The organism is Sphingobium sp. FW306-1B-F04DB (assembly GCF_058781925.1).
Genome location: NZ_JBYSXE010000005.1, coordinates 1 through 109,603, shown reverse-complemented (window position 1 = coordinate 109,603; position 109,603 = coordinate 1). Strand labels below are relative to the sequence as shown.

General features: G+C 65.9%; 116 protein-coding genes, 1 tRNA gene and 1 pseudogene (1 of these 118 cut by a window edge). 54 read left to right on the top strand and 64 right to left on the bottom strand.

The features are described from left to right. A protein-coding gene (locus tag AC3WJD_RS04885) for an NAD+ synthase (RefSeq protein ID WP_492745050.1) crosses the window boundary here: on the bottom strand, window positions 1–1,039 show its 5' portion. The gene continues 614 nt to the left of window position 1, outside the view; only the first 1,039 of its 1,653 coding nucleotides appear in the window; it begins with the start codon at window positions 1,037–1,039; the stop codon falls past the left edge of the window. A 108-nt stretch (window positions 1,040–1,147) separates the two neighbouring features. On the opposite strand from AC3WJD_RS04885, the gene AC3WJD_RS04880 reads away from it, so the two are divergent. Continuing rightward, window positions 1,148–2,083, top strand: coding sequence for a ribose-phosphate pyrophosphokinase (locus tag AC3WJD_RS04880; RefSeq protein ID WP_492745049.1), 936 nt, complete (start codon window positions 1,148–1,150; stop codon window positions 2,081–2,083). 13 nt (window positions 2,084–2,096) lie between these two features. On the opposite strand, the gene AC3WJD_RS04875 is transcribed toward AC3WJD_RS04880, so the two are convergent. Continuing rightward, a complete protein-coding gene (locus tag AC3WJD_RS04875) occupies window positions 2,097–2,522 on the bottom strand; it encodes a VOC family protein (RefSeq protein ID WP_492745047.1) in 426 nt (141 codons plus the stop codon). A gap of 78 nt (window positions 2,523–2,600) precedes the next feature. Continuing rightward, entirely contained in the window at window positions 2,601–3,467 is an 867-nt protein-coding gene (locus AC3WJD_RS04870) for an AraC family transcriptional regulator (RefSeq protein WP_492745045.1), read from the bottom strand. 170 nt (window positions 3,468–3,637) lie between these two features. Between AC3WJD_RS04870 and hisN the strand changes: the two genes are divergently transcribed. Beyond that, window positions 3,638–4,426 carry a histidinol-phosphatase gene (gene hisN, locus AC3WJD_RS04865; RefSeq protein WP_492745043.1) on the top strand — a complete coding sequence of 263 codons (789 nt, stop codon included), beginning with the start codon at window positions 3,638–3,640 and terminating at the stop codon, window positions 4,424–4,426. Here the strand turns inward: hisN and AC3WJD_RS04860 are convergent. Continuing rightward, the gene (locus tag AC3WJD_RS04860) at window positions 4,389–4,832 is read right to left on the bottom strand and encodes a VOC family protein (RefSeq protein WP_492745041.1); all 444 of its coding nucleotides are present in this window, start codon (window positions 4,830–4,832) and stop codon (window positions 4,389–4,391) included. The genes hisN and AC3WJD_RS04860 overlap by 38 nt on opposite strands. Before the next feature lie 39 nt (window positions 4,833–4,871). Then, entirely contained in the window at window positions 4,872–6,992 is a 2,121-nt protein-coding gene (locus tag AC3WJD_RS04855) for an AsmA family protein (RefSeq protein WP_492745039.1), read from the bottom strand. A gap of 188 nt (window positions 6,993–7,180) precedes the next feature. Here AC3WJD_RS04855 and rpmI point away from each other — a divergent pair, with 188 nt between their 5' ends. The 6 genes from rpmI to AC3WJD_RS04825 all read left to right on the top strand — a co-directional run bounded on the left by rpmI (window position 7,181) and on the right by AC3WJD_RS04825 (window position 13,845). Beyond that, the gene (rpmI, locus tag AC3WJD_RS04850; RefSeq protein WP_492745037.1) at window positions 7,181–7,384 is read left to right on the top strand and encodes a 50S ribosomal protein L35; all 204 of its coding nucleotides are present in this window, start codon (window positions 7,181–7,183) and stop codon (window positions 7,382–7,384) included. 13 nt (window positions 7,385–7,397) lie between these two features. Further along, window positions 7,398–7,763 (top strand): 50S ribosomal protein L20, encoded by a 366-nt coding sequence (rplT, locus tag AC3WJD_RS04845; protein ID WP_241633379.1) that lies wholly within the window; start codon window positions 7,398–7,400, stop codon window positions 7,761–7,763. A gap of 114 nt (window positions 7,764–7,877) precedes the next feature. Then, entirely contained in the window at window positions 7,878–8,954 is a 1,077-nt protein-coding gene (gene pheS / locus AC3WJD_RS04840) for a phenylalanine--tRNA ligase subunit alpha (RefSeq protein ID WP_492745032.1), read from the top strand. Next, window positions 8,951–11,341, top strand: coding sequence for a phenylalanine--tRNA ligase subunit beta (gene pheT / locus AC3WJD_RS04835; RefSeq protein WP_492745030.1), 2,391 nt, complete (start codon window positions 8,951–8,953; stop codon window positions 11,339–11,341). Before pheS ends, pheT begins: the two co-directional genes overlap by 4 nt. After that, complete coding sequence (locus tag AC3WJD_RS04830) at window positions 11,334–12,218, top strand: aldose 1-epimerase family protein (RefSeq protein WP_492745028.1); 885 nt, start codon at window positions 11,334–11,336, stop codon at window positions 12,216–12,218. The genes pheT and AC3WJD_RS04830 overlap by 8 nt, the downstream gene beginning before the upstream one ends. Window positions 12,219–12,276: 58 nt before the next feature. Next, a complete protein-coding gene (locus tag AC3WJD_RS04825) occupies window positions 12,277–13,845 on the top strand; it encodes a peptide chain release factor 3 (RefSeq protein ID WP_492745026.1) in 1,569 nt (522 codons plus the stop codon). 6 nt (window positions 13,846–13,851) lie between these two features. Here the strand turns inward: AC3WJD_RS04825 and AC3WJD_RS04820 are convergent, their stop codons facing one another. The 3 genes from AC3WJD_RS04820 to AC3WJD_RS04810 form a co-directional block, all read right to left on the bottom strand. Then, the gene (locus AC3WJD_RS04820; protein ID WP_492745024.1) at window positions 13,852–14,439 is read right to left on the bottom strand and encodes a hypothetical protein; all 588 of its coding nucleotides are present in this window, start codon (window positions 14,437–14,439) and stop codon (window positions 13,852–13,854) included. Between the two features lie 166 nt (window positions 14,440–14,605). Then, on the bottom strand, window positions 14,606–15,862 hold the full coding sequence (locus AC3WJD_RS04815) for a spinster family MFS transporter (RefSeq protein ID WP_492745022.1): 1,257 nt from the start codon (window positions 15,860–15,862) through the stop codon (window positions 14,606–14,608). Window positions 15,863–15,879: 17 nt separating this feature from the next. After that, window positions 15,880–18,108 (bottom strand): TonB-dependent receptor, encoded by a 2,229-nt coding sequence (locus AC3WJD_RS04810; RefSeq protein ID WP_492745020.1) that lies wholly within the window; start codon window positions 18,106–18,108, stop codon window positions 15,880–15,882. A gap of 117 nt (window positions 18,109–18,225) precedes the next feature. On the opposite strand from AC3WJD_RS04810, the gene AC3WJD_RS04805 reads away from it, so the two are divergent. Then, window positions 18,226–18,867 (top strand): TetR/AcrR family transcriptional regulator, encoded by a 642-nt coding sequence (locus tag AC3WJD_RS04805; protein ID WP_492745018.1) that lies wholly within the window; start codon window positions 18,226–18,228, stop codon window positions 18,865–18,867. 14 nt (window positions 18,868–18,881) lie between these two features. Here the strand turns inward: AC3WJD_RS04805 and metW are convergent, their stop codons facing one another. Genes metW through metX form a run of 3 tightly spaced genes read right to left on the bottom strand, consistent with a single transcriptional unit; the run spans window position 18,882 to window position 21,030 of the window. Beyond that, a complete protein-coding gene (gene metW, locus AC3WJD_RS04800) occupies window positions 18,882–19,472 on the bottom strand; it encodes a methionine biosynthesis protein MetW (protein ID WP_492745017.1) in 591 nt (196 codons plus the stop codon). Continuing rightward, window positions 19,469–19,906: a GNAT family N-acetyltransferase gene (locus AC3WJD_RS04795; protein ID WP_492745088.1), complete on the bottom strand. Its 438-nt coding sequence runs from the start codon at window positions 19,904–19,906 to the stop codon at window positions 19,469–19,471. The genes metW and AC3WJD_RS04795 overlap by 4 nt, the downstream gene beginning before the upstream one ends. Next, the gene (metX, locus tag AC3WJD_RS04790) at window positions 19,906–21,030 is read right to left on the bottom strand and encodes a homoserine O-acetyltransferase MetX (RefSeq protein WP_492745016.1); all 1,125 of its coding nucleotides are present in this window, start codon (window positions 21,028–21,030) and stop codon (window positions 19,906–19,908) included. Before metX ends, AC3WJD_RS04795 begins: the two co-directional genes overlap by 1 nt. A 161-nt stretch (window positions 21,031–21,191) precedes the next feature. On the opposite strand from metX, the gene hisC reads away from it, so the two are divergent. Both hisC and AC3WJD_RS04780 read left to right on the top strand, forming a co-directional pair. Then, on the top strand, window positions 21,192–22,292 hold the full coding sequence (gene hisC / locus AC3WJD_RS04785) for a histidinol-phosphate transaminase (RefSeq protein WP_492745014.1): 1,101 nt from the start codon (window positions 21,192–21,194) through the stop codon (window positions 22,290–22,292). Further along, entirely contained in the window at window positions 22,292–23,200 is a 909-nt protein-coding gene (locus AC3WJD_RS04780; protein WP_492745012.1) for a prephenate/arogenate dehydrogenase family protein, read from the top strand. Before hisC ends, AC3WJD_RS04780 begins: the two co-directional genes overlap by 1 nt. A gap of 2 nt (window positions 23,201–23,202) precedes the next feature. On the opposite strand, the gene AC3WJD_RS04775 is transcribed toward AC3WJD_RS04780, so the two are convergent. From AC3WJD_RS04775 to ftsE, 4 genes are read right to left on the bottom strand one after another with little or no spacing between them, the layout of a single operon-like run. Continuing rightward, window positions 23,203–23,892, bottom strand: a complete 690-nt coding sequence (locus tag AC3WJD_RS04775) for a lysophospholipid acyltransferase family protein (RefSeq protein ID WP_492745010.1) — start codon at window positions 23,890–23,892, stop codon at window positions 23,203–23,205. Further along, on the bottom strand, window positions 23,886–24,419 hold the full coding sequence (locus AC3WJD_RS04770) for a YdcF family protein (protein ID WP_492745009.1): 534 nt from the start codon (window positions 24,417–24,419) through the stop codon (window positions 23,886–23,888). The genes AC3WJD_RS04775 and AC3WJD_RS04770 overlap by 7 nt, the downstream gene beginning before the upstream one ends. Continuing rightward, window positions 24,416–25,312, bottom strand: a complete 897-nt coding sequence (locus tag AC3WJD_RS04765) for a cell division protein FtsX (RefSeq protein ID WP_492745007.1) — start codon at window positions 25,310–25,312, stop codon at window positions 24,416–24,418. The genes AC3WJD_RS04770 and AC3WJD_RS04765 overlap by 4 nt, the downstream gene beginning before the upstream one ends. Continuing rightward, a complete protein-coding gene (ftsE, locus tag AC3WJD_RS04760) occupies window positions 25,309–26,022 on the bottom strand; it encodes a cell division ATP-binding protein FtsE (RefSeq protein WP_492745005.1) in 714 nt (237 codons plus the stop codon). Before ftsE ends, AC3WJD_RS04765 begins: the two co-directional genes overlap by 4 nt. A gap of 180 nt (window positions 26,023–26,202) precedes the next feature. Between ftsE and AC3WJD_RS04755 the strand changes: the two genes are divergently transcribed. Then, window positions 26,203–26,949, top strand: a complete 747-nt coding sequence (locus AC3WJD_RS04755) for an MJ0042-type zinc finger domain-containing protein (RefSeq protein WP_492745003.1) — start codon at window positions 26,203–26,205, stop codon at window positions 26,947–26,949. Window positions 26,950–26,952: 3 nt separating this feature from the next. On the opposite strand, the gene AC3WJD_RS04750 is transcribed toward AC3WJD_RS04755, so the two are convergent. Beyond that, window positions 26,953–27,153, bottom strand: a complete 201-nt coding sequence (locus tag AC3WJD_RS04750) for a hypothetical protein (RefSeq protein WP_492745002.1) — start codon at window positions 27,151–27,153, stop codon at window positions 26,953–26,955. Window positions 27,154–27,327: 174 nt separating this feature from the next. Here AC3WJD_RS04750 and AC3WJD_RS04745 point away from each other — a divergent pair. Beyond that, a tRNA-Leu gene (locus AC3WJD_RS04745) sits at window positions 27,328–27,414 on the top strand. Between the two features lie 45 nt (window positions 27,415–27,459). On the opposite strand, the gene AC3WJD_RS04740 is transcribed toward AC3WJD_RS04745, so the two are convergent. From AC3WJD_RS04740 to AC3WJD_RS04725, 4 genes are all read right to left on the bottom strand, one after another. After that, window positions 27,460–30,117 carry an MSCRAMM family protein gene (locus tag AC3WJD_RS04740; protein WP_492745000.1) on the bottom strand — a complete coding sequence of 886 codons (2,658 nt, stop codon included), beginning with the start codon at window positions 30,115–30,117 and terminating at the stop codon, window positions 27,460–27,462. Window positions 30,118–30,171: 54 nt separating this feature from the next. Next, window positions 30,172–31,002 (bottom strand): fimbrial biogenesis chaperone, encoded by an 831-nt coding sequence (locus AC3WJD_RS04735; RefSeq protein ID WP_492744999.1) that lies wholly within the window; start codon window positions 31,000–31,002, stop codon window positions 30,172–30,174. Between the two features lie 201 nt (window positions 31,003–31,203). After that, on the bottom strand, window positions 31,204–31,701 hold the full coding sequence (locus AC3WJD_RS04730) for a DUF4402 domain-containing protein (RefSeq protein ID WP_492744998.1): 498 nt from the start codon (window positions 31,699–31,701) through the stop codon (window positions 31,204–31,206). A gap of 117 nt (window positions 31,702–31,818) precedes the next feature. Further along, window positions 31,819–32,340 (bottom strand): DUF4402 domain-containing protein, encoded by a 522-nt coding sequence (locus AC3WJD_RS04725; protein WP_492744997.1) that lies wholly within the window; start codon window positions 32,338–32,340, stop codon window positions 31,819–31,821. Window positions 32,341–32,441: 101 nt separating this feature from the next. Between AC3WJD_RS04725 and AC3WJD_RS04720 the strand changes: the two genes are divergently transcribed. The 5 genes from AC3WJD_RS04720 to AC3WJD_RS04700 are packed head-to-tail and all read left to right on the top strand — an operon-like array spanning window position 32,442 to window position 37,911. Continuing rightward, window positions 32,442–33,506, top strand: a complete 1,065-nt coding sequence (locus AC3WJD_RS04720; RefSeq protein ID WP_492744995.1) for a type III polyketide synthase — start codon at window positions 32,442–32,444, stop codon at window positions 33,504–33,506. Beyond that, window positions 33,503–34,201 carry a methyltransferase domain-containing protein gene (locus AC3WJD_RS04715; RefSeq protein WP_492744993.1) on the top strand — a complete coding sequence of 233 codons (699 nt, stop codon included), beginning with the start codon at window positions 33,503–33,505 and terminating at the stop codon, window positions 34,199–34,201. The genes AC3WJD_RS04720 and AC3WJD_RS04715 overlap by 4 nt, the downstream gene beginning before the upstream one ends. After that, complete coding sequence (locus AC3WJD_RS04710; RefSeq protein ID WP_492744991.1) at window positions 34,180–35,271, top strand: NAD(P)/FAD-dependent oxidoreductase; 1,092 nt, start codon at window positions 34,180–34,182, stop codon at window positions 35,269–35,271. The genes AC3WJD_RS04715 and AC3WJD_RS04710 overlap by 22 nt, the downstream gene beginning before the upstream one ends. A 39-nt stretch (window positions 35,272–35,310) precedes the next feature. Next, window positions 35,311–35,715 carry a peptide-methionine (R)-S-oxide reductase MsrB gene (gene msrB / locus AC3WJD_RS04705; protein ID WP_492744989.1) on the top strand — a complete coding sequence of 135 codons (405 nt, stop codon included), beginning with the start codon at window positions 35,311–35,313 and terminating at the stop codon, window positions 35,713–35,715. Window positions 35,716–35,772: 57 nt separating this feature from the next. Beyond that, the gene (locus AC3WJD_RS04700) at window positions 35,773–37,911 is read left to right on the top strand and encodes a transglycosylase domain-containing protein (protein ID WP_492744987.1); all 2,139 of its coding nucleotides are present in this window, start codon (window positions 35,773–35,775) and stop codon (window positions 37,909–37,911) included. Here AC3WJD_RS04700 and AC3WJD_RS04695 read toward each other — a convergent pair. From AC3WJD_RS04695 to AC3WJD_RS04685, 3 genes are read right to left on the bottom strand one after another with little or no spacing between them, the layout of a single operon-like run. Then, entirely contained in the window at window positions 37,884–38,603 is a 720-nt protein-coding gene (locus AC3WJD_RS04695; RefSeq protein ID WP_492744985.1) for a M48 family metallopeptidase, read from the bottom strand. The two genes, AC3WJD_RS04700 and AC3WJD_RS04695, sit on opposite strands and share 28 nt — an antisense overlap. Further along, complete coding sequence (locus AC3WJD_RS04690) at window positions 38,584–39,027, bottom strand: YcgN family cysteine cluster protein (protein ID WP_492744983.1); 444 nt, start codon at window positions 39,025–39,027, stop codon at window positions 38,584–38,586. The genes AC3WJD_RS04695 and AC3WJD_RS04690 overlap by 20 nt, the downstream gene beginning before the upstream one ends. Beyond that, a complete protein-coding gene (locus AC3WJD_RS04685; RefSeq protein ID WP_492744981.1) occupies window positions 39,015–39,635 on the bottom strand; it encodes an SCO family protein in 621 nt (206 codons plus the stop codon). The genes AC3WJD_RS04690 and AC3WJD_RS04685 overlap by 13 nt, the downstream gene beginning before the upstream one ends. A 45-nt stretch (window positions 39,636–39,680) precedes the next feature. On the opposite strand from AC3WJD_RS04685, the gene AC3WJD_RS04680 reads away from it, so the two are divergent. Beyond that, window positions 39,681–40,292 (top strand): ankyrin repeat domain-containing protein, encoded by a 612-nt coding sequence (locus tag AC3WJD_RS04680; protein ID WP_492744980.1) that lies wholly within the window; start codon window positions 39,681–39,683, stop codon window positions 40,290–40,292. Between the two features lie 14 nt (window positions 40,293–40,306). Here AC3WJD_RS04680 and AC3WJD_RS04675 read toward each other — a convergent pair whose 3' ends face one another. The 11 genes from AC3WJD_RS04675 to AC3WJD_RS04625 all read right to left on the bottom strand — a co-directional run bounded on the left by AC3WJD_RS04675 (window position 40,307) and on the right by AC3WJD_RS04625 (window position 47,222). Continuing rightward, window positions 40,307–40,786: an MmcB family DNA repair protein gene (locus AC3WJD_RS04675; protein WP_492744978.1), complete on the bottom strand. Its 480-nt coding sequence runs from the start codon at window positions 40,784–40,786 to the stop codon at window positions 40,307–40,309. An 84-nt stretch (window positions 40,787–40,870) separates the two neighbouring features. Beyond that, window positions 40,871–41,509, bottom strand: a complete 639-nt coding sequence (locus AC3WJD_RS04670; protein WP_492744977.1) for a cell wall hydrolase — start codon at window positions 41,507–41,509, stop codon at window positions 40,871–40,873. A gap of 171 nt (window positions 41,510–41,680) precedes the next feature. Next, window positions 41,681–42,013: a DUF1491 family protein gene (locus tag AC3WJD_RS04665; protein WP_492744975.1), complete on the bottom strand. Its 333-nt coding sequence runs from the start codon at window positions 42,011–42,013 to the stop codon at window positions 41,681–41,683. Then, window positions 42,010–42,495 (bottom strand): PaaI family thioesterase, encoded by a 486-nt coding sequence (locus AC3WJD_RS04660; protein ID WP_492745086.1) that lies wholly within the window; start codon window positions 42,493–42,495, stop codon window positions 42,010–42,012. The genes AC3WJD_RS04665 and AC3WJD_RS04660 overlap by 4 nt, the downstream gene beginning before the upstream one ends. Further along, a complete protein-coding gene (ptsN, locus tag AC3WJD_RS04655) occupies window positions 42,485–42,952 on the bottom strand; it encodes a PTS IIA-like nitrogen regulatory protein PtsN (RefSeq protein WP_492744973.1) in 468 nt (155 codons plus the stop codon). Before ptsN ends, AC3WJD_RS04660 begins: the two co-directional genes overlap by 11 nt. Before the next feature lie 79 nt (window positions 42,953–43,031). Next, on the bottom strand, window positions 43,032–43,625 hold the full coding sequence (gene hpf, locus AC3WJD_RS04650; protein ID WP_492744972.1) for a ribosome hibernation-promoting factor, HPF/YfiA family: 594 nt from the start codon (window positions 43,623–43,625) through the stop codon (window positions 43,032–43,034). 53 nt (window positions 43,626–43,678) lie between these two features. Further along, window positions 43,679–44,380, bottom strand: coding sequence for a DNA polymerase III subunit epsilon (gene dnaQ, locus AC3WJD_RS04645; protein ID WP_492744970.1), 702 nt, complete (start codon window positions 44,378–44,380; stop codon window positions 43,679–43,681). 11 nt (window positions 44,381–44,391) lie between these two features. After that, entirely contained in the window at window positions 44,392–44,985 is a 594-nt protein-coding gene (gene coaE / locus AC3WJD_RS04640; RefSeq protein WP_492744968.1) for a dephospho-CoA kinase, read from the bottom strand. Further along, window positions 44,982–45,794, bottom strand: a complete 813-nt coding sequence (locus AC3WJD_RS04635; RefSeq protein WP_492744966.1) for a shikimate dehydrogenase family protein — start codon at window positions 45,792–45,794, stop codon at window positions 44,982–44,984. The genes coaE and AC3WJD_RS04635 overlap by 4 nt, the downstream gene beginning before the upstream one ends. Next, complete coding sequence (locus AC3WJD_RS04630; protein WP_492744964.1) at window positions 45,791–46,387, bottom strand: Maf family protein; 597 nt, start codon at window positions 46,385–46,387, stop codon at window positions 45,791–45,793. Before AC3WJD_RS04630 ends, AC3WJD_RS04635 begins: the two co-directional genes overlap by 4 nt. A gap of 10 nt (window positions 46,388–46,397) precedes the next feature. Next, window positions 46,398–47,222, bottom strand: coding sequence for a pyruvate, water dikinase regulatory protein (locus tag AC3WJD_RS04625; protein WP_492744962.1), 825 nt, complete (start codon window positions 47,220–47,222; stop codon window positions 46,398–46,400). Window positions 47,223–47,521: 299 nt separating this feature from the next. Between AC3WJD_RS04625 and hemE the strand changes: the two genes are divergently transcribed. The 4 genes from hemE to AC3WJD_RS04605 all read left to right on the top strand — a co-directional run bounded on the left by hemE (window position 47,522) and on the right by AC3WJD_RS04605 (window position 51,180). Beyond that, window positions 47,522–48,562 carry a uroporphyrinogen decarboxylase gene (gene hemE, locus AC3WJD_RS04620; RefSeq protein WP_492745084.1) on the top strand — a complete coding sequence of 347 codons (1,041 nt, stop codon included), beginning with the start codon at window positions 47,522–47,524 and terminating at the stop codon, window positions 48,560–48,562. Continuing rightward, entirely contained in the window at window positions 48,562–49,005 is a 444-nt protein-coding gene (locus tag AC3WJD_RS04615; RefSeq protein ID WP_492744960.1) for a CopD family protein, read from the top strand. The genes hemE and AC3WJD_RS04615 overlap by 1 nt, the downstream gene beginning before the upstream one ends. A 171-nt stretch (window positions 49,006–49,176) precedes the next feature. Beyond that, window positions 49,177–50,433: a transcription termination factor Rho gene (gene rho, locus AC3WJD_RS04610; RefSeq protein ID WP_492744959.1), complete on the top strand. Its 1,257-nt coding sequence runs from the start codon at window positions 49,177–49,179 to the stop codon at window positions 50,431–50,433. Window positions 50,434–50,457: 24 nt separating this feature from the next. Further along, window positions 50,458–51,180: a TerC family protein gene (locus AC3WJD_RS04605; protein ID WP_492744957.1), complete on the top strand. Its 723-nt coding sequence runs from the start codon at window positions 50,458–50,460 to the stop codon at window positions 51,178–51,180. Between the two features lie 66 nt (window positions 51,181–51,246). Here AC3WJD_RS04605 and AC3WJD_RS04600 read toward each other — a convergent pair whose 3' ends face one another. From AC3WJD_RS04600 to AC3WJD_RS04590, 3 genes are read right to left on the bottom strand one after another with little or no spacing between them, the layout of a single operon-like run. Next, window positions 51,247–52,230, bottom strand: coding sequence for a quinone oxidoreductase family protein (locus tag AC3WJD_RS04600; RefSeq protein WP_492744956.1), 984 nt, complete (start codon window positions 52,228–52,230; stop codon window positions 51,247–51,249). Beyond that, window positions 52,227–52,925, bottom strand: coding sequence for a dienelactone hydrolase family protein (locus tag AC3WJD_RS04595; protein ID WP_492744954.1), 699 nt, complete (start codon window positions 52,923–52,925; stop codon window positions 52,227–52,229). Before AC3WJD_RS04595 ends, AC3WJD_RS04600 begins: the two co-directional genes overlap by 4 nt. Beyond that, window positions 52,913–53,410 (bottom strand): methylated-DNA--[protein]-cysteine S-methyltransferase, encoded by a 498-nt coding sequence (locus AC3WJD_RS04590; RefSeq protein ID WP_492744953.1) that lies wholly within the window; start codon window positions 53,408–53,410, stop codon window positions 52,913–52,915. Before AC3WJD_RS04590 ends, AC3WJD_RS04595 begins: the two co-directional genes overlap by 13 nt. Before the next feature lie 47 nt (window positions 53,411–53,457). Here AC3WJD_RS04590 and AC3WJD_RS04585 point away from each other — a divergent pair, with 47 nt between their 5' ends. The 6 genes from AC3WJD_RS04585 to AC3WJD_RS04560 all read left to right on the top strand — a co-directional run bounded on the left by AC3WJD_RS04585 (window position 53,458) and on the right by AC3WJD_RS04560 (window position 59,228). Further along, a complete protein-coding gene (locus AC3WJD_RS04585) occupies window positions 53,458–53,691 on the top strand; it encodes a DUF6489 family protein (protein ID WP_492744951.1) in 234 nt (77 codons plus the stop codon). Window positions 53,692–53,702: 11 nt separating this feature from the next. Continuing rightward, a complete protein-coding gene (gene mnmE / locus AC3WJD_RS04580; RefSeq protein ID WP_492744950.1) occupies window positions 53,703–54,989 on the top strand; it encodes a tRNA uridine-5-carboxymethylaminomethyl(34) synthesis GTPase MnmE in 1,287 nt (428 codons plus the stop codon). Window positions 54,990–55,052: 63 nt separating this feature from the next. Continuing rightward, on the top strand, window positions 55,053–56,909 hold the full coding sequence (gene mnmG / locus AC3WJD_RS04575; protein WP_492744948.1) for a tRNA uridine-5-carboxymethylaminomethyl(34) synthesis enzyme MnmG: 1,857 nt from the start codon (window positions 55,053–55,055) through the stop codon (window positions 56,907–56,909). Beyond that, on the top strand, window positions 56,906–57,538 hold the full coding sequence (gene rsmG, locus AC3WJD_RS04570; RefSeq protein ID WP_492744946.1) for a 16S rRNA (guanine(527)-N(7))-methyltransferase RsmG: 633 nt from the start codon (window positions 56,906–56,908) through the stop codon (window positions 57,536–57,538). Before mnmG ends, rsmG begins: the two co-directional genes overlap by 4 nt. Beyond that, a complete protein-coding gene (locus tag AC3WJD_RS04565; protein WP_492744945.1) occupies window positions 57,535–58,320 on the top strand; it encodes a ParA family protein in 786 nt (261 codons plus the stop codon). The genes rsmG and AC3WJD_RS04565 overlap by 4 nt, the downstream gene beginning before the upstream one ends. Continuing rightward, the gene (locus AC3WJD_RS04560) at window positions 58,317–59,228 is read left to right on the top strand and encodes a ParB/RepB/Spo0J family partition protein (RefSeq protein ID WP_492744943.1); all 912 of its coding nucleotides are present in this window, start codon (window positions 58,317–58,319) and stop codon (window positions 59,226–59,228) included. The genes AC3WJD_RS04565 and AC3WJD_RS04560 overlap by 4 nt, the downstream gene beginning before the upstream one ends. A 193-nt stretch (window positions 59,229–59,421) precedes the next feature. Here AC3WJD_RS04560 and AC3WJD_RS04555 read toward each other — a convergent pair whose 3' ends face one another. Genes AC3WJD_RS04555 through AC3WJD_RS04535 form a run of 5 tightly spaced genes read right to left on the bottom strand, consistent with a single transcriptional unit; the run spans window position 59,422 to window position 64,694 of the window. Next, on the bottom strand, window positions 59,422–60,120 hold the full coding sequence (locus AC3WJD_RS04555) for a phytanoyl-CoA dioxygenase family protein (RefSeq protein ID WP_492744941.1): 699 nt from the start codon (window positions 60,118–60,120) through the stop codon (window positions 59,422–59,424). A 13-nt stretch (window positions 60,121–60,133) separates the two neighbouring features. Continuing rightward, window positions 60,134–61,168 (bottom strand): DNA polymerase III subunit delta, encoded by a 1,035-nt coding sequence (holA, locus tag AC3WJD_RS04550; RefSeq protein ID WP_492744939.1) that lies wholly within the window; start codon window positions 61,166–61,168, stop codon window positions 60,134–60,136. Window positions 61,169–61,180: 12 nt separating this feature from the next. Next, window positions 61,181–61,699 carry an LPS assembly lipoprotein LptE gene (gene lptE, locus AC3WJD_RS04545; protein ID WP_492744937.1) on the bottom strand — a complete coding sequence of 173 codons (519 nt, stop codon included), beginning with the start codon at window positions 61,697–61,699 and terminating at the stop codon, window positions 61,181–61,183. Continuing rightward, window positions 61,696–64,203, bottom strand: a complete 2,508-nt coding sequence (gene leuS / locus AC3WJD_RS04540; protein ID WP_492744935.1) for a leucine--tRNA ligase — start codon at window positions 64,201–64,203, stop codon at window positions 61,696–61,698. Before leuS ends, lptE begins: the two co-directional genes overlap by 4 nt. A 14-nt stretch (window positions 64,204–64,217) precedes the next feature. Next, window positions 64,218–64,694: a DUF3576 domain-containing protein gene (locus AC3WJD_RS04535; RefSeq protein ID WP_492744933.1), complete on the bottom strand. Its 477-nt coding sequence runs from the start codon at window positions 64,692–64,694 to the stop codon at window positions 64,218–64,220. A 221-nt stretch (window positions 64,695–64,915) separates the two neighbouring features. Between AC3WJD_RS04535 and AC3WJD_RS04530 the strand changes: the two genes are divergently transcribed. After that, window positions 64,916–65,623 carry a porin gene (locus tag AC3WJD_RS04530; protein ID WP_492744931.1) on the top strand — a complete coding sequence of 236 codons (708 nt, stop codon included), beginning with the start codon at window positions 64,916–64,918 and terminating at the stop codon, window positions 65,621–65,623. Here AC3WJD_RS04530 and AC3WJD_RS04525 read toward each other — a convergent pair. Further along, window positions 65,613–66,170: a thiamine phosphate synthase gene (locus AC3WJD_RS04525; RefSeq protein ID WP_492744930.1), complete on the bottom strand. Its 558-nt coding sequence runs from the start codon at window positions 66,168–66,170 to the stop codon at window positions 65,613–65,615. The two genes, AC3WJD_RS04530 and AC3WJD_RS04525, sit on opposite strands and share 11 nt — an antisense overlap. Window positions 66,171–66,192: 22 nt before the next feature. Between AC3WJD_RS04525 and AC3WJD_RS04520 the strand changes: the two genes are divergently transcribed. Then, window positions 66,193–66,870, top strand: coding sequence for a YggS family pyridoxal phosphate-dependent enzyme (locus AC3WJD_RS04520; protein WP_492744928.1), 678 nt, complete (start codon window positions 66,193–66,195; stop codon window positions 66,868–66,870). A gap of 9 nt (window positions 66,871–66,879) precedes the next feature. Further along, entirely contained in the window at window positions 66,880–67,536 is a 657-nt protein-coding gene (locus AC3WJD_RS04515) for an HAD family hydrolase (protein WP_492744926.1), read from the top strand. Window positions 67,537–67,722: 186 nt separating this feature from the next. On the opposite strand, the gene ribA is transcribed toward AC3WJD_RS04515, so the two are convergent. The 6 genes from ribA to AC3WJD_RS04485 all read right to left on the bottom strand — a co-directional run bounded on the left by ribA (window position 67,723) and on the right by AC3WJD_RS04485 (window position 73,600). Beyond that, on the bottom strand, window positions 67,723–68,784 hold the full coding sequence (gene ribA / locus AC3WJD_RS04510) for a GTP cyclohydrolase II (protein ID WP_492744924.1): 1,062 nt from the start codon (window positions 68,782–68,784) through the stop codon (window positions 67,723–67,725). Beyond that, on the bottom strand, window positions 68,781–69,575 hold the full coding sequence (locus tag AC3WJD_RS04505) for an exodeoxyribonuclease III (RefSeq protein WP_492744922.1): 795 nt from the start codon (window positions 69,573–69,575) through the stop codon (window positions 68,781–68,783). The genes ribA and AC3WJD_RS04505 overlap by 4 nt, the downstream gene beginning before the upstream one ends. A 224-nt stretch (window positions 69,576–69,799) precedes the next feature. Continuing rightward, entirely contained in the window at window positions 69,800–70,423 is a 624-nt protein-coding gene (locus tag AC3WJD_RS04500) for a LolA family protein (RefSeq protein ID WP_492744920.1), read from the bottom strand. 88 nt (window positions 70,424–70,511) lie between these two features. Next, complete coding sequence (locus AC3WJD_RS04495; protein ID WP_492744918.1) at window positions 70,512–70,847, bottom strand: aspartyl protease family protein; 336 nt, start codon at window positions 70,845–70,847, stop codon at window positions 70,512–70,514. A 70-nt stretch (window positions 70,848–70,917) separates the two neighbouring features. Further along, window positions 70,918–71,169: a hypothetical protein gene (locus AC3WJD_RS04490; RefSeq protein WP_492744916.1), complete on the bottom strand. Its 252-nt coding sequence runs from the start codon at window positions 71,167–71,169 to the stop codon at window positions 70,918–70,920. A gap of 103 nt (window positions 71,170–71,272) precedes the next feature. After that, a complete protein-coding gene (locus tag AC3WJD_RS04485) occupies window positions 71,273–73,600 on the bottom strand; it encodes an FtsK/SpoIIIE family DNA translocase (RefSeq protein WP_492744914.1) in 2,328 nt (775 codons plus the stop codon). A 154-nt stretch (window positions 73,601–73,754) separates the two neighbouring features. On the opposite strand from AC3WJD_RS04485, the gene AC3WJD_RS04480 reads away from it, so the two are divergent. The 8 genes from AC3WJD_RS04480 (at window position 73,755) to AC3WJD_RS04445 (ending at window position 80,104) form a co-directional block, all read left to right on the top strand. Further along, window positions 73,755–74,978 (top strand): UbiH/UbiF/VisC/COQ6 family ubiquinone biosynthesis hydroxylase, encoded by a 1,224-nt coding sequence (locus AC3WJD_RS04480; RefSeq protein WP_492744912.1) that lies wholly within the window; start codon window positions 73,755–73,757, stop codon window positions 74,976–74,978. A gap of 219 nt (window positions 74,979–75,197) precedes the next feature. After that, a complete protein-coding gene (locus AC3WJD_RS04475; protein WP_492744910.1) occupies window positions 75,198–76,067 on the top strand; it encodes a 3-hydroxyacyl-CoA dehydrogenase NAD-binding domain-containing protein in 870 nt (289 codons plus the stop codon). A 278-nt stretch (window positions 76,068–76,345) separates the two neighbouring features. Then, the gene (locus AC3WJD_RS04470) at window positions 76,346–76,984 is read left to right on the top strand and encodes a queuosine precursor transporter (RefSeq protein WP_492744908.1); all 639 of its coding nucleotides are present in this window, start codon (window positions 76,346–76,348) and stop codon (window positions 76,982–76,984) included. Window positions 76,985–76,987: 3 nt separating this feature from the next. Continuing rightward, complete coding sequence (gene argB / locus AC3WJD_RS04465; RefSeq protein WP_492744907.1) at window positions 76,988–77,884, top strand: acetylglutamate kinase; 897 nt, start codon at window positions 76,988–76,990, stop codon at window positions 77,882–77,884. Window positions 77,885–77,949: 65 nt separating this feature from the next. Continuing rightward, complete coding sequence (locus AC3WJD_RS04460; protein ID WP_492744904.1) at window positions 77,950–78,240, top strand: YggT family protein; 291 nt, start codon at window positions 77,950–77,952, stop codon at window positions 78,238–78,240. Next, entirely contained in the window at window positions 78,241–78,543 is a 303-nt protein-coding gene (locus AC3WJD_RS04455; RefSeq protein WP_492744902.1) for a DUF167 domain-containing protein, read from the top strand. It abuts the gene before it with no gap. Then, a complete protein-coding gene (gene folD, locus AC3WJD_RS04450) occupies window positions 78,540–79,430 on the top strand; it encodes a bifunctional methylenetetrahydrofolate dehydrogenase/methenyltetrahydrofolate cyclohydrolase FolD (protein WP_492744900.1) in 891 nt (296 codons plus the stop codon). The genes AC3WJD_RS04455 and folD overlap by 4 nt, the downstream gene beginning before the upstream one ends. 53 nt (window positions 79,431–79,483) lie before the next feature. Continuing rightward, window positions 79,484–80,104 (top strand): MarC family protein, encoded by a 621-nt coding sequence (locus AC3WJD_RS04445; RefSeq protein WP_492744898.1) that lies wholly within the window; start codon window positions 79,484–79,486, stop codon window positions 80,102–80,104. Window positions 80,105–80,119: 15 nt separating this feature from the next. Here the strand turns inward: AC3WJD_RS04445 and AC3WJD_RS04440 are convergent, their stop codons facing one another. Next, the gene (locus AC3WJD_RS04440; RefSeq protein WP_492744896.1) at window positions 80,120–81,892 is read right to left on the bottom strand and encodes an AcrB/AcrD/AcrF family protein; all 1,773 of its coding nucleotides are present in this window, start codon (window positions 81,890–81,892) and stop codon (window positions 80,120–80,122) included. Between the two features lie 67 nt (window positions 81,893–81,959). Between AC3WJD_RS04440 and AC3WJD_RS04435 the strand changes: the two genes are divergently transcribed. Further along, window positions 81,960–82,385 (top strand): GtrA family protein, encoded by a 426-nt coding sequence (locus AC3WJD_RS04435; RefSeq protein WP_492744894.1) that lies wholly within the window; start codon window positions 81,960–81,962, stop codon window positions 82,383–82,385. Then, window positions 82,385–83,110 (top strand): class I SAM-dependent methyltransferase, encoded by a 726-nt coding sequence (locus tag AC3WJD_RS04430; protein ID WP_492744892.1) that lies wholly within the window; start codon window positions 82,385–82,387, stop codon window positions 83,108–83,110. Before AC3WJD_RS04435 ends, AC3WJD_RS04430 begins: the two co-directional genes overlap by 1 nt. On the opposite strand, the gene AC3WJD_RS04425 is transcribed toward AC3WJD_RS04430, so the two are convergent. Genes AC3WJD_RS04425 through AC3WJD_RS04415 form a run of 3 tightly spaced genes read right to left on the bottom strand, consistent with a single transcriptional unit; the run spans window position 83,047 to window position 86,866 of the window. Continuing rightward, on the bottom strand, window positions 83,047–84,078 hold the full coding sequence (locus AC3WJD_RS04425; RefSeq protein WP_492744890.1) for a glycosyltransferase family 2 protein: 1,032 nt from the start codon (window positions 84,076–84,078) through the stop codon (window positions 83,047–83,049). The genes AC3WJD_RS04430 and AC3WJD_RS04425 overlap by 64 nt on opposite strands. Further along, a complete protein-coding gene (locus tag AC3WJD_RS04420; RefSeq protein WP_492744888.1) occupies window positions 84,075–85,634 on the bottom strand; it encodes a hypothetical protein in 1,560 nt (519 codons plus the stop codon). Before AC3WJD_RS04420 ends, AC3WJD_RS04425 begins: the two co-directional genes overlap by 4 nt. After that, window positions 85,634–86,866, bottom strand: coding sequence for an argininosuccinate synthase (locus tag AC3WJD_RS04415; RefSeq protein ID WP_492744886.1), 1,233 nt, complete (start codon window positions 86,864–86,866; stop codon window positions 85,634–85,636). Before AC3WJD_RS04415 ends, AC3WJD_RS04420 begins: the two co-directional genes overlap by 1 nt. 108 nt (window positions 86,867–86,974) lie before the next feature. On the opposite strand from AC3WJD_RS04415, the gene AC3WJD_RS04410 reads away from it, so the two are divergent. Together AC3WJD_RS04410 and AC3WJD_RS04405 are read left to right on the top strand one after the other, a co-directional pair. Next, window positions 86,975–87,391: a DUF1801 domain-containing protein gene (locus AC3WJD_RS04410; RefSeq protein ID WP_492744884.1), complete on the top strand. Its 417-nt coding sequence runs from the start codon at window positions 86,975–86,977 to the stop codon at window positions 87,389–87,391. Window positions 87,392–87,497: 106 nt separating this feature from the next. Next, complete coding sequence (locus tag AC3WJD_RS04405) at window positions 87,498–87,866, top strand: EF-hand domain-containing protein (RefSeq protein ID WP_492744882.1); 369 nt, start codon at window positions 87,498–87,500, stop codon at window positions 87,864–87,866. 28 nt (window positions 87,867–87,894) lie between these two features. Here AC3WJD_RS04405 and AC3WJD_RS04400 read toward each other — a convergent pair whose 3' ends face one another. Next, window positions 87,895–88,494, bottom strand: a complete 600-nt coding sequence (locus AC3WJD_RS04400; protein WP_492744880.1) for a TetR/AcrR family transcriptional regulator — start codon at window positions 88,492–88,494, stop codon at window positions 87,895–87,897. A gap of 73 nt (window positions 88,495–88,567) precedes the next feature. Here AC3WJD_RS04400 and bdcA point away from each other — a divergent pair, with 73 nt between their 5' ends. Beyond that, window positions 88,568–89,281: an SDR family oxidoreductase gene (bdcA, locus tag AC3WJD_RS04395; RefSeq protein WP_492744879.1), complete on the top strand. Its 714-nt coding sequence runs from the start codon at window positions 88,568–88,570 to the stop codon at window positions 89,279–89,281. A gap of 6 nt (window positions 89,282–89,287) precedes the next feature. Here the strand turns inward: bdcA and AC3WJD_RS04390 are convergent, their stop codons facing one another. The 7 genes from AC3WJD_RS04390 to AC3WJD_RS04360 all read right to left on the bottom strand — a co-directional run bounded on the left by AC3WJD_RS04390 (window position 89,288) and on the right by AC3WJD_RS04360 (window position 95,367). Beyond that, the gene (locus tag AC3WJD_RS04390; RefSeq protein WP_492744877.1) at window positions 89,288–90,520 is read right to left on the bottom strand and encodes a class I SAM-dependent methyltransferase; all 1,233 of its coding nucleotides are present in this window, start codon (window positions 90,518–90,520) and stop codon (window positions 89,288–89,290) included. A gap of 72 nt (window positions 90,521–90,592) precedes the next feature. Then, a complete protein-coding gene (locus tag AC3WJD_RS04385; protein ID WP_492744876.1) occupies window positions 90,593–91,357 on the bottom strand; it encodes a molybdopterin-dependent oxidoreductase in 765 nt (254 codons plus the stop codon). Continuing rightward, window positions 91,354–92,169 (bottom strand): cytochrome b/b6 domain-containing protein, encoded by an 816-nt coding sequence (locus tag AC3WJD_RS04380; RefSeq protein WP_492744874.1) that lies wholly within the window; start codon window positions 92,167–92,169, stop codon window positions 91,354–91,356. Before AC3WJD_RS04380 ends, AC3WJD_RS04385 begins: the two co-directional genes overlap by 4 nt. 72 nt (window positions 92,170–92,241) lie before the next feature. Next, entirely contained in the window at window positions 92,242–93,009 is a 768-nt protein-coding gene (locus AC3WJD_RS04375) for a sulfite exporter TauE/SafE family protein (protein ID WP_492744873.1), read from the bottom strand. Further along, the gene (gene rlmN / locus AC3WJD_RS04370) at window positions 93,002–94,210 is read right to left on the bottom strand and encodes a dual-specificity RNA methyltransferase RlmN (RefSeq protein WP_492744872.1); all 1,209 of its coding nucleotides are present in this window, start codon (window positions 94,208–94,210) and stop codon (window positions 93,002–93,004) included. Before rlmN ends, AC3WJD_RS04375 begins: the two co-directional genes overlap by 8 nt. Before the next feature lie 33 nt (window positions 94,211–94,243). After that, window positions 94,244–94,735 (bottom strand): hypothetical protein, encoded by a 492-nt coding sequence (locus AC3WJD_RS04365; protein WP_492744870.1) that lies wholly within the window; start codon window positions 94,733–94,735, stop codon window positions 94,244–94,246. Next, window positions 94,732–95,367 (bottom strand): histidine phosphatase family protein, encoded by a 636-nt coding sequence (locus tag AC3WJD_RS04360; protein WP_492744869.1) that lies wholly within the window; start codon window positions 95,365–95,367, stop codon window positions 94,732–94,734. The genes AC3WJD_RS04365 and AC3WJD_RS04360 overlap by 4 nt, the downstream gene beginning before the upstream one ends. A gap of 138 nt (window positions 95,368–95,505) precedes the next feature. On the opposite strand from AC3WJD_RS04360, the gene AC3WJD_RS04355 reads away from it, so the two are divergent. After that, the gene (locus AC3WJD_RS04355; protein ID WP_492744867.1) at window positions 95,506–96,078 is read left to right on the top strand and encodes an outer membrane protein; all 573 of its coding nucleotides are present in this window, start codon (window positions 95,506–95,508) and stop codon (window positions 96,076–96,078) included. Window positions 96,079–96,322: 244 nt separating this feature from the next. Next, a complete protein-coding gene (dnaN, locus tag AC3WJD_RS04350; RefSeq protein ID WP_492744865.1) occupies window positions 96,323–97,435 on the top strand; it encodes a DNA polymerase III subunit beta in 1,113 nt (370 codons plus the stop codon). A gap of 1 nt (window position 97,436) precedes the next feature. Here the strand turns inward: dnaN and AC3WJD_RS04345 are convergent, their stop codons facing one another. After that, on the bottom strand, window positions 97,437–97,826 hold the full coding sequence (locus AC3WJD_RS04345) for a hypothetical protein (protein WP_492744863.1): 390 nt from the start codon (window positions 97,824–97,826) through the stop codon (window positions 97,437–97,439). Window positions 97,827–98,069: 243 nt separating this feature from the next. On the opposite strand from AC3WJD_RS04345, the gene recF reads away from it, so the two are divergent. From recF to AC3WJD_RS04325, 4 genes are all read left to right on the top strand, one after another. Further along, window positions 98,070–99,137 carry a DNA replication/repair protein RecF gene (recF, locus tag AC3WJD_RS04340; protein ID WP_492744862.1) on the top strand — a complete coding sequence of 356 codons (1,068 nt, stop codon included), beginning with the start codon at window positions 98,070–98,072 and terminating at the stop codon, window positions 99,135–99,137. A gap of 70 nt (window positions 99,138–99,207) precedes the next feature. Next, complete coding sequence (gene gyrB, locus AC3WJD_RS04335; protein ID WP_492744861.1) at window positions 99,208–101,709, top strand: DNA topoisomerase (ATP-hydrolyzing) subunit B; 2,502 nt, start codon at window positions 99,208–99,210, stop codon at window positions 101,707–101,709. A gap of 423 nt (window positions 101,710–102,132) precedes the next feature. Continuing rightward, window positions 102,133–103,026, top strand: a complete 894-nt coding sequence (locus tag AC3WJD_RS04330; RefSeq protein ID WP_492744859.1) for a LysR family transcriptional regulator — start codon at window positions 102,133–102,135, stop codon at window positions 103,024–103,026. Window positions 103,027–103,129: 103 nt separating this feature from the next. After that, complete coding sequence (locus AC3WJD_RS04325) at window positions 103,130–104,200, top strand: cyclase family protein (protein ID WP_492744858.1); 1,071 nt, start codon at window positions 103,130–103,132, stop codon at window positions 104,198–104,200. 358 nt (window positions 104,201–104,558) lie between these two features. Here AC3WJD_RS04325 and pdxR read toward each other — a convergent pair whose 3' ends face one another. Continuing rightward, window positions 104,559–105,971 (bottom strand): MocR-like pyridoxine biosynthesis transcription factor PdxR, encoded by a 1,413-nt coding sequence (gene pdxR / locus AC3WJD_RS04320; protein WP_492744856.1) that lies wholly within the window; start codon window positions 105,969–105,971, stop codon window positions 104,559–104,561. Window positions 105,972–106,060: 89 nt separating this feature from the next. Here pdxR and AC3WJD_RS04315 point away from each other — a divergent pair, with 89 nt between their 5' ends. From AC3WJD_RS04315 to AC3WJD_RS04305, 3 genes are read left to right on the top strand one after another with little or no spacing between them, the layout of a single operon-like run. Then, window positions 106,061–106,492 carry a cupin domain-containing protein gene (locus tag AC3WJD_RS04315; protein WP_492744854.1) on the top strand — a complete coding sequence of 144 codons (432 nt, stop codon included), beginning with the start codon at window positions 106,061–106,063 and terminating at the stop codon, window positions 106,490–106,492. A 19-nt stretch (window positions 106,493–106,511) separates the two neighbouring features. After that, window positions 106,512–106,967, top strand: coding sequence for a carboxymuconolactone decarboxylase family protein (locus tag AC3WJD_RS04310; RefSeq protein ID WP_492744852.1), 456 nt, complete (start codon window positions 106,512–106,514; stop codon window positions 106,965–106,967). 49 nt (window positions 106,968–107,016) lie between these two features. Beyond that, window positions 107,017–107,973 carry an NAD-dependent epimerase/dehydratase family protein gene (locus AC3WJD_RS04305; protein ID WP_492744850.1) on the top strand — a complete coding sequence of 319 codons (957 nt, stop codon included), beginning with the start codon at window positions 107,017–107,019 and terminating at the stop codon, window positions 107,971–107,973. A gap of 736 nt (window positions 107,974–108,709) precedes the next feature. Here the strand turns inward: AC3WJD_RS04305 and AC3WJD_RS04300 are convergent. Then, window positions 108,710–109,032: pseudogene (locus AC3WJD_RS04300) on the bottom strand (transposase); the annotation flags it as partial. Window positions 109,033–109,603: the final 571 nt, after the last annotated feature.

The following is a 109,603-nucleotide window of genomic DNA, read 5'->3' as shown; positions in this document are numbered from 1 at the left end:
CGATCGGGATGGTGTCGAGCCGGCAACCTATCATCGCCGCGCACTGGACCGCGTCGTCGAGGCTTTCCTGGCTGGTGAAGCGGCTGGGCAGCATCACGCACCAGACGCGCTCGGGCCCCAGCGCATCGGCGGCGATGGCGGCGCAGATCGCCGAATCGATCCCGCCCGACAGGCCGAGCACGACGCCCGGAAAGCGGTTGGCGTTCACATAGTCGCGCAGGCCAACGACCATCGCGTGATAGACATCGGCGGGATGCGGATCGAGCGCATGAAGCTCGCCGGGCGCGCAGCGCCAGCCGCTTTCGCCGCGCTCCCACACGGTCTCGACCAGCGTCTCCTCCCAGTCGGGGAGCTGGTGCGCGAGTTCGCCGTCGGCATTGAGCACGAACGAGGCGCCGTCGAAGACGATCTCGTCCTGCCCGCCGACACGATTGAGGAAGACGAGGGGCAGGCCCGTCTCTTGCACGCGCGCGGCGGCGATGCCGTTCGCGCGCAGATCGTCCTTGTCGATCTCATAGGGGCTGCCATGCGGCGCGATCAGAAGCTCGGCACCCTTCTGCACAAGGTTGGCGCAGACGGTGGGAAACCAGATGTCCTCGCAGATCGGCAGGCCCAGCGTCACGCCGCGAAAGACGATCGGATCGGGGAGGGGGCCGGGCTCGAACAGCCGCTTTTCATCGAAGGTGCCGTAATTGGGCAGTTCGCGCTTGCGCGTGATCGCGACGATCCCGCCGCCGTCGAGCAGCGCGAGCGCGTTATGGAGCTTGCCCGCTTCGAGCAGCACGGTGCCGACGAGCATCGCGGGGCCGCCGTCCGCGGTGGCTTTTGCAAGGCGCGCCAGCTCGACGCGCGCGCGCTCGATCACCGCGGGCTTGAGCACCAGATCCTCGGGCGGATAGCCGATGAGCTGGAGCTCGGGATAGACGATCAGGTCGGCGCGCGTCGCCTTGCGCCATTCGAGCATGGCATCGGCATTGCCCGTGATGTCGCCGACGCGCTGCGAAAGCTGCGCCAGCGCTATGGTGAGCCGGTCGGTCATGGCATGTGCATTAGGGAGCGCCGGGCCGAGCGGCAATGCCCCCTTTCACGATTGCACTTCGATGACTAAAGGGGCGGGCAATCGGGAAACGGCGCGGGACCACCAAACATGAAACTTCTCACCGGCAATTCGAACCTGCCGCTCGCCAAGGCGATCGCCGCATATCTGGAGATCCCCCTCACCGACGCGAGCGTCCGCCGCTTTGCCGATGAGGAAGTTTTCGTGGAAATTCATGAAAATGTCCGCGGCGAGGATGTGTTCGTGCTCCAATCGACCGCCTATCCCGCCAACGACAACCTGATGGAGCTGCTGATCTGCATCGATGCGCTCAAGCGCGCATCGGCCAAGCGGATCACTGCGGTGCTCCCCTATTTCGGCTATGCCCGCCAGGACCGCAAACCCGGTCCGCGCACGCCGATCTCGGCCAAGCTCGTCGCCAACCTGATCACGACCGCAGGCGCCAACCGCGTTCTCTCGGTCGATCTGCATGCCGGCCAGATCCAGGGCTTTTTCGACATCCCGACCGACAATCTCTACGCCGCGCCCGTGATGTCGGCGGACATCCAGGCGCGCTTCGGCGGCAAGAACATCATGGTCGTCTCGCCCGACGTGGGCGGCGTGGTGCGCGCGCGCGCGCTCGCCAAGCGACTCGACAACGCCCCGCTCGCGATCGTCGACAAGCGCCGCGAGCGCGCGGGCGAATCGGAAGTGATGAACATCATCGGCGACGTCGAGGGCCGTTTCTGCATCCTGATCGACGACATCGTCGATTCCGCGGGCACGCTGTGCAACGCCGCGGCCGCGCTCAAGGCCGCAGGCGCCGAGGACGTCGTCGCCTATTGCACCCACGGCGTGCTTTCGGGCGGCGCAGTCGCGCGCGTCGAAGGTTCCGAGCTCGCCGAGCTCGTCATCTCCGACTCGATCGGCAGCCATGAGATCATCAAGGACGCGAAGAAGATCCGCCACCTGACGATCGCGCCGCTGCTCGCCGAGGCGATCCGCCGCATCGCCGACGAAAGCTCGGTCTCGAGCCTGTTCGACTAAGCCGCGGCGGGATTCAGCCCGCCCACGGGTCGTAGCTGCCGAAGCTCCACGGATAGCCTTCGGGGTCGAGCGCCGAATAGCTGCGGCCGCCATAGTCCTGGTCGGTGGGCTCGAGGATGATCCTTGCCCCGGCCGCACGCGCCTGTACCGCATGGCCGTCGACATCGTCGAGCACGACATAGATCGACTGGGTGTTGCCGCCCGCGTCCTGCGGGTGGAGGATATTGGCCTTCTTCATATAGTCGCTGTCGCGCGCGAAGCTGCTCAGCATCACCATCTGCCCGTCGCGCATGAGCTGGGCATGATGGATGAAGTCCGGGTCCTTGTCGTCGGCATAGACCGCGTGGCGGGTGAAGCCGAAGGCGTCGCAGAGAAAGGAAATGGCGGCGGGCGCATCCTTGTAGGACAGGCAGGGGATGATAGCGGATCGGACGGGCATGGTCGGTCTCCTGTTGCTGACATCGCGAAGCTAACCGTATGCCGCCGACCGATCTTGCACGATTGTAACCTCAGGCATTCAGTCGTCGCGGACGCCGCCCTGACCGGGGATCAGGCGCGCGCGCAGCTCGCCTGGCGTCATGTCGCTGAAGGCGCGGACATCGCGCGCCATGTGCGGCTGGTCGTGATAGCCCGCCTCGACCGCGAGCCCGGCAAGGCTGTCGTCGGGCCGCGCCTGAAGCGCGTTCCAGAAACGCTCGAAGCGCGCGAGCCGGCGATAGGTGTCGGGGCTGATCCCCGTTTCGGCCTTGAAGCGATGCGCCAGATGCTTGCGGCTCCACCCGATCTCGTCCGCCACCGCCGCGACGCCGCACGCCTCGTCACGCGCGAGCCGCTTGCGCGCCCAGAGCACCGCATGGTCGAGCGGGCGCGCTTCGTAGAGCCGGCGCATCAGGAAATCGTCGAGAATGGCGAAACGCGCCTCGTGCGAGGGCGTGTCGCCCAGCCGGCCGCCGACCTCCCTTGCGGCGGTTCCGATCAGATCGTCGAGCCGCGCTACGCAATTCGCGATCTCGGCGGCGGGTGCGCCGGTCACCGCGGCGAGACTTTCGAGCGGCAGGAAGATATGGACACCCGCCTGCGAACCGCAGGCGCGCGAGATCGAGGTCGCATCGGCAATGCCGCCGGCAAAGCCCTCGCCAGCGCGCAGCATTATGGCGCGCCCATCGGCGCCGACGATCTCGAGCGGATCGCCGAGGTTGAAGATGAGCACGCCTTCGGTGGCGGCAAGCTCGCGCCGCGCGGTGAAGGAGGTCGTCCGCTCGAAATAGCTCGCATAGCCGGCAACCGCGCCCGCCAGCCTCGCTTGGGGCGGCGCTTCGACCATTTCCCACATGTCGACGCCGTCGTCATGGCGGCGCACCGTGCCGGGTCGGCGATTTTCCATGCGCATTGTCTAGAGCCTGATCGTTTGAGGGGGAAGCGCTTCGCGCTTCCGCCGAAAGCGTGAATCAGGCTCTATTCAAACAGTTGAGACCTTGATTCACGTTCAGGCTGATTCGGCCTGAAACGATCAAGGTCTAGTCGCTTGTCCGCGCATGCGCTACCGCACGCGCCATGAACCGTCCCGACACCGATATCGCGTTTATAAGCCGGCTGGCCGACATCGCCGGCGAGGCGATCCGCCCCTTTTTCCGCGCGCGCTACGAGATCGAGACCAAGAGCGACGCCTCGCCCGTGACGCAGGCCGATCGCGCCGCCGAGGCCGCGATTCGCGCGATCCTCGACGGGGAACTGCCCGCCGACGGCATCATCGGCGAGGAATATGGCGAGAAGTCGGGGACGAGCGGGCGGACCTGGGTGATCGACCCGATCGACGGCACGCGCGCCTTCATCGCGGGGCGCCCGATCTTCGGCACGCTGATCGCGCTGCTGCAGGACGGTTGGCCGGTGATGGGGCTGATCGACCAGCCGATCGCACGCGAGCGCTGGATCGGCTATGTCGGCCGCCCGACAACCTTCAACGGCGCTGTGGTCGCGACGCGCAACTGCCCCACGCTCGACAAGGCGATTCTCGCGACCACGGGGCCGCAGTTTTTCCCGGGCTGCTCGGGCGAGCATTTCTCATGGCTGGCGCGCCAGTGCGGCGATACGATCTTCGGCGGCGACTGCTATAACTATGGCGGGGTTGCCTCCGGGCATATCGACATCGTGGTCGAGGCGGGGCTGAAGCTGCACGACTTCGCGGCGCTGATCCCGGTGGTCGAGGGCGCGGGCGGTCGCATGTGCGACTGGTCAGGCGATCCGCTCGACGCCGACAGCAAGGGTGACGTCATCGCGGCAGGCGACCCCGCGCGTATCGACGACATCATCGAGGCGCTCGCCGCAGGCGACCATCATCACTGATCCTTGAGCGGACCGCCGATCGACCAGACATGCCCGAACGGATCGGTGACCTGCCCGTATCGCTGTCCCCAGAACTGGTTGTCGAGGGGAAGCGCACCGAGGCGCCGGCGCCGAGCGCGCGTTCCCAAGCCCTGTCGGCATTGGGAACCTCGAGATGCAGCCCCACGCCCGCCGGCGGCGGTGACGCCTCGTCGCCCATCATCTCGGGAAAATCGTCATTGAGCATCAACGGGCCGCCATTGATCTCCAGATGCGCGTGCATCAGGCGCTTGCCGTCCTCCGCCGGATGGCGGCGCCGTTCGACCGCACCAAAGGCGCGCGTGTAGAAATCGATCGCTTCGCTGGCACGATTGTCCCGGATCGTCAGATGCGGAACGACGCCCGTCATGGCACAGACTTCGGTCATGGAACTCTCCCTGACTGTCAGGCAACGGCTTATAGCCGATCAGAAGATTCCGAGGAACTTCTTGCGCTGCTTCTTCTCGGTCGTTTTCGTCAGCTTTCCGCTTTCTTCCTTGCTCGTCGTGCCGCGCCCGACATCGTCGCGCGGCTGACCGCCGCGCGTGCGCTGCGACATCGCGCGTGCGCCCGCGAGCACCGGACCACAATCGGCCGCCTTGGCGTCACCGACATCGACAAAGGCGATGACCGCGGCAAGCGGGCTGACCAGCACGCCGAGGCCGAGGCCGGCCCCTGCGCGGCTGACCAGTTGAGGACTGATCACGTCGAGCTTGGGCTCCGCGAAATAGCCGCCGATACCGACCGGTGACTGGCCCGAGAACAGGCTGAACTTCTTGCCGTCAGCACGCACCGCGAGGTCGAGCGATTCATTGCGGAAACTGAACCCGCCGCGCCCGAGGATGACGTTCTTGCGCGTGTCGATCAGGATCGGATCGGCCGCGCCGACGCCGTTGCGCACCGTGAAGCCGATCAGCCCGCAATTGATCTGCACGGGCTCCTTGAGCTTCTTCTCGAACATCTTGGTGACGAAGGTGCCGAGATCGAGTTCCGAAAGCTGGACGTTGCGCGTCCACAGCGTGCCCCGGGGCATGATGATCGCGATGCGCCCATCGGAGGTGGCGAGCGACTTGTGGATCGTATCGCCCTCACCCGTCATCGCGACGCGCGCCTTGAGCATGCCGGTCGTGCCCGACTGCTCGACCCCGAAGCGCGCGAGCAGCTGGCCCATCGGCGTGGGTGCGAGGCGGATGTCGTAACGCGTGCGCACGGGCGTGCCGCGCGCGTTGATCGCGATGTCCGAATCGAGATGGCCGCCAGCGATGTCGAAGCTGAAGGGCGACAGCGTCATCAGGCTGCGGTCGAGATTGAGTGTGAGCGCGATGTTGGAAACGGGGAAGCTCTTCGCACGCACGCGGCGCACGCTCCATTTGACGTCGGCGTCGAACCGGCTGATCGCCTCGATCCTGAGCGGCGCGTCAGGGAGCACGCGCGGCCGCCCCGCCACCGTCTTCACCGCACCCGCATTGCCGCGCGCCTCGAGCCGGTCGGGATCATAGCCGATGAACGGCCCGGCATCGACGATGTCGAGCGTGCGCGTCTGCAGATCGGCATCGATCTTCAGACGCTGCTCGGGCCGCGAGATCGTCATGAGCCCCGCGATGTCGCTTTCGCCGAATACGCCCTTCAAGCGCGTGAAGCGCCAGGACTCGTCCTTCTTGGTCAGGTTGGAGGTGATGCGATAGGCACGGGTGTCGGGTACCGCGACGCCGAGAAAGTCGAACAACAGGCTGATATTGGGGCCGCGCACGCCCATCTTCAGATCGGCGCCCTCGATCTCGGTCGCGCCGGGCAGCGTGCCCGAGACGGTCATCGACGTCGGTCCCGATCGGGCCGCGAGACGGAGCTGGTTGCGCCCGCCCTCGATCGTCTCGTTGGGCGACATCAGGTTGCCCGACAAGGTGAAGGGGCGATTGCGCATCGAACCGCCGCCGCTGAAGCGGATATCGTTCTGGAATCGCGTATCGGCGGCACGCACCGTTTCGATCCGGATATCCGCGCTGAGCCGCATCGGCGGGTCGCGATAGTGGATTTCGGTGCCGCGCACGACTGCCTGGCGGATGATCGGAATCTCGAGCGGCTCAGCGGGCTTGTCGGGATCGCCGAAGGTCCAGCTGTTGCGCTTGCCCGCCTTGTCCCATTCCAGATTGACGTCACCCGCGACAAGCGCGAGCCAGTTGATCCGGTCCTTGCCGAACAGCAGCGTCCAGGTCGCGATGTTGGTATCGATCACGCGCGATTCGAAGAAATTGCGGCTGCTCGCCCATTCCGGGTTGGATACGGTCAGCCCTTCGGCATAGAATTTGACGTTGAAGGGATTGAAATAGAGCTGAAAATCGCCCTCCACATCGACCTTGCGCTCGATCTGGGCGCCGACGATCCGTTCGAACGGCGCTTTGAGAAAGCGGCCCTTGGTGATGTAGAGAATCAGCCACGCAAGCACGATCGCCGCGATGATGCCGCCGATCGTGTAAAGCACGACTCGCACAGGATCGATCCTGCGCCGGCTTGGAAGGGGCGTCGCCGTCGAGAACCGTCCGTGGTTCATATAGGCAGCCATGAAGTTCAAACTCTTGGCAAAACGCGCTGTTCCAATTCTGCGCCGGGCGGTTGCATTGCCGGGCCTTGTCGGGTAAAGGCCCCGCTTTCCGCGATTCATCCCGAGTATCGGGGGGACTGCCCGGCCGTCAGGCATGCCGAGGCCGTCCGCAATCGTCGAGTTACAAGGAGACGAAAATGCCCAAACTGAAGACCAAGAGCGGGGTCAAGAAGCGTTTCAAGATCACCGCCAATGGCAAGGTGAAGCACGGCGTTGCCGGCAAGCGTCACCGGCTTTCGAGCCATAATGCCAAGTACATCCGCTCCAACCGCGGCACCGACGTGCTTTCCGAGTCCGATTGGGGACACGTGAAGCTCTGGGCGCCCTACGGTCTCAAGTAAGGAGTACTGACAGATGGCACGCGTCAAACGTGGTACGACCACGAAAGCCAAGCACAAGAGGATTCTGGATCAGGCGAAGGGCTTTTACGGCCGTCGCAAGAACACGATCCGCATCGCGCGTCAGGCGGTCGAAAAGGCCGGCCAGTACGCCTATCGCGACCGCAAGGTCAAAAAGCGGACCTTCCGTGGTCTGTGGATCCAGCGCATCAACGCGGGCGTCCGCGCCGAGGGCCTGACCTATTCGCAGTTCATGCACGGGCTGAAGCTCGCGGGCATCGAGCTCGACCGCAAGGTCCTCGCCGACATCGCGATGCACGAGGGTGAAGCGTTTAGCGCCATCGTCGCTCAGGCGAAGGCGGCTCTGCCCCAGGCCGCCTGAAACGGCCTGTAGCGAAAAGCGACACAGGGGCGCGGGTGGCACATGCCATCCGCGCCCTTTGCTTTTGGGGCGCTTCTTTCTATGGCCCCACCGACATTCTCGAAGCGGACATCCATGACTGACCTGACCACACTCGAAGCCGAGCTGATGACGGCGATCGCCGGGGCGGATACACCACAAGCGATCGAGGACGTGCGCGTGAAGGCGCTGGGCAAGCAGGGCGCGATCACCGCGCTGTTGAAGTCGCTGGGCGGCATGAGCGCCGATCAACGCCAGAGCGAAGGGCCGAAGATCCACGCGCTGCGCGAGGCGGTCACCGACGCCATCGCCGAACGCAAGGCAGCGCTGGAGCGTGCCGCGCTCGATGCGAAGCTCTCTGCGGAAACGCTCGACATGACGCTGCCGCCGTCCTCCGCGCCGCAGGGCAGCGTACATCCGGTCAGCCAGGTGATGGACGAACTCGCCGAGATCTTCGCCGATATGGGCTTCTCGGTCGCCACCGGCCCCGAGATCGAGGACGACTGGCACAATTTCACGGCGCTCAACATTCCCGAGACGCATCCCGCACGCGCGATGCACGACACCTTCTATTTCCCGGACAAGCGGCATGGACACGACATGCTGCTGCGCACGCACACCTCGCCCGTGCAGATCCGCACCATGACGCAGGAAAAGCCGCCGATCCGCATCATCGCGCCGGGCCGCGTCTATCGTTCGGATTCGGACGCGACGCACACCCCGATGTTCCACCAGATCGAGGGTCTGGTGATCGACAAGGGCATCCATCTCGGCCACCTCAAATGGACGCTCGAGACCTTTTTGAAGGCGTTCTTCGAGCGCGACGACATCGTGCTGCGGCTGCGTCCGAGCTATTTCCCCTTCACCGAGCCTTCGGTCGAGGTCGATGTCGGCTATTCGATCGAAAAGGGCCGCCGCGTGCTCGGCGGGCGGGAAGGCTGGATGGAGCTGCTCGGCTCCGGCATGGTCAACGCGCGCGTGCTCGAAGCGTGCAATCTCGATCCCCAAGAATGGCAGGGTTTCGCCTTCGGCGTCGGCGTCGACCGGCTCGCAATGCTCAAATATGGCATGGATGATCTGCGCGCCTTTTTCGACGGCGACCTGCGTTGGCTCAGGCACTATGGCTTCTCGGCACTCGATGTGCCCACGCTTTCGGGAGGAGTGGGCGCATGAAGTTCACACTGTCCTGGCTCAAGGAGCATCTCGATACCGCGGCAACGCTCGACCAGGTGCTCGATACGCTAAATGCCATCGGCCTCGAGGTCGAAGGCGTCGAGAATGCCGCCGAGAAACTCGCGCCCTTCACCATCGCGAAAGTGCTGACCGCCGAGCGCCACCCGCAGGCCGACAAGCTGCAGGTGCTGTCGGTCGATGCGGGCAACGGGCCGCTGCAGGTCGTCTGCGGCGCGCCCAATGCACGTGCGGGACTGGTCGGCGTTTTCGGCTCGCCCGGCGCGTATGTTCCCGGGCTCGACCTCACGCTCAAGGTCGCGGCGATCCGCGGGGTCGAATCGAACGGCATGATGTGCTCGTTCCGCGAGCTCGAGCTGGGCGAGGATCATGAGGGCATCATCGAGCTGCCAGAGGACGCGCCCGTGGGTGCGAGCTATGCCGCATGGGCGGGTCTCGACGATCCCGTGATCGACGTTTCGATCACCCCCAACCGGCAGGACTGCATGGGCGTGCGCGGCATCGCGCGCGACCTCGCCGCGGCGGGGCTGGGGACGCTCAGGCCGCTCGCCGAGGTCTATCGCATGGCGACGCTCGAGCCGGTGGCGGGAAGCGATCCTGCGCCCGCGGTTGCCACCCTCGATCCCGAGGGCTGCCCGGCCTTCTTCGCGCAGGCCGTGTCGGGCGTCACTAACGGCACGTCCCCGGCATGGATGAGCGACAAGCTCAAGGCGATCGGCCAGAAGCCCATTTCGATGCTGGTCGACGTCACCAATTTCGTGTCGACCGATCTGGGACGACCGCTCCACGTCTATGACCGTGCGACGCTCTCGGGGCCGCTCGTCGCGCGCCGCGCAAAGGATGGCGAGCAAGTGCTGGCGCTCAACGGCAAGACCTACACGCTCGATGACAGCATGACCGTGATCGCCGACGACGCGGCCGTACACGACATCGGCGGCATCATGGGCGGAGAGCATTCGGGTGTGTCCGAAAGCACCACCGATGTGCTGATCGAATGCGCCTATTTCGATCCCGCCCACATAGCACGGACCGGGCAGAAACTCGGTCTCACGAGCGACGCACGCCAGCGCTTCGAGCGTGGTGTCGATCCGGCCTTTCTCGACGACGGCCTCGCGATCGCGACGCGCCTCGTGCTGGATCATTGTGGCGGCACGCCAAGCGCCATCACGCGCGCGGGCACGCCGCCCGTGCAGATGGCCACGCATCGCTATGACCCGGCACTGACCGAAACGCTCGCGGGCGTTGCGGTCGATGCGGACCGGCAGAAGACGATCCTGGAGAGTCTGGGTTTCGCGGTGGCGGGCAGCAATGAATGGCAGGTGACCCCGCCGACATGGCGGCGCGACGTCATCGGCAGCGCCGATCTGGTCGAGGAAGTCGTCCGCATCGTCGGGCTCGATCATGTCCCCTCGACCCCGCTGCCACGCGCTCCCGGGGTTGCGAAGCCGACCGCGACGCCCGAGCAGCTGATGGAGCGCCGCGTGCGCCGCACCGCGGCCGAGCGCGGGCTCAACGAAGCGGTGACATGGAGCTTCCTCTCCGAGAAGGAGGCGGCAGCTTTTGGTGGCGGCGACTGGACGCTCGCCAACCCGATCTCCGAGGACATGAAGGTCATGCGCCCCTCGCTGCTGCCGGGGCTGCTCGGCGCGGCAGCGCGCAACCAGGCGCGCGGCGCGGAGACGATCCGTCTGTTCGAGCTGGGCCGGCGTTACTTCAGCGATAATGAGCGGCTGACGCTGGGCTTCGTGCTCGCGGGCGACAAGGCGCCGCGCAACTGGCAGACGGGCAAGGCGCAGGGCTTCGACGCGTTCGATGGCAAGGCGGAAGTGCTGGCACTCCTCGCCGCGGCGGGTGCGCCCGTCGAGAATCTGCAGGTCTTCGGTGAGGCGGGCGAGCATTTCCATCCCGGCCAGTCGGCGACGCTGCGACTCGGGCCCAAGACCGTGCTCGCCGCCTTCGGCACGCTCCATCCGCTGACCGCCAAGGCCTTCGACCTCGACGGCACCGTGATTGCGGCCGAGCTCTATCTCGACGCGATTCCGGGCAGGCGCGCCGCGGGGCGGATGCGGACCGCCTATGCGCCGCCCGCGCTGCAGGCGGTGACGCGCGATTTCGCCTTCCTCGTGCCCGCCGATACCCCCGCGGACAGCCTTGTCCGCGCAGTGAAGGGCGCCGACAAGCAGGCGATCGTGACGGCAAGACTGTTTGACGTCTTTGTCGGCCAGGGTGTTGAGCAAGGCCATAAATCGGTCGCGGTGGAAGTGATCCTGCAACCGCAGGACAAGAGCTTCACCGACGAGGACCTGACCGCGATCTCGGACAAGGTCGTCAAGGCGGCCGAAAAGATCGGCGCGAGGCTGCGTGGCTGAAAAGGGCGCGGTCTCGATCAGCTCGGGCGACCTGACGGCGCGGATCGCGCCGTTGGGCGCGGAGCTGGTGAGTCTGACCGACGCGCAGGGCCGCGAGCTGATGAGCGACGGCGATCCCGCTTTCTGGGCAGGACACGCACCGATCCTGTTCCCGATCGTCGGACGATTGAACGGCGATCGCTATCGGCTGGGCGAGAAGAGCTACGAGCTGCCGCAGCACGGTTTCGCACGGCGGCGCGATTTCACCATCGTGGCACAGGATCCCGATGCGGTACGCTTCCGGCTCGTCGACAGCCCCGAGACGCAGGCGGTCTATCCCTTTGCGTTTGTGCTCGACATGGCCTTCCACCTGTCGGGCACGACGCTGACGGTGATCGCGACAATCGGCAATCCGGGGACCGAGCCGTTGCCCGCGAGCTTCGGCTTCCACCCCGCCTTTGCGTGGCCGCTGCCCTATGGTGGCGCGCGCGAGAACCATCGCATCGTCTTCGAGAAGGACGAGCCCGCGGATACCCGGCGCATCGTCCCCGGCGGACTGATCGGTCAGCCCACGGTTTCGAGCCCGGTCAACGGGCGCGAACTGGTGCTGAAGGACGAGCTCTTCGCGCACGACGCGCTGATCTGGGACCGCCTCGAAAGCCGTGCGCTGCGTTATGGCGGGGCCAACGGCCCGCAACTCGACATCGCCTTTCCCGATACCGAATGGCTCGGCATCTGGACCAAGCCGGGTGCGCGCTTCGTCTGCATCGAGCCCTGGGCAGGCATGGCCGATCCCGAAGGCTTTGAAGGTGATTTCAACGAGAAGCCGGGCGTCTTCCTGATCGGGCCCGGCGCCAGCCGGTCCTTCACCATGCATGTGACGCTTGCCGAGAACTGACGACGTATCGCCATCCTTTCTCAGCAACGCCCCCATTTACAGACGAACTGGCACAGAAATGACCAACCGACCCGACCGCCGCACCTTCGCGATCATCTCGCATCCTGACGCGGGCAAGACCACGCTCACCGAAAAGCTGCTGCTGTTCGGCGGCGCGATCCACCTTGCGGGCGAGGTCAAGGCACGTGGGCAAAACCGGCGCGCGCGATCGGACTGGATGAAGATCGAGCAACAGCGCGGCATCTCGGTGACGTCGTCGGTGATGACCTTCGAGCGTGACGGCATCACCTTCAACCTGCTAGATACGCCGGGCCACGAGGACTTTTCCGAGGATACCTATCGCACACTGACCGCGGTCGATTCGGCGGTGATGGTGATCGACGCCGCCAAGGGAATCGAGCCGCAGACGCGCAAGCTCTTCGAGGTCTGTCGGCTGCGCTCGGTGCCGATCATCACCTTCGTCAACAAGGTCGATCGCGAGGGCCGTGAATGCTTCGCGCTGCTCGACGAGATCGCCGACATGCTCGCATTGGACGTCAGCCCGATGAGCTGGCCCGTCGGCATGGGCGGGCAGTTCGAGGGGGTCTATGACCTTCACGCCAATGTGCTCCGCCAGCCCACGGGCGACAGCCGCATGTTCGACGGCAAGACCTCTCAGTTCACGGGGCTCGACGACCCCAGGCTCGCCGAAACGGTGTCGGCCGAAGGGCTCGCGAGACTGCACGAGGAGGCCGAACTCGCGCTCCACGGCTATGCGCCTTTTGATGTCGAGGCCTATCGCCATGGCGACCTGACCCCGGTGTTCTTCGGCTCCGCGCTCAAGGAGTTCGGCGTCGCCGAGCTGATCACGGCCTTGGGCGATCATGCCCCGCCGCCGCGGCCGCAACCCGCGGAGCCCGCGCCGATCTCGCCCGATCACGACAATGTCACGGGCTTCATCTTCAAGGTGCAGGCCAATATGGACCCGCAGCACCGCGACCGCATCGCCTTCATGCGGCTGTGCTCGGGCAAGTTCCGCCGCGGCATGAAGCTGACGCCCACGGGGCATGGCAAGCCGATTGCGGTGCATTCGCCGATCCTGTTCTTCGCGCAGGACCGCGAGCTCGCCGAGGAAGCCTGGCCGGGTGATATCATCGGCATTCCCAACCACGGCACACTCCGGGTGGGGGATACGCTGACCGAAGGGGAGAGCATCCGTTTCACCGGCCTGCCCAATTTCGCGCCCGAAATCCTGCGCCGCGTGGTGCTCGTTGATCCGACCAAGACCAAGCAGCTGCGCAAGGCGCTGGACGACATGGCCGAGGAGGGCGTCACGCAGGTCTTCTATCCCGAGATCGGCAGCAACTGGATCATCGGCGTGGTCGGGCAGCTCCAGCTGGACGTGCTGCTGAGCCGGCTCGATGCCGAGTACAAGGTCGCGGCCAAGCTCGAGCCGAGCCCGTGGGATACCGCGCGCTGGATTTCGGGCGACGAGGCCGCGCTCAAGGCCTTTGCCAATATCAACCCGTCAGCGCTTGCCAAGGACCGCGATGGCAACCTCGTCTTCATGGCGAAGAGCGCGTGGGAAGTCGGCTATGTCCAGGACCGCAACCCGGACATCAAATTCAGCGCCACGCGCGAAAGATAAGGCGCTTTACTGGGCCGGCACCTTGTAGGGCTGGCCGAGCGCCACAAAGGCATCGACAAAGCCGTCGACCGCGGTCTGCGCCTCGTCGCGCTTGCCCGTGGGAAATTCGACGCGGCCGCGCAGGTCCCAATAGCCGCGGTCGAACGTCCAGAGCCCGACGCCGACGCGACGATCGCCGTTGCGTGCGCTGTAGATGCCCCGATAGCCGTCGGCGCCCTTGCCCGGGCGCTGATAGACGCCCTCGGACAATGTGGTGACATCGGTGAGCCCGTCGAGCGCGATCGGCTTGGCGATAATGAAATGTTCCTTCGCGCTGGTCCCCTCGACATGGACGACCGCGATCCTGAGCGTGACGGGTTCGCCATCGGCAAGGGCATGGCTGTAGGCGACCCCGACATAGTCGCCGCCGGGATCGAGCGCGGCTTCGCCCGTCCGCTCGAACCCCGCGAGAGTCTGTGGAAACTGCGTGCCGCTGGCGGCGTGGACCAGCGTCTTGCCGTCCTTGGCTGTCGTGAAGGCGGGCTCTGCGAGGAGCGGCGAGGGGATGGCGCAGACGAGCAACAGCGCGGCCAGACCGAGCGACGGCTTGCGCATCTTGAGTTCTCCGACGGCTGATGAAGGGGCTGGCAGCAAGCGAGGCATAAGAATCTCCCGATCCTTCCGCGGCGGCCGAACGGGCATCCCACGGACATGCTTCCCCAACCCGGATCCGGTTTATCAGATGAAAGTCACAAGACAAACAAGGACGTATACTCGGTGACTATTCGACCCAGTCCTGCCGCAGTGGCCTGGAGGCAAGCCACATCAGCGCGGCTGCGAGCAGGTAGAAGCCCAGCGAGAGCAGCATCGCGTAGCGCAGCGCCTCGTCGCCATAACTCTGCGTCAGCGCGTCGGAGAGCGCGCCGAGGAAGAAGGTCCCGCCGCCGATGCCGATCAGGTTGTTGATCAGCAGGAAGCTCGCCGATGCGGTCGCGCGCATATGCGCGGGCACGAGATGCTGGACCGCGGAGATGACGGGTCCGAGCCAGATATAGGCGAGCGCCTGCGGCACGAGGAAGAGCAGGAAGGCGGCGGTCGCCGAGCCCGACATGACGCCCGCGGCGAAGAGCGGGACCGCGAGCACGAAGGCGATCGCGGGCAGGCGCGCATAGGCGGCCTTGTCGCGCCGGCCGAGGCGATCGCCGAGAAAGCCGCCCGCAAGCACGCCGACGACCCCGCCCATGAGCAGGATCGCCCCGTAGAGTTGCGAGGTCTGGACGAGGTCGAGCCCGAAGCTGCGGCGCATCAGCGAGGGCAGCCAGAAGGCGAGGCCATAGCCGAGCATCGAGCTCGACGAGGCGCCGAAGGCGAGCAGCCAGAAGCTTTTCTTTGCGGCGAGGATGGAAAAGACGCGCGCGACAGGAGTCGTCTCGGACGACTTGGGCACTGCAGGTCGTTCGGGTTCGCGAACGACCAGGCGGAAGAGCGGGGCGACGAGAATGCCCGCGAACCCGACCGCGATGAAGGCCGTACGCCAGTCGATGCTCGCTGCGATATAGCCGCCGAAGAGCACCCCCGCGGCAGAACCCAATGGTATGCCGAGCGAATAGATCGAGAGCGCGCGGGCGCGTTCCGTGCTCGGAAAATAGTCGGCGATGACCGCGTAGGAGGGCGCGACGCCGCCCGCTTCGCCGACGCCGACGCCCAATCGGGCGAGGAAAAGCTGCCAGAAGCTGGTGGCGAAACCGCATAGCGCGGTGAATCCGCTCCAGACGGCGAGCGACACGGTGATGACCCAGGTCCGGCTCGTCCGGTCCGCCAGCCAGGCGAGCGGGACGGCAAGCGTCGAATAGAGCAGCGCGAAGGCGATGCCGCCAAGCAGTCCCAGTTGCTTGTCGGACAGGTCGAGGTCGTCCTTGATCGCGACCGCAAGGATGCCGAGGATCTGCCGGTCGACGAAATTGAAGGTATAGACGAGGAGCAGCATGCCGAGCACGACCGCGCGATAGCCGCGGCCGGCGCTGATCGTGCCCGGCATAACCGCCCCCTCAGCCGTCAGAAGCGGTATTCGGCGGTGAAGGTTGCGGTGCGCGGCGGGCCGAAATAGCCGATGATCGAATTGCCGAAGAGCGCACCGGGGAAGTTGTAGCCGCCAACCTTGTAACGCACATCGAACAGGTTGCGCAGGTGAACGCCAAGCTTGAAGCGCTCGTCCGGCGCGGTCCAGCTCGCCGATGCATCGACCAGCGCATAGCCGTCCTGATCGAGGATCGGGTTGGGGATCTCGAACATGTGGTAGTCGCTGCGCATCGAGATTGCGGGAGTCAGCTCGACGCGGCCCCCGGCAAGCTCGTCGGACCAGGTTGCGGAAAGGCTGGCATTCCACTTGGGCGTGTTCTGGAAGACGCGCTGGTCCGCGACGTCGACGGGCGTCGTGCCGCCAAGGATGAAGGTCAGGAACTCCTTGTAGTCGGCATGCGTGTAGCCGAGCGAGGCGTTGACCGAGAGATTGGCGGTGGGCACGATCCGCGCTTCGAGTTCGAGCCCGTAGATCTCGGCTTTGCCCGCATTGTCGACGAAGCTTGCGATGCCGCCCGCGAGGTTGGGCACCTGGATCGTGACCTGCTGGTCCTTATAGTCCGAATAATAGCCGGCGATGTTGAGGAACAGCGTACGATCGAGGAACGCGCCCTTCATGCCCACTTCATAGGCATCGACCGTCTCGGGTGCATAGCCATCGACGGTGGTCGGCGTGAAGATCGCGTCGCCGCGCATGTCGAAGCCGCCCGACTTGAAGCCCTTGCCGTAGGAGGCATAGAGATTGAGGTCTTCGGTCGGCTCGTAGCTGAGGCTGATCCGCGGCGTGAATTCGTCGAAACTGCGGCTGTTGGTGTAGTCGGTGCGGATGAGCCCCGGGATCGCCGCCGCGTTGCCGAATTCGGGGCTGCGGATACCCGTGAAGTTGCGGCGGAAGACGGTGCCGGTCTTGTCGTCCTTGGTATAGCGCAGGCCCGCCGAGATCTTGAACTGCTCGGTGACGTCGAAATTGAAATCGGCGAACGCGGCATAGCTCTTGGTCTTGACGGTTCCCGAGGTGAGCGTCGTGGTATTGAGCGCGCCGAGCACGGTGTCGAACGCGCCGCTGGCGCGCGCATCGAGATAATAGAGGCCGAACACGCCCTGGATCCGATCGCCTTCATAGAGCAGTTGCAGCTCCTGGGTGAACTGGCGGTCGTCATAACGCGCGGGAATGTCGAGCACGGGCCCGGCGGTGTTGTCGAAATCGATCAGCGTCTCGGTATGGCCGTCGCGATAGGCCGAGATCGTCTTGAAGGTGAGCGCGTCGTTGAGCGCGATCGAGCCCGTGAGCGATACGCCCTGCGTCTCCACCTTGTTGTCGTCGCCGATGCCGGCGCGCGTGTCGTAGACGCTGTCGGTCGGCGCGAAGGCGGGCAGGCCGGCATTGCCGACGAGGCGCGTGCCGTGGCGCGGGTTGGACTTGTCGACGGTCTTGTCTGCGGCGAGGCGGAAGAAGATGTCCTCGGAAGGCGCGAACTCGGCCGAGATGCGGCCCGCGATGACGTCCTTGTCATACTGGTCGACGCCCGTCGTGAGGTTCTTGCCATAGCCGTCGCGCCAGTAGCGCGCGATCGCGCCGCCGATCGAGAAATTGTCGCCCAGCGGCACCGTGACCTGACCGATCAGGTCGATCTGGTCGTAGGATCCATAGGCCGCACGCACCTTGCCCTCGAACTCGTTGCCGAGGCGCTTGGTGACGTACTTGATCGCGCCGCCGATCGTGTTGCGGCCATAGAGCGTGCCCTGCGGCCCGCGCAGGATCTCGACGCGCTCGACGTCGAAGATATCGAGGACCGCGCCCTGCGGACGCGCCACATAGACGTCGTCGACATAAAGCCCGACGCCGGGCTCGAAGCCCCAGAGCGGATCCTGCTGGCCGACGCCGCGGATGAACGCGATCAGCGTCGAGTTGGAGCCGCGCGCGATCTGGAGCGTAAGGTTGGGGGTCTTGTCCTGCAGCGAGGTGATGTCGATCGCGCCCTGGTTCTCCAGCGCTTCGCCCGACAGCGCCGAGACCGAAATGGGCACATCGATCAGGCTTTCCTCGCGGCGGCGCGCGGTGACCACGATCTCGTCATTGGCCGCGGTGTCCTCGACGGCCGGTGCCGTCTCTGCGTCCTGCGCATAGACGGGCGGAGCGAGCAGCGCACCGGCGGCGACGCCGAGGCTTAGTAAGACGCGCGCGGACAAAGTCTTGCAGGACATGATAGCATTCCTCCCCGATCAGACGGGCATCAACCTCTGACGGGTTGTGCCGGTTCGTCCCAAGCGTATAATGAAACCTGAACCGACTTTCAACTTCGGTCGTGCAGGGGAGGAAAAATGGCGGGCAAGCGTGACCAGGACGCAACAGCGCCGCTCGGCAACGCGACCAGTGAAGCCAAGACTCCGCGCACCGAGCGCGGGCGCAGGACGCTGCGCGCGATTCTCGATGCGGCGGCGGCAGAGTTCGGCGAAAAGGGTTTTCACGAGGGCTCAATCAGCCACATCACGCAGCGCGCGGGCGTCGCGCTCGGCAGTTTCTACACATATTTCGATTCGAAGGAGGAGGTGTTCCGCGCGCTCGTCCGCGATATGTCGGCGCAGGTGCGCGACCATGTCGCACCGCATGTGCAGGCCGCCCCGGACGGGATCGCCGCCGAGAAGGCGGGTCTCGAAAGCTTTCTGGAGTTCGTGCGCGCGCACAAGGAGATCTACCGGATCATCGACGAATCCGAATTCGTCGATCAGGACAGTTACCGCGCGCACTACGCGAACTCTGTCGAACGCATCCGCGCGCGGCTCGAGGCGGGCGCGGCGCGCGGCGAGGTACGCGCCGATGTCGGCGAGATCCACGCCTGGGCGGTGATGGGGATGAATGTGTTCCTCGGGCTGCGCTACGGTGTGTGGGGCGAGGATGTCGCTCCCGCAGACGTCGCGAAGGTCGCGAACGATCTGCTGCGCAAGGGACTCGCGCCCGACTGATCAGCGCGCCAAGCCTACCGGTTGAGCAGGAACACCGCGTGCTCGGCGCGGAAATTGGCGGCTGCGGCGGTTGTCAGCCTGTCGCCGTTGAGGAACCATGTGCCTTCGACCGTGATGCCGCGGTCTTTCACCAGCGCGCGGAAATCGTCGATCGTGACGTGGTGGATATTGGGGGTTTCATACCACGCCACCGGCAGCAGCCGCGTCACGGGCATGCGTCCGCCCCAGAGCAGCGACAGCCTGACCCGCCAATGCGCGAAATTGGGGAAGGAGACGAAGGCGCGCGTGCCGATCCGCAGCAGCTGTTCGAGTACCTTGTCGGGCCTGTGCGTGGTCTGGAGCGTCTGGCTCAAAATCGCATAGTCGAAGCTGCGATCAGGATAGTCGGCCAGGTCGGCGTCGGCATCGCCCTGGATCACCGACAGCCCCCGCGCGACCGCGGCCGACACGTTCCCGGGATCGATCTCGAGCCCGCGCGCATCGACGTCGCGATGATCGCGCAGCTCGGCCATCAGCGCGCCGTCGCCACAGCCGACATCGAGCACGCGGCTGCCCGGTGCAACATTGCGCGCGATGATCTGGAGGTCGGGGCGCAGGCCGTTCATGCGACACCGTCCGAATAGACATCGGGGAAATGCCGCATCATCAGCTTCGACGGATCAGCGACGTCCTCCCAGCCCAGCGAAGCGTAAAGTCCGTGCGCGTCGCGCGTGGCGAGCATCCAGCGGCGCAGCCCCTGGAGCTCGGGATGGTCATGGAGATGCGTGACCATAGCGTGCGCGAGGCCGCGCCCGCGATCGGCTTCGAGCACATAGACATCGGCGAGATAGGCGAAGGTCGCGCGATCGGTGACGACGCGCGCGAAGCCCACCTGCGCGCCGTCGCGAAAAACGCCGACGCACAGCGAGTTGGCGATCGCGCGTGCGACGACCGCGCGCGGGATGTCCGGCGACCAATAGCTGCGCGCGAGGAATTCGTGGATGGCATCGACCTGCATCGCCGCGCCGTCGTCGGAAAGCGAATAGCCCTGAGCCAGCATCACCGCACCTCCCCCGCGCGCAGGAATCCGTCGATTATCCGGTTCATTTCAGGCGCTTCGAGCAGGAAGGCGTCATGACCGAAAGGGCTCTTCAGCTCGACGAAGCTGACCGGCGCGCCCGCGGCGTTGAGCGCATGGACGATATTGCGCGATTCGGCGGTGGGATAGAGCCAGTCGGTGTCGAAGCTCAACAGGCAGAAGCGCGCGCGCGTTGCCTTGAAGGCATTGGCGAGCGTGCCGCCATGCTCCTCGGCGAGGTCGAAATAATCCATCGCGCGCGTGATATAGAGATAGGAGTTGGCGTCGAACCGATCGGTGAAGCTCAGCCCCTGATGACGCAGATAGCTCTCGATCTGGAAGTCCGCATCAAAGCCGAAGCTCTTGGCGTCCCGCGCCTGTAGCCGGCGGCCGAACTTCTCGGTCAGCCCCGCTTCGGAGAGATAGGTTATGTGCGCGGCCATGCGGGCGACCGCGAGCCCCGCGGCGGGCGCGTCACCATCGGCATAATAGTCGCCGCCGCGCCATTTGGGGTCGGCCATGATCGCCTGCCGACCGACCTCGTGAAAGGCGATGTTCTGCGCCGAATGGCGCGCGGTGGAGGCGATGACGAGCACCGCCTTGACGCGATCGGGGAAGGTGGCGGGCCAGCTCAGCGCCTGCATGCCGCCCATCGAGCCACCAACCACCGCGAACAACTGCTCGATACCGAGATGGTCGAGCAGCAACGCCTGCGCACGCACCATGTCGCGGATCGTGATGACCGGGAAACGCATCGCATAAGGGCTGCTCGTCGCCGGGTCGATCGCTCCGGGCCCCGACGAGCCCATGCAGCTGCCGAGGACATTGGCGCAGATGATGAAATGGCGTGCGGGATCGACCGGAAGACCGGTTCCCACCAGCCGGGTCCACCAGCCGGGTTTGCCCGTGATCGGGTGCGTCGAGGCGACATGCTGGTCACCCGTGAGCGCGTGGCAGATCAGGATCGCGTTGGAGCGATCGGCATTCATTGTGCCATAGGTTTCATAGGCGATCTCGACGGGCGCAAGCGCGCCGCCGCCATCGAGCGTCAACGGCCCGGGCAGGATGACATGGCGCGCAAGGCCGAAACGCTGATCGTCGTTCATCTGTGCGGGGGCTAGGGCGGCGCGGCGCGCCTTGTCAACCGAGCGCGTTGACGGCCGGAGCGCTTCCGCTGGCGCGGAATCGTCCGATTTGCTTGTTTGCCGTGATTTCCGAGCCGCCGGGTGTTGCCACCCCGCTCGAAATCACTCTAAGGCCCACCACCATGAACGCACCGCGCCCCAAGGACTGGATCATGGGCATCGCGCCCTATGTTCCCGGCCGCTCGACCACCGATGACGGCCGCAAGGTCGTCAAGCTCTCGTCCAACGAGAATCCGCTCGGCACGAGTCCCCAAGCCGAGGCGGCATTCGGGGCGGGGCGCGGCAGTCTGGCGCGCTATCCCGACGCCAATGCGTCCGCGTTGCGCGAGGCGATCGCCGCGAAGCACGGGCTGGATCCCGCGCGCGTCATCTACGGCACCGGGTCCGACGAGATCCTGCACCTTGCCGCGGGCGCTTATGCCGGTGTGGGCGACGAAGTGCTGTTCGTTCGCTATGGCTTTGCCGTTTACGAGATCGCGGCGCGGCGCGTGGGCGCGAAGCCGGTGGTCGCGCCCGACAGGGACTATGCGACCGATGTCGATGCGCTTCTCGCCGCGGTGACGCCGAACACGCGCGTCGTCTTCGTCGCCAATCCCAACAATCCGACGGGCACCTATGCGCCCGCTGCCGAGATCGCGCGGCTGCACGCGGCGCTCCCCACCGATGCGCTGCTGGTGCTCGATCAGGCCTATGCCGAATATCTTGAGCCAGACGAGGACGATGGCGGGCTGGCGCTGGCGTCGAGTGCATCCAATGTGCTCGTCACGCGGACCTTCTCCAAGATCTACGGGCTGGCCGCCGAGCGGATCGGCTGGGGTTATGGCGCCGCCGCGGTGATCGAAGCGCTGCACCGCATCCGTGCGCCCTTCAACGTCACCAGCGCTGGCCAGCTCGCGGCGATCGCAGCGCTCGGCGATGAGGATTTCGTCGCGCGCAGCCGCGCGCACAATGCCGAATGGCGCAGCTGGTTCGCCCGTGAGATCGAGGCACTGGGCAATAACGGGCTGCGCGTCATCCCCTCCAGGGCGAATTTCGTGCTCGTGACCTTTGCGGGCAAGCTGACCGCCGAGATGGCCTATGAGGGGCTGATGGCGCGCAGCTTCATCACGCGCTGGCTGCCCGGCCAAGGGCTTGGCCAGGGGCTGCGCATCACGATCGGCACGGAGGAAGAGACGCGCGGCGTCGCCGGGGCGCTGCGTGACCTCGTAGAGGCGGCGGGCTGATGCTGCCCTTTGCGCGCGTCTCGATCATCGGGCTGGGGCTGATCGGTTCCTCGATCGCGCGGGCGGTGCGCCAGCACATGCCGACGGTCAGGCTGACGGGGCATGACGGCGACGCCGAGGTACGCGAGCGCGCGCGGGCGCTCGACCTGTGCGACGACATCACCGACACCGCCGGCGCGGCTGTGACCGATGCCGAACTCGTGATCCTGTGCGTCCCCGTCGGCGCCATGGGCGATGTGGCGGGGGAAATCGCCGACGACCTCCCCCGAGGGGCAATCGTGAGCGATGTCGGGTCGTGCAAGGCGAGCGTCGCGTCGGCGCTGGCCGCGGCGCTGCCGGAGGCGATCGTGATTCCCGCGCACCCGGTGGCAGGCACCGAGCGCAGTGGCCCCGAGGCGGGCTTCGCCACGCTGTTCCACAAGCGCTGGTGCATCGTCACCCCGCCGCAGAACGCCGATGAAACTTCTGTCGTGCGGCTCGAGGAATTCTGGCGGGCGCTGGGCGCGCATGTCGAGCGGATGGATGCCGAGCATCACGACCTCGTACTCGCAGTGACGAGCCATCTGCCGCACCTGATCGCCTATACCATTGTCGGCACCGCCTCCGATCTCGAGCAGGTCACCCAGTCCGAAGTGATCAAATATTCGGCGGGCGGCTTTCGCGACTTCACGCGCATCGCCGCGTCGGACCCCACGATGTGGCGCGACGTGTTCCTGTCCAACAAGGATGCGGTGCTCGAGATGCTCCAGCGCTTCTCCGAGGATCTGACCGCGCTCCAGCGCGCGATCCGCTGGGGCGACGGCGATGCGCTGTTCGACCTGTTCGCGCGCACGCGCACGATTCGCCGCAGCATCATCGAACAGGGGCAGGACGACGCGAGCCCCGATTTCGGGCGCACGCACGAATAGGCTCAGTCGTTGAGCCGGTTGATCTCCGCATGCACCAGCGCCTCGACCGCGTTGCGATCGAGACCGGGCTGAATGACGTCGCCGAAGCGATAGGTGACGATGCCCGGACGCTTGAGGAAGCTGCCGCGCGGCGAGACCCGGCCCGTGTCGAGCGCGACGGGGACGACGGGCAGGCCGATCTGGCGATAGAGCCCCGCAAAGCCCGCGCGCAACGGCGGGCGTTCGCCGTGCGGCACCCGCGTGCCTTCGGGAAAGATGACGAGCGAGCGCCCCTCATCGGCCGCGGCACGCGCGGCGCGGACGAGCTTGCGCAACGCGCTGGCACCGCCCTCGCGGTCGATCGGGATCGAGCCGTGGAGCAGCGCAACCTTGCCCCAGAGCGGGATGTCGGCGAGCTCCTTCTTCACCAGCACCGCGGGATCACGGAAGAGCACGAGCGTTTCGATCGTCTCGTACATCGATTCATGCTTGATCGCGAAGAGCACGGGATAGTCGGGAATCGCGCCCTCGATGCGGTTGCGGATGCCGAGGATATGGACGCAGCACCAGCGGTGGAAGACCGCCCATTGGCGTGAGAAGAAGCGCAGCGGTCTGGGGCCGACCAGCGAACTGATAAGCGCCGCGAGCACATAGAGCAGGCTGCCCGGATAGAAGACGATCGCGAACATCAGCGAGCGCACCAGGGTCACCATAGCCTGAGCAGCCCTCCGAAGCGGCTGAGCAGATATTTGTGGTATTCCTTGAACAGCATCGCGAACCCCGGATCGCTTTTCACCGCGTCGGCAACGATCCGGACATCATCGCCGACCGCACGCTCCAGCTCGCTGCGCGCGCGCCGCATGTGCCAGTCGGTGGTCACCAGCCGAACGCTGCGATAATCGTGCCTTGCGATCCAGTTGGCGGTTTCCTGAGCATTTTCGCGCGTATCATTGGCTTCGCGACCAAGGTCAATGCAGCAGTCGAACAGCGCGATCGGGGCGTGTTGCGCAAGCGCAAGCTCATGCGGTTTCACGTCGCGATAGACACCGGAGACGAACATCCGCTTCGCCCTCTTCTCCTCGAGCACCTTGAGACCGCGCTCGATTCGGCCCGGTGCACCGGTCAGGACGACGATCGCGTCGGTGGTCTCGCCGTCGACGGGGCGCGGCAGCCAGATCACGAAGGCCGCAAAACCGAGCGCCCAGAACAGCGGAATGAGCGACAGGATACGCTTGATCACAGCATCTTCCGCAAGGTCTTGAGCACCGTAATCCGTGCGGCAAGCGTGGCCAGAAGCGCGCCCGCGAACGGCAGCGACACTATAGTCGCCCAGTCGCGCCAGGAAAGCCCGACTGATCCGAGCAGTTCCGAGCCGATCGCGGCGATCCGCGATCCGAGCAGCAACAGCACCGCGATCGCGAAGAGCAGGCCGACCACACCGCCGAACAGCGCGTCGAGCGCGATGCGGCGCTGAAAGAGCCGGGCGATCTGGACATCGGTCGCGCCCATCAGGTGAAGCACGTCGATCGTCGCGCGATGCGTGTTGAGCGCGGCACGTGCGGCGAGCACGACCGCACAGGCGGTCGCCACGGCGGTGAGGATGACGAGCGCGGCGGCCAGCCATTGGAGCGAGGCGAGCAGCCCGGCGAGCGGCGCGAGCCAGCGCGCATGGCGGTCGATCCGCGCCGCGGGAGCGACCGCCCGCACCGCCTGTTCGACCGCGTGAATCCGCGCGACCGAACCATCGACGAGGCTGACGTCGATCAATGCGGGGATCGGCAGATCCTGCCCCGACAGGTCCTCGCCGCCGAGCCAGGGTTCGAGCAGCCCCGCAATCTCGCGATCATTGAAGCGCTTGACCGCCGTCACGCCCGGGGCATGCGCAAGCGCACGCTCGACCGCGTCGGCGCGCGCACCGCGCGTATCGGGATTGGCATCGACGATCTGGATCGTCAGCCGGCCCGCCAGATCGTCGCCCAACCCGCGTGCCGCCGCGCCAAGACCAAGCCCCGCCGCCGCCGCGAGCGCGGTCAGGAACATCATGATCGCGATCACCCATGGCATGGGGCCCGCAAAGCGCCCCTCGGGCAGCAGTCGGCGGTCGGCGATCGAGGGTGCCCAGCCGAAGCTCATCCCCGCCCGCCTTCGCCGATGGGCGGGTAGCGCAGCGCACCCGTGGGATCGGACAGCCGTCCGCGATCGAGCCGCATCATGTTGGCGTTGGGAATGCGGCTGAGCAGGTGGATGTCGTGCGTCGCGACGACGATCGTCGTGCCGAGCTTGTTGAGCCCCTCGAACAGCAGCAGCAGCCTTTCCGCCATGTCGGGATCGACGTTTCCGGTAGGCTCATCGGCGACGAGGACGTCGGGGCGGCCGATCACCGCGCGCGCGATCGCGACGCGCTGCTGCTCGCCGCCCGAAAGCGTCGCGGGGCGCGCGCTGGCACGGTCGGACAGTCCGACCCAGGCGAGCATTTCGCTGACCGGCGCCTCGATGTCGCGCTCCGCATGCCCCATCACGCGCAACGGCAGCGCAACATTGTCATGGGCCGAGAGGTGCGGAACCAGACGGAAATCCTGGAAGACGACGCCGATCCGGCGGCGCAGCATGGGCAGCCGATCACGCGGCAGCGTTACGACGTCATCGCCGAACAGTCGAATGAGCCCGCGGCTCGGCCGTTGCGCGAGATAGAGCAGTTTGAGCAGCGATGTCTTGCCCGCGCCCGAGGGGCCGGTGAGGAAGTAGAAGGCACCGCGCGCGAGCGTGAAGCTGACGTCAGACAGCGTCTCCGCGCCCGTCCCGTAGCGCAGCCCGACATTCTCGAACTGGACGATGCTGCTCATCGCGGCCCGCTGCTGTGCTCCCTTGCCCAACCTCGCCATCGCACAGAGCCGCGCGCCACGTAAAGCGCGTTATTTGCGTTAAAACGCGGGACACGCGCCAACATGCTTGCAAGTTGATTCGCCAGCGTGTTTACACTGGACCAGCAGAAACAGCGCATATTACGGACTTCTCGAGACCAGATGATCCTGACTTGCCCCGAATGCCGGACGCGTTACCTGGTCCCCGACACGGCGATCGGTGCTGCGGGACGCACGGTGCGCTGCGCGTCATGCAAGCACAGCTGGTTCGAGGCCGCGCCGATGCTCGAGCTCCAGGCAACCGGTCCGGCACCCGCGGCGCAAGCGCCTGTGATCGCCCCGCCACCGCCGCCTCCGGCCCCGCCCGAACCCGTGCCGATGGCGGCGCCCGTCGCGCCCGTTGAGGAAACGCCCGCGGTAGACGCATCCGATCCGGGCTATGATCCCTATGCGCACGCGCCCCCCTTCCGCCCGCGCCGCAATCCCGCGCGACGGTGGACGATCGCGGCTGCCGGCGCTGCACTGGTGATGGTCGCGGCACTGGGCGCGATCCAGTATTTCGGTACCCCCGGGCTCGCGGCATGGCTCGGGCTCAACGCGGCGCAGGTCGATGTGCCGCTCAAGATCGACATCGCGCGCAAGCCCGAGCGCTATACCCAGCCGAGCGGCAACGAGCTGTTCACGGTCTCGGGCAAGATCATCAATCCTACCGACGAGACCCAGCAGGTGCCCGACATCCTCGCCGAGCTGCGCGATTCGTCGGGGCGCGTCGTCTATGGCTGGCGGATCATCCCGCCCGTGCGCAAGCTGCCGCCGCAGGGAGCCGCCGAGTTCGACAGCGCCGAGATGGATGTGCCCAAGAGCGCCAAGGAGCTCAATCTGAGCTTTTCGGGCGCGGGGCTGAACTGAGCCTCATTCGAATTCGATCAGGTGGCGCGCGGGCGCCGGAGGCCCGCCGCGCGGCCGCCGCCTGGGCCGCGCGTCGCGCCAATCGACCCTTGCCGCCTCAAGGATTCGCGCCTCGACGCGTGCGGTCGCGCGCGCCGGAGCGCGCATCGCGGGCGGCGGCGCATGCGCGGCGGCCGCGAGCAGGGGCAGCAGCGGCAGGATCATTGCCCCTGATTAGACGCGCCGGACCATCGTCGAAACCCGCGAAAAACCCCCAATCGGACCTGAATCGGGACGGCTTTTCCACTTTCGGGCGCTTGGGGCTTCCCAAGCCCGTCCGGCTTTGCTAGAGGCACGCGCCTTACCAGCCGCCGGTCTCTCCGGCGGACAAGATTCAGTGCGGTCGTGGCGGAACTGGTAGACGCGCAACGTTGAGGTCGTTGTGGGCGAAAGCCCGTGGAAGTTCGAGTCTTCTCGACCGCACCATCTTCGTGAAGAACCGAGAAAACGAAGTCGTCCCAGACGACTTCGCTATCGCATCACCGCAATCCGCTGCGTCGCCGATTCGATCGCGATCGTACCCAGCGTCACGCTCGGTCGCGCCTCACCCACCACGACGTTGAGCCCCAGCGCCGCGCGCAACCGCGCCGCGTCGGCCGATACCTGTGCGATGCGGATGGCATATCGGCCATAGGGCACGCCTTCGAACAGGAAATAACCGTCAAATTCGCTGCGCGTGACACGCAGCACGCGTCCCCCGGCGTCAACCAGCTCGAGGTCGATACCTTCGAGCGCGCCACCGCCGGCGCGGACCAGCGTGCCCTGCACCTCGCCCGCGCTGGCGAGCGGCAGCTCGACGCTGATCGCGATTCCCGGGCGCGGGGTGACCACGACGCCGGGCGTCGCGGGCTGGACGAGCGGATCGGCGAGCGAGCCGGCATCGACACCGATCAGGACGGGGCGAAAGGGGGTTAACCCGTCGATCACGGTGCGGCCCTGCGAATCGCTGAGCGATTCGACCGCGATCTGGCCTGCGGCAAGCTGAACGTCGCGTTCGAAGCGTTCGCCGGGCTGGCGCACGCCGTCATTGTTGGCGTCGCGCCAGACGCGCGCGACCACCTGCCCCTGGCTCGCGAGCTTGGTCGCGCTGATCCGCACGCCACGGCCGCGCGGATCGGGGCCGAAGGCAAAGGCGAGGTTGAGCCCGGCGGCGACCGAGCCGTCGCTCGCGACCTCGACCGAGGCGGTCAGCGCAAAGCGATCGAAGCGGCGGCTGTAGCCGAAGCCCAGCCGCGCACGATCATAACCACGGTCATAGCCGAGCTCCGCGCGCCAGTCTGCGCGCTCCCCCGCCGCCCATTCGGACACCAGCGTCGCGCTTTCGAGACCGGATCCCGCGGACAGCCGAAAGCGCGTCTCGCCGCGAAGACGGGCGCGCCCGAGCCGCGCATTGGCGAGCAGCGATGCCTGGATCCGGTCGGGTGGATCGGGGCCGATCGACGCCTTGTCAGCCCGATAATCGAGCTGGCCGGTGAGTACGACACCCTCCGCATTGGCCGACACACGCGCCGCCATTTCGAGCGAGTCCGCGCCACGCTGCCGTGCCAGGTAGCGCGCCTCGACATGCACCGGAAGAATTGTGCCGCCGACAGCGAAACTGTGATCGAGCGCGATCCGGTGATCACCGGTGACCCCGGGGTCGATCCGGTCTGAGACGAAATCGCGCGCGAAGATCGATTCGGCGGTGATATAGGTCTTGCCCAGCTGACCGAGCATCTGCGCGCGCAGTGCGTAGCCGCCCGCGCTTTCATAGGCGCCCGAAAGCTCAACCAGAGCTGGGCCGATCGCGCGGCGCAGAAAGCCCTCGACATAGTCGCGGCGCGTGTCGTCGCGCACCAGACTGTGGACTTGCGCCGACACAGAGGTGAGCGCGTCGATTCCGCGTTCGATACCGAAACTGCCGCGCCAGCCGCGATTGCGCGGGTCGCGATAGTCGGTGAGGCGGATCAGGTCGGTATTGGCCTGGTTAATTCCCGCCCAGTACCAGGTCTGGCGCGGCGGGATGCTGTCCACCCCGACCGCGACCAGCCTTTCCTCGCGCCGGACCTGACCCTGGGGCCCATAAAGCACGATCTCGAAGCGGTTCTGGCCGTAGAGCAGCGGCACGTCGAGAAAGGCATAGCGGCCATCCGCGCGATCATTGGCGAAGGCGAGGAGCTGGCCGTTGCGATAGAGTTCGGCGTCCCAGCCCTGGGGCAGCTCGCCGTGGAAGTCGGTACTGTCGAAGGCGTCGGGCCGGTCGATCGGGCGATTGGTGACGATCGCGCCCCGCCCCGCAACGCTTTGCGCAACCAGCGCGGTCGACAGCCCCGCGACGTCACCCAGCGCGGCGTGCGTTGCATGAAGCGGACCGAGCAGCCCGGCATCGGGATCGGTGCGATAAGCCCTCAGCCTGAGGCTTTCGGGCACCGCGTCGCGGTCCGTGGCGAGGCGCGCGTCGAACGAGGCCCGGCCGATCTCGCCCGCGGCATAGATCTCGTAGCTCGCATCGACACGGCTGCCCGTGCGCTTGTCATCGACCGCGGCGATGGTCGCGACGACATCGACCGACGGCGTCCGCCAGATCCGGAATGGAGCATCGGCGCGCGGCAGCGTCTTGAGATCGAAGCCCCGGCGTGGAGGGATCGCGGCGGCGCGCGCACGACGCTCGGCGGCGAGTTCGACGGGGAGTCTGGCATTGGACTTCACGAGCAACAGCGCATTGGCCAGATCGGGCTTGAGCTCGACGCCGAGCCAACGCGACAGCGATGCCGCCTCGACGCACCAGCCCTGGGGTACGTCGCGAATCTCGGTATGGCCGAGTTTCGCGCTGACCGTGCCGACCTGCACGGCATGGCGCGCGCGATCGATCAGGATCTGGCGGCGTTCGTCAAAGGCCCAGCCCTCGGCGCGTGCCATGCGCTTGTCGACACGGATCGGCAGATCGAGCGCGAGGATGACGTCGGCCATGTCGACGCACACGCCATCGGGGGTCTGATAGCCGCGGATCCCGTCGCCAAGGCTCAGCCGGCCGAGACGAAGGTCGAGCAGCAGCGCATCGTCGTCATTGGGCATCCAGGCGGCTTGCGCGTGGAGCATCGGGGCCGGCAGCGCGACCAGCGCAGCGGCGCACCAGGCAGCCCATCGCATGACCTGTCGGAATGGATGCGAACGCATCACGACGCAACGCGCGCTCGATGACCGCTATCGCAGCTCCACCTTCGCCTCGGCGATCATCCGCCCGCCCGCCTCGGCGTTTTCAAGATACTGGATTGTCGCGGGCCCGCGCAGATCGGCGCCCTCGGGCACGGGCAGCGTGACGGTACGTGTCGTGATTTCGGGATAGACCGCAACACCGCGCGCCACGATCACGGGCTTGTCGACGCCCGGCTTGAGCACGCGGATCTCGCCATAGACCGAGCGGCTGCCCATACGCGTCAGCGTGAACGCCAGCGAGGGGCGGCCCCCGACAATGGCGAGCCGCGCGTCGGACAGCGCCGCGGTCGCGCTCAGTGCGCCGCGCCTTACGATGATAGGAATGGTGACGCCGTAGATCGGCGTGATCGCGATCGCGAGCCCGCTATCGGCCCTCGCGGCTTCGGTGGCGGGCACGGCATCGGGCACCGCGCGGAACAGCATGTGCGCGCGATACTCGCCATCGGGGAGCCCCTCTGGCGCGCGGACGCCGATGCGGATCGCCTGGGGCTGGTTGGGCGGCAGCGTGATGCGCCGCGGCGCATAGGAGATCATCGCAAGCGCCGCAGATTCGGCGGCATTGGCGCCCTCGGGTGCGACGTCCTCGAGCGAGCCGTCGGCCTTCATCCGGCGGAGCTCGAGCGAGATGCGATAGGTCGCTGGCTCTGCGCCGATATTGTTGAGGATCACCTCGGTCCCGCGTGGTCCATCGAGGACGACCCGCGTCGGCGCAACAAGAAGGTCACCCGCGGCGTGGAGCGCGGGCGCCTGCCCAAACAACAGGCCAAGGGCAAGCAGCGTCGCGACAGGGCGCGGCGGGCGGCGTGAAGCCGTGAACATGTCTGGTCTCCGGTCGTGTCACCGGCGCTCCCCAGCACCGGCATCCCCAAGCGCCCGAATGTCAGAACATGGTTTATACTTTCCTAATCGTGCCGCCATGGCGCAAGGAAAAGGGCCCGTTGGCGCATGCCAACGGGCCCTTCCCCCCAAAGGCACCCCCGCGCTGCGCGGGTGCCTCCCGTAATCGTTCGGCCGCGGCGCTTACTGGTAGTTGACCGTGACGGTAAACTGCCCCGAATAGCTGCCCGCCGCCTGGTTCGCGAGCACGTTGAGCGTGCCGCCGACGGTGAAGGCATTGGAAGCGCTGAGCACCAGCGAGGTGATGCTGGGCGTCAGCGTCGCGGCCATGCTGTTCGAGCCGGCGGTCAGCGTGACGTTCGGGTTGGCCGAGATCGACACGGTCTCGCCGATCGCGCCCGTAATCGTGAAGCCCGCCGCGCTCGACGCGCCCGTGCAGGTCAGCGCCGCGCCGCAGGTGCGCCCGCCGCCCGCCGCGACCACGACGGTCGAGTTCGAAGCGCCCGGCACGATCGCGCCGAAATCGAGATCCTGGCCTGCGACCTTCGAGACGCTGACCTGGGTGATGACGCGTGCCTTGGCGTCGGCATTGGCGGTGGCGGCGTGCGCGCCGGTCGCACCGACGCCGGTGGCAAGAAGCATCGAGCCGCACAGCGCGGCCTTTACGAGCTGAATCTTCATCTATCTGGTCCCCTAACGAGCTTTTCGAGCCAAATCCCCACGGCTCGCATTCAGCGCTAGACGATCAAGGTTCACGAAGTTCTTGCGAGCATGGTTAACAGACGCTTAGCGGACGCCCTATTCATAGTCGGCGACGATCGCGATGCGGCCGCGGAAGTTGCCCGTGGCGCTGCCGCGCACGACGAGCCGGCCACCGAAAGCGAAGCGCAGTTGACCATCGGGACCCAGCCGCGGCGAAGGCGGCAGATCGGTCACGATGTCGTCGAGCTCGGCGGTGTCACCGTCGGGCGCAACGAGCGTGACGCCTGCGGGCATGCTGATGCGGACCTGCCGGCCCGGCTCGCCCGTCAGCCGCACCGCGCCGGTAAGCCCGAGCCCGCCGAGATCGACGAGCCCGCCGATCACGCGTCGCCGACCGCTGGCCGCATCGACCTCCACCACGCCCCCCGCGGTCCAAGCAACCGCGACACGGCTGAAATCGATACCCGTCTCGACATCGATGGTGAGCGGCCGCGTCGGCCGGGCGGCGGCCGCGTCTTCCGCGGGCACACAAAGCTGGCACTGCCCGCGCGCGGCGGGCACAGCGACCAGGAAAGCCAGCCCGATCAAGGGGCTGGCATATGTCCAGCAATGCTTCATAAAGACGCGTGTAGAACATGACCGTTCAACATATTGTTAACTACGTCATACGGGGGAATGCGGCGCCCGCCTGAGGGCACGCGGTCAGGAGAACGATCCGCTTGTCGATCGATGCCGTCCACCCCGTCGCCTGCATCAATGCGATCGCGACCGCGACGCCAGCGCGCGATATCCACCAGCCCTTTGTCGAGTGGGCCGAACCGCGTCTGCCGGCACGTGAGCGCAAGCTGTTCCGCCGGATGGTCGAGCGATCGGACATCGCACATCGCTGGTCGGTGCACGCGCGCTCGCCCGTGGGGCCGGGCGGCTTTTACGAGAACGGCGCGCTGCCGCCGACCTCCGCACGGATGGCGCTCTATGCCGAAGCGGCGCCCGCGCTCGCACTCGAGGCGGTCGCCCGCCTCGACTTCGACCCGGCCGACATCACGCACATCGTCGTGGCGAGCTGCACGGGCTTCGTTGCGCCGGGAGTCGACCAGATCATCGCGACGCAGATCGGGCTTGCGCCATCGGTCGAGCGGCTGCTGATCGGATTCATGGGCTGCTATGCCGCAGTCACCGCGATCAGAAGCGCGCGCCATATCGTCCGTTCGTCTCCGGGGGCGCGCGTGCTCGTCGTCACCGTCGAGCTCTCGACGCTGCACCTTGCCGCCGAGGACCGGATCGAGCCCCTGCTCGCCATGCTCCAGTTCGGCGACGGTGCTGCCGCGGCACTGGTCAGCGCCGAACCGCGGGGCATTGCGCTGGGCGACGGCTTTGCCGCGACGCTGCCCGATTCGAGCGCGCTTATCCGCTGGACCATCGGCGATCAGGGATTCGCGATGCACCTGTCGGGCGAGGTTCCGGGCCGATTGAGTGCGGCGCTTGCCCAGCCCGGGATGCGCGCAGCGCTGGTCGACGGCGCGGGGCTGGAGGCGATCATCCATTGGGCGGTGCACGCGGGCGGACGCTCGATCCTCGACGCGGTCGAACACGGGCTCGGGCTCGCGCCGCACAGCCTGGCCGAATCGCGCGCGGTGCTGCGCGCCTGCGGCAACATGTCGTCGGCGACGTTGATGTTCGTGCTCGCCCGCATGCTCGATGCCGGCGTCACCGGCCCCGGCATCGCGCTCGCCTTCGGCCCCGGTCTTGCCGCCGAGGGCTTTCGCTTCGGCCCCCTGCCATGAGAAACCTTGCCACGCGCACCATCGAAGATGAGCTGATGGACGCGCCGGACCTCGACCCCGTCATCTATGCCGCGGTGCTGCGCGACCTGGCGAAGGCGAACAGCTTCACGCTCGCCCGCCGCCCGACGCTCGCCTTTCTCAAGCGCGCGATCGGAACGCGCCGGCATTTCCGCCTGCTCGATGTCGGCTTTGGCGATGGCGACATGCTGCGCACGATCGCGCGCTGGGCCGCGCGGCGCGGGATCACGGCGGAGCTGGTAGGGATCGACCTCAATCCGGGCAGCGCCCCCGCCGCAGCGCTTGCGACGCCCGCCGAAATGACCATCGACTGGCGCACCGGCGACTATGCCGACCTGACGGGCGAGGGCTTCGACTTCGTCATATCAAGCCTCGTCGCACACCACATGACGGATGCGCAGCTCGTCGCTTTTCTGCGCTTCATGACGCGCGAGGCGCGAACTGGCTGGCTGGTCAACGACCTGCACCGCCATCGGCTGTCAGCATTCGGTTTCCCCCTATTGGCGACGCTGATGCGCTGGCACCCGATCGTACGGCATGACGGCACGCTGTCGATCGCGCGGTCCTATCGGCCGCACGAATGGCCGCCCATTCTGAGCGAGGCGGGAATTGCGCCCGGCACGGCGCGGGTGTTTCGCGCGTTCCCCTTCCGGCTATGCGTAGAGCAGATACACTGATCCTCGGCGGCGGGCCGGCGGGCGCGGCGGCCGCGATTACGCTCGCGCGCGGGGGCGAGCGGCCGCTGCTGATCGAGCGCAACGTTGAGACTGGCGACGCGCTGTGCGGCGGTTTCCTGAGTTGGCGGACGCTCGAAATGCTCGACGCGGTCGGGCTGCCATCGACGGCGTTGCGCGGACACCCGATCGATCGCCTCCGTCTTCTCGCGGGAGAAGCGCAGGCGGAGGCGCGGCTGCCCGCACCCGCGATCGGCGTTTCACGCCGCCGGCTCGACACGATGCTGCTGGCACTGGCCGAGGCGCGGGGCGCGCGGATCGAGCGCGGAATCGCAATCATGCGGGCGGGCGCGGGGCATGCCGAGCTGAGCGATGGCGCGGCGGTAACCGCCGATTGCCTGTTCCTCGCGACGGGCAAGCATGATTGCCGCGGACTGGCGCGGCCGCGCGGCGAGGACGACCCGGCGCTGGGCCTGCGGATGCGCATCGACGCGTCTCCGGCGCTCGCGGCAATGGTGGGATCGGCGATCGAGCTCCACCTGTTCGACGGCGGCTATGCCGGGCTGCTGCTCCAGGAAGATGGCTCGGCCAATCTCTGTATGGCGATCCGGAAATCGCGGCTCAGCGCAGCCGGCGGCGATCCGCACGCGCTCCTTTTCGCGCTCGGTGCGGAATCGCCCTATCTCGGCGAGCGGCTGGCGCTGGCGCAGCCCCACGCCGCGATCGAGGCAATCGGTGCGGTACCCTATGGCTGGCGCGCGAGGTCCGGCACTGCCGGACTATTCCGGCTGGGCGACCAGGCCGCGGTCATCCCCTCGCTCGCGGGTGAAGGGATCGCGATCGCACTGGCGAGCGGCGTCATGGCGGCACGGCATCGGCTTTCGGGTGGCGGCGGAGCGGCGATCGCCTTTCAGGCCGAACTCGCGCGGCGCACGCGCATGCCGGTGACCGCCGCGCGCATGCTTGCGGCTGCGGCGGCGACGCAGCGCGGACGACGGCTCGCGCCCCAGCTGCTTGGCGCCTTTCCGACGCTCGGCGCAGCAATCGCGCAACTCATCCGGATCGCGCCCTAGGTCATTGACCGAATCGCGACACATGCCCAGATTTCCGGCATGGACCGGCTTGATCTATCCGAAGAGGAATGGCGCAAGCGCCTGACCCCCGAACAATATCATGTGCTGCGCGAGGCAGGGACCGAGCGCGCCTTTACTGGTATCTACAACGACAACAAGGCGCCCGGCCTCTATCGCTGCGCGGCATGCGGCGCCGAGCTGTTCCGTTCGGACGAAAAATATGATTCGGGATCGGGCTGGCCAAGCTTCATCGCGCCCGCCACCGTGGATGCGGTGACCGAGCACGCCGACACCAGCCACGGCATGCGCCGCGTCGAGGTCCGCTGCGCGCGCTGCGACGGGCACTTGGGCCATGTCTTTCCCGACGGGCCGGGGCCGAGCGGCATGCGCTATTGCATGAACAGCGCGGCGCTGGATTTCGACGCGCGCGTCGACGCCGACTAAACCCGTCCAAGTCCCGCTTGGCATGCGCCGCGATTGATCGTACATCATCGCCGACCAATGGCCGCTGCATCCTCCAAGAAATCACCGCGCTCCGCCAAGCGAGTCCTGTTCGGGATCGTGAAGGTCGGCTTTTTCGCAGGAATCGCCGGGCTGATCGCGCTTGTCGTCGCGGTCGCGATCGCGATGTCGAGCATTCCGAGCTTTGGCGAGCTCAGGCGCGATCCCAACGGCCAGATGATCCAGGTGCGTGCCGCCGACGGCACGATCCTCGTATCGCTGGGGCCAAGCTATGGCGAGTGGATCGACTATGAGGACATCCCCCCGACAATGGTCGGCGCGATGGTCGCGGTCGAGGACCGCCGCTTCCGCATGCATCCCGGCGTCGATCCGATCGGCATTTCGCGCTCGCTCTGGGTACGCCTCCAGCGCGGTCACTGGGCGCAGGGCGGCTCGACAATCACGCAGCAGCTCGCGCGCAATATCTTCCTGAACAATTCCAAGGAATTCGGCCGCAAGTTCCGCGAATGGATCCTCGCGCTCGCGATGGAGCGCAAATTCACCAAGGACCAGATCCTCGAACTCTATCTCAACAAGGTCTATTTCGGCGGTGGCGCCTATGGCATCGACGCCGCCAGCCGGAAGTTCTTCGGTCATGACGCGCGATCGCTCTCGCTCGCCGAGGCGGCGGTGATCGCGGGACTGGTCAAGGCGCCCTCGCGCTATTCGCCCACTGCCGACGCCGAGGCTGCGATCGGCCGCGCGGGCGTGGTGCTCGAGGTGATGCGCGACGCGGGCGCGATTACCGCCGCCGAGGCTGCCGCGGCGCACCCCGAGGAGATCAAGCTCGCGCCCGAACCACGCCAGAACAGCGTGCGCTATTTCACCGACTGGGCGCTCCCCCAGCTCGAGACGCTGATCGACGAGAGCGAGCGCCCGATCGACGTCTGGACCACGCTCGACCCCAACATGCAGCGCGCCGCCGACGCCGCGATCCGCGCCAACACACCGGCCAACCTGCAGGGCGCGCTCGTTTCGCTCGACCGCGACGGCGCGGTGCGTGCGATGGTGGGCGGCAAGGACTATGTCTCGTCGATCTACAACCGCGCGACACAGGCTCAGCGCCAGCCGGGTTCGGCGTTCAAGCTGTTCGTCTATCTCGCCGCGCTCGAGGCGGGGCATACGCCCAACGACACGGTGGTCGACGAACCGATCACGATCGCGGGCTGGAGCCCGCGCAACAGTTCGCGCCGCTTTTCGGGCGAAATGACGGTCCGGACCGCGTTCACCTATTCGATCAACACCGTAGCGGCGAAGCTCGGGCAGGAAGTCGGTTTCTCGTCAGTGGCGGACATGGCTCGTCGCTTCGGCATCACCAGCCCGCTGACCGCGCATCCCTCGATTGTGCTCGGCACCAGCGACGTCCGCCTGATCGACATGACGCGCGCCTATGCGGCGGTCGCGCGCAAGGGCGTGGCGGTGATGCCCTATGGCATCACCAAGGTGACGACCGAGAATGGCGAGCTGCTCTATCAGCACGAGACCGACGAATCGCGCGTGCTCGTCGCGCCTTCGGTCGCGGCGCAGATGACCGACCTGCTCCAGACCGCGGTCAGCGCGGGGACGGGCAGGGCCGCGCAGATCGGCCGGCCGGTTGCGGGCAAGACGGGCACGACGAGTTCGAACAAGGACGGCTGGTTCCTCGGCTTTTCGAGCGGGCTGACCACGGGCGTGTGGATGGGCCGCGACGACGCGAGGTCGGTAGGCTCGCTCCAGGGGGGATCGGCGCCCGCGCGCGCTTTTGCGAGCTTCATGAAGGTGGCGACCGCCAAGCGCCCCGTCGAGAATTTCGAGACCGAGGTCACGCTGCCCGAATGGCAGCTCGAGCCCGACGAGGAAGCCTATTATGGCGAGCCTGACCCGGGCATGTTTGTCGACGAGAACGGCAACCCGGTCACGCCCCCCGAAGGCGCCATCGCCCCCGACGAGTTCGGTTCCGAGCCGCAGGGCGAGGACGTCACCGCACCGCCCAGGCTGGACCAGCAATGGCTCGATGATGTCCTCAATCGCGAGCAGCGGCCGCAGCGTCAGCCCACGCCGCGCCCGCAGGACGGCGTCCGCCAACCAGCCACACCGCCGCAGGGCCAGCGGACCCAGCCGCCGGCACGCCCTCAGGAATCGTCGCGCCCCACCCAGTGAAGCGCCGAGCCATGGGCGCGCAGCCAGGCGCGCGCCACATCGGGATCGCCGCCGTAGAGCTTTGCCGCGAGCGCATGAAAGGCGGGGCTGTGGTCCATATGGACGCGGTGCGCGACCTCGTGCGCCACGGTGGAGCGGCGCACGAAGACGGGCGCCATGATCAGCCGCCAGCTGTAGCGGATATCGCCATTGGCCGCGCAGCTGCCCCAGCGCGCGCGCGGATCGCCGACGCCGACGCGGCCGACGGTGACGCCTGCGGTGGCGGCGATCTCGCGCGTCTCGCGCTCGAGCGTCGCCAGCGCCTGGCGCCGCGCCCAGCCGAGCAACCGTGACGCAACGGCGTCACGCGGTCCGCCCAGGACCAGCCGGTCGGGTTCGCGTCGCACCGCGCGCGGACGCGCTTCGTCCCAGTCGACGAGCAGCTCCTCCCCCTCAAAGGGCAAGGTAGCGCCAGGCACGATCGGGCGCGCCTGTGGGATGTCGGCGAGCGCGGACTCGACCCAGCCACGCTGGCCGCGTGCCCATTCGAGCGCCGACGCGAGGCTGGCGTGCCACGGCAGCGACAGCGTGACCGCGCCGTTGCGCGGATCGACGCTCAACCGCATGCGGCGGGCCTGACGGCTGCGACGAATGACGAGCGGGCGTTCGCGCCCCTCCGGCCCGAAGCTCAGATCAGAGCGGCCGGTCGACAATATGGAGCTCCAGCTCACCTGCATCGTTTTCGGAGACGGTCCAGCCGCGCACCGAGATCCCTGCCCTGTGCACGCTCTCGGGGTCGCCCGAGACGAGCGGATGCCATTCGGGCAGCGGCCTGCCCTCGTCGAGCAGGCGATAGGCACAGGTCTCGGGCAGCCAGTCGATCTCACGCAGCCGCGCTGGGGTCAGCCGCACGCATTCGGGGACGAAGGCGCGGCGATGCTTGTAGTTGGTACAGAGCCCGCTGTGCCGGTCGAGCAGCTTGCACGCGACATTGGTCGGATGCAGCTCGCCCGTTTCCTCATCCTCGAGCTTGTGGACGCAGCATTTGCCGCAACCGTCGCACAGGCTTTCCCACTCTGTGCGGCTCATTGCGTCGAGCGACTTGGTTTCCCAGAAAGGCTTGTTCACCTGACCCATTGTGCGAGCACGGCCGCGATCTCCTGCGGCTTTCCATCCTGCGGCACGAGCGCCATCGGCTTGCCGTCAGGGCCCATCAGATAGGCCTGGCGGCTATGATCGACAAGATAGTCACTCGATTTCGCATCGCCCGCCTTTCGGTAATAGACCGCATATTCCTTGGCGACCGCCGCGATCGCCTGCGGACTGCCCGTGAGCCCGACCAGCCGCGGATGAAAATTGCCGACGAACTGCTTGAGCACTGCGGGCGTGTCGCGATCGGGATCGACGCTGACGAAGATCGGCTGCACCTTCGCGCCCGCCTGCGGATCCTGTTTTTCGAACGCCTTGAGGCCCAGCATCAGATTCTGAACATCGACCGGACAGACATCGGGGCAATAGGCATAGCCGAAGTACATGATGCGGTATTTCCCCGCAAAATCGCTGTCCTTGACGGTCTTGCCGTCCTGATCGGTGAGCGTGAAGGGCCCCCCGATACTGGCGCCGGCGAGCGGCGCATTCGCGGGAAGGTCGGCCGAAGGCTGCGAACCGCACGCCGCAAGCAGCATCAACGGGGCAAGGGAGAGCGCGAGGGGGCGAAGAATTTCGTTCATGGCGGGGCCAGCCATGCTTTGCTATGCGCGCGAGTGCAAGCCAACAGGGACGAATCCACGATGCCTTTTCCGAAACGCTCCGCCTTCCGCGTGCTTTTTCCCGCGATCGCAGCCGCGCTGATGCTGCCGGGGATCGCGCATGCGCAATTTTCGGACAGCTATAATTTCCTGAAGGCGGTGCGCGATTCGAACGCGTCCAAGGCCAATGAATTTCTGAGCGAGCCCGGTTCGCGGATCGTCGACGTCAAGGATCGCGCAACCGGCGAAACCGCGATGCACATCGTCACGCAGCGGCGCGACCTCGGCTGGATGGCGCTGATGCTGAGCAAGGGCGCCAAGCTCGATGTCAGCGACAATAACGGCAACACGCCGCTGATGATCGCGGCGCAGATCGGCTTTGTCGAAGGCGCGCAGCTGCTGGTGACACGGAAGGCACGCGTCGATCTGGCCAATGCCCAGGGCGAAACGCCGCTGATCCGCGCCGTCCAGAACCGCGACCTCCGGATGACCCGCCTGCTGCTTTCCGCGGGCGCCAACCCAGACCGCACCGATACGCTCGCGGGCATGTCGGCGCGCGACTATGCCAAGCGCGACCCGCGCGCGGCGACGGTGCTCAAGCTGATCGAGGACCAGGGCAAGACCAAGCCCGCGCAGGTGATGGGCCCCAATTAAGGGGCGCTCGCTGCTCACCCGCCTTCGGGGATCACCAGATCGGGGTCGAGCGTGCCCAGCAACCGGGCGGCCGCGCGGCGCGCGAAGCGCAGCGTCTCGGCCTTGCGACGCGCGCCGGGCAACGCCGTCGAGCGCGCCTCGCGCAATATCGCGCCCGCGTAGCGATCGGCGACAATCACGCCCGTCCGCTCGGGCTGGAAGAATTCGGTGTCGAGCGGCGACGTGTCGAATCCGGGCGGAACCGCCCAGAAGAAGCGGTCGCAATACTCAAGATAGTCGGGCCATTTCATGTCGCCGAGCAGGTCGCTGCGCGCGATCTTGACCTCGACGATCGTCACGCGCCCCGCTGCGTCGAGCGCCATGATATCGGCGCGACGGCCATTGCCCAGCGGCACCTCGGAAAGCGCGACCATGTCGTGCTGGATGAACAGCCGTGCGACCCCGCGGCATACTTCGGCGGCGGTAACCGTCGGGACTGGGAGCGGACGATCCATGCCCCGCTATAGAACGAAAAAGGAACAAATGAAAAGGGGCGCCGCACCGGGTGCCGCGCCCCTTCATCCGCTCGCGGATTGCGATCAGCGGTAGAAGACGTGGTTGCCGATCGTCGCGACGCGCTTGAGCTTCCACCGCGGCGAAACACGCGTGGCATGGAAGAAGAGCGCGTCCTGCGCGGGGCTCTCCCAGCTGTCGTCCATCGCGACACGCGCAACCGCGACGGCTTCCTGCCAGTCGGTGCTGTTGCGGTTGATCGCGGGCATGCGCCCGCCGCGAACGAAGGAGAACTGGCTCCGCTGATAGACGACGCCGCAGATCGTGCCGGGGAACCGGCCCGATTCGGAGCGGTTGATGACGACCTCGGCCACGGCGTGCTGACCCTCGAGCGATTCGCTCTTGGCCTCGAAATAGATCGCGCCGGCGAGGCATTCCTCCTCGCGGTTCAGCGCAGCTTCGGTGTCCTCGGCGTCGACGGCTTCGCGCAGCGAAGCGAATTTGCGGGTGGGCTCGACGGCCTCGGGCGCGGAGACGTCCGCAGAGACCGGAACCTGCGCCGTTGACGGCGCGCTGATGATGGCGGGATCGGAGAGCGTGGTCTCCGAGGGCGTCGGCAAGGAAGCATCCGCCGCCGAAGCGAAGGAAGGCGCGGCCTCGACAGCCGCAGCGAAAACGCAAAAAGCCACAGCCGCAAGCGATGCGGCGCGTAACACAGGACTCATCAAACCAGATCAGATTGCGGTTGGCTGATCGAAACGCAGAATGCCAACTACTCCGGCACCCCTGATCGCCCCCCGACTGCGCTGCCGTATTCCCCCTTTTCCTTTTGGAAACGGCCTGACGCGTTGGTGCTGCATGGCATTTGTTATCGCAACGCAACAGTGTCAACCTTGCTAAATCGTTTCAGCGGCGAACCGTTCAGCCTGCGCGATATCCAGTTCAACGATCCACAGATCCGGGTCGCGATCGCGCCGGCGCTCCAGATAGTCCTGAATTTGCTGGGGATCCTCCGGCACATTCGGGCCGCAAGCCGTCCAGACATAATTGCCGTCGAGGTCGAGCGTGCGTTCGAGCAGTTGCCCGACACGTCCCTTTTCGGCGCAGGCGATGACGACAGCACCGCCGCCGCGGTCGCCGCGCGCGAGTACCATCGCGTGGCCGCCCGCGCCTTCGACGCGGCGGATCAATGCCGATACCATCATTTCGCTTGAAAGCCGCGCGGTCACCCGGGCGGCGTCCCCGCATAGCCGGGAAGCGACGCAAGCGGGATCCGCGAGCGCATGAAGGTGCCCGTGCCGCGCGCCACCTCTTCGCCCTCGGCATCGATCAGCCGCGCGTCGGCGACATAAACGCGGCGCTTGCCGCTGATCCAGCGCCCCTCGGCGGTGATCGGTCCAGTCTTGATCGGCCGCGTGAAGAGCAGGTTGAAGGCGGTGGTCAGCAGGAAGGAGTCGGTAACGAGGCTGTTTGCGGCATAGAAGGCCGCATCGTCGAGCATCTTGAAATAGGCGGTGCCGTGGACCGCGCCCGCTGCATGATAATATTGCCCGCCCACCTCGAAGCGGATGCGCGCAAGCCCCGCCTCGGGAATTTCGAGCGACGAGGCGAACAGCCGGTTGATCGGCGCGCTGCCATAGAGCGATTCAAGCGCGCGGAAATGGGCCTTCTCGCCCGAGGGCGGGGTAGCCCCGACCGGGTCAGGCGGCATCACGGGCTTCGGCGTCGGCAAGCAGCGCATAAAGCGCGTCCTGCGAGCCCGCACCGCGCAGCTTGGCAAGGAAGGGGCGGTCCCTGAGCGCCCGGCTGACGCGCGCCAGCGCCTTCAGATGCTCGGCGCCCGCATCGGTGGGCGAGAGCAGCATGAAGACGATATCGACGGGCATGTCGTCGATCGCCTGGAAGTCGATCGGCTCGGCAAGCCGCGCAAAGACGCCGACGACGCGCTCAAGCCCCTCGATCTTGCCGTGCGGAATCGCCACGCCGCCGCCGAATCCCGTCGAACCGAGCCGTTCCCGCTCGCCGAGCCGCTCGATCACGAGCCGCGACTCGAGTCCGGTTTCGCGCTCGGCGATCGTGGCGAGTTGCTGGAAAAGTGCCTTCTTGGCCGTGACCGGCAGCCCGGCGACGATCGCGTCGGGCGTAAGGATATCACTGAAATCGCTCATAAAATACCCGTACCGGCGGAAAACGGTCCGCCGCTGACCCCCTTGAAAATACGTCTGTTACGGCCCCGCTCGAACCATCTCAGGAAGCAGCGCGTTGCGGCTCTACCCAGCCGATGGTGCCATCGTCGCGGCGATAGACCATATTATACGCGCCCGTGCCACTGTTTTTGAACAGCAGCGCATTGGTGTTCCTGAGATCGAGCATCATCACCGCGTCCGAAACGCTGGCATCGGGAACGTCGACGCGCGTTTCCGCAATGATCAGCGCATTTTCCTCGACATCCTCCTCCCCTTCGAGCGCGGTGAACACGGTATAGCCCGCATCGCCGTTGAGCGCCTGAAGCTCGGCATAGGCTGCGGCCTGTTGTGCGATCGCTCGATCCTTCAGGCGGCGCTTGTGCCGGCGAAGCTGGGTTTCGATCCGGTCGGCGGCACCATCAAAGGCGGGGTGCGCCTCCTGCCCCGTCGCCGAGCCCTTGAGGATCACGCCCTGCATGACATGCGCGACGATATCGCAGCGGAAACCATAGTCGTGCGGTCCCTTGCCAAAGGTGACCTGGGCCGAAAGAGCGCGCGAGAAATACTTGTCCGCGATCGCGTTCAGACGTTCCGAAACATGCGCCTTGAGCGCATCGCCGGTGTCGACCTGATGCCCGGAAACACGGATATCCATGGTTATTTCTCCATTGCTGTACGCTCCGCATCTGGGATGCGGCACCCCTGGCGTCAACCGGCGGCCAGCCCTTCGGACCAGAGCGGATCGGTGAGCCGACTGACGAATTCGGTGTGTCGTCGAAGCTCCTCTTCACTGGCGGCGTGGGGCCGCGCGGGGCGGGCGACTCGCGTGACCGCAACACTGGTCCGCGACTCGACCTTGATCGTGATTTCCTCGTGCCCGGCGAGCATCAAGCCGATCTGGCGCCCGCCAGTCAGCTCGACATAGAGCTGCGCCAGCAGCTGCGCATCAAGCAGCGCGCCGTGGAGCACGCGGTGACTGCGATCGATGCCGTAGCGCGTACACAGGGCATCGAGGCTGTGCTTGGCACCGGGATGCCTGGTACGCGCGATCGCCAGCGTGTCGGTCATCCGCGTGGACGCCACGATTGGTCGGCCGCATTGGCCAAGCTCATGATTGAGGAAGGAAAAGTCGAACTGGGCATTATGCGCGACGAGCGGATCCTCTCCGAGGAATTCGAGCAGCTCCTCGACCTTGTCGGCGAAGAGCGGCTTGTCCGAGAGGAAAGCGTCCGAAAGGCCATGCACCGCCTGCGCCTCGCTCGGCATGCTGCGTTCGGGGTTGAAATAGGCGTGGAAGACACGGCCTGTTTCGACCCGGTTGATCAGCTCGACGCACCCGATCTCGACCAGCCTGTCCCCGTTCTGGGCGCTCAATCCGGTCGTTTCAGTGTCGAAAACAATCTCGCGCATTTCAGGAACCACTATCGGCGCAGTTGTGCGCGGAGGCAAGTGACCAGATGCCGAATCTGCATCCGCGTCTCGTGCTTACGCACCCCAGTGTCGATGATGACGTCGGCGCGCCGCCGCTTGACATGGTCGGGGGTCTGCAGTCGAACGATGCGTCGGAACTTCTCGGCGGTCATCCCCGGCCGGGCCAGCACGCGACGGCGCTGCATCCAGCAAGGTGCCGAGGCGACGACGATCAGGTCGACCTGCGCCGCGCCGCCCTTTTCGAAGAGCAGCGGAATGTCGAGCACGACCAGCGGCCGCGACCGGTTGCGTCGCAGGAATTCGCGTCGTTCGTCGGCGACCGCAGGGTGAACGATCTTCTCGAGCGCGGCGAGCGCGCGCGGATTGCCGAACACCGCCTTGCCGATCGCCGCGCGGTCGATGCCGCCCGGCCCGGTGCTTCCGGGAAACAGCGCCTCGATCGGCCCGAGCAACCGGCCGCCCGGCCCCTGCAGCCTGTGGACCGCGGCGTCGGCGTCGAAAACCGGGACGTGCTCAGCCGCGAACATCTTCGCCACCGCGGACTTGCCCATGCCGATCGATCCTGTGAGCCCGATCACCATCATCTGAGCAGCAGCTCGCGAAGCTCGTCATCGTGCTGACGCGGCGGTTCGGCATCGAAGAACAGCTCGAAGGCGACCGCGGCCTGGCCGACGAGCATCTCGAGCCCGTCGATCGTTTCGAGCCCGCGTGCTTCGGCCGCGGCGATCAAGGGCGTGATGAGCGGCGAATAGACGATATCATAGACAATGCAATCGTCGCGCTGCCCCGAAAGGTCGGGCGCAAAGGGCGGCGATCCGACCATGCCGAGCGTGCTCGCATTGACGATCAGAGCAGCCGCGGGCAGCGGCGCATCGAGTCCGACGACCTTGCCCTTCAGCCCGAATTTCGCGAGCAGCGCCGCTGCAGGCAGCGCGCTACGATTCATGATCGTGACCTCGCCCACCGCGCAGCGCGACAGCGCGAACAGCACCGCGCGCGCCGCGCCCCCCGCGCCAACCACCACGACCTTCCTGTCGACCAGATCGAGATCCGCGATGGGCCCGAAAAAGCCCGCAGCATCGGTGTTGGTGCCGATCAGCGTGCCGTCGGGTTCTCGTATGATCGTGTTCATCGCACCGATGCTGTCGCCGACGCCGCCGCGATCGACGACGAAGTCGAGCACCGCCTGCTTGTGGGGCGCTGTGACATTGCAGCCGCGCCAGCGCGCATCGTTGCGGCGGCTGTCGAAGAATGCCGCGAGACCCTCCCTTGTCACGTGCGTCTTGTGATATTCCCCGGCAAGGTCGAGCTTTTCCAGCCAGAATCCGTGGATCAGCGGCGACTTGGATTGCGCGATCGGATCGCCGATCACCTCGGCATAGGGCAGGGTCATGACGTCAGCAGTCCTCGCGTCCTCAGATAGTCGAGCAGCGGCAATAGCGGCAGCCCGAGGATCGTGAAATGGCTGCCCTCTATCCGCGAAAAGAGCTGCGCGCCGCGCCCCTCGACGCGATAGCACCCCACCGAGCCCGCGATCGCATCAAATTCGGCATCGAGATACTCCTCGATAAAGGCCTCGGACAGCGGACGCACCGAGAGCTTCGCGCGATCGACATGACGCCAAATCGCGCGGCCATTCTCGGCGATCACTGCAGCGCTGAACAGGCTGTGCGTGCGGCCCGAAAGCTGACGGAGCTGATCGGCGGCGGTGGCGCGGTCAGCGGCCTTGTCGAGCATGATGCCGTCGTCGAGCGCGAGCGTCTGGTCGGAGCCGAGCACGAGTGCACCGGGGATTCGCTGCGACAGGCGGAGTGCCTTCAGTTCGGCGAGCGCATCGGCAAGATCGCGCGCGGAGATTCCCTGCGCACGCAGGCTCTCCTTCGCCGTTTCCTCGTCCACCCCCGGCGTCATGGCGTCGAACGCGAGCCCCGCAGCCTCGAGCATCGCGCGGCGCGTGCTGCTCTGCGAAGCAAGGACGAGGCTCATCTAATCGGGCTCATATCACGGGTGTCCCCGCATTGCGTTCATTGACGAGGTTGATGATCGCGGCCGCGGTTTCCTCGATCGAACGACGCGTCACGTCGATCACCGGCCAGCCATTGTCGGCGAATATCCGCCGCGCAAAGGCGACCTCGCGCGTCACCGCCTCCTGATCGACATAATCGGTCTCGGGCGCCTGGTTGAGCGAGAGCAGCCGGTTGCGGCGGACCTGGATCAGCCGATCGGCGCTGGTGGTGAGGCCGACGACGAGCGGATGCCGCAATTCGTAAAGCTGTGGCGGGGGCGGCGATTCGACGACGATGGGAACATTGGCGGTCTTATAGCCGCGATTGGCGAGATAGATCGATGTCGGCGTCTTGGAACAGCGCGAAACGCCCGCGAGCACGATATCGGCCTCCTCCCAGTTGTCGGGATTGACGCCGTCGTCGTGCGCAATGGTGAACTGGATCGCGTCGACGCGCGCGAAATAGGCGGCGTCAAGCGTATGCTGCCGCCCGGGACGCGCCTTGGCCTCCTGTCCGAGCAGGTTCGAGAGCGCGTCGGTGACGGGATCAAGTGCGGCCACCATCGGCAGCCCGAGCGCGCGGCAGCGTGTCTCGAGCTTGCGACGGATCTCGTGGTTGACGAGCGTGAACAGCACCAATCCGGGATTCTGTGCGATGTCGATCAGAATGCGGTCGAGATGTCCTTCGGATCGCACCATCGGCCAGAAATGCTTTATCGTCTCGACGCCGTCATATTGCGCGAGCGCCGCTTTCGCGATGTTCTCGAGCGTTTCGCCCGTGGAATCGGACAGGAGGTGGAGGTGCAGCCGCGTCATGCGCACATCTTTGTGGATAAGTGCGGGAATTTTCCAGCAAAAGCCGTCGTCTCGATGCGAATGACCGATTCCTCCCCGTTGCCCCGGATTCCGTCCACAGCCTTTCCCCAGTCACCCGCGCCACGCACCCGGGCTGTGGATAACGGGGATGACGGAATCGAATCCCGGCGAGTCCGCGGGGGTTTGAGAGTCAAGCTGTTGGCAAATCCGACAGCCAAGGATAAGCCCCGCTTTCCGACCGACCATCAACTACCACAATCCTTCTTCGAAGGACTCTTGGAAGGTAGAGGGGACCTGCCCTGTCCGATCCGACTCCCGAATTCCGCCCGCTCCTCGCAGTACTCCGTGGCGAGCGTCAGCCCGTGCCGCCCGTCTGGCTCATGCGCCAGGCCGGCCGCTATCTCCCTGAATATCGCGCACTAAGGGCAGAGAAGGGCGGATTCCTCGAACTCGTCAACGACAGCGAAGCGGCGGCCGAGATCACGCTGCAGCCAATTCACCGTTTCGGCTTCGACGGCGCGATCCTGTTCTCGGACATACTCGTGATTCCGCACGCGCTGGGCCAGGATCTGCGCTTTGAGGCGGGCGAGGGGCCGCGACTCTCGCCACCGCTCGTCGATCATGCGCTTGCGGGGTTGTCGGCAACACCCGAACGCCTGGCGCCCGTCTACGAGACCGTCCGCCGGGTCCGTGCCGGCCTGCCCACGTCAACCACCTTTCTGGGCTTTGTGGGCAGCCCTTGGACCGTCGCCACCTATATGGTGGCAGGGCAGGGCAGCCGCGAGCAGGGCGAGACGCGCCGCTATGCCTATCGTGATCCCGCGGCCTTCCAGGCAATCATTGACGCAATCATCGATTCGACGGTTGACTATCTTTCGGGACAGATCGAGGCCGGCGTCGATGCGGTCCAGCTTTTCGACAGCTGGTCGGGCAGCCTTTCACCCGCACAGTTCGAGCGCTGGGTGATCGCGCCGACGATCCGTATCGTCGAAGCGGTCAAGGCGCGCCATCCCGACACGCCCGTGATCGGCTTTCCGAAGGGCGCGGGCGGCAAGCTCATCGCCTATGCGCGCGAGACGGGCGTCGATGCGATCGGGCTCGACGAGACGGTTGATCCAGCCTGGGCTGCGGCCTATCTGCCTGAGAACATGCCGGTTCAGGGGAATCTCGATCCGTTGGCGCTGATCGCCGGGGGCGCCGCGCTTGAGGACGCGGTCGCCCGGATCCTTGGCAGCTTCGGGGATCGTCCCCATATCTTCAATCTGGGCCACGGAATCCTGCCTGACACGCCGATCGCGCATGTCGAGCAATTGCTGGCCCTGGTCCGTGGGGGCGCCTGATGGAAGGATTTCTGGGGGCCGCCTGGCTCTGGGTGAAGGCGGCGCACATCATCTTCGTCATCTTCTGGATGGCGGGCATGTTCATGCTGCCGCGCTTCTTCATCTATCATCAGCAGACCGCGCCCGGATCGGCCGAGGACAAGGCGTGGATCGAGCGCGAGACGCGGCTGCGCAATATCATCCTGACGCCGACGATCGGCATCGTCTGGCTGCTCGGGCTGGTCCTCGCGGTCAATACGGGTGCCTTCTCACAGGGGTGGTTCCACGCCAAGCTGGCGATCGTCTTCGCCTTCAGCGGCTATCATGGCTGGATGGTCGGCTATTCGAAGAAGCTCGCACGCGGCGAACGCACGCTTTCGAACAAGGCGCTGCGGATTGCGAACGAGATTCCCGGAATCGTCGCGGCGCTCGTCGTGATCCTTGCGGTGGTGCGGCCCTTCTAGCACGGTCATTTACGTGGCGAATCTGCGTAAACGACCCAGTTGACTTGGGCCGGAGCGCCGCTTAACGCCTGTGCATCCACCTTTTGCCGTCCGCGCAAGAGCCTGCATCCAGTATCGCTTCCCGCCGTTACGGACCGCCCACCAACGTCAAGACTCCATCCGGAATCCCATATGCATCTGAAAGAACTCAAGAAAAAATCGCCTGCCGAATTGGTCGAAATGGCCGAAGAGCTGGGCGTCGAGGGCGCGTCGACTCTGCGCAAGCAGGACCTGCTGTTCGCGATCCTCAAGGTGGAAGCGGAAAACGGTACCCAGATCATGGGCATGGGCACGATCGAGGTGCTCCAGGACGGCTTCGGCTTCCTGCGCAGCCCCGAGGCCAATTACCTCGCCGGCCCCGACGACATCTATGTCTCGCCCAACCAGGTCCGCAAATTCGGTCTCCGCACCGGCGACACGGTCGAGGGCGAGATCCGCGGTCCCAAGGACGGCGAGCGCTATTTCGCGCTGACCAAGCTCGTCTCGGTCAATTTCGACGATCCCGAGGCGGTCCGCCACCGCGTCAATTTCGACAATTTGACTCCGCTCTATCCGGAGCAGAAGCTGACGCTCGACACGCTCGACCCGACGGTCAAGGACAAGTCGGCCCGCGTCATCGACATCGTCGCGCCGCAGGGCAAGGGCCAGCGCGCGCTGATCGTCGCGCCGCCACGCGTCGGCAAGACCGTGTTGCTCCAGAACATCGCCAAGGCGATCACGGACAATCATCCCGAGGTCTTCCTGATCGTGCTGCTCATCGACGAGCGCCCCGAGGAAGTCACCGACATGCAGCGCTCGGTGAAGGGCGAGGTGATCTCCTCGACCTTTGACGAGCCCGCCTCGCGCCACGTCCAGGTCGCCGAGATGGTGATCGAAAAGGCCAAGCGCCTTGTCGAGCACAAGAAGGACGTCGTCATCCTGCTCGACTCGATCACGCGCCTCGGTCGCGCCTACAACACCGTGGTGCCCAGCTCGGGCAAGGTGCTGACGGGCGGCGTCGACGCCAATGCGCTCCAGCGTCCCAAGCGCTTCTTCGGCGCCGCGCGCAACATCGAGGAGGGTGGCTCGCTCTCGATCATCGCCACCGCGCTGATCGACACGGGCAGCCGCATGGACGAGGTCATCTTCGAGGAATTCAAGGGCACGGGTAACTCGGAAATCGTGCTCGACCGCAAGGTCGCCGACAAGCGCGTCTTCCCCGCGCTCGACGTGGGCAAGTCGGGCACGCGCAAGGAAGAGCTGCTCGTCGAGAAGAGCAAGCTGTCCAAGATGTGGGTGCTGCGCCGCATCCTCATGCAGATGGGCACCGTCGACGCGATGGAATTCCTGCTCGACAAGATGAAGGACTCGAAGACAAACGAGGATTTCTTCGAATCGATGAACCAGTAAGCGGGCAGGGGCGTTCGGGATATCATGTTGGAAATTATCGCACTTTCCGCGGCTGCGGCGCAGGCGATGGGATCACCCGCGGATATCTGGGCCAATATCGTCCATGATTTCTCCAACCTCGATTCACCCTCGGCGCTCGCTGCATTCACGCAGGTTCTGCTGATCGACATTGTCCTCGCGGGCGACAACGCGATCGTCGTGGGTGCGCTCGCGGCAGGCCTGCCGGCCCAGCAGCGCCAGCGCGTGATCATGATCGGCATTCTTGCCGCACTCGTGCTGCGCATCGCGTTCGCGCTCGTTGTCAGCTGGCTGCTCGGCATCATCGGGCTGATCTTCGCGGGTGGCCTGCTGCTGCTCTGGGTGGCGTGGAAGATGTATCGCGAGCTGCATCCTGCCGATGGCAGCCCGGGCTCGCCCGAGGTCCATGGCGACGAACATAGCGGCATCCGCCCCGCCAAGAGCTTTGCGGGCGCCGCCTGGGCGGTCGCGCTGGCCGACGTGTCGATGAGCCTCGACAATGTGCTCGCCGTCGCAGGCGCCGCACGCGCACATCCCGGCATCCTAATCATCGGGCTGATCCTGTCGGTCGCGCTGATGGGTGTCGCGGCGAACATCATCGCCAAATATATCGAGCGCTATCGCTGGATCGCCTATGTCGGCCTTGTCGTGATCGTCTATGTCGCAGGCAAGATGATCTATGACGGGCTCATCGATCCCAATGTGGGCGTACTCAAGCTGTTCGGCTGAGCCGGCAGCGCACAGTATCCTGGCAGATTTCTGAGGGCCCCGACCAAAATCGGGGCCCTTATGCGCTCAGGGAACCAGCACCGTCGAACCGGTGGTCTGCCGCGCCTCGAGCGCGCGGTGTGCCTCGGCTGCTTCCGCAAGCGCAAAGCGCTGGCCGATGTCGATCTTTACTGCACTGCTCGCGATCAACGCGAAGAGCTTCTCCGCGCCTTGGCGCCGCTCGTTGGGGTCGACAACGAAATCGCCGAGCGTGGGGCGGGTGAGTAGAAGCGAACCGCGCCGGCTGAGCTCGAGCGGCGCTATGAGGGGCACGGGACCACTGGCATTGCCGTAGGTCACCATGATTCCTCGCCGCGCGAGCGAATCGAGCGAGGCGGTCCAGCTGTCCTTGCCCACCCCGTCAAGCACCGCCGCTGCGCCGGCGCCGCCGGTGAGCCTACGAACCTCGGCGGCGAGATCGTCGAAGGGCGTGGACAGCGCATGATCGGCACCGAGGTCGCGTGCCCGTTCCGCTTTTTCGGGGCTGCCTGCATGCGCGATTGCGACCGCACCGATCGCCTTCAACCATTGCACCGCGATGCTGCCGACGCCGCCCGCGGCGGCATGGACGAGCACTGCCTGCCCCCTGGCCACCCGCGCGCATTTCTCGATCAGCATCCACGTGGTGAGGCCCTTGAGCAGCGCAGCGGCGGCGGTGTCGTCACTGATCGTGTCGGGCAGTGCGACCAGCGTGCCGGCCCCGGCGAGCGTATGCGTGGCATAGGTGCCGTCGGGCGCGAAGAGGTAGCCGACCCGGTCTCCGGGAGCCCAGCCCGCCACATCGGGCCCGACGGCGTCGATGACGCCCGCCGCCTCGCGTCCAAGGCCTGCAGGATAGGGAAGCGGATAGAGGCCGGTGCGGTGATAGACGTCGATGAAGTTGAGCCCGATCGCGATGTTGCGCACGCGGACCTGGCCGGCGCCCGGCTCGGGCAATGTCGTCAGGTCCTCGCGCACGATCGCCTCGGGCCCGCCAGGCGCCCGGACGATCATTCGGAAGGCGGTGTTCATGCCAGGTTCTTGGCGAAGAATTCGGCGGTGCGGCGATCCGCGAGCTGCGCGCCTTCCTCGTTGCGCCGGGCGCCCGTCTGCGTGGCGAAACCATGATCGAGCCCGGGATAGTCGAACAGCGTCACCTTGGGATGGTCGTCGAGACCGTCGTGCATACGCTTCTGGGCAGCGGGGTCGACGAAATGGTCGGCCGTGGGAACGTGCAGTAGCACGGGGTGCGCGATCGCGTGCTTCTCGCCAAGCAGGCCGTCGATCCCGACGCCATAATAGCCGACCGAAGCGTCGATATCGGTGCGCGTCGCAGTCATGAATGCAAGGCGGCCGCCGAGGCAATAACCCGTGCACCCCACCTTCCTGCCGCCGCTCTTGTCACGCGCCCAGCGGATCGCTGCCTCGATGTCCTCGATGCCCTTGTCCTGATCGAACTTGCCAAGCAGGTCGAGCGCTTCCTGGAATTCGGCGGGGACGTCGGGGTCGAGCTCGACGCCGGGACGCAGCCGCCAGAACAGATCGGGCGCGACCGCGAGATAGCCCTGTGACGCCCATTCGTCGCATTTGGCGCGAATGCCGGGATTCAGGCCGAAAATCTCCTGGATGACGACGATTGCGGCGCGCGGAGCACCGTCGGGCTCGGCGACATAGGCCGAGATTTGCGCGTCGTGCTGGAGCGTTTCGATCGAGGTCATGCTGCCCATAATGTCCCTTTCGGATTTCCGGCCTGTTCGTGATTGAGGAGCCACAATTTCGTCCGCGGCCCTTCGCCGCCGCTATAGGCGCCGAGCCGGCCCTGCGCTGCAAGTACACGATGGCAGGGGATGACTATGGGATAGGGATTACGCGCACAGGCCTGACCGATAGCGCGTGCTCCCGTGTCGAGGGTGCGCGCGAGCGCGCCGTAGCTCAGACTCTCGCCATAGGGGATGGCGGCAATGCCATCGCGCAGCGCCTGGCCGCGCCTGGTGGCAGCCGCGACGAGCGGAAGGTCGAAATCGCACAGTCGCCCTTCGAAATATGCGTTGAGCTGCGTGACGGCTTCAAGCAGCGCAGCTGAATCCGGACGCGTCTCGGTGAGCGTGCCGTCGGTCTCGATCGTGATGTTTGCGATTGCTGTGTCGTCGCCGCGGATGGTCACTATGCCAATGGGCGTTGCGATCCGGGCAAGGTCGGGCGCATAAGTCATCGCCGAAGCGTAGCAGGGGGCCGCGCGGCTGCTCAAGCGGAGAACACATGAAGATCAACGTCGAAGTCGATTGCACGCCGGAAGAGGCGCGGCGCTTTCTGGGGCTCCCAGATTTCACGCCCGTGCACGAGAAATATGTCGCGACCATCCTCGAATCGATGGACAAGGGGATCAGCCCCGAACTGCTCGAGGGATTGTTCAAGAGCTGGGCGCCGATGGGTGAGGCCGGCCTCAACATGTGGAGGCAGCTGTTCGACCAGATGGGCAGCGCCCGGAAGTAAATTTCGCTGCGATGACCGACACGATCTACGCGCTTTCGAGCGGCCAGCCCCCCGCGGCGGTTGCCATCATCCGGATCAGCGGGCCAGCTGCGGGGACCACGCTTGACGCATTGGCAGGGCGCCGACCCAAGTCGCGCCGCGCGACTTTGGCGCACCTGGCTGATCCGGCGACAGGTGAGGTCCTCGATCATGCGCTGGTGCTGTGGTTCGAGGGACCAGCGACCGCGACGGGCGAAGATCTGGCCGAGTTGCATCTTCACGGAGGTCGCGCGGTAATCGCACGTGTGCTTCGCGTGCTCGAAGCATTGCCCGGATTGAGGTCCGCCCAGCCCGGCGAGTTCACGCGGCGGGCGTTCGAGAATGGGCGCATGGATCTCGCCGAGGCCGAGGGACTTGCGGACCTGCTCTTCGCCGAAACCGAACTCCAGCGGCTGAGCGCGATCGCGATGGCCGAGGGCGGATTGAGCGCGCGCGTCGGCGAATGGCAGGATCGTCTGCTGATGATTGCGGCGCGGGTGGAGGCGCTGCTCGACTTTGCAGACGAGGGTGATGTCGAGCAAGGCGCCGGGGAAGGCTCCGATCTGATCGCGGCGGTGTCGGCACTTGCCGACGAGATCGCGCATATGCTCGCACGGCCCGCGGGCGAGCGATTGCGCGACGGCATCCGTGTCGCGCTCGCGGGGCCGCCCAATACTGGAAAATCAAGCTTGCTCAATGCATTGGCCGGGCGCGAGGCGGCGATCGTCTCGCATCATGCGGGAACAACGCGCGACCTGATCGAGGTACCGCTGGCGCTGGGCGGGCGCCCCTATGTCTTTGTTGACACCGCGGGGCTGCACGCGGGCACGGGCGACGAGATCGAGGCGATCGGGATGGCGCGCGCGCGTGATGCAATTGCGCGTGCGGACATCATATTGTGGCTCGACGAGACGCAGTCGAGCCCGGATGCAGAACGCTCGATTCTGGTCCATGCGCGCGCCGACATTGCGGGGCGCGAGCAGGCGGCGCCTGGCACACAGGCGGTGTCGGTGGTGACGGGCGAGGGGCTCGACGATCTGATCGCGAACCTTGTGGCGCGGGCCGACGCGCTGTTGCCGCGCCCCGGCGAGCTCGCGCTCAACGCACGCCAGCGCGACTTGCTCACCAAATGCCACTCGGCGCTGCGCGGCGATTCTGACTTGTTGATTCTGGCCGAAAACCTTCGGCTTGCGCGCAGCGCACTTGACCGGCTAACGGGGCGCGCGGGGACCGAGGACATGCTCGACGCGCTGTTCGGGCGCTTCTGCATCGGCAAGTGAGGCGCATGTTCCACGTGGAACATTTTGACTTGGGAGCAACTCTCCCATAGGCGTTCACGCGCTATGGCGCGGAATTTCGACATCATCGTCGTGGGGGGCGGACATGCCGGTTGCGAGGCGGCGGCGGCGGCCGCGCGCAAGGGCGCGCGCACCGCGCTGGTTACCTTCTCGCGCGACACCGTTGGTGCCATGTCGTGCAACCCCGCGATCGGCGGGCTCGGCAAGGGGCATCTCGTCCGCGAGGTCGACGCCTTTGACGGGCTGATCGCGCGTGCTGCCGATCATGCCGCGATCCATTATCGGATGCTCAACCTGAGCAAGGGGTCCGCGGTACAGGGCCCGCGCGTCCAGGCCGATCGCCGGCGCTACAAGGCCGCGATCCAGGCACTGCTCGAGGCGCAGGACAACCTCGAGATCGTCGAGGGGGAGGCGGCCGCGCTGATCTTTGGCAATGAACGTGATCGCGTGACGGGCCTCGTGCTCGGCTCTGGCGAAACGCTCGGCGCGGGTGCGGTTGTGCTCGCGACGGGGACCTTCCTCAACGGCCGCATGTTCTGCGGCCCCGATGTCACGACGGGCGGTCGCGTGGGCGAGGCGGCCGCGCAGCGGCTGGGCGACCAGCTGCGCGCTCTGGAGCTGCCGATCGCGCGGTTGAAGACGGGAACGCCGCCGCGGCTCGACGGCCGCACGATCGACTGGGGCGCGCTCGACGAACAGCCCTCCGACGGCCTCGGCTGGACGATGTCGCCGCTCGGCGAGGGACGCGTCGCGCCGCAGCTCTTCTGCGGAATCACGCGCACCAATGCGGCGACGCACGACATCATCCGCGGCGCGCTCGACCGGTCGCCGCTCTACACGGGCGCGATCGATGCACTCGGCCCACGATACTGCCCGTCGATCGAGGACAAGGTCGTGCGCTTCGGCGACCGTGACGGCCACCAGATCTTTCTCGAGCCCGAGGGGCTCGACGATCACCTGATCTATCCCAATGGCATCTCGACCTCGCTCCCCGAGGACGCCCAGATCGCACTGGTCCGCAGCATGAGGGGGCTCGAACGCGCCGAGATCGTCCAGCGCGGCTATGCCGTGGAGTATGATCACATCGATCCGCGCGCGCTCGACTCCACGTTAGCCGTGCGTGGAGTAGAAGGGCTGTATTGCGCGGGACAGATCAACGGCACCACGGGCTATGAAGAGGCGGCGGCGCAGGGCCTGGTCGCGGGAATCAACGCAGCGGCGTTCGCGTCGGGTGGCGCGCCGATGATCCTCGATCGTGCATCGAGCTATATCGGCGTGATGATCGATGACCTCGTGCTCCAGGGGATCACCGAGCCCTATCGCATGCTCACCGCGCGCGCGGAGTATCGCCTCCGCCTGCGTGCCGACAATGCGGCGACGCGGCTGACGCCGATCGCGCTGGCGCTGGGCTGCGTCGGCGAGGAGCGGCGGACATGGTTCGACGCACGCAAAGCGACGCGCGCAGGGGTGCTTGCCGCGCTCGACCGCGAGGTGACCGCCGCAACGCTCGCGGGCGCGGGAATCGCCGTTGCGCTCGATGGCGGGCGACGCGCGCTCTATGAGTGGATGCGCTTTCCCGATATCGGGCTTGCCGAGATCGCACGGGTCAGCGATGCCTTTGAAGGGGTGCCGAGCGACCTGGCCGATGAGATCGCCGAGGATGCGCGCTACGCGCCCTATCTCGCGCGGCAGGAGGCGGAGATCCGGGAGCTGCGCGCTAACGAGTCGGTGCGGATCGACCCCGATATCGACTATCGCGCGATCGCCGGGCTATCGAATGAGATGAAGGAAAGGCTCGGAGCCGCGCGTCCCGAGACGCTCGCTGCTGCGTCGCGAATCCGCGGCATCACGCCTGCGGCACTGTCGGCGATCCTGATTCAGACCAAACGCGCTGCAGCATGACCGAAGATGAGGCGCGTGCCTGGCTCGAATCCGAAATCACTGTTTCACGTGAAACAATGGCGCGGTTCGAACGCTTCATTGCATTCCTGTTCGGCGAGGCGGAGCAGCAGAACCTGATCGCGGCCTCGACGCGCGACCATGTCTGGGCGCGGCACATCGTCGATTCGGCACAGTTGCTGCCCCTCTCCGCCGAGGCGGGCGAGGGCGCTTGGGTCGATCTAGGTTCGGGCGCGGGCTTCCCTGGCCTGATTATCGCCGCGCTCACCGACCGACCGATGGTGCTCGTTGAATCGCGTCGCAAGCGCATCGAGTTTCTCGAACGCGCGGCCGAGCTTCTGGGCGTCTCGAAACACGTCACGGTGCTTGGAGGCCGTGTCGAGACGGTCGCCGCGCCTTCGGCTGCTCTCATCAGCGCCCGCGCTTTCGCACCGCTTGACCGACTTTTTACCTTGGGCGCGAGATTTTCCCGTTCCGGGACGCTATGGTTGCTGCCCAAGGGAAGGAATGCGCAAAGCGAACTGGAAGCCGCGCGCGACACGTGGCAAGGTGTGTTCCACGTGAAACAGAGCGTCACCGACGCGGACTCGGCGATCATTGTCGCGCAAGGCGTCAAGCGGGGGAAATCATGATCCGGATAGCCGTTGCCAACCAGAAGGGCGGGGTGGGGAAGACCACCACTGCGATCAATCTTGCAACCGCGCTCGCGGCGACGGGCTGGAAGGTGCTGCTGATCGATCTCGACCCTCAGGGGAACGCCTCGACCGGCCTCGGCGTGAATCCCTCGGAGCGTGCGCGCTCGAGCTACGAACTTCTGACGGGCGACTGCACGCTCGACGAGGCCGTGATCGCGACCAAGGTGCCGCGGCTCGACCTCATCGCGGCGACGGTCGACCTGTCGGGCGCCGAGATCGAGCTCGTCGAGTTCGAGGACCGCACGCATCGTCTCGACAAGGCGCTGGCCGGTGCCTCCGACCGCTGGGACATTTGCCTGATCGATTGCCCGCCCTCGCTCGGGCTGCTCACGATCAACGCGATGGTCGGCGCACGCTCGTTGCTCGTGCCACTGCAGTGCGAGTTCTTCGCGCTCGAGGGACTCAGCCAGCTCCTCAACACCGTCGAGCGCATCCGCGCGCGCTTCAATCCCGAGCTGTCGATCCTTGGTGTCGCGCTCACCATGTATGATCGCCGCAACAACCTGACCGAGCAGGTCGCCGAGGACGTTCGCGCCTGCCTCGGCAATGTCGTGTTCGATACCGTCATCCCGCGCAACGTCCGCCTGTCCGAAGCGCCGAGCTATGGCGTGCCCGCGCTGATCTACGACATCCGCTGCGCGGGTTCCGAAGCCTATATGGGGCTCGCGCGCGAGCTGATCGGCCGCCTTCCGCTCAAGGCCAAGGCGGTGGCGGCATGAGCGACGCGATCGACACGGGCGCACCGCGCAAGCGCCATCACGGGCTCGGCCGAGGGCTGAGCGCGCTGCTTGGCGAGGTTTCACGTGAAGAACCCGTCGCCGCCGCGGCACCACGTGCGGGCGGGGTGCAGATGGTCGCGGTTGCGGACATGAAGCCCCATCCCGATCAGCCGCGCCAGCATTTCGACGAGGGCGCGCTCGCCGAACTTGCCGACTCGATCGGCCGCCGCGGCCTTATCCAGCCTATCGTCGTGCGCCCGCTGAACGGTGGCTACCAGATCGTCGCGGGCGAACGCCGCTGGCGTGCGGCACAGCGCGCACGCTTGCACGAAGTTCCTGTGATCGTTCGCGATTTCAGCGACTCCGAGACGCTCGAAATCGCGCTGATCGAGAACATCCAGCGCGAGGACCTCAACGCGATCGAAGAGGCGGAGGCATACAAGAAGCTCGCCACCGAATTCGGCCACAGCCAGGACGCGCTCGGCCGTCTCGTCAACAAGTCGCGGAGCCATGTCGCCAACATGCTGCGCCTGCTCGACCTGCCAAAGCCGGTGCGTACGCTCGTTGCCGAGGACAAGCTCAGCATGGGGCATGCGCGCGCGCTGATCACCGCGCCCGATCCAGAGGCACTTGCCAACGAAGTCGTCCGGCGCGACTTGTCGGTGCGCGAGACCGAGGCGCTGGCGCGTGCGGCGAAACCTGCGAAGACCGCGTCCGAAGCGCCGCTCGAATATAAGGGCAGCCGCGAGAACGCCGATATCGAGGCACTCGAGCGCCAGCTGGGTGACCTGCTGGGCCTGAAGGTCCGGATCAGCCACGGGGTGAAAAGCGGGACGGTAACGCTCGCGTACAACTCGCTCGACCAGCTCGACATGATCTGCCAGCGGCTGAGCGGCGAGCGGATTTGAGGCTGCCCCGAAGCGTCGCATGCACCGTCATGCCCGCGCAAGCGGGAATCCATGCTGAATCGACGAGCCTACTGAGCTAGCCGGGCTTACGCTGGATTTCCGCTTTCGCGGAAATGACAGCTAAACTGGTGGGACGTCGCCAAGGCTCAGGTGCCAAGCACCGCCCCGCCATTGGGAGAGCGACGCAAGTATATCAAACGCCGAGCCAGTTGAGCCCACCCGGAAGACCGCAAGCCGCATAATCCACCTGAAGCACCCTGCGCCTGCGCGGGCTGCTGGCCGCTTCCGACGCATGGAGGATTGGCGTCGCATAGACCCAGATGTCCCCGCGTTCGGCGAGGCAGGGCACAACCCCGCATTGTTCCACGACTTTTGGAATGTCGCCTTCCGCCACTCTTCCGAAGTGATGCGATCCCGGCGCTATCAGCAAAGGTGCATTGTCTTCGGACACCGAATCCAGATGGACGCGCAGCGTTACCATGCTTGCGAGCAGATCAAAGGGTGGGGCGACATGCTGCAGTCCGCCCTTGGTTGTCCACGGCCCAAACCCATCGAAATCGCGGCGTTGCTCTACGACAATCGTGCGGTCCTGATGCCATGCCAGCGACCAGTTGGTAGAGGGTGTTTTGTCGAACAGGATTGCGCGAACCGGCCGGCACGCCGCACCCAATATTTCAGCTCCGAGCGCGCCAATAGCACCTGATGATGCCAGAATGTCGCGCAGAGCCGCAATGCCATGCAGCCTTATGCCGGCGCGATCCCGCGCAAGGTGTGCAACGACACGCTCGATATCAACGAGCGATGCCGCAGCGGCGCCGGGAAAACGCTGCGCTCCGTCCGTCGCAAAAGTAAGCGAGTCGGAGTCGGTGCAAGAATGCGCGGCAGCCCGCATCTCGGATCTTGATCTACCGCGTCCGCGCCGCGGCCCTGCTGATCGCGATGAACTCGGCCTCGACCGCGATCGGGCCGACGGTGCCCGAGGCCTTCACCGCGCGTTCGGCGTCGAGCAGGCGGGTGAGGGCGGTGGTGAGGCGATCGCTGCGCCACAGGCCGATCTGGCGTTGGACGGTCGCTTTTTCCTTCCAGAACACTGCCTTGCCTGCGCCTGACGCCATGACGGCGTCGATGCTGCTGCCCTGATCGACGTCGCTGCGGAGCTGGGCGAGCAGCAGCGCGCGCCTGAGCACCGCGCGGATCAGCGGGATCCCCTCTATGCCCACCGCGGCAAGCCGCGCGAGCTCCCCGCCGACGCGATCGGGGTTGCCGCCCATCACGGCGTCGACAAGCCGGCCCATATCGCCCTCATCGGCATCGGCGCCGAGCGCGTCGATTGCGGCATGGTCGAGCTCGGCGGGACGATCGGGCGCGGCGTCGAGGTAAAGGGCGAATTTCTGGATTTCCTGGGCGAGGATCGCGCGATCGCCCGCGGCGGCTGCGGCGAGCCGCCTGGCGACGTCGTTGGAGGCAAGGCGGAGCCCCATGTCGCGTGCCATCGCGGCCGCGAGCCGGTCGGCATCCTGCCCCTCGGGCGCATAGCTCGCAAAGGCGAGGATCGCCTGCTGGTCGAGCGCATATTTGAGGAAGGCGCCCGTCGCGCGCAACGTGCCCGTGAGCGCCACGACCGGGTTGCCCGCCTGCGGGGCTTCGATCAGGGCCTGCACCGCGGCGAGCGCATCGTCGGCATTGGCCAGCGTCAGCCGGATATGCCGCGCGCCACCGAAGAGCGAGATTGCGGCGGCTTCATCCGCAAGGCGTGCGGGATCGCCCTTGAGCGTTGCCGAATCGAGTTCGATGCGCTCGGCATCGGGCCCCATCGCGCGTTCGAGGCGCTCGGCAAGCGCGCGCGAACCCGATTCATCGGGGCCGTGGAGCAGATAGAGACGGATATCGGGGCTGGGAGCGTCGAGCGCGCGCTCGATCTGGCCCCGATTAGCCTTCATGGGCGCTGGCCTTCACGGCGTCCCCGCGGGCGCGTCCTTGGAGCGCTGCCCGTACAGCGCGAGCCGCGTCACGATCTGGTCGGCTATCGCCTGCGAAAGATTCTCGAGCGCGGTGTTTTCGGCGGCGATCGTCGCATATTCGGAACTGACGATGTCGATACCCGCATCCGACCCCGCCGTGGCGTCGAGCACCACGGTGCCCTTGCCCGCCTCGACGAGCCGATAGCGTGCGCGCAGCGTGCGGCGCTCGCGCGTCACGGTGTCATCGCGGCGCACGCCGAAGCCCGTGATCTGGTCGTCAAGCTCGACCTCCAGCCGATAGGGCGCGCCGCCACCCTGCGCCACTGCGCCGAGACGATCGTTGATTGCGTTGCGGACGAGCCAGCCCGCCTTGCCCGGAATCGGCGCCACCTCGATCTGGCCGAGCGACTGCGCCACGGCGCCCTTCGAGCCGCCGCCATAGAGTGGACGCAGGCCGCAACCCGCCAGTGCCAGCGAGGCAAGGATCAGGGCTGCGGCCGCGCGCTTCATGCCACCAGATTGACCAGACGGTCGGGAACCACAATCACTTTCTTGGGGCTTGCGCCATTGAGCTGGCGCACGACATTGGGCGCAGCGAGTGCCATCTTCTCGAGCTCCTCGCGCGGCGTCCCCTTGGCGACGGCCAGCGTGTCGCGCAGCTTGCCGTTGATCTGGACCGCGATCGTCACCTCATCGTCGACGAGCAGCGCAGGGTTCACCTCGGGCCACGCCGCGTCGGCGACGAGGCCTTCCTCGCCCAGCTTCGCCCAGCCTTCCTCGGCAAGGTGCGGGACCATCGGGGCAACGAGGCGGACGACGGTGCGGATCGCCGCGTTGCGCGAGGCGGTGGGCTTGGCCTTCTCGATCGCGTTGACCAGCTCGTAGAGCTTGGCGACCGCCTTGTTGAACGAGAGATCCTCGATATCCTCGGCGACGCCCGCGATCGTCTTGTGGAGCTTGCGGTCGAGATCCCTGTCCTCGCCCTCGGCGGGTTCGAGCCCGTCGATCAGGCGCCACAGCCGGTTGACGAAGCGCCATGCGCCCTCGATCCCCGCCTCGGACCAGGGCAGGTCGCGTTCGGGGGGGCTGTCCGACAGCATGAACCAGCGCACCGCGTCGGCGCCGTACTGGTCGACGATCGGGCCGGGGTCCACGGTGTTCTTCTTGGACTTGGACATCTTCTCGACGCGGCCGCGCGCGACGGGTGCGCCGCCCGCGATCGCGACGATCTGTCCGTCGCGCGCCTCGACCTCCTGCGGCGACAGCCAGTTGCCGTCGGGCGCCTTGTAGGTCTCGTGCGTCACCATGCCCTGGGTGAACAGGCCGGTGAAGGGCTCCTCCACGTCGATCCGGCCGATCTTCTTGAGCGCGCGCGTCCAGAAGCGCGCATAGAGCAGGTGCAGGATCGCGTGCTCGACGCCACCGATATATTGGCCGACGGGCAGCCAGCTCTCGGCCACCTTCCGGTCGAAGGGCTGATCCTCCGGCTGGCTCGCGAAGCGGATGAAATACCAGCTTGAATCGACAAAGGTGTCGAGCGTGTCGGTCTCGCGCCGCGCGGGACTACCGCATTTGGGGCAGTCGACATGCTTCCAGGTCGGGTGCCGGTCGAGGGGATTGCCCGGAATGTCGAAGCTGACATCCTCGGGCAGCTTCACGGGAAGCTGGCTCTTGGGCACGGGCACGACGCCGCAGTCCTCGCAGTGGATGAAGGGGATCGGTGTGCCCCAGTAACGCTGGCGCGAAACCCCCCAGTCGCGCAGGCGCCAGACGGTGGTGCCCTTGCCCCAGCCTTCATGCTGCGCGCGCGCGATCACCGCCTGTTTGGCTTGCTCGACCTCCATGCCGTTGAGGAAGTGCGAATGGACGAGCCTGCCGGGTCCCGTATAGGCCTCGTTGCCGATCGTTTCGTTCTCATGCCCCTCGGGCGCGACGACGCGGTTGACGGGCAGGTCATATTTGCGCGCGAAATCGAGGTCGCGCTGATCGTGCGCGGGGCAGCCGAAGATCGCGCCCGTGCCGTAATCCATCAGCACGAAATTGGCGACATAGAGCGGCAGGTGCCAGTTGGGATTGAAGGGGTGCTGGACGCGCAGCCCCGTGTCGAAGCCCTTCTTTTCCGCCGTCTCGATATCGGCCGCGGCGGTGCCCGTCTTCTGGCACTCGACGATGAACTTCTGCAGCTCGGGGCTGTTCTTCGCCAGCTCCTGCGCGATCGGGTGATCGGCGGCGATCGCGGTGAAGCTGGCGCCATAGAGCGTGTCGGGACGCGTCGTGAACACCTCGAACCCGCCGGGGCGGCCGGCAAAGTGGAAGGTAAAGCGCATGCCGACGCTCTTGCCGATCCAGTTTTCCTGCATCAGCCGGACCTTTTCGGGCCATTGCTCGAGCGTGCCCAGCCCGGCGAGCAGATCGTCGGCGAAGTCGGTGATCTTGAGGAACCACTGGCTCAGCTTGCGCTTCTCGACGAGCGCGCCCGAGCGCCAGCCGCGGCCGTCGATCACCTGCTCGTTGGCGAGCACGGTCATGTCGACGGGGTCCCAGTTGACCGCCGATTCCTTGCGATAGACGAGGCCCGCGGCGTAGAGGTCGAGGAACAGCGCCTGTTCGTGGCCGTAATATTCGGGCTCGCAGGTCGCAACCTCGCGCGACCAGTCGAGCGCGAAGCCGAGGCGCTTCAGCTGCGCCTTCATCGCCTCGATATTGGCGCGCGTCCACGTCCCCGGATGGACCTTTTGTTCCATCGCGGCATTCTCTGCGGGCATGCCGAAGGCATCCCAGCCCATGGGATGCAGCACCTCATGCCCCGTCATCCGGCGGAAGCGCGCGAGGACGTCGCCCATCGTATAGTTGCGGACATGCCCCATATGGATGCGCCCCGAAGGATAGGGGAACATCTCGAGCACATAGGATTTGGGCTTGGCGCTGGCATCGGACGCGCGGAAGGTCTCGCGCTCGTCCCAGATTTTCTGCCAGCGCGCGTCAGCCGAAAGCGGATTGAAGCGCGAAGCCATATGTCAGGCCCGGGTCAACCGTAGAGCGCGCTGCGGCGAAGGTCGCGCGCCTTGGTGAGGATGATTTCCTCGAGCTTCTGGACGGTCGCGGCCTGGACGGGCGTGTCGACCCACTGGCCGTTCCGGTTTTCCTGGCGGAGCGCGGCGACCTTGAGCGCGTCGGCGCGCAGATCCTGGTCGAGGATTGTCACGGTCACCTTCATCCGCTCGTTGGGCGACGACGGGTTGGCGTACCAGTCGGTCACGATCACGCCGCCGTTGGAATCGGTCTGGACAAGGGGCATGAACGAAAGCGTGTCGAGGCTCGCCCGCCAGAGATAGCTGTTGACGCCGATCGTGGTGATCTTCGACGCCGCGAGGTCGTGCGTGCGGGGGTCGTTCTTGCGCGGTTCGATGCCGAGATCCTGCTTCACCCAATCGACCGTGCTGGCGCAGCCGCCAAGCAGGGAAAGAAGGGTGATCGCGGCGATGGCGCTGGTCTTGCGAGCCATGAAGAAATCCTTGGAAATATGCTCTGTCGGGGCCGTTATAGAAGCTCGCACGCGCTTGCCAAGCGCCCGTTTTTCGCGGGTATCATTCTACCTCTGTGTGCGAAGTGCAACATGTTGCGGAAATTTCGGGTAGTTCGCTGGAAATTCGCGCGGGGATCATGATATGGGCGGAATGAAGAATAAGGACTGATACCGGAACCATGAAGGCGAGTCGGGGATATTTGGCGATAGGGGGCGTGGCGCTTGCCGCGACCGGCCTGTTGCTTGCGCCCGCGATTTCGGCGGCGCGCGAAACCGCGCCGCTCTCGCCAAAGCCGCGGGTTTCCTTGATTGCACGCGGCGGCATCGGGTCCTTCACGCCGGCGGCGGCCGATCCCAGGCTTGCCGCGATCCTTGCCAAGAGCGAGCTCGCCAGCACCGGCTTCCGCTTCACGCCGACGAGCGAGTCGGCCAAGAATCGCCAGGTGACCGTCGCGGTCCGCGCGCGTGCAAGCGCTGCGGGCCAGTCGACCGCGCTACGCGGCGAGACGCCGACGATCGCCTCGCTGGGCATCGAGCCTTCGGCCTATAATCTCGGCGCCTCGGTCGGCTGGAAGCGCTTTGCTCTCTCGGGCGACCTGGCGCGCATCGACACGGGCCTCGCGCCCGGCAGCCGCGAGACGATCACCGCGGGCGCCAGCTACAATGCGCCGCGCTGGAGCGGACGCGTTCAGGTCGGCGCCGATCGTGGCATCGGCCATCAGCCACGCCTGATCGTGCCCGATACCGGCTATTCGCTCGACGTCGGCGGCAGCTACAGGCTGACGCGCAACCTCGATGTCACCGCGGGCGTGCGCTACCGTATGGAAGAGCGTGACCGCCTCGGCACGATTGATGACAACCGCCGCGACAGCCAGGCGGTCTATGTCGGAACCGCGTTCAGGTTCTGATCCTTCGGGGCGTGAGCCCGTCTATCGCCGCCCAGCCATAGCCACCAAGCTGCTTCGTCGTGCGCGCACGACGTGAATCCATGCCGCCTAGCGCGATCGCGGGGCGGCTCGACTGGCGCACGAGTGCGGCGAAGCGCACGGTGCCGAGCGCGCGCGCACCGGGATGCGATCGGGTGGGGTGGACGGGCGAAACGAAGACCATGCCGGCGCCATCGCCGATAGCACGCCGCAACTCCGCGGCGTTGTGAACGGGCGCGGTATGCAGGAGGCCCCCCGTGCCGCGCTCGCGGGCGTGAAAGCCGTCGGCGCCCCAGGCGCGCGCCTGCCGCGCGGGTCCGGCGAGTATGAGCATCAGCCCCTTGCGCCGGGCGAGACGGCGGACGTGATCGAACAGCGCACGACGCTCGGGCGTGGGTAGCGTATAATGGCGAAAGACGATCCCTGCGCCGCGTGGCAGCGCCGCCACCGCGGGAAAAAGCGCATCGCCCAGCCTTTCATCGGTCATCAGCCACAGGTCAGGCCAATAGCGGGGGTGGCGGTGCGTCATTGCGCTGCCTATAGCAGCGGCCATGTTCGAACAGGAAATTTCCGAAGCGGTCGCGCGCCGTGATGCCGTGCTCACGGCAATCTCCAGGGCCGCGGCGCTCGCCGGCCGCAAACCCGATGACGTGACGCTGGTCGCGGTGTCCAAGACGCACGATGCGCCCGCAATCCGCCCTCTGCTCGCCGCGGGCCAGAACGTCTTCGGCGAGAATCGCGTCCAGGAGGCCGAAGCCAAGTGGCCTGCACTCCGCGAGGAGGCCCCCGCCGTCGCCCTTCATCTCGTCGGTCAGCTCCAGTCCAACAAGGCAGAGGACGCGGTCGCATTGTTCGACGCGATCCACTCGGTGGACCGGCCTTCGCTGGTCGCCGCGCTGGCGAAGGCGATGGACAAGCTCGACCGCCGGCCCGACTGCTTCATCCAGGTCAACATCGGCGACGAGGCGCAAAAGGGCGGGTGCGCGATCGCCGATCTGACCGCCTTGCTTGCCGAGGCACGCACGGCCGCGCTGCCCGTCGTCGGGCTGATGTGCGTGCCCCCACTCGATGTAGAGCCGGCACCCTATTTCGCGTTACTCGCGAAGATCGCACGCGACCATGGGATCGGCGGACTCAGCATGGGCATGTCGGGTGATTTCGAGACCGCGATCACGCTGGGCGCGACGCAAGTCCGCATCGGCACCGCGCTGTTCGGAGCGCGGGGATGACGACACCGGATGCGCTTTGAAGCGATCATCTTCGACTGCGACGGCGTGCTCGTCGACAGCGAGGTCGCGGTCAATCGCGCGATCGCCGAAACGCTGACCGCGCTTGGCCTGCCGACCACGCTCGATCAGGCGATCGCCGATTTCACGGGGCACAGCAGCGAGGAGACCGACCGCATGATCGCCGCACGCTGGGGGCGGCCGATCCCGGACGATTTTCGTATCATGGTCCGTGAAGCGGTGCTTGCCGGTTTCGACGCGATTCCCATCGTGCCCGGCGCCGACAGCTTCATCGCCGCGCTGCCGCCCACGCCGCGCGCGGTCGCTTCGTCGAGCTCGACCGCATGGATCGTCGCACATCTCCAACGGCTTGGGCTCGCGCCACATTTCAACGGACATCTCTATAGCGGGCGCGAGCATGTCGCGCGCACCAAGCCCGCACCCGACATCTACCTTCACGCAGCCTCGGCGATAGGTGCTGAACCCGCGACGACAGTGGTCATCGAGGACTCACCCACCGGCGTGCGGGCGGCGGTTGCGGCGGGGATGACGGTGGTGGGGCTTTGCGCAGGGGGGCATTGCCGCCCCGGGCTCGACATCCTGCTGCGCGCGGCGGGGGCACGGCATGTCGCGGCGAGCTATGCCGAGGCGGCGCACCTTTTAAGGTAAGGCGCCAACCGAGCTCAATCCCACGCGTCATCCCAGCGGAAGAGCAGCGGGTCGGATCGTTCCCCGAACGATCCTTGAACATGCGGGGCATGTTCAACCCGATGCTGATCTGCCAACCAGATCACGCCCCGTTCTACAGAAGATGCCAGCCTTCGCTGGCATGACAGGTAAGCCGGTTACGGCCTCTTAGAGCTGGTGCCCCGTGCGGTCGCGCTTGGTGTCGAGATAGAGCTGATTGTACGGATTGGGCGCCATCTGGTGGGGTACACGCTCGATGACGTCGATGCCCTCGGCGCGCAATTTCTCGACCTTATTGGGATTGTTGGTCAGCAACCGGATCCGCTCCTGCCCGATCAGCCGCAGCATCTGTGCGGCAACGCCAAAGTCGCGCGCGTCGATCGCAAAGCCCAACCGCAGATTGGCATCGACGGTGTCGAAGCCCTGATCCTGCAGGCTGTAGGCACGCAGCTTGTTGATCAGCCCGATCCCGCGTCCTTCCTGCCGCAGATAGAGCAGGATCCCCCATTGCGCCGCAATCTCGTGGAGCGCGCCGTGCAGCTGCGGGCCGCAATCGCATTTGAGCGACCCCAGCACGTCGCCAGTAAGGCATTCGCTGTGCAGCCGCACGAGCGGCGGCGTGCCGTCGGGGGTGCCGACGATCAGCGCGACATGCTCGCCCGACTGGTCGGCGCTGCGGAATGCGACGATCTCCGAATGCTCGGCGACTTCGACGGGCAGCCGCGCGCGCGCCGCGATCACCAGCGCGCGCGAATCGTCATAAGCTGCGATGTCTTCGAGGGTGATCGTGACCTCGACATCGGCGGCATCGGCTGCGACGAAGAAGGCGGGGAGCAACCCTGCGAGCCGCGCCAGCTCGAGCGCGGCGGTCGCCGCATCCGATCCATCACAGGGCAGCGTCTGGTAGGGACCCTTGAGCGGGGTTGCGAGGTCGAGCGCCGGGTCGGCGAGCGCGACGGCGCCGGCGAGGTCGATCCACGGCGCGCGTGCGACGATCACGGGCTTTTCGGGCGCCGCGGCATCGATCTGGTTGGCTAGCTTGAGCGTCGCGGCGCGCGCAGCCGAGATCAGCACGCTCGCCTTGCCCGCGCCGTCGAACGCGGCAAGGCGCGGCGCGTCGGCGGTTTCGATCGCGAGCAGCGCGAGTGTCGCGTCGGCGCCGCGGATCGCGATCGGCCAGCCGCGCCTGAGCGCGTCGATGGCACGGGCGGCGGCGCGTGGCTCGCTCAAAAGCGGAACTCCGTGACAATCGGGATATGGTCCGAAGGCTTGAGCCAGCTGCGGCACGCCTCATGAACCTTGTGACTCACCGCCTGCCTGGCGACATCCTTCGACGCCCACATATGATCGAGCCGGCGTCCGCGATCCGACGCCGCCCAGTCGCGCGCGCGATAGCTCCACCAGGTATAGAGCCGCTCGGGCGGGGGAACGAACTGGCGGCCGAGATCGACCCAGTCATGCGCGGCCTGGAGCCGGCCCAGCGTCTCGACCTCGATCGGCGTGTGGCTGACAACGTCGAGCAGCTGCTTATGACTCCAGACGTCGGATTCGAGCGGTGCGACGTTGAAATCCCCGACGAGCAGCGTCGGCACCGCCAGCTTTTCGGACCACCCGATCATGCGCTCGAGGAAATCGAGCTTCTGCCCGAATTTGGGATTGAGACTGCGGTCGGGCACGTCGCCTCCCGCGGGCACATAGACATTTTCGAGGCGCAGCCCATTATCGAGCCGCACGCCGACATGCCGCGCCTCGCCATTGGCCTGCCAGTCGAGCCGGTCGTCCTCGCGGATCGGGATCCTGGAGATGATGGCGACGCCATGATGCATCGGCTGACCGTGGAGGATCTGGTGGTTGTAGCCGAGCTGGCGGAACGGACCCGCGGGGAAGGTGTCGTTGACCGTCTTGGTTTCCTGAAGACACAGGATGTCGGGCGCCTCCTCGCGCAGGAATCGTTCGACGATTTCTATGCGGAAGCGGACGGAATTGATGTTCCAGGAAGCGATCTTGAGAGTTTCGGACATGACAGGCCAGTAGCGGAGGTTGACACGATTACCAAGTGGGATGGCCGCCGCCGCAAACGAAAAGGCCCCCGCTCCGGGGGCTTGGAGCGGGGGCCAACCTGCGTTCGTCACGCGAGGCGGGACGTGGGGTCGCTCCGGCAACAGGGGGAAATCCGGAAAGCGACCCCACGGCCGCACTGTCGATATCTAAAGCCCCCAACCTGTCGCGAATATGAATGAACGTGTCAGCCGCGCGGTCCCTTGGGACGCGGGTCGCTCCAGTGGAACGCATTGTCGGCGACCGCGACGTTGAACTTCTGGTCGCTCAGCCGGATCGTGGTGCGGTTGTTCTGCGAATCGATCGCGACCCAGCCCTGCAGCATCAGCCCGCCCGGCGCCGCGGCGTTGCGCACGAAGGCGAGCGACAGCACGCCATATTCGGGGCGTTTGGGATCGCGCGCCTCGACGACGACGATGCGGTCATCGACGGTCGGAACGATCTTCGCGACGCGCGAAAGGTCGGGATTGGGATCGAGCAGCACAGCCAGCGGCGACTTGCCGATCGGCCAGCGCTGCACCTGCTTGACCTGATAGTCGATCATCCAGAGCGATTTGCCGTCGGCGACGATACGGAGCGGGACGCCCTTCTGATACTGGAAGCTGATCTTGCCGGGACGCTTCATCGTGAGCGTGCCCGTTACGGTCTTGCCCGCGCGATCGGTCTGGCTGAATCCCGCGGTCATGCTCGAAACGCTGCGCAGATGCGCCGAAACCTTGTCGAGATCTCCCGGGGCCGCGACGACGGGGGTGGCAAGGCCACCAACGACGAGCGGAACCGCGGCCAGCGCGAGCGCGAAACGACGAAACATCCACAAACTCCTGCAATCTCTGCCCGCTGCTATGCGGACAGGCGTTTGAATGCCGGCTGAACCCGCTGAGCCAGTAGCGCCTCTGATCCTAGAAGCAAAACCTGCACAGGCCATCGGGACGAAGCTCGAGATAGTTGCGGCCAATCACGTCCATGCCGATGATGATGTCGAAACTGTCCACATCGGCGAGGCCGATCCCGAATATCGTTCCGTCCAGCATATGCGGAAAGCTCGGCGAGGGGCTATCGTCCGGCAGAAAGAAACCGGCGCGAAACGCGAAGCGATCGCTCTGGATCAGGCCCCCCGCGGTCTGGACCGGCTTCTTGCCGAGACTGATCAGGCCGAGCGAGGCGGCGATACGGGACGTAAGGCCGCTCGACGTCGCACCGGTATCGAGCAGCGCGCTTGCTTCAACGACCATCATTTCATTTGGAGCGCCGGCTGGCGGCATCACGGCCGCGCGTAAAATCAGTCTGGAATGGTCGTGACGCCAGCTAGTTTCCGGCATGCGAGAAGATGCCGAGGTCGATAGGCTCGTCGGTCACTTCTTGGATCGAAAAAATACCATCTGCGAACTGCTTCAGGCCCGCACGATAGGCGTCACCGACATCGTTGAAGTAGCCGACGATGTGCTGATGGCGGATCAGCGCATATTGATCGCGGTAATCCCGAAGGATCGAGGCGAGATTGCGCTGGAAGAAATCATAATTGGCGTCGACTTCGCGCGCCTGCGCTTGACGGTCCATCGTTCGCGCCTCCTCCCAAAAGAGACTAACACCGTTAATTGATGCAGCGTAGGCAAGCCGCCCCAAATCGTCGACGAACCGACTCGAAAACGAGTCCAGCCGTTCAGAGCGGGCGACCGTCGGTGTCCATCAGCACCTCGCGGCGGCCGACATGGTCGGGGCGCGAGACGAGGCCTTCCTTCTCCATCCGCTCGATCAGGCGCGCGGCGCTGTTATAGCCGATGCGGAGCTGGCGCTGGAGCCAGCTCGTCGAGGCTTTCTGGCTTTCGGCGACGAGCTGGCACGACTTGCGGAACAGCTGGTCCTCGGGGCTGTCGTCGCCGGTGGGCGCGCCGTCGATCGCATAACCGCCATCCTCGGGTTCCTCGGTGACGGCCTGGATATATTCGGGGGTGCCCTGGCCGCGCCAGTGATCGGCGACGCGGAGCACCTCCTCGTCCGAGACGAAGGGGCCGTGGACGCGCGCGATCTGCTTGCCGCCGGGCATGTAGAGCATGTCGCCCTTGCCGAGCAGCTGCTCCGCGCCCTGTTCGCCGAGGATGGTGCGCGAGTCGATCTTCGAGGTCACCGCGAAGCTGATGCGCGTCGGCAGATTGGCCTTGATCACGCCGGTGATGACGTCGACCGAGGGGCGCTGCGTCGCCATAATCAGGTGGATGCCCGCGGCGCGCGCCTTTTGCGCGAGGCGCTGGATCAGGAACTCGACCTCCTTGCCCGCGGTCATCATCAGGTCGGCGAGTTCGTCGACCACGATCACGATCTGCGGCAGCGTCTGATAGTCGAGCTCTTCCTCCTCGTAGATCGGCTGGCCGGTATCGGCGTCATAGCCCGTCTGGACGCGGCGGCCGAGCTTCTGTCCCTTGGCGCGCGCGTTGCGCACCTTGTCGTTGAAGCCGGCGAGGCTCCGTACGGCGAGCGATGCCATCATCCGGTAGCGCTCCTCCATCTGCTCGACCGCCCATTTGAGCGCGCGCACCGCCTTGGCAGGATCGGTGACGACGGGGGAGAGCAGATGCGGGATCCCGTCATAGGTCGACAGTTCGAGCTGCTTGGGATCGATCATGATCATCCGGCACTGGTCGGGGCTGAGCCGATAGAGCAGCGACAGGATCATCGCGTTGAGGCCCACCGACTTGCCCGAGCCCGTGGTGCCCGCGACGAGCAGGTGCGGCATCGGCGCGAGGTCGGCGATCACCGGGTCGCCCGCGATGTTCTTGCCGAGGATCAGCGGCAGCGCGCCGCCCTGGTCGGCAAAGGTCTGCGACGTCACCAGCTCGTGATAGGACACCGCCTCGCGCAGCTTGTTGGGCAGCTCGATACCGATCACGCTGCGCCCCGGGATCGTCGCCACGCGTGCCGACAGCGCCGACATGTTGCGCGCGATGTCGTCGGCGAGCTGGATCACACGGCTCGCCTTGATGCCCGCCGCAGGCTCGAGCTCGTACATGGTCACGACGGGGCCAGGGCGTACCTCGACGATCTGGCCTTTCACATGGAAATCGTCGAGCACGGTTTCGAGCAGTCGTGCATTGCGCTCGAGCGCGGCCTTGTCGAGTTTCTGCCCCGACGGCGGCGGCGCGGGCTTGAGCAGCTCGGCCGAGGGCAGCGTGTAGCGGTCCTTGAGGTCGAACGAGGTCTGCACCGCGCCCTGCGGCTTCCTTGCGGGTTCGCTCTCCTTGCGGCCGGGCAGCGAGATGATCGGCGCGCGACGCTCCTCCGCTTCGGCCGCGCGGCGGGGCTCGGCACGGCGCGGCGCGGGCTCGGTGAGCGCGATGCCGTCATCCGCGTCCTCATAACCCTCGTCGAAATCGTCCTCGGCGCGCTCGCGGCGGCGGAACAGCCAGGCGCGTTCCTCGTCGTCGAGGCCGAGGCTCTTGGCCCATAGGACAATGCCGGTTCCCGCAAAGGCGACGAGCATCGCGGTGCGGATCCAGCCGCGCGCCGGCGCGTCGCCGAGCAGGCCCAACGACCAGTCGGTGATCCCGGCAAGCGCCAGCCCCAGCGCGCCGCCAAACCCGCCGGGGAGCCAGGCGATCGCATTGGCGCGGAAGAGCGCAAGCGCACCGCCAATGAACATGATGCCGATCAGCGCGCCGATGAGCATGCGCCGCCAGCGCCCGACGGGCACGCCGCGCAGCAGCCTGATCCCGAAGACCGCAAGCAGCGGGATGATGAGCGCGATCGCGGGTCCGAAGGTCGCGAGCAGCAGGTCGGCGGTCCAGGCACCGATGCCGCCTACCAGATTGCGCGCGGGGCCCCCCGCGGCGGTCATCGCCGCAGGATCGCTCGGGCGGTAGCTGGCGAGCGCGAGCACGAGCAGCAAAGCGCCGACGAGCACCGCCGCGCCCCCGATCAGCGCGCTGGTGCGGACCGCGCCGCGCTTCATCGATTCGCGCCACACTGGCACGTTCTTGCTCATGCGGCTTGCCATGCCACCCCCGAAAATCGCGGAAAAGCTGTTGTTCCGCATTTGTACAATGCGCTTTCTGGCGACTCGGCGTCAAGAGTCCCCGGCCAGATGCGGCTTTTGCGCGACGAGCCGTTCCGGGCTTTTGCGACCGGTGCGGGTGGGATAAGGACGGGACATGACTTCAGAAACCATCGCTGAAAGCGACGTCATCATCCTCGGCGGCGGGCTTGTCGGGCTCACGCTCGCGATCGCGTTGGGTGCGCAGGGCGTCACCTCGATCGTCATTGATTCCGCAAATCCCGAGGCGCAGCTCGCACCGGGCTTCGACGGTCGCGCCTCGGCGGTGGCGAGTGCGAGCTGGCGGATGCTCGAGGCGATTGGTGTCGGGCAGCACCTTGAGGGCAAGGGGTGCCCGATCAAACGCATTCATGTCAGCGACGGGCTTGCGCCCGGGATCCTCGACTTCACGCCCGAGGACGAGGCGGGCCCGCTCGGTATCATGTTCGAGAACCGGCTGCTGCGCACCGCGCTGCGCGAGGCCGCGCTCGCCCAGCCCAATATCACGCTGATGATGCCCGCACGCGCCGCCGATGTGGTTCGGGACGCAGCGGGCGTGCATGTCACGCTCGAGGACGGACGCAGGCTCAAGGGGGCGCTGCTCGCGGCGTGCGAGGGGCGTAATTCGCCAACGCGAACGGCAGCGGGGATCAACGTCGCGCGCTGGCAGTACGACCACGCCGCGATCATCTCGGCCTTCGAACACGAAGTGCCGCATGAGAATGTGGCGTACGAGATTTTCTACCCTGCGGGGCCGTTCGCGCTGCTACCGCTGCTGCCGGGCAACCGCTCGGCGATCGTCTGGACGGTGAAAGCGGCTGACGCGCCGGCAATGCTCAAGCTGTCCGACCGCGCCTTCTGGGCCGAGGCGGAGAAGCGCATGGGCGGGTTCCTCGGCAAGCTGAGCGCGGCCGCGCCGCGCCAGAGCTTTCCGCTGGGCTTCCACCATGCCGCGCGCATCACGGGCGAGCGTCTCGCGCTGGTCGGCGATTCGGCGCACGGCATCCATCCGATCGCGGGGCAAGGGCTCAATCTCGGCTTCCGCGATGTCGCGGCACTCGCCGAAGTGCTCGTCGAGGGCGTGCGTATCGGGCTCGACCCGGGCGATGCGCAATTGCTCGCGCGCTATGATCGCTGGCGCGGTCTCGACACCTTCATGGTCGCCGCCTCGACCGACGGTCTGACGCGGCTTTTCGGACTGCCGGGCAAGACCGCATCGGCGGTCCGCCGTTTCGGCCTCGGCGCGGTCCAGCGGATACCGCCCCTCAAGCGGACCTTCATGGCGGAGGCACGCGGCGAATCGGGCAATCTGCCCAAGCTGCTCCAGGGACTGCCGGTCTAGAACGGCGCCACACAAGCGCGTTTACCGTTCGGCCCTTCGACTCGCTCAGGAGAGCCTGTCGAAGCCCTTTATTGTCCTTCGCGTCTCCGCGTCTCCGCGCGAACATCGCTTTTTCTCGCGCGGAGACGCGGAGGCGCGGAGAAGAGAATAAAGGATAAGGCTTGGCGCTGAATACCGATCCGCTCTAGGGGGCGGTCGCACAGGTTGAGGAGGAAGAACATGCAGGCGGTTGGCGTGATCGGTGCGGGGCAGATGGGGGCGGGGATCGCCCAGGTTTCGGCGCAGGCGGGCTATCGCGTTCTGCTTGCCGACGCCAAGCTCGAAATCGCTGAGCGCGCCAGGGAAGGCATTGCGCGGCAGCTGGGCCGGCTCGTCGACAAGGAGAAGATCGACGGCGCGACGCGTGACCAGGCGCTGGCGCGGATCGAGCCCGTCGGCGATTTCGCGCCGATGGCCTCGGCCGGGCTGATCATCGAGGCCGCGACCGAGCGCGAGGAGGTCAAGCGCGCGATCTTCGAGAGTGTCGGCAAGATCCTCGGCCATCAGGCGGTGCTCGCCTCCAACACCTCGTCGATCCCGATCACGCGGCTCGCGCAGGCGACCCCCGATGCGGCGCGCTTCGTCGGCGTCCATTTCTTCAATCCCGTGCCCGTGATGGGGCTGATCGAGCTGATCCGCGGCCTCGCGACCAGCGACGGGACCGTCAAGATCGTCGAGACCTATGCCGCGGCGATCGGCAAGAAGGTCGTCCACGCCAACGACGCGCCGGGCTTCATCGTCAACCGGATCCTGCTGCCCATGCTCAACGAGGCGTGCTTTGCGCTGGGTGAGGGGGTGGCCACGATCCGCGACATCGACACCGCGATCACCATGGGGCTCAACCACCCGATGGGCCCGCTGACGCTCGCCGATTTCATCGGCCTCGATACCTGCCTCGAGATCTGCAAGGTGCTCTATTCGGGCACGGGCGATCCCAAGTTCCGCCCCGCGCCGCTGCTCGTCAAATATGTCGAGGCGGGTTGGTACGGCCGCAAGACCGGGCGCGGCTTCTACGACTATTCGGGCGACGAGCCCGTCCCGACGCGTTGAACTTGCGATCGACGTTCGGCATCCGATCGCCGCTGTCCTACAGCCCCTGCAATCGGTTATGCCTGCAGCATGACCGATCGCCATGACCCTGTCCCGCACGCGGCGCCTTGCGGGTTCTGATCGACTCTCTCGATCACCGCGTCGGAACTGATCGAGGGGATTTTCGTCGCGTGGCTGACTTTAGTGACCTTCGGCGAAATCCCGCGGCTACGCTTTTTCGTTTTGCCGCGCGGTCAGCCGCGCTATGCGGGCGCATCTTTTCCGGGCCGGGACACGCCATGCCGACAACCATTTCGCGATCGCTGTTCGTCTTTTCGGTGCTCTATGGCGGCATGGTCTGCATCGCGGGGGTGCTCGGGGTAAAGCAGGTCGCGCTTGGCCCGCTCGCGGTGGAGGCGGGGATCTTCGCATTTCTGCTGCTCGTCGTGATCTCGAGCGCGATCGCCGAGCTTCATGGCCAGAAGACTGCGACCGCGCTTGTTCGGCTCGGCTTCATACCGCTGCTCGTCTCCGCGGCGTTGATCCAGCTGGTGATCGCGCTGCCGCACGACGCCGAAATGTATCCGCCCGCGATCGACGCCTTTCCGATCGTCGTCGGGCAGAGCGCGCGGATGATGATCGCGGGGCTCATCTCCTACGGCATTTCGCAGACGCTCAACGTCGTGATCTTCTCGCGCCTGTCGCGTGGCGAGGGAAAGCTCGTCTGGCTGCGCGGAATCATAGCCAGCGTCATTTCGCAGATCGTCGACACGGTGCTGTTCATCTCGATCTCCTTCCTCGGCGAACGGCCGATCCTGTCGCTGATGGCGGGACAGATGCTGACCAAGGTCGTACTCTCGATCGTGCTCGTGCCCGTGCTCATCACCCTGTTCGTCGCGCTTGGCCGCAGGCTCGACACCAAGCCAATGGAAGTCTGAACCGTGTCCCACGCCCCCGATCCCGCGCTGCTCGCCAAGGCCGAAACGCTCACCGAGGCGCTGCCCTATATGCAGCGCTATGCGGGCAAGACCTTCGTCGTGAAATATGGCGGCCATGCGATGGGCGATCCCGAGCTCGCGCGCGATTTCGCCGAGGATGTCGTGCTGATGAAGATGGTGGGGATCAATCCCGTCGTTGTCCATGGCGGCGGGCCCCAGATCGGCGCGATGCTCAAGCAATTGGGCGTCGAATCGCGGTTCGTAGATGGGCTGCGCGTCACCGATGCCGAGACCGCCAAGGTCGCCGAAATGGTGCTGTCGGGTGCGATCAACAAGGAGATCGTCGCCTGGATCGCGCAGGCGGGCGGGCGCGCGGTCGGCATTTCGGGCAAGGACGGCGGCTTCGTCACCGCCGAGAAGGTCAGCCGTACGCGCCGCGACCCCGATTCCAGTATCGAGCAGGTGCTCGATCTCGGCTTTGTTGGCGAGCCCGCGCAGGTCGACCGGACGGTACTCGACACGATTTCGTCAGCGGGGATGATTCCCGTGGTCGCGCCGATAGGTGTCGGCGCCGACGGCCATACCTACAACATCAACGCGGATACGATGGCGGGCGCGGTGGCTGCGGCGATGGGGGCGTCGCGCCTGTTCCTGCTCACCGACGTTCCCGGCGTACTCGACAAGGACAAGCAGTTGCTGACCGATCTCGATCCGCATGCGATCGCGCGGCTGCAGCAGGACGGCACGATCTCGGGGGGAATGATCCCCAAGCTCGAGACCTGCGTGCGGGCGGTCGAGGCCGGAGTCGACGCGGCGGTCGTGCTCGATGGCCGGGTGCCCCACGCGATGCTGCTCGAAATCTTCACGCGGCGCGGCGCAGGCACGCTGGTGCATCGTTGAGGCAGTTGTCGCCGGGGCCGGATTTCGGCTACGGCTCTGAAACATAATCCTAGTCGGGGACGCCCATGCTCACCTTGCTCCAGATCATTGCCTTTCTCCTTTATGTGCTGTGGTGGGTGATCATCATCCAGGCGATCCTGTCCTGGCTCGTCGCGTTCAACGTGATCAACACCAGCAGCGATTTCGTCCGCTCGGTGCTCTACGCGCTCGATCGCATCACCCGGCCACTCTATGCGCCGATCCGCCGGATCATGCCCGATCTGGGTGCGCTCGACCTGTCGCCGCTGGTGGTGCTGCTGATCCTCTATATCCTGATGAACATCGTCATCCCCAACATCGCCTATTCGCTGACCTAATTGAGCGTCTGGTGTGCAGACGGCGACGGGTTGATTGTCGCGGTGCGCGTAACGCCGCGCGCTGCGCGCGATGCGGTGCTTGAGCCGAGGGAAGGCTGGCTGCCCGTCCGGCTGCGCGCGCCGCCCGTGGAGGGCGCCGCCAATAAGGCACTCGTCCGCTTCCTCGCCGGTGCGCTCGACATCCCGCGGCGCGACATCACGATCCTCAGCGGCGAGACCGCGCGGATGAAGCAGGTCAGGATCGCGGGCGATCCCGAGCGGCTGGCGCAGGCGCTTCAGAAACTGTACAGGGCGTCGCCATGACAGCCCAAATCATTGATGGAAAGGCCTTTGCCGAAGGCCTGCGTGAACGCGTTGCGGCGGCGGTGCCCGCCTTCCACCGCGTCTCGGGCCGCGCGCCCGGGCTTGCGGTGGTGCTGGTGGGTGAGGATCCCGCCAGCCAGGTCTATGTCCGCTCCAAGGGCAAGGCCACGGTGGCAGCGGGGATGCAGAGCATCGAGCACAAGCTGCCGACAAGCGTCAGCCAGGACGAACTGATCGCACTGGTCGAGGCGCTCAACGCCGATGACATGGTCGACGGCATCCTCGTCCAGCTGCCCTTGCCGCCGCAGATTGACGAGAAGGCGGTGATCGGCACGATCGACCCCGCCAAGGACGTTGACGGCTTCCATGTCGTCAATGCGGGCAGGCTCGCGGTGGGCGAGGATGCGCTCGTGCCCTGCACCCCGCTCGGCTGTCTGATGCTGCTCAAGCACCGGCTGGGCGACCTGTCGGGCCTGAACGCGGTGGTGATCGGCCGCTCCAACATCGTCGGCAAGCCGATGGCGCAACTGCTGCTCAAGGAAAGCTGCACCGTCACGATCGCGCACAGCCGAACCAGGGATCTGCCCGATGTCGTGCGCCGCGCCGATATCGTCGTGGCAGCGGTGGGCCGCCCCGACATGGTGAAAGGCGACTGGATCAGGCCCGGTGCGACGGTGATCGACGTTGGCATCAACCGCGTTGCCGGCAGCGAGGCCGGCAAGACGCGGCTGGTGGGCGATGTCGCCTATGCCGAGGCGGCCGAGGTTGCGGGCGCGATCACGCCCGTACCCGGCGGGGTCGGCCCGATGACGATCGCGGTGCTGCTGCGCAACACGCTCGTCGCCGCACATGCGCGGCTGGGGCTTGCCGCGCCCGAAGGACTGTGATCGTCTGAGCCGGGGCGAATGCCCGGCAGCATTTGTGAGGGGGTAAAGCAGGCATGATCGAGCTGTTCGTCTCAGCGCTCGTCACCTTCTTCGTCGTGATCGATCCGCCGGGTTGTGCGCCGATCTATGCCAGCCTGACCGCAGGTGCGCATGCGCAGGCGCGGCGTGCGATGGCGATCCGCGCGGTGTTCGTCGCCGCATTGATCCTGCTCGTCTTCGCGCTGTTTGGCGAGAAGCTGCTCGGCGCGCTCGGCATCAGTCTCGACAGCTTCCGCATCGCGGGCGGCGTCATGCTGTTCCTGATCGCGCTCGAAATGGTGTTCGAAAAGCGCACCCAGCGCCGCGAGGAACGCGCCAAGGAGGTGCAGGCGAGCCCCGAGCACGAGGATGTCTCGATCTTCCCGATGGCGATCCCGATGATAGCGGGTCCCGGCTCGATCGCGAGCGTCATGCTGATGATGGCGCGCAGCAAGGGGCTTGAGCAGACGCTTGTCGTGCTCGGCGCGATGGGCGCGATCCTGCTGCTGACGCTTGCCTGCCTGCTCGCCGCGGGGCCGCTGATGCGCTTCGTCGGCCCCAAGGTTGAAACCGTCGTGACGCGCCTGCTCGGCGTTCTTCTGGCCGCGCTCGCTGCGCAGTTCGTGATAGACGGGATCAAGGCCAATCTGGGCTGATCCCCCGCGACGGGCTCAGTCCTTGATCCGCCACAGCCGGAAGGGGGATCCCTTGGGCAGCGCCACCGGGGTCAGCCAGGCGGGCACCTTGCCTGCCTCGAGCTGGGCGTAGAAGCCCTTGGGGCTGCGTGCCTTGTACACCGTGCCCTCGGCAAAGCCGGGGCAGATCAGGAGCAAGGTCGCGCCATGCTTCTTCGCGATCGCGCGCGCCTTGTCGGGCGTGCCGTCAAAGGCGTGATGCAGGTCGAGAATGGCCTCGCCATTGCGGTGATACGGTCCCGAAATCGCGTCGTGATGCGTCAGTGTGATCAGCCGCGGACCTAGGTCGTTCATTGTCATGACCACCGCGCGCGGAAACTTGTTGAGCGGCGCCATTGCGGGAATCGTGCCGCAGGCGGCGCCCGCCTTGCGCACCACTGTGCCGCTTTTGGTTTCGGCCTCCTTGGGGATCATCTGGAGTACCCAGGGAACCGCGAAACCCGAGCCGATGATGACGACGAGCGCAGCGCCCAGCACCCGCACGAGCAGATGGCGGCTGGCGCGCAGGCGCGGGAACAGCAGCCAGACCAGCGCCACGCCGCCCGGCACCGCGAGCAGCTGTGCCGCGGGTGCGGCACGGCTCTGGAAGAAGAGCAGCGCGAAGCCGCAGGCCGACAGCAAGGTGACTGAGCACCAGACGACAAGCTTTGCGGCATCGCGCCGGCTGAACCACACAGCGGCCAGGCTGCCGAGCAAACCGGTGACGGGCAGTGCGAGCATCGTCGCCATCGTGCGCCATTCCTGACGATAGACGGGGCGGACCTCGCGGATGTTGTTCAACCAGCTTTTCTGGAGTTCGGGAGACACGCCTTCGGGCTTGCCGAGGCATTGCGGCCAGGCGCCGGCGAGGAAGCCGCCAACGAGCGCCCCTGCGACGCCCGCCGCGCCGAGCCGTTGCCAGCGAGTCTCGAGCGGCAACCGGGCGAGCAGGAACAGCAGGCCGCCCGCCAGCACCATCGTTGACATCCAGGCAGGCGAGAGCACGTCGCACCGTGGCACGCGATTGTCGTAGGAGGCGAATAGCGCATAGCCGAGCGCCGAACCCGCCGCGAGCGTGATCGCATAGGTCTGGAGCCGCGCGGCCTCGGCGCGATCCCAGATCCAGCGCAGCGTGATCGCGGCCCCGGCGAGCCCCAGATAGGGCATCATCTCGAAGCCGATGACGAGCGACAGCGCACTCGCGATGCCCGCTGTGATTCCGCCGCGCCGCGCATTGGGGTCGACAAGCCCCGCCACGATCACCGCGAGCATAGCGAGCTGCCAGTTGTGATGATCGATGCGCGTCGGCGAGAACATTGCCATCGTCGAGGACGCGCCGATCATGAGCAACGCGGCGAGCGCGAAGCTCCACGGCGCGATCAGTCGGCGCACCGCAAGTCCCATGGCGAACAGTGTGACCCCGAGCGGGAGCATGGGAGCCACCGTCACGGCGATGCGCTCGGCGATCGGCGTGCCGAAAAAGGGCTTGGTCGCGAGGATCAGGCCAGCGATGGGAATGTCGACGAGCCGCGACCAGTGGATGTTGAAACCGTGGGGCGGATTGAGCCGGTATTGGCGCAGATCGAACCAGCCCTGACCGTTCAGCCAGGCGCGCACCTCCATCATGCGCAGATTGTCATCGGTGTCGCCCAGCGCGAACCAGTGGATTGCAGCCCAGCGGTTGACGATCAGGAACACCGCAAAGGCGATCCAGATCAGCAAGGTCAGCACGCGCCAGCGCTGATGCGCGTTCTTCCAGTCAATCTTCATGACCACCCGCCCGATCGCCCTTTTCATATCCCACGCCCGCGATTAGAGGCTCTTTGCCAGAGCACAAGTGAAGGGCATAGAGATTTTGGGCGATCTTTCGGTCGAAAGACAGATCCTGCTGGGTCAGCTGGTGCGCTATGGCCTGACCGGCGGCTTCGTGACGCTGCTCGGCGCGGGGGCTTATTGGGTAACCGCGACCTTCGCGGGAGTCGCGCCGCTCGTCGCCAATGTCATTGCCTACGCCGTATCGGTGGCCATCGGCTATGTGCTGCACAGCCGGTGGAGCTTTCGCGGCCATGGTTCGCGCGACAACCTGGCGCGCACCACGTGGCGCTTCGTCATGGTCTCGCTCGTCAGCTTCGTGCTCAACAGCCTGTTCGTCTGGGTACTGACGGGGCCGCTGGGCGGTCCGACCTGGTGGCCGGTGATCCCGATGGTGTTCGTCACGCCGCTGGTGACCTTCGCGCTCAATCGCGTCTGGGTGTTCGGCTGATGGAGCGCATCGTCTATGATCGGATGGCGGATCTCGACAGCCAGCACTGGTGGTACCGCGCGCGCCGCGAGATCCTCGCTTCGGTCATCGCGCGTCGCATTGCGCTGCCCGGCGACGCACGCCTGCTCGAAATCGGCTGCGGTACCGGGCACAATCTCGAGATGCTCGGCCGGTTCGGCCGCGTGGACGCGATCGAGATCGACGCTGCCGCGCGCGCGATCGCGACGCAGCGGCTTGGACGCGAGGTCGGCAACGCGCCGCTTCCGGGGCTGACGGGCGTCGCGCCGCATCATTATGACCTGATCGCGTTGCTCGACGTGCTCGAGCATGTCGAGGATGACCGCGCCGCGCTCCGGTCGATCGCCGGCTGCCTGAAGCCGGGCGGACGCATCCTGCTCACCGTTCCCGCCTTCCCGTGGATGTGGAGCGCGCATGACGTGGTCAATCATCACTTCCGGCGCTACACCAAGGCGACGCTGTCGCGCGCGATTGCGGATGCCGGGCTCAAGCTCGAGATGCTCAGCTGGTTCAACAGCATCCTGTTCCCGCTTGCTGCGGCCGCACGGCTTGCCGGAAGGCTGACGGGCAAGCAGGACAGCGACGATGCGCTGCCGCCCGCGCTGATCAACCGGACATTCGAGCGGCTGTTCGCGCTCGAACGCTATGCTGTCGGGCGCGCGCCGATGCCGCCGGGTGTCTCGCTGGTGGCGATCGTCGTCGCCTGACCCGCGACATGGCCGTGCGCGCGGCGTCCGCCGGCCTGCCCGGCGACTTCCGCGATGATGTAGAGCGGACGGCGCTTCGATTCGATGTAGAGCCGTCCCAGATACTCGCCGATCATCCCGAGCACGAACATCTGGACCGCGCCCAGTACGACGACAACGAGCATCAGCGAGGTCCAGCCCTCGATCGCCTTGCCGGAAAGCCAGCCATAGACGGTATAGGCGAGGAGCAGCAGCGAGGCCGCGGCGAGGCCCAGCCCCATATAGCTTGCGAGACGAAGCGGCACCGTCGAGAATCCCGTGACCGCGTCGAGCGCGAAGCGTACCATCTTGCGCAGTGGGTACTTGGTTTCACCCGCCAGCCGTTCGGCGCGATCGTAGGGAAAGGGGACCTGGCGGAAACCGATCCAGGCAACCATGCCGCGCACGAAGCGCGCCTGCTCGGGGAGCGAGAGCAGCGCGTCGAGCGCGCGCCGGCTCATCAGCCGGAAATCGCCGGTGTCGACGGGGATCGCGATATCGGTCAGCCACGAAAGCGCGCGATAGAAGAGCGCCGCGGTGGCGCGCTTGAACGCGGTCTCGCCCGCGCGCTTGCGCCTGACCGCATAGACGACATCGGCCTGCTGCGCCTCCATTTCGGCGAGCATCGCCCCGAGCAGTTCGGGCGGGTCCTGCAGATCGGCGTCGATGATCAGGATCGCCTCGCCCGAACAGAGGTCGAGCCCCGCGGTCAGCGCGAGCTGGTGGCCGTGATTGCGCGACAGGTCGATCGCGACGACATGCGGGTCGCGCGCGGCGATATCGCGCATCAGATCCCAGCTCGCGTCACGCGATCCGTCGTTGACGAGCACGATTTCGAAGGAATCGCCGACCGCAGCGACCGCGGCATCGCCGATACGACGGTGGAGTTCGGCAAGACAGCCCTGCTCATTGTAGCAAGGCACTACGACGGAAAGGCGAGGCGGGGTCATTGCGCGGGTTTCATGTTCCTATCGGGGCCGGAAAGGCCCTGCCCATGGCGCTTGTAGAGCGCCGACATGTCATTGCGCCAGACCAATCGGAAATCGCCGAGCGATCGCGGGTCGAATGCGGGTGCGTCGATCAGCCAGACATAGTCGAAAACGTGCGGCACCGCGGTCAGTGCCTGGTCGATCGAGCGCCAGGGCGGGGCGGCGCAGTGCGCGGGGAAGACGAACTGCGACGGATCCTCGGTAAAGGGGGCCGCGCCAGCCAGGCGGACACTGAGCAGCTGCGCGCCCGCCATCGCCCATTGGTCATTGGAGAAGGCCTGCTTGCGGACGAGCGCGAGCGCGGAGAGGTGGTCGAGCCGCGACTTGGTCCAGTCCTCGCGGCAGGGCTTGCCGACGAAGGAGACCATCCGCGCATTCTGCGGAATATGCGGCAGCGCCACGAGCGTGTGGTCATAGGCGCGGTCGTATAGCCAGTAACTGACCGTGTGACCCCCGATGCGCGCAACGAACAGCGCGCAGCTGGCGATCGCGATCCACCGGAGCGTGCGGCGCGGACAGTCGGACCTGAAGCGGATCGCGAGGAGCGCGATGGCGAGCGCAAAGGGCGCGAGCCGCATATCGGCATAAGCCGAGCCGATCAGGATCCGCGGCAGCAGCACATAGGTGAGGGCGAGGACGAGTGCGGCGAGGCCGAGCATGCGCGAAAAGCCTGCCCTGGGGCTGGGAAGCGCGACCGCGAGCGCGGTGACGAGCGTGAACAGCGACAGCGTGTCGAACACCTGCCAGCGATCGCGCAATATCTGGACGAAATAGGCACGCTTGATGTCCCAGTTGAACCAGTCGCCCGTGGTGCCCGCCGAGCCATCGGAGCGCCAGGCGAGCATCAGCAGCGCGGGGGGCGCAAGCGGCAGGCAGCCGATGCCGCCGCGAAAGATCGCCGCGATCCAGCCATGACCCGCATCGCGATTGCGGATGATGCCCGCGGTGAAGGCAAGGAGGCCGAGCACTGCCCAGCCGAAGACATGGACGGTCCACAAGACAATCGAGAGCGGAACGAACAGTGCGGCGCGCAGCGTCGGGCGCGATGCGAGGTTGAGCCACAGCGCGAAGGCGAGCATCGACAGCGCCATCGACAGCGCGAAATTGACGAAGCCGAACTGGAAGGGGAAGGCGTAGGCAAGCGGCAGCGCGAGCGCAGCGGTCGGCGGCAGGCGCCCGTGCACCGCCTGTGCCACGGCGAGGAAGCCCGCGACCGTGAGCGGCGGGATCGCCATGACGATGAGCTTGGTTCCGAGCTCGACGCCGAAGAGCTTTCCGAACGGTACGATCAGCAGGTCGACCCCGAGATTGCCGATCCAGCGCCACTCGAAACCGTAGAACTGCTGCAGTTGCGGGCTGTTCGCGAGGTCAAGCTGGACGCTGTAGCGCCCGATATGCGCGGGCAGATCGACGAGCGGGAGGATATCCGGCCAGATCAGGGGGACTGTCGCGAGCAGGACCAGCGCCACCGCATAGGCGCGCGTTTCCCACCAGTTGCGTCCCCCCGCGCCGGGCATCAGCGATCGCGCCGCCCGAGCAGCCGCAGCCTGAGCGCGTTGAGCTTGATGAAGCCCTCGGCGTCGCGCTGGTCATAGGCGCCCTGGTCGTCCTCGAAGGTGACGACCTTCTCCGAATAGAGCGAATGAGGCGACTTGCGGCCGATCAGGTGCGCGGCGCCCTTGTAGAGCTTGAGGCGGACCGTGCCCGTCACCTTGTCCTGACTGTGGTCGATCGCGGCCTGGAGCATCTCGCGCTCGGGGCTGAACCAGAAGCCGTTGTAGATGAGCTCGGCATAGCGCGGCATCAGCTCGTCCTTGAGGTGCGCCGCGCCGCGGTCGAGCGTCATCTGCTCGATGCCGCGATGCGCGATGTGCAGGATCGTGCCGCCGGGCGTCTCGTACATGCCGCGGCTCTTCATGCCGACGAAGCGGTTCTCGAGCAGGTCGAGGCGGCCGATGCCGTGCGTGCGGCCGAGGTCGTTGAGCTTGGCGAGCAGGCTGGCGGGGCTCAGACCCTCGCCATTGACCGCGACCGCGTCGCCGCGCTCGAAATCGATCGAGATGATCTCGGGGCTATCGGGCGCGTCCTCGGGATTGACGGTGCGCGAGAAGACATAGTCGGGCACCTCTTCCCACGGATCCTCGAGCACCTTGCCCTCGGACGAGGTGTGGAGAAGGTTGGCGTCGGTCGAGAAGGGGCTTTCGCCGCGCTTGTCCTTGGGCACCGGGATCTGGTGTTGCTCGGCGAATGCGATCAGCGCGGTGCGGCTGGTCAGATCCCATTCGCGCCAGGGCGCGATCACCTTGATGTCGGGATTGAGCGCGTAATAGCCGAGCTCGAAGCGGACCTGGTCATTGCCCTTGCCGGTCGCGCCATGGCTGACCGCATCGGCGTCCACCATTTTCGCGATCTCGATCTGGCGCTTGGCGATGAGCGGGCGCGCGATCGAGGTGCCGAGCAGATAGCAGCCCTCGTAGAGCGCGTTGGCGCGCATCATCGGGAAGACATAGTCCTTCACGAACTCCTCGCGGAGGTCGTCGATGAAGATGTGCTCGGGCTTGATCCCCATGAGCTGCGCCTTGGCGCGCGCGGGCTCGAGCTCCTCGCCCTGGCCGAGGTCGGCGGTGAAGGTGACGACTTCGCAATTATAGGTCTGCTGCAACCATTTCAGGATCACGCTGGTGTCGAGGCCGCCCGAATAGGCCAGCACGACCTTTTGGATGTCTGGGCGGCCGATCTTGTCGCTCATGATTGCAGATTCCCGAATGGCGTTGGTGGAGTCGCGTGCGCGGTTATGCGCTATCGCGCCGGCGTGCAACATCTGTGGTAGCTTTTGGGGAGCAAGGAGAGGGTGCTTATGGCCGAGAACAAGACGCAGCCGACCACAGCGAGTGTAGCCGACTTTCTCGCCACGATCGAACCCGAGGGGCGCCGCGAGGACGCGAAGCGCGTCGCGTTGATGATGGAACGCCTGTCGGGTCATCCGCCCGTCATGTGGGGACCGGCCATTATCGGCTTCGGCTGCTATCATTATCGTTATGAAAGCGGGCGCGAGGGCGATGCGCCGCGCATCGGCTTTTCGCCGCGCAAGGAGGCGCTGACCCTCTATGTCATGGACGGATATGACCCGCCCGCGCTGATGCAGCGGCTGGGCAAGTACAAGACGGGCAAGTCGTGCCTTTATCTAAAGCGTCTCGACGATGTGGATCAGTCGGTACTGGAGGAGTTGATCCGGACTTCGCTCGAGATGATGGACCAGCGATATCCGCGCTGACCCGTTCGGCTTTCGCGGCGACGCGTGGAACCGAAGGATATGCCGGGCATGCCGCACGTTCTTTCTCTATCGGCGCCGCTAAAGGACGCCCGATCAGGAGGATGTCATGAAATACACGCTGTTTGCCGCAGTCGCGCTGTGTGCGCTGGGCGGTACCGCCTATGCTGGTGACATGCGGAAGACCGCCGATGCCGATGGCGACGGCCGGATCACGCGCGCGGAGTTTGATGCGGCAACCACCGCGGGCTGGACCAAGAAGGACGCCAATGGCGACGGCCAGCTAAGTGCCGCTGAAGGCATGGCCAAGAAGGACGACGCCAAATGGGCGGCCGCCGACACCGACAAGAACGGCTCGCTGTCGCAGTCCGAATATATGGCGATGAAGAACAACTGGTTCGCCAAGGCCGACACCGACAAGGACGGGACGCTGAGCAAGGCCGAGGGCGACCTCGCGATGGCGACTCCCCACCATTAGAGCCGGGGATCTGGCGCCGCGCTGGTGATTAGTCCCCGCTGATCTCCCGGCGAAAGGCGCGGGCGATACTAGAAGCGAAACCGCTGAGCGTTGCCTCGTCCGCGCCGTCGCGTGCGGCGGCGGACATGCCCTCGAGCGCGATGGTCACCAGCCGGGCGAGTTCCTCGGCACGCGCCGCATTCTCGGTCGCGATAAAGTCGCGTATCGCTTGGCGGCTGTGGCACTTGGCTTCAGCCGAGATCGCCCGCGCGTCGGCATCGGTGCTGTTGCGCGTGCCGTCGAGCACGAGACAGCCGGCAACGCCGTCGCGTTCGGGATAGATTTGCGCGGCACGGGCAAGCGTCGCCTCGATGACATCGGCCACGCTGCCGCCCTTGGCACGCGCATAGCCGAACACATTGGCTTCGCCCTGCACATAGCGTTCCAGCGCGCGCTCGAAGAGCCCCGCCTTGCTCCCGAAAGCAGCGTAGAAGCTGGGGGGCCTGATACCGAGCTCGGCGCCGAGTTCGGCCACGCCCACCGCATCATAACCGCGCGCGTGGAACAACCGCATCGCGGTGTCGATCGCGCCCTCGACATCGAAGGAGCGCGGCCGGCCCCGCGTACGTATTTTTTCTGTAGCAGACACTAAAAAACTCCTTGAGTCATCGCCGCGGCACATATATATAGCACTCACTACATTAACTCAAGGAACCCCTCTCATGTCCGAGTTCAACAACAAGAATGTCCTCGTCCTGGGCGGCAGCCGCGGCATAGGCGCATCGCTTGTCCGCCGTTTCGCCAAGGGTGGTGGCAAGGTAGCCTTCACCTATGCGGGCTCGAAGGATGCCGCCGACGCGCTTGCCGCCGAAACGGGTGCCGAAGCCGTCCGCACCGACAGCGCCGACCGCGATGCGCTGATCCAGACCGTCGCGGCACGCGGCGCGCTCGACGTGATCGTGATCAATGCGGGGACGCTGGTGATGGGCGACCCGCTGACGCTCGATGCCGACGCGGTCGACCGGATGATCGCGATCAACGTCAACGCGCCCTATCATGCCGCGGTCGAGGCGGCGCGCCGGATGAACGAGGGCGGCCGCATCATCGTCATCGGTTCGGTCAATGGCGACACCATGCCCTTTGCGGGCGGGGCGGCCTATGCGCTGACGAAGTCGGCGGTGCAGGGCATGGTGCGCGGCCTCGCGCGCGATTTCGGGGAGCGCGGCATCACGGTGAATGCGGTCCAGCCGGGGCCCGTCGATACCGACATGAACCCCGCCGACGGCCCGATGGCCGACTTCATGCACGGTTTCATGGCGATCAAGCGCCATGTCCATGCCGACGAGATCGCCGAGATGACCGCCTTCATCGCGGGCCCGCATGGCGCGATGATCACCGGGGCCATGCACACGATCGACGGCGGTTTCGGCGCCTGATCGCCTTCAGACCTTGCGCGCGACGCGCTGTTCGTCCCCTGCGATATAGTCGCGGGTGATGGGCAGCGTGTCGCGTCGTTTGGCGTACTGGATCTGGAAATTGCCCATCCCGCCATATTCGAAGGTCGAGATCGCGCCCGCCAGATAGAATTGCCACATGCGGAAGAAGCGCTCGTCATAGAGCCGCACGATCTTGTCCCGGTTCTCGGCGGTGCGCCGGTACCAGTGGTGGATGGTGAGCGCGTAGTGGAGGCGCAGCGTCTCGACATCGGTGGCGATCAGCCGGTTCTTCTCGCTCGCCGCGATCACCTCGCTCAAGGCGGGGATGTAGCCGCCGGGGAAGATATATTTGCGCGTGAAGGCGTCGGTGGTGCCCGGTCCGCCGAAGCGGCCGATCGTGTGGAGCAGCATCACGCCGTCATCGGTCATCAGGTTGCGGCACTGGCGGAAGAATTCTGGATAGTGCGGCGGGCCGACATGCTCGAACATGCCCACCGAGACAATGCGGTCGAACTGTCCCTCGAGGTTGCGATAGTCGATCAGCTCGAACTTCACGCGATCCGACACACCCGCTGCGGCGGCGCGGTCGCGCGCGGTCCTGAGCTGTTCCTCGGACAGCGTGATGCCGAGCACGTCGACATCGAAATGCCGGTTGAGATAGAGCGCCATCCCGCCCCAGCCGCAGCCGATGTCGAGCACGCGCTGGCCGGGCGATAAGCAGAGTTTGGCGGCGATATGCGCCTTCTTGTCCTCCTGCGCCTGTTCGAGGCTGTTGGCGGGATCGGTGAAATAGGCGCAGCTGTATTGCATGTCGTCGTCGAGGAAGAGCTGGTAGAGGCTGTTCCCGAGATCGTAATGATGCGCGACATTGCGCCGGGACCGGCTTTCCCAGTTGAGCCGCGACAGGCGGCTCTGCGCATTGCTCAGCGCGCGGCGCACCGGGTTCTTGATCGACAGCTTGCCGCCGCGTTCCCATGGGCTGTTCTTGCGGATGAGCGTGATGAGATCGAGGATGTCGCCCTGCTCGATGATCAGGCGTCCGTCCATGAAGGTCTCGGCCGCACCCAGCCGGGGGTGGCGGACGATGTATCCGGCGACCCCGCTGTCCGCGAACCGGATTGCAACATCGCCATATTGAGAATCGGGCGTGCCGAAGGTCTTCCGGCTGCCGCGGTGATCGGTGAGAGTCAGCGTGCCGCGCTTGACCAGCCGCTGCAGAAAGCTGTCAATAAGAGCCATTGCGTCTCCGTCCGCTTTGTCCCCCGATTCAAGGGGTAAGGCGGCGTGCGCTCAGGTCAAGCGCGGAGCGATTCAGATGCCCGCATACCATTCGTAATCGACGCGATCCTCCCAGAAGCCGCCCTTGCCCAGTCCGATACCGTCGAGGCTCGCCACGGCCTCGATGCCGTGGACATATTTGGCGTGCTTGTAGCCGAGCTGGCGTTCGACGCGGAGCCGCAGTGGCGCGCCGTTGCGGATCGCAAGAAGCTGGTCGTTGAGTGCCCAGGCCATGATCGTCTGCGGATGAAAGGCGTCGATCAGGTCGATCGATTCGTAATAGGGCGCGCCGCCGATCCGATCGGCGCAGCGAAAGACGATGAAGCGCGCGCGGTCGCTCATCCGTGCCTGATCGAGCAGCAACGACAGCGGCACGCCCGTCCATTTGCCGATCGCGCTCCAGCCCTCGACGCAGTCGTGGCGCGTGATCTGGCTGAGGCGGGGCATCGCGCGGATCTGCGCCATCGACAGCGCCAGCGGCTGCGCGACGAGCCCCGAAATGCGGACGCGCCAGTCCGCGAAGCTGCTCGCCGCATGTTGCGGATAGCCGTCCGTGTCGGGATTCTGCGTGCCGTTGCCGCGGAAGAAGGGCGAGATATCGGCGGCACCAAATTCGCGCGCCAGCGCATCGCGGTCCATCAGCAGCCGCTGCGCGTGGCGGTTCATCTCCTCGCCGCACGAGAGGATCTTGCGGAAGGCGGGGCTTTCGCCGAGCCGGTCGCAGCCGGTCAGAAGCCCGCCCGCGCCGATGGCGAGCCCGGTGCCGATCAGCCCGCGCCGTGTGATCAGGCGGCTCATCGGCCGGGCTCCCGCCCGGTGATCATCGCGCCGATGCCGCGTATCGGCCCCGAGAGCAGCACCAGCAGCAGATGCACGACGATGAACGCCGCTATCAGCATCGCTGCGATGAAATGGATCGAGCGCGCGGAAGCGCGGCCGCCGAACAGGTCGATCAGCCAGGGCCAGGCCGCGTTCATCCCCGGCGACATCGCAAGCCCGGTGAAAATGAGGAGTGGCAGCAGTCCGAAGATGACTCCGACATAACTCGCCTTCTGGAGAAAATTGTAGCTGGTGCTGTGATGGAAGCGCAGGCGCAGATGGTCCTTCACATCGTTCCACATCGCTGCGGGCTGAAGCTCGGCGCGCGTGAAGCTCAGGTCGCGCGCGACATGCCGGTTCCAGAAGGCGCGGATCATGAAGGCGAGCAGCCCGAACGCGAACAGCCAGGCGAAGGTCAGGTGCCACCGCCGCGCCAGCGCGAGATTGTAGGTCGAGGGTATCGTCGCCCAGTGCGGAAAGGCGCGCCGCTGGACCTGACCCTGCGGATCGGTCCAGCGGCCGAGCACGCCCGTCGTTTCCCAGCGGCGATTGCCGATCTTCACGTAGCCGCTCGTCTCACCCGAGCCGATCTGCAGCCAGGCGCGGTCGAAATTGGCGCCATATTGCCCCCAATAGAGCCGCGGATGTGCGTTGAAGATCATCAGCCCGCTCATCAGCAGCACGAAAACCGCAAGCGCGTTGGTCCAGTGCCAGATGCGTGTCGACAGCCGGTGGCGGGGGGCCACGGGCCGCTTCGCTAATGCTTCGGTGTCTTCAGTTGCACTGACCATCACTGTCTCCCGCATCGAGAATCGCATCGGGCTTGCTCGGTGTAAAGCGACGGAAGGTTGCAGCGACGTCCGTCACGCATAGGCCCGGACGAAGAAGACGACGGTGATCACGGCGGTGGCGAGGATCGTGACGGCGCGCACGGCACCAGGCGGTAGAACCTGCGCCAGTCGTGCGCCGAGATAGCCGCCTGCGACTGCGCCGATCAGCATCGGGATGGCGAGCCGCCAATGTACCATCGCCGCGGCAATGAAGATAATCGTCGCGGCGGCATTAGCGATCGCCAGCATCAGCGTGCGCGGCGCGGCGAGTTCATGCGGCTCGGCGCGCGCGAGCAGGCCCCACGCCGCCATCATCATCAGCCCGACGCCGCCGCCGAAATAGCCGCCATAGATACCGAGCGCGAACTGGACGCCGATCAGCGCCCAGGGATGGACCGCGACATGCTGATGGAGCAGGTCGGCGGCGCTTCGCCCGAAGGCCAGTACGATCGTGGCGAGCAGCAGCAGCCAGGGGATGATGATGTCGAAGGTGCGCGTCGGCGTCGCCACGAGCAACAGGCTGCCGACAAGGCCGCCGATAAAGGTGATGAGGATCAGCGCGCGCACCGAGAGCCCGCCCAGCGGTCGCAATCCGCGCCGATAGGTCCAGGCGCTTGCGATCGCACCGGGCTGGAGCGCGACATTGCTTGTCGCATTGGCGATCGGCGAGGGCAGGCCAAGCGCGATCAGCGTCGGCATGGTGGCAAAGGTCCCGCCGCCCGCGAGCGCGTTCATCGTGCTGCCGAGCAGCCCCGCAGCCGCCGCCAGTGCCAGCCCCGCAGGGCCGGCGAGATCAGCCAAGCGCCGCCTGCTTTTCTTCCGCCAGCCGGTCGAGTTCGGCGCGGCTCTTCTTTTCCGACGCGGTCTTGAGCTGGCCGCAGGCGGCGTCGATATCGCGCCCGCGCGGGGTGCGCACCGGCGCAGAGATTCCCGCCTCGAACACGATATTGCTGAACGCCCTGATCCGCTCGGGGGTCGAGCATTCATAGACGGCGCCCGGCCAGGGGTTGAACGGGATCAAATTGACCTTGGCGGGCAGTTTGAACTTTTTGATGAGGCGCACGAGCTCGCGCGCGTCCTCGTCGCTGTCGTTCTTGTCCCTGAGCATCACATACTCAAAGGTGATCCGCCGCGCATTGTTGGCGCCGGGATAGTCGGCGCACGCCTGCAGCAGCTCCTCGATCCCGTATTTGCGATTGAGCGGGACGATCTCGTCGCGCACCTCCTTGGTGACTGCGTGGAGCGAAACCGCGAGGTTGACGCCGATCTCCTCGCCCGCGCGCGCCATCATCGGCACGACCCCCGAGGTGGAGAGCGTGATGCGGCGCTTGGAGAGCGCAAGCCCGTCGCCGTCCATCACCAGCTTGAGCGCATCGCGGACGTTGTCGAAATTGTAGAGCGGCTCGCCCATGCCCATCATCACGATGTTGGTGAGCAGCCGGCCGTCGGGCTGGCTCGGCCATTCGCCGAGCGAATCGCGTGCGAGCATGACCTGGCCGACAATCTCGCCCGCGGTCAGGTTGCGCACGAGGCGCATCGTGCCCGTGTGGCAGAAACGGCAGTTGAGCGTGCAGCCGACCTGCGACGACACGCAGAGCGTGCCACGGTCCGCATCGGGGATGAAGACCATCTCGTAATCCTGGCCGTCGTCCGAACGCAGCAGCCATTTGCGCGTGCCGTCGGTCGAGACCTGCGCTTCGATCACCTGCGGCCGCCCGATCACGAAGCGTTCGGCCAGCCAGGGGTGCATCGCCTTCGCGATGTCGGTCATCTGCGCGAAATCGGTCACCCCGCGATTATAGATCCAGTGCCAGAGCTGCTTGGCGCGCAGCTTGGCCTGTTTGGGCTCCATGCCCTTTTCGATCAAAAGGCCGCGAATCTCGTCCCTGGGCAGGCCGATCAGGTCGACGCGGCCATCCTCGCGCGGCGTGATCGCACGCGGCACGGGCACAGGATCGATGTGGCCGGGAATCGGCATGGTGATGCTGGTGGGGGCGTTCATGCCGCGCCACATAGTGCAAAATGCGCGATTTTGCTAGGGACGGCGCGCGCAGCCCAGCGCCGCCGCGTCGATCGCGGTCGCGGCGCCGCGCAGCCGGTAGGAATCGCTGAAGCTGCGGCCGCGTTCATCACGACTCTGGATCGTCATGACCTGCGCGCTGCGCATCGCGGTCACGATCGCGGTGTCGGTGCGCGCGTCGGGCGCCCAGGCATCGGCTCCGCCGCCGACCAGCGCGAAGCGGCGATCCCCTACGCTCAGCACCGCCTGCGCGTCGGCAGCACGCGCGCGGCTCAGGCGCACATGGATCTGACCGCGCACGCCTTGCCCGGGCCAGTGCGACACGCTGGCAAAGGCGCGCCACGCGGCCCTGGTCGATTTGCGCAGCGGCTCGGCAATCGCATAGCAGCGCTGCGGCTGGTCGTCGCGAAACGCCCCCCAGCCATCGAAGGCGCCCAGAGAGGTTCGCGCGGCATATGCGGGCGTGCCGAGCAGCGCGCATATCGTCAGTGCGGCGCGCAGCCTCATGCCGGCGCGTGCCCGGTGCCTGTGCGGATCACCGTTTCGATGCCATTCTCGATCATCACCAGCGACCCCTGCGGTAGTCCCGGCGCGATCGGCGCACGATGTTCGCTGGTCGGGGGTGCGCCGGTCAACATACCCCGCAGCACACGGCTCGATATGCCGTGCATCAGGATCAGCCGGTCGCCGGGTTCGCCTGCGGTGTCGTCGAGCCAGCACTGCAGCCGCGCAGCAATGTCGTCATACCATTCGCCCCCGGGGGCCTGCTGGCTGAAAAGCCCCGTACGGCTGTCGAGGATGGGTCCGACGTCCTTCATGACGTCGTGATAATAGCGCCCGCCCCATGCGCCCATGCCGATCTCGACAAGCCGCGCATCAGTCCGCGCGGCGTGCCAGTCGAGCTCGAGATGCTCGGCGATCACCGCGAGCGTCTGGAGCGCGCGCCCGGTATCTGAGGCCCAGAGCGTCAATGCGGGCCGTGCGCCCAGAAAGGCGCGCAGCGCCTCTCCCATCGCTTCGGCTTGCGCAAAGCCCGCGCGCGTCAGCGGCGTGTGGGCGTGGTCGCCCTGCAGCCTGCGCGCCGTGTTGAACACCGTCTCGCCATGCCGCGCGATGAAATAGCGCCCCGATCCGCTCATATGCCGTCCATTCCCCGCCTGTTGCCGCATTGCAACACATTTCAGTTTTATGACGCGGTTTAGGTGAGGTTCAGGCGGCGACTGCCATCTGCACGCCGTCCCCCCGTTTCGGGGGATACGCAGTAAATGGAGTTGTGTATGCGTACTCTCGTTCTGGCCACGCTGCTCGCCAGCGCCGCCGCCACCCCCGCCATCGCCCAGGATGCCGCGCCCTTCACCGGACCGCGGGTCGAAGCGCTGGTCGGCTGGGATCGCGTGCAGGCCGACGGACACGACGACGATGTCGGTTACGGCATCGCCGCCGGCTATGACGCGCAGATCGGCAAGGCCGTCATCGGCGGCGAAGTCGAATATTCGGATTCGAACAACAAGACCTGCGATGACGGCGCCAAGACCGTCGCCGATCCGCGCCTCTGCCTCAAGGCGGGCCGCGATCTCTATGTCGGCGGCCGCGTCGGCACCACCGTTGGTGCCAACACGCTGCTCTACGCCAAGGCGGGCTACACCAATGCCGATGCCAAGTTCACCTCGGACGATGGCACCGACGAGACGACGCTCGCCAAGCAGCATCTCGACGGTGTGCGCGTCGGCGCGGGTGTCGAGCGCAAGCTGGGCAGCAAAGCCTATGTAAAGGGCGAATATCGCTATTCGAACTACGAACAGGGCGTCGAGCGCCATCAGGTGCTCGGCGGTGTCGGCATCCGCTTCTGAAGCGTCGCTGATCCGGTGTCGGGCCCGATATCCCTTTAACGCGGGCCCGGCCTCGCTTCGTCGCCCGGGGCAACTGGTGTCACCTTTCAGGACAGCATGATTCCGGTTTGTCCCGGGACGACGAAAAAGTTGGGGCCGGAGCCGCTTGCTCCGGCCCTTTTTCTTGTTAAGGATGGCGCTGAACCATTTGGGGGTGCGGCCGCGCCCCGTTCAACCAGATCCAAGAGTCCCCGGGGGTTAGGACATGAAGGCGACGATCGAACGCGCAACGCTCTTGAAGAGCCTCAGCCACGTGCAATCGGTGGTTGAGCGGCGCAACACCATCCCCATCCTCTCCAACGTGCTGCTGGAGGCAAGCGCGGACGGCGCGATCCGGCTGATGGCAACCGACCTCGACCTCCAGATCGTCGAGAGCGTAGCCGCCGCGGTCGACCAGGCGGGCGCGACGACGGTTTCGGCGCACACGCTGTTCGATATCGCGCGCAAGCTGCCTGAGGGCAGCCAGGTCGAGCTTGCAGCGTCCGAGGGCAAGATGCAGATCAATGCAGGCCGCGCGCGCTTCAACCTCGCGACGCTGCCGCGTGACGACTTCCCGGTGATCGCCGAGGGCGAGTTGCCGACGCGCTTCGAGCTGCCCGCCCAGACGCTCAGGCAGATCATCGACAAGACGCGCTTCGCGATCTCGACCGAAGAAACGCGCTATTACCTGAATGGCATCTTCCTGCACGTCTCGGACGAGACGCAGCCCGTGCTCAAGGCGGCCGCAACCGACGGCCACCGTCTTGCGCGCGTCACCGTGCCGCGTCCCGATGGCGCGGAGGGGATGCCCGACGTGATCGTGCCGCGCAAATGTGTCGCCGAACTGCGCAAGCTGCTCGACGAGGTCGACGGCTCGGTCGAGGTGTCGCTCTCGCCGACCAAGATCCGCTTCGGGCTGGGCACCGCGGTGCTCACCTCCAAGCTGATCGACGGCACCTTCCCTGACTACAGCCGCGTGATTCCGACGGGCAACGACAAGATGCTCAAGATCGACCCGCGGAGCTTCGAGGAGGGCGTCGATCGCGTCGCGACGATCGCCACCGAAAAGACGCGCGCGGTCAAGATGGCGCTCGAGCGCGACAAGATCACGCTTTCGGTCACCAGCCCCGAAAACGGCACCGCGGCCGAGGAAGTGCCCGGCGAATATGCCTCGGAAGGCTTCGAGATCGGCTTCAACGCGCGCTATCTGCTCGACATTCTTGGCCAGATCGAAGGCGATGCGGTCGAGGTCCACCTCGCCGACGCCGCCGCACCGACGCTGATCCGCGAGAACGACAAGGCACCGGCGCTCTACGTGCTGATGCCGATGCGGGTCTGATCTAGCTCCGCGGCGCGGCCGGGGCCTTGCAGCCGCGCTGCGCGCCTACCCCTTTGAGGAAGCCACGCCGCGCCAACCCCGCGGAAATCGCCTGATTGTAGCGCTGTTCGGCCTTGTTCGCCCCCGAAACCTCGCGGATCAGCCCTCGGCCGGGAATGAAGCCAAGTGCCACCTGACCCGCGGTGTTGACCGCCTTGGCGTCCGCCGATTGTCCCGGCGGTCGTGGCTCGTCAAAATCGGGCCCCAGCACGCCGTCGAGTTCGGCAACCGCGCTCGCAATCGCTTGGCAGCTTTGCGTGTTCGTGCGCGCATAGGGGCTGTTGCCGATCCTCTCGAGCACCGGGGGAATCTTCTTTTTCTGGATATTGGTGTCCTCAAGCGGCGCGCTCACGACCGATTTGGCTTCGTCGCCCGCTGTCTTAGGGTGGCCCTGCGGGTCGGCGGCAAGCGCCGGAACCGCGAGGCCCGCACTCAGGGCGAAAATGAAAGCAAAGCGTCGAGAAGGACATGGCATGGTGGCTCATCCTTTCGTTCTGGTGGCCAACTGTGCCACAGTTGTACTTAGAATCGCAACGATTTGCGGGGCCGCACCCGGGCATTTGAGCCGCGCGACGACTTGCCCTAGAAGGCGCGCGTGCCGCTCGCCCGTCTCTCGCTCACCAACTTCCGCTCCTATGCCGATGCGCTGCTCGTGCCGGGGCCGGATTTCGTCGTGCTCACGGGCGAAAATGGCGCAGGAAAGACCAATATCCTCGAAGCGATCTCGCTGCTGACGCCAGGGCGCGGGCTGAGGCGCGCGGCGCTTTCCGAGATGGCGCGCGATGGAGGACCGGGCGGCTTTGCGGTCGCGGCGCGATTGGGCGATGTCGATCTTGGCACCGGCACGACGGAACAGACGCCCGAGCGGCGCCAGGTGCGGATCAACGGCGTGCAGGCTGCCTCGACCGCGCTTTCCGAGTGGATCTCCATCCTCTGGCTCACCCCGTCGATGGACCGGCTGTTCATCGAGGGCGCGAGCGGGCGAAGACGTTTTCTCGACCGGCTGGTGCTCGCTCTCCACGCTGGGCACGCGGTCCACACTACGCGCTACGAAGCCGCGATGCGCGCGCGCACGAAGCTGCTCGGCGCAGGGGGGCGGCCTGATGCAGACTGGTTAGCCGCGCTCGAAGCCCAGATGACCGAGCATGGAATCGCGGTTGCCGAGGCGCGCATCGGGACCGTCGCAGCGCTCTCGGAAAGGCTTGCCGACGCGCCCGAAAGCGCCTTCGCGCGTGCCGGGCTGGCGCTTGACGGCTGGGCGGCGGGTGATCCGTCCGATTTCATCGCCGAACTCGCGCAGGGTCGCGCGCGCGATGCCGCCGCCGGGCGCGCGCTTGCCGGCCCCCACCGCAGCGACCTGCAGGTAACGCATCTCGGCAAGGCGCAGGCAGCCGAACGCTGCTCGACGGGTGAGCAGAAGGCGCTGCTGCTCGGAATCGTGCTGGCACATGCCGATCTGGTTGCGGAGCGGACGGGTGCGCGCCCGATCCTGTTGCTCGACGAGGTGGCGGCGCATCTTGATCCGTTGCGGCGTGCGGCGCTGTTCGACAGGCTTTCCGCGGCGGGCGGCCAGGTCTGGATGACGGGCACCGAGGACGCGCTTTTCGATGCGATCCCGGGCAGTTCCAGCCGCTTCAAAATTGCCGACGGGCGCATTATATAGCTGCAGTCTCCATGCCACTGGAACGCCGCTTTTGCTTGGGTTTTGCCAAGCCCTTCGCTATGGACCGATGATGAGCAACGAACCCGCACAGAATCCCAATTCCAATGAATATGGCGCCGATTCGATCAAGGTCCTCAAGGGCCTCGACGCGGTGCGCAAGCGGCCGGGCATGTATATCGGCGACACCGACGACGGTTCGGGCCTCCACCACATGGTGTTCGAGGTCTCGGACAACGCGATCGACGAAGCGCTGGCAGGGCATTGCGACCGGATTCTGATCCAATTGAACGCCGACGGCTCGGTCTCGGTCGAGGACAATGGCCGCGGCATCCCGACGGGCATCCATCCCGAGGAAGGCGTCTCGGCGGCCGAGGTCATCATGACCCAGCTTCACGCGGGCGGAAAGTTCGAGAACACCTCGGACGACAACGCCTACAAGGTCTCGGGCGGCCTGCACGGCGTCGGCGTGTCGGTGGTCAACGCGCTTTCGGAATGGCTCGACCTCACGATCTGGCGCGATGGCGAGGAGCATTACATGCGCTTCGCATTCGGCGATGCGGTTGCCCCCCTGAAGGTCGTCGGCCCGGCCAATGGCAAGAAGGGGACGCGCGTGACCTTCTTCCCGAGCCCCGCGACGTTCAAGATCACCGAATTCGACTTCGAGAAGCTCGAGCACCGCTATCGCGAGCTCGCCTTCCTCAATTCGGGCGTGCGGTTGATCCTCACCGATGCGCGGCACGAGGACAAGGTCGAGCACGAGCTCTATTACGAGGGCGGCATCGCGGCTTTCGTTAAGTATCTCGATCGGGCCAAGACCCCGCTCTTCCCCGATCCGATCGCGATCTCGAGCGAGCGTGACGGCATCGGTATCGATGTCTCGCTCGAATGGAACGACAGCTATTACGAAAACGTCCTCTGCTTCACCAATAACATCCCGCAGCGCGACGGTGGCACGCACCTGGCGGCGTTCCGCGCGGCGTTGACGCGCACGCTCAACAACTATGCCGAAAAGTCGGGGCTGTTGAAGAAGGAGAAGGTCTCGCTCACCGGCGACGACATGCGCGAGGGGCTGACCGCGATCGTCTCGGTCAAGCTGCCCGATCCCAAGTTCAGCTCGCAGACCAAGGACAAGCTCGTCTCGTCCGAGGTGCGCCAGCCGCTCGAAAGCCTGCTCGCCGACAAGATGGCCGAGTGGCTCGAGGAACATCCCGCCAATGCGCGATCGATCGTCGCCAAGATCATCGACGCCGCCGCAGCGCGCGAAGCCGCCAAGCGCGCGCGCGAACTGACGCGCCGCAAGGGCGTGATGGATATCGCCTCGCTGCCCGGCAAGCTCGCCGACTGCCAGGAACGCGATCCCAGCAAGTGCGAACTCTTTCTTGTCGAGGGCGATTCGGCAGGCGGCTCGGCCAAGCAGGGCCGCGACCGCAACATCCAGGCGATCCTGCCTTTGAAGGGCAAGATCCTCAACGTCGAGCGCGCGCGCTTCGACCGCATGCTCTCGTCGAAGGAAATCGGCACGCTGATCCAGGCGATGGGCACGGGCATTGGCCGCGACGACTTCAATCTGGATAAGCTCAGGTACCACAAGATCGTCATCATGACCGACGCCGACGTCGACGGCGCCCATATCCGCACGCTGCTGCTGACCTTCTTCTACCGGCAGATGCCGCAGATCATCGAGGCGGGGCATCTCTATATCGCGCAGCCGCCGCTCTACAAGGTCAGCCGCGGTCGCAGCGAGGTCTATGTCAAGGACGACGCGGCGCTCGACGACTATCTGGTCGATGCCGGGCTCTCCGCGATGGTGCTCGAATCGGCGGGCGGCGCGCGCGCGGGCGAGGATCTGCGCGGGCTCGTCGAGCATGCGCGGCGCATGCGCACGCTGATGCGCTATGTACCACGCCGTTACGATCCGGCGATCATCGAAGCGCTTGCGCTCGCCGGCGCGCTCGCGCCCGACCTGCCGGAAGCGAAACGCGAAGAGGCGATCACCAAGGTCGCCAAATGGCTCGAGGCCTCCGACAAGGAAGCGCGCTGGACGGCGAGCCTCAGCCGTGGCGGCTATGATCTCAACCGCCTGTGGCGCGGCGTCACCGACCATCACCATATCGAGGCCGCCTTCCTCGGCAGCGCCGAGGCGCGCAAGCTTCATGCGCTCGCCGCCGAGCAGGTCGATGCCTATGCCAGCGTCTCGCGTCTCATCGCCGCGGCAAAGGCAACCCAGGCAGCGCAGGATGTGGCAGCCGCAGAGGGTGAGGACGACATCCCTGCACCCGTCGCCGACGCCAAGGGCACGCTCGTCAGCCGCCCGTCCGAACTGCTCGACGCGATCCTCGCCTCGGGCCGGAAGGGCCTGTCGATCCAGCGCTACAAGGGGCTTGGCGAGATGAATGCCGAGCAGCTCTGGGAAACCACGCTCGATCCGCAGAACCGCTCGCTGCTCAAGGTCGAGGTCGCGCAGGCCGATGTCGCCGACGAGATCTTCACGCGCTTGATGGGCGACGTCGTCGAGCCGCGCCGCGAATTCATCCAGGAGAACGCGCTGAGCGTGGCCAACCTTGACGTTTAGTCGAACTGTTGTTTTTCAATGTTGCTTGCAGTGTTCTCAAGGAAGCTTGCAGTGCGTCTCAAGGAAGTATGCAGTTGGACGCTCTGAATGATTGCGAGACGCTGCATCCGGTCCGATTGGAGTGATACAAGAATGCGATTCTGGTACCGGATGGGTCCGGCGCTTTTGACGGCGTGGGGCAAGGGTGCTCTGATGGAACGGCGGCAATTGGTCGACGCTTAAGAACGCAAGAACAGGCTCAAAGTGCGGTAGCAACCTGCCGCTTCACGAGCACTCGGAACGGCCAGAATTGGGCCGAAAGCGGACTAGCAGCTACTGAAGCAACCCGTCGCAAAAGCCGCCGTCCAAGACCTAATCCGTTGTGACGATCCAGGTTCTCCAATATTAGCGGTATGGAAGTCTTTCCATAGGGAGGGGCTCGTCATGGATAATTTCAGCGCCATGCGCGCCTTTCGGCGCATCGTTGAGCTTGGCGGACTGGCCAGGGCCGCCGAAGATCTGGGATTGTCGCCGGCAGGCCTCAGCAAGCAGCTGCGCGCGCTGGAAGCCCATCTCGACACGGTGCTGTTGCAACGCACGACCCGCAGTATGAGCCTGACGGAAACCGGGCGCGCCTATTATGCGGATTGCTGCCGCATTCTCGATGATCTGGACGTGCTTGAAAAGGCGATCAGGCAGCAATCCCAGCGCGTCACGGGCAGGCTGAGGCTTAATGCGCCGCTCTCATTCACCCTCAGCATTCTCTCGCCGCTTCTTGCCGAGTTTCTGCGGGAATATCCGGATTTGCAGCTCGATCTGGTGATGGACGACCGGTTGATAGACGCCGTCGCGCATGGCTTTGACCTGACGATCCGGTCGCGTTCCAGTCTGGACGATTCCACGCTGATCGCCAGACGGCTTGCCACGGTCAAACAGTACCTGTGTGCGGCCCCTTCCTATCTTGAACAATATGGCGAACCCGCAACACCGGACGATCTGCGGCATCACAAGATCCTCACTTATAGCCTGGCACAAAAGCAGGATATGGTCCCCACACACGAAAATGCGGCATCCGTCAGCGAGCGAAGCCAGATCAGCAACAGCCTGCTGCTGCGCGACCTGCTCATCGCAGGACTGGGAATTGGCGCACTGCCTTCCTTCCTCGCAGATCCGGCGATCGAGCGCGGCGAGCTTCGGCGTATCCTGCCCGCCTTCATGGATGAGCCGCGCCATGTCTATGCGGTCTTTCCGACCAGCCGCCATCTTCAACCCAAGGTAAAGGCCTTCGTGGACTTTCTGGCGCGTCGCCTGCCTTCCGTCATGAATGACTACAGCTAGCCTCCGAAAGGCCGTACAATCTCGCTGCTGCCCACCGCTATTCGTGACCGGCAGCGAAAACTGTTCGTACCACGACGGGCTTATTCCCCGTCACACTGTCCTTATGATGATGTCCATCGAACAGATCGACTTCACAAAGGAAGACAACATGAAACTCTCGCGTACACTTCGCGTGGTCGGCCTGCTATTGCTCGGCAGCGCCAGCCTTTCAGCACAAATGGCCCATGCCCAGGGTGCCGCAAAGGCGCCCGTTGCCGCCAGCGGTCAGGAAGTCGGCACCAGCCCATGGGGCCCGGCCGATGAAATCGGCCGCCTCAACCTGATGACGCCGGAATCACGCGCCGCCATCCTGTCACGCATCAGGGGGGGCAAGGTCTATGACCTGGCGACGGAATATTATATCGGCATGCCAAGCTGGCAGGATGCGGGCGATCCGCATTACCAGTTCGGGATGACGCATACGCCGCGCGGCACCGAGGTCGATGACCCGATGGGCGTCGGCGAGGAAATGAATGCCGCCCGCAGCTACACGGGGGCGGCATTTTCGATGTACACCCACACCGGCACCCACATCGACGCGCTCAACCATTTCGGCATTCACGGCAAGATCTGGAACGGTTTTAAGGCCGACGAGCATCTGGGCGATCGCGGCTGGAAGCGCGCCGGCATCGAAAAATTCCCGCCAATTGTCGCCCGCGGCGTCCTGATCGATGTCGCGGCAGCCAAGGGCGTCGACATGCTGCCGGCCGGGTATCGGATCACCCGTCAGGACATCAAGGACGCGCTGGCACGCCAGAAATCCACCGTGCAGAAAGGCGACGTCGTCCTGATCCGCACCGGCCGGATGAAACTGTTCAACGACCCGCAAGCCTATATCGCAAACTTCCCCGGCATGGGGCTGGATGCGGCACGCTACCTCGTCGAGGAACGTGGCGCGATGGTGCTAGGCGCGGACAATCTGAGCTTCGAAGCCTTTCCTTCGGAAGTGCCCAACGACTATGTGCCGCTCCACACCTATCTGCTGGCGGAGCAGGGCGCTCCGATCATAGAATTGATCGCGCTCGATGAGCTGTCAAAGGACAAGGTATACGAGTTCGCGTTTATTGGCGGCCCGTTGAAACTCCGTGGCGGCGATGCAGCGCCTCTGCGTCCGGTGGCCATGCCGCTCAAGTAACACAAATAGCTGAATTATCACGGAAACAAAGGAGGCGCTTATGATCACGCGCAGCAATCCCGCGGTGGGCTACATGGCCGTTGCGGCCACGGCATCGCGCGCAATCGCACGCCTTGCGCGGATTACTCTCGGTCTGCTCAGGCAATGAGTGCGACTGCGGTCATCGCGTTGCGGCGGGTAGGGATTTGGTCCGTTGAGACTGAAGTCACCGATCGCCGGCGCGACGTGCCTCCAGTCGGACCTGTGAACGACTGTCCGCTATTCAGTCGTGACTGTGCTAAGCGTATGGCCGAATTTAAGGCGCTAGCTGTCATTAGTGCGCCGCCGCTACTAACGTTCGCTACCCACTGCGAGCCCTTTAGGTGAAGCGCTCGATGATCCCGCAAAGCCGATCACAGGATCTCGCGAGATGCTTGCCAGGAACGGTGGCTATGCCCAGCAACAGCCCTGATTGATTGAAATCCGGCGCGGCGTACCAAGGTGACAATGGCGCCGGTGCCATCCCAAACGCCAACGCTTCCCTGGCGATGGAGACGTCCGGCGTGCCGTCGGGCAGGTGCAGCAGCACCGCCAACCCCGCTACGGAGATGCCGGCAGCGGCGATGTGCGGCCGAAGGCAATCGAGCAAGGCGTCGCGCCGGGCGGAATAGGCGCGCTTGGTGCGCCGAAGATGGCGCATATAATGGCCTTCACGCATGAACGCAGCGGTCGCCAGCTGCACCGACGGTCCGGGCGGTGGCGCGAGGCACGCCGCAACCTCCGCGAAACGCGACAGGAGCGAAACGGGCGCGACGAGGAATCCGAGCCGCAAGGTGGGGCTGATCGTCTTGCTGAACGAGCCGATATGGATGACGCGACCGTCGCGATCGAGCGAGGCGAGTGCCGGCGCGGCCCGCCCCGTCAGCTGCAGTTCGCTCAGATAGTCGTCCTCGATCACCCACGCGCCTTGCTCCGAGGCCCAGTCGAGCAGTCGCAGACGGCGCTCCAGCGATAGCGTAAACCCGAGCGGCGCCTGTTGTCCCGGGGTCACGACTGCCAGCTTCGCATCGGGGCAGTGGCGCAGGCCATGATCGATGTCGATGCCGCTGGCGTCGACGGGTATCGGCGTAAGCGACAATCTTGCGAGTTCCAGGCCCCGCCTGGCGAACGGGAAGCCGGGATCCTCCATCCACGCTTTCTGTCCCTCAAGGCCAAGCACCCGGAGTGCCAGGCCGAGGCCGCCGCCATATCCCGCGGTGATCATGATCTGCGAGGGCGCGCATTCGATGCCGCGGGCGATGGCAAGATAGCCGGCGATTTCCCGCCGCAGCTCAAGTTCGCCGCGAGGGTCCGGATAGATGGGAGCGGCGCTCGCCTCGGCGCGAACGGCATGCGCGCGGATTCGCGCGAGCAGCGTCGCCGGAAATGTCTCGATCGCAGGGACCCCCATCTGGAAGATGGCGGGGCCCTGCGTCATCTCCTGATAGGTCTCCATGAACGAGCCGGGATCGGGCGGAGGCTCGGATCGTACGACCGCGCGGGGACGCTCCGCGACGCGCGTGCCGGCCGTCCGCGATGCCACGATGAGCTGCGCCGCGGACAGCTTTTCATAGGCCGTGCGCACGGTGCCGCGCGCGACGCCCAGCTGCACGGCAAGATCCTGCCAGGACGGCAGGCGCGCACCTGGCGCAAGCACGCCGCTCTCGATGGCGGCGCTGATGCCCTTTCGGATCTGTTCAGCGAGCGGCGTCTTCGTCGAACGGTCTAGGTTCAGCTGGAACGACCTAGTCATGCAGGCTGTAGTACATGATTCTTATGCGTTCTTGGTGCTTTTTTTTGACCTACGAAAGAGGCATCTTCCGGGGCGAAAGGAGAATACCCATGAAGATACGATCCCTCATCGCCGCGGCATGTGCCGCCCTTGCCCTTGGCACGGCTGCGCCCGTCTTTGCCCATGGTGACGAAGTCCATCAGGGCGACGAAACGGTGACGCCGAACTTCGACCAGGCGATACCCAACATTCCCGGAAAATCGCTCATTGCCCTGATCGTCGACTATCCGCCGGGCGGCACCTCGGTTCCGCATACCCACGCGAAATCGGCGTTCATCTACGCCTATGTCGTCTCCGGAGAAATCGAGTCGAAGGTCAACGACGGCGAGACGCGCGTCTACAAAGCGGGCGAGAGCTGGCACGAACCGCCCAACGCCAGCCATCCCATCAGCCGCAATGTGAGCAAGACCGAACCCGCCCGGCTACTCGCAGTGTTCGTCGTCGATACCGACGACAAGGAACTGACCACCCCGGTCAAGTAAAGCCTGAAGGAAAAGAACCGTGACCAAACGTCTCGACTACAACCAGATCGCCCCTAACGGCGCAAAAGCCCTTGGCGGCGTCTATGGCTATGTCCTGCAGAGCGGCCTTCCCGCCGAACTGGTTGAGCTTGTCTATCTGCGCATCTCGCAGATCAACAATTGCGCCTATTGCCTCGACATGCACACCCGCGATCTCGTCAAAAAGGGTGTGAAGATCGAAAAGCTCGCGCTGGTCCAGGCCTGGGCCGAGGCTGGCGATCTCTTCAGTGAGCGCGAGCGTGTCGCTCTCGCCTGGGCCGAAACGGTGACGCGCGTGGCCGAGACCGGCGTGCCCGATGAAGCCTTCGCGGCCGCGCGCAACGTCTTCGAGGAAAAGGAACTCGTCGATCTCACGATCGCGATCAGCCTGATGAACAGCTTCAACCGGATGGCGATCAGCTTCAGGAACACGCCACAGGCTGTACTCGAAAAGTAACACGCCAATCCCTTGCGCCGGTGCGCAAGCAAACCAAGGAATTTTCGTCATGAAGATATTTGTTGCTGGCGCCACCGGTGCGGTGGGCCTTCCGCTCGTGCGCGCGCTTTGCGCGCTCGGTCATCGAGTGACGGGCATGACGCGCACCGGCCCCGGGGTGGATCGCCTCGTCGAGCTCGGGGCCATGGCCTCCACCGCCAATGCCTTCGACCCGAAGGCGGTGCGCGATGCGATCGAGGCAGCGGCGCCGGACGTGGTGATCGACCAGCTGACCTGGCTTCCCGCCAATCCCGCCGACATCATCAGGTCCATGCCCGACGATACCCGGCTTCACCGCGAAGGTGGCGGCAATCTGCTCGCTGCGGCCCAGGAGCTGGGCGTCAAGCGCTACGTGCTGCAGTCGCGCGGCTTCTATCTCGATGCGCCCGCCGGGCAGCTCGCCGACGAGACCGCCAGGCTTCGCTATGACGCGCCCGGCGAGATCGGCGAGAGCACGCGCGCGATCGGCAAATATGAGGACGACGTGCTGGCGTCGCCGACGCTCGACGGCGTCGTCCTGCGCTACGGCTTCTTCTACGGGCCCGGCACATGGTACCGTCCGGACGGCGCCATCGCGGAACAGGTGCGCAAGCGCGAATCCGTAATCATCGGCGCCGGCAACGCCGTCTGGTCCTTCGTCCATATCGACGATGCGGTTGCCGCGACGGTGGCCGCGCTGACAGCAGAACCGGGGACATACAATGTCGTGGACGACGATCCGCTGCCCGTTTCGGAGTGGCTGCCGGCCTTCGCCCGCTGGGTCGATGCGCCGGAGCCGCCTCGCATCAGCGTCGAAGAGGCGCTGAAGGTCGCGAGCGACGAAGCGGTCTATTACCACACGAAGCTGACCGGTGCCTCCAACGCCCGCGCCAAGGCGATGCTCGACTTCGCGCCACGCCCGCTACTCTGGAAAAACGGCGCGGCCGTTGGGCCCGCGTCATCAGCAGCAATTCGGAAGGATGGCTGACGGGCCGTAAGCTGTCGGACAGGTGTCGAGAAGAGGGCTGAGAACGCGGCCGTTCGCCACGGCATTGCAAGCTGACCGTCCGCACTCCGCGCAAGACCGTGGAGGGTGGTACGGGGACGATGCAAGCGGGCCTCGAATGCAGCCGAAATCAGGCGTCGCGCAATGGATCACTTCACGGACACAACCAATGTCCGTTGTTGGCGCGAACGGCTTCCGAGGCGACCCGCATCGCGCTTCCACATTCCATGACTCTCGGTCGTATCTTGCCAAGCACGTTTCCGCCTGAACGGAAGGCAGTTTCCGGGAATGCGGAGTTGGTCACTGCACGACGACAACTGGGCGCTAACCTGCCGCCACCGGCAGGATGAACGAAAGGCAGGTATCAGGCGGCTCGATCGTTGCCTCGAACGGCCGAGATGGCGGCGGATGCTGTCACAGCGTGTCCGCTGGGCGGCAAATGTCCCGACGACGCACAATGCCGTGTTCCCGGCGCAGCTCCGTCAAACACCACGCCCGCCTCGGCCTCCTTCAGTATGCCGATGATCTGCACTTCCGAAAACTGCTTCCGCTTCAGTCGTCCGCCCGCCGACGGGCCGGACGCTAGCTCCAAATGGAGGAAAAACGGAGTTCACGTCACAAGGTGCTCGTACCGTCGAGCTGGCTTCGAGCCCGCGACTTGTCGGCATCGAACGGCACCCGGCCCCGGCACGCCTCACTGGGCTTCTTACCACTCTGTTTCAAGCGTCAGGTCGGCGACGCATTCCTTCAGGGCGCCGGCCTCACGACGCAGATCCTTCACCTCGTCGGTGGTGGCAGCACGGGCGGTATCGCCTGCCAGGCGGCGCTTGCCTTTCGCCATTCCCATGATCGCCCGGATCATGGGCGTGTGGCTCAATCCATGAACTCCTTCGACCAGGTGTAATACAGGCTCTGGGCGATGCCTTCCTTGCGGCACAGCTCGGCGATGCTGTCGTCGCCGCGCAGGCCTTCCAGCACGATCCGGATCTTGTCTTCCGCCGAGAAATGCCGCCGGGTCGCCCGCCGGATGTCCTTCACCACCTGCTCCGCTGGCTTTTTGGCGTTCGAGGATTTGGGTCTGACCTTCGTTCCTTCGTCACTACGACGAGACCCAAATCCTCCTTAAATCACAACCTCAAATCTGGGCCATTGGTGCTGACGGGGAACACCTGCGGGAAAGGATCGGGCACGGTGAGCACTGTCCCCGCCAGTCCCCCCGGCATATTGTCGTGGCGCCAGAGTTCGGTCGATCCGACAAGCAGGCGCGCACTTACCCTGGTGGACGGTGGCCCCGTCGCAAAAGCGGAATTCAATCAATTGTCGGATTCGTGGTCGATCTTCCCCAAAATGCATAGTCAATGGATGGCTAATCCTCGCGCGCGATCAGTTCGGTTCACGGAGGTTGACCAAGCGTGGCGAATGGGTACCGCTTTGACCATTGATACATTCGCCGAGCAGGGACCTTGAAACCTCGCGAGCCCAATGTCAGCTTCCCACCCCATAGCCGGTAGCGCCGAAACTTGATGAACCTATGACCGGTTGTCTAATCGCATGTCGTCGGTCAAGCGCGTCGAGGCATAGGGCTAGAGCAGCGCCGCCACGATCGTTGGCA

Coding starts and splice junctions, on each gene's coding strand:
- AC3WJD_RS04855 (WP_492745039.1), bottom strand. CDS start 6,992: ATGAACCACGGACGGTTCTCGACGGCGACGCCCCTTCCAAGCCGGCGC.
- AC3WJD_RS04330 (WP_492744859.1), top strand. CDS start 102,133: ATGGATAATTTCAGCGCCATGCGCGCCTTTCGGCGCATCGTTGAGCTT.
- mnmG (WP_492744948.1), top strand. CDS start 55,053: ATGGCGCGGAATTTCGACATCATCGTCGTGGGGGGCGGACATGCCGGT.
- AC3WJD_RS04740 (WP_492745000.1), bottom strand. CDS start 30,117: ATGCGATGGGCTGCCTGGTGCGCCGCTGCGCTGGTCGCGCTGCCGGCC.
- AC3WJD_RS04315 (WP_492744854.1), top strand. CDS start 106,061: ATGAAGATACGATCCCTCATCGCCGCGGCATGTGCCGCCCTTGCCCTT.
- AC3WJD_RS04460 (WP_492744904.1), top strand. CDS start 77,950: ATGCTCACCTTGCTCCAGATCATTGCCTTTCTCCTTTATGTGCTGTGG.
- AC3WJD_RS04405 (WP_492744882.1), top strand. CDS start 87,498: ATGAAATACACGCTGTTTGCCGCAGTCGCGCTGTGTGCGCTGGGCGGT.
- gyrB (WP_492744861.1), top strand. CDS start 99,208: ATGAGCAACGAACCCGCACAGAATCCCAATTCCAATGAATATGGCGCC.
- rho (WP_492744959.1), top strand. CDS start 49,177: ATGCATCTGAAAGAACTCAAGAAAAAATCGCCTGCCGAATTGGTCGAA.
- rlmN (WP_492744872.1), bottom strand. CDS start 94,210: ATGAACGCCCCCACCAGCATCACCATGCCGATTCCCGGCCACATCGAT.
- AC3WJD_RS04590 (WP_492744953.1), bottom strand. CDS start 53,410: ATGACTTATGCGCCCGACCTTGCCCGGATCGCAACGCCCATTGGCATA.
- AC3WJD_RS04675 (WP_492744978.1), bottom strand. CDS start 40,786: ATGGATCGTCCGCTCCCAGTCCCGACGGTTACCGCCGCCGAAGTATGC.
- AC3WJD_RS04670 (WP_492744977.1), bottom strand. CDS start 41,509: ATGAGTCCTGTGTTACGCGCCGCATCGCTTGCGGCTGTGGCTTTTTGC.
- leuS (WP_492744935.1), bottom strand. CDS start 64,203: ATGGCTTCGCGCTTCAATCCGCTTTCGGCTGACGCGCGCTGGCAGAAA.
- AC3WJD_RS04365 (WP_492744870.1), bottom strand. CDS start 94,735: ATGAGGCTGCGCGCCGCACTGACGATATGCGCGCTGCTCGGCACGCCC.
- AC3WJD_RS04390 (WP_492744877.1), bottom strand. CDS start 90,520: ATGGCTCTTATTGACAGCTTTCTGCAGCGGCTGGTCAAGCGCGGCACG.
- pheS (WP_492745032.1), top strand. CDS start 7,878: ATGACTGACCTGACCACACTCGAAGCCGAGCTGATGACGGCGATCGCC.
- AC3WJD_RS04430 (WP_492744892.1), top strand. CDS start 82,385: ATGGAGCGCATCGTCTATGATCGGATGGCGGATCTCGACAGCCAGCAC.
- AC3WJD_RS04415 (WP_492744886.1), bottom strand. CDS start 86,866: ATGAGCGACAAGATCGGCCGCCCAGACATCCAAAAGGTCGTGCTGGCC.
- dnaQ (WP_492744970.1), bottom strand. CDS start 44,380: ATGCGCGAGATTGTTTTCGACACTGAAACGACCGGATTGAGCGCCCAG.
- AC3WJD_RS04520 (WP_492744928.1), top strand. CDS start 66,193: ATGTTCGAACAGGAAATTTCCGAAGCGGTCGCGCGCCGTGATGCCGTG.
- AC3WJD_RS04380 (WP_492744874.1), bottom strand. CDS start 92,169: ATGGTCAGTGCAACTGAAGACACCGAAGCATTAGCGAAGCGGCCCGTG.
- AC3WJD_RS04795 (WP_492745088.1), bottom strand. CDS start 19,906: ATGCTGGCTCAGGGCTATTCGCTTTCCGACGACGGCGCGGCGATGCAG.
- AC3WJD_RS04780 (WP_492745012.1), top strand. CDS start 22,292: ATGCTGCCCTTTGCGCGCGTCTCGATCATCGGGCTGGGGCTGATCGGT.
- pdxR (WP_492744856.1), bottom strand. CDS start 105,971: ATGACTAGGTCGTTCCAGCTGAACCTAGACCGTTCGACGAAGACGCCG.
- AC3WJD_RS04490 (WP_492744916.1), bottom strand. CDS start 71,169: ATGGACCGTCAAGCGCAGGCGCGCGAAGTCGACGCCAATTATGATTTC.
- AC3WJD_RS04685 (WP_492744981.1), bottom strand. CDS start 39,635: ATGGCTGGCCCCGCCATGAACGAAATTCTTCGCCCCCTCGCGCTCTCC.
- msrB (WP_492744989.1), top strand. CDS start 35,311: ATGGACCGGCTTGATCTATCCGAAGAGGAATGGCGCAAGCGCCTGACC.
- lptE (WP_492744937.1), bottom strand. CDS start 61,699: ATGAAGCGCGCGGCCGCAGCCCTGATCCTTGCCTCGCTGGCACTGGCG.
- AC3WJD_RS04605 (WP_492744957.1), top strand. CDS start 50,458: ATGTTGGAAATTATCGCACTTTCCGCGGCTGCGGCGCAGGCGATGGGA.
- rplT (WP_241633379.1), top strand. CDS start 7,398: ATGGCACGCGTCAAACGTGGTACGACCACGAAAGCCAAGCACAAGAGG.
- AC3WJD_RS04480 (WP_492744912.1), top strand. CDS start 73,755: ATGACTTCAGAAACCATCGCTGAAAGCGACGTCATCATCCTCGGCGGC.
- AC3WJD_RS04870 (WP_492745045.1), bottom strand. CDS start 3,467: ATGGAAAATCGCCGACCCGGCACGGTGCGCCGCCATGACGACGGCGTC.
- AC3WJD_RS04385 (WP_492744876.1), bottom strand. CDS start 91,357: ATGAGCCGCCTGATCACACGGCGCGGGCTGATCGGCACCGGGCTCGCC.
- AC3WJD_RS04710 (WP_492744991.1), top strand. CDS start 34,180: ATGCGTAGAGCAGATACACTGATCCTCGGCGGCGGGCCGGCGGGCGCG.
- AC3WJD_RS04880 (WP_492745049.1), top strand. CDS start 1,148: ATGAAACTTCTCACCGGCAATTCGAACCTGCCGCTCGCCAAGGCGATC.
- AC3WJD_RS04470 (WP_492744908.1), top strand. CDS start 76,346: ATGCCGACAACCATTTCGCGATCGCTGTTCGTCTTTTCGGTGCTCTAT.
- AC3WJD_RS04825 (WP_492745026.1), top strand. CDS start 12,277: ATGACCAACCGACCCGACCGCCGCACCTTCGCGATCATCTCGCATCCT.
- mnmE (WP_492744950.1), top strand. CDS start 53,703: ATGACCGACACGATCTACGCGCTTTCGAGCGGCCAGCCCCCCGCGGCG.
- AC3WJD_RS04475 (WP_492744910.1), top strand. CDS start 75,198: ATGCAGGCGGTTGGCGTGATCGGTGCGGGGCAGATGGGGGCGGGGATC.
- AC3WJD_RS04600 (WP_492744956.1), bottom strand. CDS start 52,230: ATGAACACCGCCTTCCGAATGATCGTCCGGGCGCCTGGCGGGCCCGAG.
- AC3WJD_RS04805 (WP_492745018.1), top strand. CDS start 18,226: ATGGCGGGCAAGCGTGACCAGGACGCAACAGCGCCGCTCGGCAACGCG.
- bdcA (WP_492744879.1), top strand. CDS start 88,568: ATGTCCGAGTTCAACAACAAGAATGTCCTCGTCCTGGGCGGCAGCCGC.
- AC3WJD_RS04615 (WP_492744960.1), top strand. CDS start 48,562: ATGGAAGGATTTCTGGGGGCCGCCTGGCTCTGGGTGAAGGCGGCGCAC.
- AC3WJD_RS04625 (WP_492744962.1), bottom strand. CDS start 47,222: ATGACGCGGCTGCACCTCCACCTCCTGTCCGATTCCACGGGCGAAACG.
- AC3WJD_RS04515 (WP_492744926.1), top strand. CDS start 66,880: ATGCGCTTTGAAGCGATCATCTTCGACTGCGACGGCGTGCTCGTCGAC.
- hisC (WP_492745014.1), top strand. CDS start 21,192: ATGAACGCACCGCGCCCCAAGGACTGGATCATGGGCATCGCGCCCTAT.
- rsmG (WP_492744946.1), top strand. CDS start 56,906: ATGACCGAAGATGAGGCGCGTGCCTGGCTCGAATCCGAAATCACTGTT.
- dnaN (WP_492744865.1), top strand. CDS start 96,323: ATGAAGGCGACGATCGAACGCGCAACGCTCTTGAAGAGCCTCAGCCAC.
- AC3WJD_RS04560 (WP_492744943.1), top strand. CDS start 58,317: ATGAGCGACGCGATCGACACGGGCGCACCGCGCAAGCGCCATCACGGG.
- AC3WJD_RS04505 (WP_492744922.1), bottom strand. CDS start 69,575: ATGTCCGAAACTCTCAAGATCGCTTCCTGGAACATCAATTCCGTCCGC.
- AC3WJD_RS04875 (WP_492745047.1), bottom strand. CDS start 2,522: ATGCCCGTCCGATCCGCTATCATCCCCTGCCTGTCCTACAAGGATGCG.
- AC3WJD_RS04525 (WP_492744930.1), bottom strand. CDS start 66,170: ATGACGCACCGCCACCCCCGCTATTGGCCTGACCTGTGGCTGATGACC.
- AC3WJD_RS04725 (WP_492744997.1), bottom strand. CDS start 32,340: ATGAAGCATTGCTGGACATATGCCAGCCCCTTGATCGGGCTGGCTTTC.
- AC3WJD_RS04495 (WP_492744918.1), bottom strand. CDS start 70,847: ATGATGGTCGTTGAAGCAAGCGCGCTGCTCGATACCGGTGCGACGTCG.
- AC3WJD_RS04555 (WP_492744941.1), bottom strand. CDS start 60,120: ATGCGGGCTGCCGCGCATTCTTGCACCGACTCCGACTCGCTTACTTTT.
- AC3WJD_RS04715 (WP_492744993.1), top strand. CDS start 33,503: ATGAGAAACCTTGCCACGCGCACCATCGAAGATGAGCTGATGGACGCG.
- AC3WJD_RS04485 (WP_492744914.1), bottom strand. CDS start 73,600: ATGGCAAGCCGCATGAGCAAGAACGTGCCAGTGTGGCGCGAATCGATG.
- hpf (WP_492744972.1), bottom strand. CDS start 43,625: ATGGATATCCGTGTTTCCGGGCATCAGGTCGACACCGGCGATGCGCTC.
- AC3WJD_RS04735 (WP_492744999.1), bottom strand. CDS start 31,002: ATGTTCACGGCTTCACGCCGCCCGCCGCGCCCTGTCGCGACGCTGCTT.
- AC3WJD_RS04420 (WP_492744888.1), bottom strand. CDS start 85,634: ATGCCCGGCGCGGGGGGACGCAACTGGTGGGAAACGCGCGCCTATGCG.
- AC3WJD_RS04680 (WP_492744980.1), top strand. CDS start 39,681: ATGCCTTTTCCGAAACGCTCCGCCTTCCGCGTGCTTTTTCCCGCGATC.
- metX (WP_492745016.1), bottom strand. CDS start 21,030: ATGAACGACGATCAGCGTTTCGGCCTTGCGCGCCATGTCATCCTGCCC.
- AC3WJD_RS04730 (WP_492744998.1), bottom strand. CDS start 31,701: ATGAAGATTCAGCTCGTAAAGGCCGCGCTGTGCGGCTCGATGCTTCTT.
- AC3WJD_RS04765 (WP_492745007.1), bottom strand. CDS start 25,312: ATGAGCTTCGGCTGGGCACCCTCGATCGCCGACCGCCGACTGCTGCCC.
- folD (WP_492744900.1), top strand. CDS start 78,540: ATGACAGCCCAAATCATTGATGGAAAGGCCTTTGCCGAAGGCCTGCGT.
- AC3WJD_RS04690 (WP_492744983.1), bottom strand. CDS start 39,027: ATGGGTCAGGTGAACAAGCCTTTCTGGGAAACCAAGTCGCTCGACGCA.
- pheT (WP_492745030.1), top strand. CDS start 8,951: ATGAAGTTCACACTGTCCTGGCTCAAGGAGCATCTCGATACCGCGGCA.
- holA (WP_492744939.1), bottom strand. CDS start 61,168: ATGAAGGCTAATCGGGGCCAGATCGAGCGCGCGCTCGACGCTCCCAGC.
- AC3WJD_RS04630 (WP_492744964.1), bottom strand. CDS start 46,387: ATGAGCCTCGTCCTTGCTTCGCAGAGCAGCACGCGCCGCGCGATGCTC.
- AC3WJD_RS04360 (WP_492744869.1), bottom strand. CDS start 95,367: ATGAGCGGATCGGGGCGCTATTTCATCGCGCGGCATGGCGAGACGGTG.
- AC3WJD_RS04750 (WP_492745002.1), bottom strand. CDS start 27,153: ATGATCCTGCCGCTGCTGCCCCTGCTCGCGGCCGCCGCGCATGCGCCG.
- AC3WJD_RS04820 (WP_492745024.1), bottom strand. CDS start 14,439: ATGCGCAAGCCGTCGCTCGGTCTGGCCGCGCTGTTGCTCGTCTGCGCC.
- AC3WJD_RS04305 (WP_492744850.1), top strand. CDS start 107,017: ATGAAGATATTTGTTGCTGGCGCCACCGGTGCGGTGGGCCTTCCGCTC.
- AC3WJD_RS04325 (WP_492744858.1), top strand. CDS start 103,130: ATGATGATGTCCATCGAACAGATCGACTTCACAAAGGAAGACAACATG.
- AC3WJD_RS04635 (WP_492744966.1), bottom strand. CDS start 45,794: ATGACCCTGCCCTATGCCGAGGTGATCGGCGATCCGATCGCGCAATCC.
- AC3WJD_RS04755 (WP_492745003.1), top strand. CDS start 26,203: ATGATCCTGACTTGCCCCGAATGCCGGACGCGTTACCTGGTCCCCGAC.
- AC3WJD_RS04355 (WP_492744867.1), top strand. CDS start 95,506: ATGCGTACTCTCGTTCTGGCCACGCTGCTCGCCAGCGCCGCCGCCACC.
- AC3WJD_RS04660 (WP_492745086.1), bottom strand. CDS start 42,495: ATGCCGCCTGACCCGGTCGGGGCTACCCCGCCCTCGGGCGAGAAGGCC.
- AC3WJD_RS04445 (WP_492744898.1), top strand. CDS start 79,484: ATGATCGAGCTGTTCGTCTCAGCGCTCGTCACCTTCTTCGTCGTGATC.
- AC3WJD_RS04565 (WP_492744945.1), top strand. CDS start 57,535: ATGATCCGGATAGCCGTTGCCAACCAGAAGGGCGGGGTGGGGAAGACC.
- AC3WJD_RS04595 (WP_492744954.1), bottom strand. CDS start 52,925: ATGGGCAGCATGACCTCGATCGAAACGCTCCAGCACGACGCGCAAATC.
- AC3WJD_RS04410 (WP_492744884.1), top strand. CDS start 86,975: ATGGCCGAGAACAAGACGCAGCCGACCACAGCGAGTGTAGCCGACTTT.
- AC3WJD_RS04700 (WP_492744987.1), top strand. CDS start 35,773: ATGGCCGCTGCATCCTCCAAGAAATCACCGCGCTCCGCCAAGCGAGTC.
- AC3WJD_RS04500 (WP_492744920.1), bottom strand. CDS start 70,423: ATGTTTCGTCGTTTCGCGCTCGCGCTGGCCGCGGTTCCGCTCGTCGTT.
- AC3WJD_RS04860 (WP_492745041.1), bottom strand. CDS start 4,832: ATGACCGAAGTCTGTGCCATGACGGGCGTCGTTCCGCATCTGACGATC.
- coaE (WP_492744968.1), bottom strand. CDS start 44,985: ATGATGGTGATCGGGCTCACAGGATCGATCGGCATGGGCAAGTCCGCG.
- AC3WJD_RS04815 (WP_492745022.1), bottom strand. CDS start 15,862: ATGCCGGGCACGATCAGCGCCGGCCGCGGCTATCGCGCGGTCGTGCTC.
- rpmI (WP_492745037.1), top strand. CDS start 7,181: ATGCCCAAACTGAAGACCAAGAGCGGGGTCAAGAAGCGTTTCAAGATC.
- ptsN (WP_492744973.1), bottom strand. CDS start 42,952: ATGAGCGATTTCAGTGATATCCTTACGCCCGACGCGATCGTCGCCGGG.
- metW (WP_492745017.1), bottom strand. CDS start 19,472: ATGAACGGCCTGCGCCCCGACCTCCAGATCATCGCGCGCAATGTTGCA.
- AC3WJD_RS04810 (WP_492745020.1), bottom strand. CDS start 18,108: ATGTCCTGCAAGACTTTGTCCGCGCGCGTCTTACTAAGCCTCGGCGTC.
- AC3WJD_RS04425 (WP_492744890.1), bottom strand. CDS start 84,078: ATGACCCCGCCTCGCCTTTCCGTCGTAGTGCCTTGCTACAATGAGCAG.
- hisN (WP_492745043.1), top strand. CDS start 3,638: ATGAACCGTCCCGACACCGATATCGCGTTTATAAGCCGGCTGGCCGAC.
- ftsE (WP_492745005.1), bottom strand. CDS start 26,022: ATGAGCAGCATCGTCCAGTTCGAGAATGTCGGGCTGCGCTACGGGACG.
- AC3WJD_RS04535 (WP_492744933.1), bottom strand. CDS start 64,694: ATGGCTCGCAAGACCAGCGCCATCGCCGCGATCACCCTTCTTTCCCTG.
- AC3WJD_RS04585 (WP_492744951.1), top strand. CDS start 53,458: ATGAAGATCAACGTCGAAGTCGATTGCACGCCGGAAGAGGCGCGGCGC.
- AC3WJD_RS04775 (WP_492745010.1), bottom strand. CDS start 23,892: ATGGTGACCCTGGTGCGCTCGCTGATGTTCGCGATCGTCTTCTATCCG.
- AC3WJD_RS04440 (WP_492744896.1), bottom strand. CDS start 81,892: ATGAAGATTGACTGGAAGAACGCGCATCAGCGCTGGCGCGTGCTGACC.